The sequence below is a fragment of the Caballeronia sp. LZ065 genome, from assembly GCF_031450975.1.
Lineage (GTDB): Bacteria > Pseudomonadota > Gammaproteobacteria > Burkholderiales > Burkholderiaceae > Caballeronia.
Map to the genome: position 1 here is coordinate 1 of NZ_JARUXV010000004.1, position 112182 is coordinate 112182.

The 112182-nt window shown below is 65.1% G+C and carries 110 protein-coding genes and 1 pseudogene (1 of these 111 only partly in view); 58 read left to right on the plus strand and 53 right to left on the minus strand.

Features of this window, described 5'->3' with window-relative positions:
- Positions 1-161 precede the first annotated feature (161 nt).
- Entirely contained in the window at positions 162-695 is a 534-nt protein-coding gene (locus tag QCE63_RS26720) for a hypothetical protein (protein WP_404990191.1), read from the minus strand.
- A 365-nt stretch (positions 696-1060) separates the two neighbouring features.
- Between QCE63_RS26720 and QCE63_RS26725 the strand changes: the two genes are divergently transcribed.
- Positions 1061-1387: a hypothetical protein gene (locus QCE63_RS26725; RefSeq protein WP_309837377.1), complete on the plus strand. Its 327-nt coding sequence runs from the start codon at positions 1061-1063 to the stop codon at positions 1385-1387.
- A gap of 104 nt (positions 1388-1491) precedes the next feature.
- On the plus strand, positions 1492-1911 hold the full coding sequence (locus QCE63_RS26730; RefSeq protein ID WP_309837379.1) for a hypothetical protein: 420 nt from the start codon (positions 1492-1494) through the stop codon (positions 1909-1911).
- Positions 1912-2043: 132 nt separating this feature from the next.
- Here the strand turns inward: QCE63_RS26730 and QCE63_RS26735 are convergent, their stop codons facing one another.
- The 3 genes from QCE63_RS26735 to QCE63_RS26745 form a co-directional block, all read right to left on the minus strand.
- A complete protein-coding gene (locus QCE63_RS26735) occupies positions 2044-2505 on the minus strand; it encodes a lytic transglycosylase domain-containing protein (protein ID WP_404990192.1) in 462 nt (153 codons plus the stop codon).
- 206 nt (positions 2506-2711) lie between these two features.
- On the minus strand, positions 2712-4100 hold the full coding sequence (locus QCE63_RS26740; protein ID WP_404990221.1) for a DHA2 family efflux MFS transporter permease subunit: 1389 nt from the start codon (positions 4098-4100) through the stop codon (positions 2712-2714).
- 160 nt (positions 4101-4260) lie between these two features.
- Positions 4261-4815: a phosphonate degradation HD-domain oxygenase gene (locus QCE63_RS26745; RefSeq protein ID WP_309837385.1), complete on the minus strand. Its 555-nt coding sequence runs from the start codon at positions 4813-4815 to the stop codon at positions 4261-4263.
- A gap of 96 nt (positions 4816-4911) precedes the next feature.
- On the opposite strand from QCE63_RS26745, the gene QCE63_RS26750 reads away from it, so the two are divergent.
- Together QCE63_RS26750 and QCE63_RS26755 are read left to right on the plus strand one after the other, a co-directional pair.
- Positions 4912-5220 carry a hypothetical protein gene (locus QCE63_RS26750; RefSeq protein WP_309837386.1) on the plus strand — a complete coding sequence of 103 codons (309 nt, stop codon included), beginning with the start codon at positions 4912-4914 and terminating at the stop codon, positions 5218-5220.
- Between the two features lie 76 nt (positions 5221-5296).
- On the plus strand, positions 5297-5881 hold the full coding sequence (locus QCE63_RS26755) for a J domain-containing protein (protein WP_309837387.1): 585 nt from the start codon (positions 5297-5299) through the stop codon (positions 5879-5881).
- A gap of 10 nt (positions 5882-5891) precedes the next feature.
- Here the strand turns inward: QCE63_RS26755 and QCE63_RS26760 are convergent, their stop codons facing one another.
- The 4 genes from QCE63_RS26760 to QCE63_RS26775 all read right to left on the minus strand — a co-directional run bounded on the left by QCE63_RS26760 (position 5892) and on the right by QCE63_RS26775 (position 8867).
- A complete protein-coding gene (locus tag QCE63_RS26760; protein WP_309837388.1) occupies positions 5892-6140 on the minus strand; it encodes a hypothetical protein in 249 nt (82 codons plus the stop codon).
- A gap of 341 nt (positions 6141-6481) precedes the next feature.
- Positions 6482-6877: a VOC family protein gene (locus QCE63_RS26765; protein WP_309837389.1), complete on the minus strand. Its 396-nt coding sequence runs from the start codon at positions 6875-6877 to the stop codon at positions 6482-6484.
- A 10-nt stretch (positions 6878-6887) separates the two neighbouring features.
- Positions 6888-7211, minus strand: a complete 324-nt coding sequence (locus QCE63_RS26770; protein WP_309837391.1) for a hypothetical protein — start codon at positions 7209-7211, stop codon at positions 6888-6890.
- Positions 7212-7298: 87 nt separating this feature from the next.
- Positions 7299-8867, minus strand: coding sequence for a hypothetical protein (locus QCE63_RS26775; protein ID WP_309837392.1), 1569 nt, complete (start codon positions 8865-8867; stop codon positions 7299-7301).
- A 356-nt stretch (positions 8868-9223) separates the two neighbouring features.
- Between QCE63_RS26775 and QCE63_RS26780 the strand changes: the two genes are divergently transcribed.
- From QCE63_RS26780 to QCE63_RS26790, 3 genes are all read left to right on the plus strand, one after another.
- Positions 9224-11419 (plus strand): SulP family inorganic anion transporter, encoded by a 2196-nt coding sequence (locus QCE63_RS26780; RefSeq protein ID WP_309839257.1) that lies wholly within the window; start codon positions 9224-9226, stop codon positions 11417-11419.
- Positions 11420-11493: 74 nt separating this feature from the next.
- Entirely contained in the window at positions 11494-12021 is a 528-nt protein-coding gene (locus QCE63_RS26785) for a DUF3280 domain-containing protein (protein ID WP_309837394.1), read from the plus strand.
- Positions 12022-12176: 155 nt separating this feature from the next.
- Entirely contained in the window at positions 12177-13238 is a 1062-nt protein-coding gene (locus tag QCE63_RS26790) for a beta-propeller fold lactonase family protein (RefSeq protein WP_309837396.1), read from the plus strand.
- A gap of 61 nt (positions 13239-13299) precedes the next feature.
- Here the strand turns inward: QCE63_RS26790 and QCE63_RS26795 are convergent, their stop codons facing one another.
- On the minus strand, positions 13300-15642 hold the full coding sequence (locus QCE63_RS26795) for a TonB-dependent receptor (RefSeq protein ID WP_404990193.1): 2343 nt from the start codon (positions 15640-15642) through the stop codon (positions 13300-13302).
- A 170-nt stretch (positions 15643-15812) separates the two neighbouring features.
- On the opposite strand from QCE63_RS26795, the gene QCE63_RS26800 reads away from it, so the two are divergent.
- Positions 15813-16877, plus strand: a complete 1065-nt coding sequence (locus QCE63_RS26800) for a sensor histidine kinase (protein WP_404990222.1) — start codon at positions 15813-15815, stop codon at positions 16875-16877.
- Here QCE63_RS26800 and QCE63_RS26805 read toward each other — a convergent pair.
- The 11 genes from QCE63_RS26805 to QCE63_RS26855 form a co-directional block, all read right to left on the minus strand.
- On the minus strand, positions 16787-17506 hold the full coding sequence (locus QCE63_RS26805) for a response regulator transcription factor (protein ID WP_309837401.1): 720 nt from the start codon (positions 17504-17506) through the stop codon (positions 16787-16789). The genes QCE63_RS26800 and QCE63_RS26805 overlap by 91 nt on opposite strands.
- Positions 17503-18699: a pyrroloquinoline quinone biosynthesis protein PqqE gene (gene pqqE, locus QCE63_RS26810; protein WP_309837403.1), complete on the minus strand. Its 1197-nt coding sequence runs from the start codon at positions 18697-18699 to the stop codon at positions 17503-17505. Before pqqE ends, QCE63_RS26805 begins: the two co-directional genes overlap by 4 nt.
- Before the next feature lie 4 nt (positions 18700-18703).
- The gene (gene pqqD, locus QCE63_RS26815; RefSeq protein WP_309837405.1) at positions 18704-19009 is read right to left on the minus strand and encodes a pyrroloquinoline quinone biosynthesis peptide chaperone PqqD; all 306 of its coding nucleotides are present in this window, start codon (positions 19007-19009) and stop codon (positions 18704-18706) included.
- Positions 19006-19740: a pyrroloquinoline-quinone synthase PqqC gene (gene pqqC, locus QCE63_RS26820; RefSeq protein WP_309839260.1), complete on the minus strand. Its 735-nt coding sequence runs from the start codon at positions 19738-19740 to the stop codon at positions 19006-19008. Before pqqC ends, pqqD begins: the two co-directional genes overlap by 4 nt.
- 38 nt (positions 19741-19778) lie before the next feature.
- Positions 19779-20699: a pyrroloquinoline quinone biosynthesis protein PqqB gene (pqqB, locus tag QCE63_RS26825; protein WP_309837407.1), complete on the minus strand. Its 921-nt coding sequence runs from the start codon at positions 20697-20699 to the stop codon at positions 19779-19781.
- On the minus strand, positions 20696-21265 hold the full coding sequence (locus QCE63_RS26830) for a cytochrome b (protein ID WP_309837408.1): 570 nt from the start codon (positions 21263-21265) through the stop codon (positions 20696-20698). Before QCE63_RS26830 ends, pqqB begins: the two co-directional genes overlap by 4 nt.
- A gap of 30 nt (positions 21266-21295) precedes the next feature.
- Positions 21296-22162, minus strand: a complete 867-nt coding sequence (locus QCE63_RS26835) for a formylmethanofuran dehydrogenase subunit C (RefSeq protein ID WP_309837410.1) — start codon at positions 22160-22162, stop codon at positions 21296-21298.
- Complete coding sequence (fhcD, locus tag QCE63_RS26840; RefSeq protein ID WP_309837413.1) at positions 22159-23100, minus strand: formylmethanofuran--tetrahydromethanopterin N-formyltransferase; 942 nt, start codon at positions 23098-23100, stop codon at positions 22159-22161. The genes QCE63_RS26835 and fhcD overlap by 4 nt, the downstream gene beginning before the upstream one ends.
- Positions 23101-23103: 3 nt before the next feature.
- Positions 23104-24804, minus strand: coding sequence for a formylmethanofuran dehydrogenase subunit A (locus QCE63_RS26845; RefSeq protein WP_309837415.1), 1701 nt, complete (start codon positions 24802-24804; stop codon positions 23104-23106).
- Positions 24801-26051, minus strand: a complete 1251-nt coding sequence (locus tag QCE63_RS26850) for a formylmethanofuran dehydrogenase (protein ID WP_309839262.1) — start codon at positions 26049-26051, stop codon at positions 24801-24803. The genes QCE63_RS26845 and QCE63_RS26850 overlap by 4 nt, the downstream gene beginning before the upstream one ends.
- A gap of 1149 nt (positions 26052-27200) precedes the next feature.
- Entirely contained in the window at positions 27201-27923 is a 723-nt protein-coding gene (locus tag QCE63_RS26855; RefSeq protein WP_309837416.1) for a HisA/HisF-related TIM barrel protein, read from the minus strand.
- A gap of 13 nt (positions 27924-27936) precedes the next feature.
- Between QCE63_RS26855 and QCE63_RS26860 the strand changes: the two genes are divergently transcribed.
- The 3 genes from QCE63_RS26860 to QCE63_RS26870 all read left to right on the plus strand — a co-directional run bounded on the left by QCE63_RS26860 (position 27937) and on the right by QCE63_RS26870 (position 30792).
- The gene (locus QCE63_RS26860) at positions 27937-28974 is read left to right on the plus strand and encodes an ATP-grasp domain-containing protein (protein ID WP_309837417.1); all 1038 of its coding nucleotides are present in this window, start codon (positions 27937-27939) and stop codon (positions 28972-28974) included.
- The gene (locus tag QCE63_RS26865; protein ID WP_309837418.1) at positions 28971-30119 is read left to right on the plus strand and encodes a hydantoinase/oxoprolinase family protein; all 1149 of its coding nucleotides are present in this window, start codon (positions 28971-28973) and stop codon (positions 30117-30119) included. The genes QCE63_RS26860 and QCE63_RS26865 overlap by 4 nt, the downstream gene beginning before the upstream one ends.
- Positions 30120-30204: 85 nt before the next feature.
- Positions 30205-30792 carry an aspartate kinase gene (locus QCE63_RS26870; protein ID WP_309837419.1) on the plus strand — a complete coding sequence of 196 codons (588 nt, stop codon included), beginning with the start codon at positions 30205-30207 and terminating at the stop codon, positions 30790-30792.
- A 28-nt stretch (positions 30793-30820) separates the two neighbouring features.
- On the opposite strand, the gene QCE63_RS26875 is transcribed toward QCE63_RS26870, so the two are convergent.
- The 3 genes from QCE63_RS26875 to pqqA all read right to left on the minus strand — a co-directional run bounded on the left by QCE63_RS26875 (position 30821) and on the right by pqqA (position 32267).
- Positions 30821-31519: a (5-formylfuran-3-yl)methyl phosphate synthase gene (locus QCE63_RS26875; RefSeq protein WP_309837420.1), complete on the minus strand. Its 699-nt coding sequence runs from the start codon at positions 31517-31519 to the stop codon at positions 30821-30823.
- 28 nt (positions 31520-31547) lie between these two features.
- Entirely contained in the window at positions 31548-32114 is a 567-nt protein-coding gene (locus tag QCE63_RS26880; protein WP_309837422.1) for a DUF447 domain-containing protein, read from the minus strand.
- Positions 32115-32192: 78 nt separating this feature from the next.
- The gene (gene pqqA / locus QCE63_RS26885) at positions 32193-32267 is read right to left on the minus strand and encodes a pyrroloquinoline quinone precursor peptide PqqA (protein WP_008354335.1); all 75 of its coding nucleotides are present in this window, start codon (positions 32265-32267) and stop codon (positions 32193-32195) included.
- Positions 32268-32632: 365 nt separating this feature from the next.
- On the opposite strand from pqqA, the gene QCE63_RS26890 reads away from it, so the two are divergent.
- Genes QCE63_RS26890 through fba form a run of 7 tightly spaced genes read left to right on the plus strand, consistent with a single transcriptional unit; the run spans position 32633 to position 40691 of the window.
- Positions 32633-34126 carry a form I ribulose bisphosphate carboxylase large subunit gene (locus QCE63_RS26890; protein ID WP_309837424.1) on the plus strand — a complete coding sequence of 498 codons (1494 nt, stop codon included), beginning with the start codon at positions 32633-32635 and terminating at the stop codon, positions 34124-34126.
- Between the two features lie 28 nt (positions 34127-34154).
- On the plus strand, positions 34155-34571 hold the full coding sequence (locus tag QCE63_RS26895; RefSeq protein WP_309837426.1) for a ribulose bisphosphate carboxylase small subunit: 417 nt from the start codon (positions 34155-34157) through the stop codon (positions 34569-34571).
- Between the two features lie 15 nt (positions 34572-34586).
- On the plus strand, positions 34587-35498 hold the full coding sequence (gene cbbX / locus QCE63_RS26900; protein WP_309837428.1) for a CbbX protein: 912 nt from the start codon (positions 34587-34589) through the stop codon (positions 35496-35498).
- Positions 35499-35517: 19 nt separating this feature from the next.
- Positions 35518-36624: a class 1 fructose-bisphosphatase gene (locus tag QCE63_RS26905; protein WP_309837429.1), complete on the plus strand. Its 1107-nt coding sequence runs from the start codon at positions 35518-35520 to the stop codon at positions 36622-36624.
- 41 nt (positions 36625-36665) lie between these two features.
- On the plus strand, positions 36666-37538 hold the full coding sequence (locus QCE63_RS26910; protein ID WP_309837430.1) for a phosphoribulokinase: 873 nt from the start codon (positions 36666-36668) through the stop codon (positions 37536-37538).
- Positions 37539-37573: 35 nt separating this feature from the next.
- Complete coding sequence (gene tkt / locus QCE63_RS26915; RefSeq protein WP_309837431.1) at positions 37574-39616, plus strand: transketolase; 2043 nt, start codon at positions 37574-37576, stop codon at positions 39614-39616.
- Between the two features lie 37 nt (positions 39617-39653).
- Positions 39654-40691: a class II fructose-bisphosphate aldolase gene (gene fba / locus QCE63_RS26920; RefSeq protein ID WP_309837432.1), complete on the plus strand. Its 1038-nt coding sequence runs from the start codon at positions 39654-39656 to the stop codon at positions 40689-40691.
- A 32-nt stretch (positions 40692-40723) separates the two neighbouring features.
- On the opposite strand, the gene QCE63_RS26925 is transcribed toward fba, so the two are convergent.
- Both QCE63_RS26925 and QCE63_RS26930 read right to left on the minus strand, forming a co-directional pair.
- A complete protein-coding gene (locus QCE63_RS26925) occupies positions 40724-41110 on the minus strand; it encodes a type II toxin-antitoxin system VapC family toxin (protein ID WP_309837435.1) in 387 nt (128 codons plus the stop codon).
- 106 nt (positions 41111-41216) lie between these two features.
- Entirely contained in the window at positions 41217-41399 is a 183-nt protein-coding gene (locus QCE63_RS26930) for a hypothetical protein (protein ID WP_309837438.1), read from the minus strand.
- Positions 41400-41498: 99 nt separating this feature from the next.
- On the opposite strand from QCE63_RS26930, the gene QCE63_RS26935 reads away from it, so the two are divergent.
- Complete coding sequence (locus QCE63_RS26935) at positions 41499-42047, plus strand: thioredoxin family protein (RefSeq protein ID WP_309837440.1); 549 nt, start codon at positions 41499-41501, stop codon at positions 42045-42047.
- Here QCE63_RS26935 and QCE63_RS26940 read toward each other — a convergent pair.
- From QCE63_RS26940 to QCE63_RS26950, 3 genes are read right to left on the minus strand one after another with little or no spacing between them, the layout of a single operon-like run.
- Positions 42044-43444, minus strand: a complete 1401-nt coding sequence (locus tag QCE63_RS26940) for a DUF6513 domain-containing protein (RefSeq protein ID WP_309837442.1) — start codon at positions 43442-43444, stop codon at positions 42044-42046. The two genes, QCE63_RS26935 and QCE63_RS26940, sit on opposite strands and share 4 nt — an antisense overlap.
- A complete protein-coding gene (locus QCE63_RS26945; protein WP_309837443.1) occupies positions 43423-44022 on the minus strand; it encodes a flavoprotein in 600 nt (199 codons plus the stop codon). Before QCE63_RS26945 ends, QCE63_RS26940 begins: the two co-directional genes overlap by 22 nt.
- On the minus strand, positions 44019-46079 hold the full coding sequence (locus tag QCE63_RS26950; protein ID WP_309837444.1) for a sigma-54-dependent Fis family transcriptional regulator: 2061 nt from the start codon (positions 46077-46079) through the stop codon (positions 44019-44021). Before QCE63_RS26950 ends, QCE63_RS26945 begins: the two co-directional genes overlap by 4 nt.
- Positions 46080-46470: 391 nt before the next feature.
- Between QCE63_RS26950 and QCE63_RS26955 the strand changes: the two genes are divergently transcribed.
- Positions 46471-46959: a dihydroneopterin aldolase gene (locus QCE63_RS26955; RefSeq protein WP_309837445.1), complete on the plus strand. Its 489-nt coding sequence runs from the start codon at positions 46471-46473 to the stop codon at positions 46957-46959.
- Between the two features lie 54 nt (positions 46960-47013).
- On the opposite strand, the gene QCE63_RS26960 is transcribed toward QCE63_RS26955, so the two are convergent.
- From QCE63_RS26960 to QCE63_RS27010, 11 genes are all read right to left on the minus strand, one after another.
- Positions 47014-49479 (minus strand): phosphocholine-specific phospholipase C, encoded by a 2466-nt coding sequence (locus tag QCE63_RS26960; protein WP_309837446.1) that lies wholly within the window; start codon positions 49477-49479, stop codon positions 47014-47016.
- A 542-nt stretch (positions 49480-50021) separates the two neighbouring features.
- A complete protein-coding gene (locus tag QCE63_RS26965) occupies positions 50022-50423 on the minus strand; it encodes a hypothetical protein (RefSeq protein WP_309837447.1) in 402 nt (133 codons plus the stop codon).
- Positions 50424-50499: 76 nt separating this feature from the next.
- On the minus strand, positions 50500-51009 hold the full coding sequence (fae, locus tag QCE63_RS26970) for a formaldehyde-activating enzyme (RefSeq protein WP_309837449.1): 510 nt from the start codon (positions 51007-51009) through the stop codon (positions 50500-50502).
- Positions 51010-51191: 182 nt separating this feature from the next.
- The gene (locus tag QCE63_RS26975; RefSeq protein ID WP_309837450.1) at positions 51192-52046 is read right to left on the minus strand and encodes a triphosphoribosyl-dephospho-CoA synthase; all 855 of its coding nucleotides are present in this window, start codon (positions 52044-52046) and stop codon (positions 51192-51194) included.
- Positions 52033-52971, minus strand: a complete 939-nt coding sequence (locus QCE63_RS26980) for a RimK family alpha-L-glutamate ligase (RefSeq protein ID WP_309837451.1) — start codon at positions 52969-52971, stop codon at positions 52033-52035. The genes QCE63_RS26975 and QCE63_RS26980 overlap by 14 nt, the downstream gene beginning before the upstream one ends.
- The gene (mch, locus tag QCE63_RS26985; RefSeq protein WP_309837453.1) at positions 52968-53972 is read right to left on the minus strand and encodes a methenyltetrahydromethanopterin cyclohydrolase; all 1005 of its coding nucleotides are present in this window, start codon (positions 53970-53972) and stop codon (positions 52968-52970) included. Before mch ends, QCE63_RS26980 begins: the two co-directional genes overlap by 4 nt.
- Positions 53969-55189, minus strand: coding sequence for an ATP-grasp domain-containing protein (locus tag QCE63_RS26990; RefSeq protein ID WP_309837454.1), 1221 nt, complete (start codon positions 55187-55189; stop codon positions 53969-53971). The genes mch and QCE63_RS26990 overlap by 4 nt, the downstream gene beginning before the upstream one ends.
- Complete coding sequence (locus QCE63_RS26995) at positions 55186-56115, minus strand: methylenetetrahydromethanopterin dehydrogenase (RefSeq protein ID WP_309837456.1); 930 nt, start codon at positions 56113-56115, stop codon at positions 55186-55188. The genes QCE63_RS26990 and QCE63_RS26995 overlap by 4 nt, the downstream gene beginning before the upstream one ends.
- A gap of 74 nt (positions 56116-56189) precedes the next feature.
- Positions 56190-57233: a beta-ribofuranosylaminobenzene 5'-phosphate synthase family protein gene (locus QCE63_RS27000; protein WP_309837457.1), complete on the minus strand. Its 1044-nt coding sequence runs from the start codon at positions 57231-57233 to the stop codon at positions 56190-56192.
- Between the two features lie 772 nt (positions 57234-58005).
- Positions 58006-58458 carry a hypothetical protein gene (locus tag QCE63_RS27005; protein ID WP_309837458.1) on the minus strand — a complete coding sequence of 151 codons (453 nt, stop codon included), beginning with the start codon at positions 58456-58458 and terminating at the stop codon, positions 58006-58008.
- A gap of 174 nt (positions 58459-58632) precedes the next feature.
- Positions 58633-59007, minus strand: a complete 375-nt coding sequence (locus tag QCE63_RS27010) for a 4a-hydroxytetrahydrobiopterin dehydratase (protein WP_309819260.1) — start codon at positions 59005-59007, stop codon at positions 58633-58635.
- 179 nt (positions 59008-59186) lie between these two features.
- On the opposite strand from QCE63_RS27010, the gene QCE63_RS27015 reads away from it, so the two are divergent.
- The 12 genes from QCE63_RS27015 to QCE63_RS27070 all read left to right on the plus strand — a co-directional run bounded on the left by QCE63_RS27015 (position 59187) and on the right by QCE63_RS27070 (position 73750).
- Positions 59187-59348 (plus strand): hypothetical protein, encoded by a 162-nt coding sequence (locus QCE63_RS27015; protein WP_309837460.1) that lies wholly within the window; start codon positions 59187-59189, stop codon positions 59346-59348.
- A 68-nt stretch (positions 59349-59416) separates the two neighbouring features.
- Complete coding sequence (locus QCE63_RS27020; protein ID WP_309837461.1) at positions 59417-61225, plus strand: methanol/ethanol family PQQ-dependent dehydrogenase; 1809 nt, start codon at positions 59417-59419, stop codon at positions 61223-61225.
- 96 nt (positions 61226-61321) lie between these two features.
- Positions 61322-61744, plus strand: a complete 423-nt coding sequence (locus tag QCE63_RS27025) for a c-type cytochrome (RefSeq protein WP_309837462.1) — start codon at positions 61322-61324, stop codon at positions 61742-61744.
- A gap of 63 nt (positions 61745-61807) precedes the next feature.
- Positions 61808-62719: a substrate-binding domain-containing protein gene (locus QCE63_RS27030; protein ID WP_309837463.1), complete on the plus strand. Its 912-nt coding sequence runs from the start codon at positions 61808-61810 to the stop codon at positions 62717-62719.
- Positions 62716-63471 (plus strand): hypothetical protein, encoded by a 756-nt coding sequence (locus tag QCE63_RS27035; protein ID WP_309837464.1) that lies wholly within the window; start codon positions 62716-62718, stop codon positions 63469-63471. The genes QCE63_RS27030 and QCE63_RS27035 overlap by 4 nt, the downstream gene beginning before the upstream one ends.
- Positions 63472-63976: 505 nt before the next feature.
- Positions 63977-66715 (plus strand): GH92 family glycosyl hydrolase, encoded by a 2739-nt coding sequence (locus QCE63_RS27040; RefSeq protein ID WP_309837465.1) that lies wholly within the window; start codon positions 63977-63979, stop codon positions 66713-66715.
- Between the two features lie 121 nt (positions 66716-66836).
- Positions 66837-69386: a GH92 family glycosyl hydrolase gene (locus tag QCE63_RS27045; protein WP_309837467.1), complete on the plus strand. Its 2550-nt coding sequence runs from the start codon at positions 66837-66839 to the stop codon at positions 69384-69386.
- Between the two features lie 264 nt (positions 69387-69650).
- On the plus strand, positions 69651-70622 hold the full coding sequence (locus tag QCE63_RS27050; RefSeq protein WP_309837468.1) for a LysR substrate-binding domain-containing protein: 972 nt from the start codon (positions 69651-69653) through the stop codon (positions 70620-70622).
- Positions 70622-71545, plus strand: coding sequence for a quinoprotein relay system zinc metallohydrolase 2 (locus QCE63_RS27055; RefSeq protein ID WP_309837470.1), 924 nt, complete (start codon positions 70622-70624; stop codon positions 71543-71545). The genes QCE63_RS27050 and QCE63_RS27055 overlap by 1 nt, the downstream gene beginning before the upstream one ends.
- A 25-nt stretch (positions 71546-71570) precedes the next feature.
- A complete protein-coding gene (locus QCE63_RS27060) occupies positions 71571-72449 on the plus strand; it encodes a quinoprotein dehydrogenase-associated SoxYZ-like carrier (RefSeq protein ID WP_309837473.1) in 879 nt (292 codons plus the stop codon).
- Positions 72446-73393, plus strand: coding sequence for an MBL fold metallo-hydrolase (locus QCE63_RS27065; protein WP_309837475.1), 948 nt, complete (start codon positions 72446-72448; stop codon positions 73391-73393). Before QCE63_RS27060 ends, QCE63_RS27065 begins: the two co-directional genes overlap by 4 nt.
- A 48-nt stretch (positions 73394-73441) precedes the next feature.
- Positions 73442-73750 carry an EthD family reductase gene (locus QCE63_RS27070; RefSeq protein ID WP_309819282.1) on the plus strand — a complete coding sequence of 103 codons (309 nt, stop codon included), beginning with the start codon at positions 73442-73444 and terminating at the stop codon, positions 73748-73750.
- 1 nt (position 73751) lies between these two features.
- Here the strand turns inward: QCE63_RS27070 and QCE63_RS27075 are convergent, their stop codons facing one another.
- Positions 73752-74489 carry a Pr6Pr family membrane protein gene (locus QCE63_RS27075; protein ID WP_309837477.1) on the minus strand — a complete coding sequence of 246 codons (738 nt, stop codon included), beginning with the start codon at positions 74487-74489 and terminating at the stop codon, positions 73752-73754.
- 50 nt (positions 74490-74539) lie between these two features.
- Positions 74540-75937 (minus strand): dihydrolipoyl dehydrogenase, encoded by a 1398-nt coding sequence (locus QCE63_RS27080; protein ID WP_309837478.1) that lies wholly within the window; start codon positions 75935-75937, stop codon positions 74540-74542.
- 234 nt (positions 75938-76171) lie between these two features.
- Between QCE63_RS27080 and phnC the strand changes: the two genes are divergently transcribed.
- From phnC to QCE63_RS27100, 4 genes are all read left to right on the plus strand, one after another.
- The gene (gene phnC, locus QCE63_RS27085) at positions 76172-77044 is read left to right on the plus strand and encodes a phosphonate ABC transporter ATP-binding protein (protein ID WP_309837479.1); all 873 of its coding nucleotides are present in this window, start codon (positions 76172-76174) and stop codon (positions 77042-77044) included.
- A gap of 31 nt (positions 77045-77075) precedes the next feature.
- Positions 77076-78044 carry a phosphonate ABC transporter substrate-binding protein gene (gene phnD, locus QCE63_RS27090; RefSeq protein WP_309837480.1) on the plus strand — a complete coding sequence of 323 codons (969 nt, stop codon included), beginning with the start codon at positions 77076-77078 and terminating at the stop codon, positions 78042-78044.
- A gap of 84 nt (positions 78045-78128) precedes the next feature.
- Complete coding sequence (phnE, locus tag QCE63_RS27095) at positions 78129-78863, plus strand: phosphonate ABC transporter, permease protein PhnE (protein ID WP_309839264.1); 735 nt, start codon at positions 78129-78131, stop codon at positions 78861-78863.
- A gap of 135 nt (positions 78864-78998) precedes the next feature.
- Positions 78999-80150, plus strand: a complete 1152-nt coding sequence (locus QCE63_RS27100; protein ID WP_309837482.1) for a Fic family protein — start codon at positions 78999-79001, stop codon at positions 80148-80150.
- Positions 80151-80179: 29 nt separating this feature from the next.
- On the opposite strand, the gene phnN is transcribed toward QCE63_RS27100, so the two are convergent.
- The 3 genes from phnN to phnF are packed head-to-tail and all read right to left on the minus strand — an operon-like array spanning position 80180 to position 82205.
- Complete coding sequence (gene phnN, locus QCE63_RS27105; RefSeq protein WP_309837483.1) at positions 80180-80740, minus strand: phosphonate metabolism protein/1,5-bisphosphokinase (PRPP-forming) PhnN; 561 nt, start codon at positions 80738-80740, stop codon at positions 80180-80182.
- The gene (locus QCE63_RS27110; protein ID WP_309837484.1) at positions 80737-81441 is read right to left on the minus strand and encodes a DUF1045 domain-containing protein; all 705 of its coding nucleotides are present in this window, start codon (positions 81439-81441) and stop codon (positions 80737-80739) included. Before QCE63_RS27110 ends, phnN begins: the two co-directional genes overlap by 4 nt.
- Entirely contained in the window at positions 81438-82205 is a 768-nt protein-coding gene (gene phnF, locus QCE63_RS27115) for a phosphonate metabolism transcriptional regulator PhnF (RefSeq protein ID WP_309837485.1), read from the minus strand. Before phnF ends, QCE63_RS27110 begins: the two co-directional genes overlap by 4 nt.
- A 161-nt stretch (positions 82206-82366) precedes the next feature.
- Between phnF and phnG the strand changes: the two genes are divergently transcribed.
- From phnG to QCE63_RS27160, 9 genes are all read left to right on the plus strand, one after another.
- Complete coding sequence (phnG, locus tag QCE63_RS27120) at positions 82367-82849, plus strand: phosphonate C-P lyase system protein PhnG (RefSeq protein WP_309837486.1); 483 nt, start codon at positions 82367-82369, stop codon at positions 82847-82849.
- Positions 82846-83469: a phosphonate C-P lyase system protein PhnH gene (phnH, locus tag QCE63_RS27125; RefSeq protein ID WP_309837487.1), complete on the plus strand. Its 624-nt coding sequence runs from the start codon at positions 82846-82848 to the stop codon at positions 83467-83469. Before phnG ends, phnH begins: the two co-directional genes overlap by 4 nt.
- Entirely contained in the window at positions 83469-84569 is a 1101-nt protein-coding gene (locus QCE63_RS27130) for a carbon-phosphorus lyase complex subunit PhnI (RefSeq protein ID WP_309837488.1), read from the plus strand. The genes phnH and QCE63_RS27130 overlap by 1 nt, the downstream gene beginning before the upstream one ends.
- The gene (locus QCE63_RS27135; protein ID WP_309837489.1) at positions 84566-85441 is read left to right on the plus strand and encodes an alpha-D-ribose 1-methylphosphonate 5-phosphate C-P-lyase PhnJ; all 876 of its coding nucleotides are present in this window, start codon (positions 84566-84568) and stop codon (positions 85439-85441) included. Before QCE63_RS27130 ends, QCE63_RS27135 begins: the two co-directional genes overlap by 4 nt.
- The gene (gene phnK, locus QCE63_RS27140) at positions 85438-86208 is read left to right on the plus strand and encodes a phosphonate C-P lyase system protein PhnK (RefSeq protein WP_309837490.1); all 771 of its coding nucleotides are present in this window, start codon (positions 85438-85440) and stop codon (positions 86206-86208) included. Before QCE63_RS27135 ends, phnK begins: the two co-directional genes overlap by 4 nt.
- Before the next feature lie 10 nt (positions 86209-86218).
- Positions 86219-86986 (plus strand): phosphonate C-P lyase system protein PhnL, encoded by a 768-nt coding sequence (gene phnL / locus QCE63_RS27145; protein WP_309837491.1) that lies wholly within the window; start codon positions 86219-86221, stop codon positions 86984-86986.
- Positions 86980-88113 carry an alpha-D-ribose 1-methylphosphonate 5-triphosphate diphosphatase gene (locus QCE63_RS27150; RefSeq protein WP_309837492.1) on the plus strand — a complete coding sequence of 378 codons (1134 nt, stop codon included), beginning with the start codon at positions 86980-86982 and terminating at the stop codon, positions 88111-88113. Before phnL ends, QCE63_RS27150 begins: the two co-directional genes overlap by 7 nt.
- A 230-nt stretch (positions 88114-88343) precedes the next feature.
- A complete protein-coding gene (locus QCE63_RS27155; protein WP_309837493.1) occupies positions 88344-89708 on the plus strand; it encodes an MFS transporter in 1365 nt (454 codons plus the stop codon).
- Between the two features lie 247 nt (positions 89709-89955).
- Positions 89956-90243 (plus strand): hypothetical protein, encoded by a 288-nt coding sequence (locus tag QCE63_RS27160; RefSeq protein WP_309837494.1) that lies wholly within the window; start codon positions 89956-89958, stop codon positions 90241-90243.
- A gap of 64 nt (positions 90244-90307) precedes the next feature.
- On the opposite strand, the gene QCE63_RS27165 is transcribed toward QCE63_RS27160, so the two are convergent.
- Positions 90308-91867: a serine hydrolase gene (locus QCE63_RS27165; RefSeq protein ID WP_309837496.1), complete on the minus strand. Its 1560-nt coding sequence runs from the start codon at positions 91865-91867 to the stop codon at positions 90308-90310.
- A gap of 130 nt (positions 91868-91997) precedes the next feature.
- Complete coding sequence (locus tag QCE63_RS27170) at positions 91998-92432, minus strand: VOC family protein (RefSeq protein ID WP_309837497.1); 435 nt, start codon at positions 92430-92432, stop codon at positions 91998-92000.
- Between the two features lie 120 nt (positions 92433-92552).
- On the opposite strand from QCE63_RS27170, the gene QCE63_RS27175 reads away from it, so the two are divergent.
- Both QCE63_RS27175 and QCE63_RS27180 read left to right on the plus strand, forming a co-directional pair.
- The gene (locus QCE63_RS27175) at positions 92553-93482 is read left to right on the plus strand and encodes a LysR family transcriptional regulator (RefSeq protein WP_309837498.1); all 930 of its coding nucleotides are present in this window, start codon (positions 92553-92555) and stop codon (positions 93480-93482) included.
- Positions 93483-93531: 49 nt separating this feature from the next.
- Positions 93532-94689, plus strand: coding sequence for an FUSC family protein (locus tag QCE63_RS27180; protein ID WP_404990194.1), 1158 nt, complete (start codon positions 93532-93534; stop codon positions 94687-94689).
- A gap of 24 nt (positions 94690-94713) precedes the next feature.
- Here QCE63_RS27180 and QCE63_RS27185 read toward each other — a convergent pair whose 3' ends face one another.
- Together QCE63_RS27185 and QCE63_RS27190 are read right to left on the minus strand one after the other, a co-directional pair.
- Positions 94714-96660, minus strand: a complete 1947-nt coding sequence (locus QCE63_RS27185; RefSeq protein WP_404990195.1) for a PAS domain S-box protein — start codon at positions 96658-96660, stop codon at positions 94714-94716.
- Between the two features lie 143 nt (positions 96661-96803).
- Positions 96804-97415, minus strand: a complete 612-nt coding sequence (locus QCE63_RS27190; RefSeq protein WP_309837499.1) for a DarT ssDNA thymidine ADP-ribosyltransferase family protein — start codon at positions 97413-97415, stop codon at positions 96804-96806.
- Between the two features lie 239 nt (positions 97416-97654).
- Here QCE63_RS27190 and QCE63_RS27195 point away from each other — a divergent pair.
- The 3 genes and pseudogenes from QCE63_RS27195 to QCE63_RS27205 all read left to right on the plus strand — a co-directional run.
- A pseudogene (locus QCE63_RS27195) lies at positions 97655-97891 on the plus strand (alkaline phosphatase); the annotation flags it as partial.
- 94 nt (positions 97892-97985) lie between these two features.
- A complete protein-coding gene (locus tag QCE63_RS27200) occupies positions 97986-99449 on the plus strand; it encodes an alkaline phosphatase D family protein (protein WP_309837500.1) in 1464 nt (487 codons plus the stop codon).
- Positions 99450-99601: 152 nt separating this feature from the next.
- Positions 99602-99823, plus strand: coding sequence for a hypothetical protein (locus tag QCE63_RS27205; RefSeq protein WP_309837502.1), 222 nt, complete (start codon positions 99602-99604; stop codon positions 99821-99823).
- 6 nt (positions 99824-99829) lie between these two features.
- Here QCE63_RS27205 and QCE63_RS27210 read toward each other — a convergent pair whose 3' ends face one another.
- Together QCE63_RS27210 and QCE63_RS27215 are read right to left on the minus strand one after the other, a co-directional pair.
- On the minus strand, positions 99830-100597 hold the full coding sequence (locus tag QCE63_RS27210) for an AAA family ATPase (protein WP_309837503.1): 768 nt from the start codon (positions 100595-100597) through the stop codon (positions 99830-99832).
- A gap of 13 nt (positions 100598-100610) precedes the next feature.
- On the minus strand, positions 100611-102140 hold the full coding sequence (locus tag QCE63_RS27215) for an MDR family MFS transporter (protein ID WP_309837505.1): 1530 nt from the start codon (positions 102138-102140) through the stop codon (positions 100611-100613).
- A 514-nt stretch (positions 102141-102654) separates the two neighbouring features.
- On the opposite strand from QCE63_RS27215, the gene QCE63_RS27220 reads away from it, so the two are divergent.
- Both QCE63_RS27220 and QCE63_RS27225 read left to right on the plus strand, forming a co-directional pair.
- Positions 102655-104010: a HAMP domain-containing sensor histidine kinase gene (locus QCE63_RS27220; protein WP_309837507.1), complete on the plus strand. Its 1356-nt coding sequence runs from the start codon at positions 102655-102657 to the stop codon at positions 104008-104010.
- A gap of 154 nt (positions 104011-104164) precedes the next feature.
- A complete protein-coding gene (locus QCE63_RS27225; protein WP_309837509.1) occupies positions 104165-104848 on the plus strand; it encodes a response regulator transcription factor in 684 nt (227 codons plus the stop codon).
- Positions 104849-104877: 29 nt separating this feature from the next.
- Here QCE63_RS27225 and QCE63_RS27230 read toward each other — a convergent pair whose 3' ends face one another.
- The gene (locus tag QCE63_RS27230) at positions 104878-105057 is read right to left on the minus strand and encodes a DUF3563 family protein (protein WP_309837511.1); all 180 of its coding nucleotides are present in this window, start codon (positions 105055-105057) and stop codon (positions 104878-104880) included.
- Between the two features lie 280 nt (positions 105058-105337).
- On the opposite strand from QCE63_RS27230, the gene QCE63_RS27235 reads away from it, so the two are divergent.
- Positions 105338-105703, plus strand: a complete 366-nt coding sequence (locus QCE63_RS27235; protein WP_309837513.1) for a hypothetical protein — start codon at positions 105338-105340, stop codon at positions 105701-105703.
- A 377-nt stretch (positions 105704-106080) separates the two neighbouring features.
- Here QCE63_RS27235 and QCE63_RS27240 read toward each other — a convergent pair whose 3' ends face one another.
- Positions 106081-106443, minus strand: coding sequence for a GAF domain-containing protein (locus QCE63_RS27240; RefSeq protein ID WP_404990223.1), 363 nt, complete (start codon positions 106441-106443; stop codon positions 106081-106083).
- A 138-nt stretch (positions 106444-106581) separates the two neighbouring features.
- Between QCE63_RS27240 and dinB the strand changes: the two genes are divergently transcribed.
- The 5 genes from dinB to QCE63_RS27265 all read left to right on the plus strand — a co-directional run bounded on the left by dinB (position 106582) and on the right by QCE63_RS27265 (position 111672).
- Positions 106582-107760, plus strand: a complete 1179-nt coding sequence (dinB, locus tag QCE63_RS27245; protein WP_309837517.1) for a DNA polymerase IV — start codon at positions 106582-106584, stop codon at positions 107758-107760.
- A 124-nt stretch (positions 107761-107884) separates the two neighbouring features.
- Positions 107885-108790, plus strand: a complete 906-nt coding sequence (locus tag QCE63_RS27250) for a TauD/TfdA dioxygenase family protein (RefSeq protein WP_404990224.1) — start codon at positions 107885-107887, stop codon at positions 108788-108790.
- A 43-nt stretch (positions 108791-108833) separates the two neighbouring features.
- Positions 108834-109856: an ABC transporter substrate-binding protein gene (locus tag QCE63_RS27255; RefSeq protein WP_309837518.1), complete on the plus strand. Its 1023-nt coding sequence runs from the start codon at positions 108834-108836 to the stop codon at positions 109854-109856.
- 116 nt (positions 109857-109972) lie between these two features.
- Entirely contained in the window at positions 109973-110797 is an 825-nt protein-coding gene (locus QCE63_RS27260; protein WP_309837519.1) for an ABC transporter ATP-binding protein, read from the plus strand.
- Entirely contained in the window at positions 110794-111672 is an 879-nt protein-coding gene (locus QCE63_RS27265; protein WP_309837520.1) for an ABC transporter permease, read from the plus strand. Before QCE63_RS27260 ends, QCE63_RS27265 begins: the two co-directional genes overlap by 4 nt.
- Positions 111673-111682: 10 nt before the next feature.
- On the opposite strand, the gene QCE63_RS27270 is transcribed toward QCE63_RS27265, so the two are convergent.
- On the minus strand, positions 111683-112182 hold the 3' portion of the coding sequence (locus QCE63_RS27270) for a LysR family transcriptional regulator (protein ID WP_309837521.1). 406 nt of this gene lie beyond the right edge of the window; the window shows 500 of its 906 coding nt (coding positions 407-906); its start codon lies beyond the right edge, outside the window; its stop codon occupies positions 111683-111685.

Consider the following 112182-nt stretch of genomic DNA (forward strand, 5'->3'; position numbering starts at 1 on the left):
GAGCGTCTGCTGTTTCATTGTCTTTTGGCTAACTCGTTGCTTGTGCGCTCTATAACGCTCGACCCGCACAAGCGGTGGACTTAATCAGCGTTGCCCTAACGCACCGGATTCTTTCCTAAGCAGCACTCCGGTACGCGATGCCGTAAAGACGCGGACCTCCCTTACTTCTTCGCCGCGTCGATCTTTGCATCGGCGGCCGCCTTGTTTGCGTCGCTTTGCGCCTCGACTTTTTGCTTGTCGGCCTTGGCTTGTGCTACATCGGCATCCTTGGCCGAGTCCTGTTTCTTCTTGTCTGCCTTGGACTGTGCGGAGTGCTTCTTGTTCGCCTTGGCTTGCGCCTTGGCGGCGTCGCCGCGCGCACCGGAAGCCTGTTCCGGCGTGGTCGCCTGCGCTACCTTCGCGGCTTCCTTGTTGGCATCGGCCTGTGCCGATGCCTTGTCTTCATTCGCGGATGCCTGAGCCTTCGCGGCATCGTGCTGCGCGTCCGCCTTCTTCTGATTGGCCGCTGCCTGAGCCTCGGCCTTCTCCTGGTTTGCCTTCAGTTGTGCCTTGCCTGCATCGGTAGTGGCCGTCTGAGCGAAGACGGTAGTCACGAGCATGGCGGATGCGAGAGCAGCGACGAGCTTCTTCATGGTTTGACACTCCCTGTTCTTTTCTGGTTGGCGCGTGGCGCAGTACGCCGCGCTGACGGACATAACGCCAGGTCGCCTGGTGTCGTTGACGGGTTTCTCGTGACAAACGGTAACCAGTGGATAGCAAGTGAAACGGCGCAGGTAAGCATGATTCATTCGCCGGCACCGTGCGTCTTGCCTTACCGGTGGCAGGGCGCAACTGTTATCCATGCGGCAAATTCAATTCAGTTTGTAACTGCGTGACGGTAGTTTGGGATCCATAAGAAGTGAATCGGCCAAGCAATTTTTCAAGCGAATTTGCTAGAGAAATGCTTGCCGGCAAACTTGTAATTTTTGAAATGCGCGGTTACCAACTGCATCAGTTATTTCTTAGACAACTGCTTAAGATGACTTCCATCAACCCGGCTAAACGGGAATTGGAGAAGCTCATGAAACGCGCAGCACTTGTGTTCCTGATGATCGGCAGTTTGACGATGGCAGGCCAGGCCTCGGCACATGGACGCGGCGGCTATGGCGGTCATCACGGCGGCGGCGGAAATGGCGGCGCGATTGTCGGTGCATTGATTGGCGGCGCGGTGCTGGGTGCGCTGGTGTCGTCTGTGGCGAACGCGCAGCCGGCATACGCGCAGCCGGTTTATCAACAACCGGTCTATCAGCAACCCGCCTATGCGCAACCCGTGTACGCGCAACCGGCGCCGCCGCCCGGCTACTGCTACGACAACTATCGCGGCGCCTATGTGCCGTGCGGTTACTAAGTTGAGTGACCGGAGATGCGCGGCACGTCGCTTGCGCTAATGCGAATACGGCTGCAGCGGCACGAACATCGCCGCAGCCGACACGCACACTCTGGAGATTCGAAATGAACGCGACTACGAAGAAGCTGGTGATATCGGCGTTGGTGTTGGGCCTGTCGGGCGGTGTTTATGCCCAGGCGGGAGGTGGAGGTGGAGGTGGTGCAGGCGGCGGTGCGGGTGGCGGCGGCGCCGCTGCGGGCGGCTCGATGGGCGCGGGCGGCAACGGCTCCTCGGGCGCGGGTTCGGGCGCTGCCGGCAAGGGCGGCGGCGTGGGCATGGGCGGCACCGGCATGGGCGGCTCGTCCGACGGCACGACCGGCACAGGCACCGGCGCCAAGAGCGGCATGGGCAACGGCGCGACCAACGGCATGGGCCAGGATCAGGGCACCGTGCAGCGCAGCGCCCCGAACAACGGCAACATGAATTCCGGCGGCATGAAGTCGAACGGCACGTCGAGCGGCAGCGGCATGCAGAAGGGCTATTGATGGACCGATGAACACGCCCCGATGGGTGCGATCGCCGCGACGTCGACAGAACGTACTTGCGGCATCCGCCTGGCGGCGTTGATTGAAGCAGGAAGATTGAAGAGAGTGTGAAGCGCCTGAGCGGGCGCTTTTTTATTTTCCGCCGGCAGACGCCGGTTCGGCCGATGCCGCCGGCTCGAACGTCCTGGCGCGCAGGCTGACTTTTTCGGCATAGGCGCGCGATCCGCCATAGCTCTTCAGCGCGGCATCGAGATCGCCCTGTGCGGAGGTCATGTAGCCGTGCAGGATCGCCGAGCCTGCCTCGATGTTGTCTTCCGGATCGGTCAGGTCGATATTGCGCACCAGCGACTTATGGGCCGAGGGTACCACCTGCATAAGGCCGGTCGCGTGATTCGGTCCGCGGGCGGTTTCCTTGAAGCGCGATTCGATGGAAATGATCGCGAGCAACAAGGCCGGAGGAAGCGAATATTTCGATGCCGACGTCATCACGGCCGAAGCGATCGTCTGCGCCTTCTCGCGCGCTACGCCGAACTTTTGAGTCAGATATTCCGAAATCTTGTGACTTGTCTGCTCTGCCTTCGGGTCCTGCTGCACGGCGGGATCGCCGGCTGCCGGCACGGTCTGCTGCGCGAACGCGGCGGACGCGCAGCTCAGCGCGATGGCAAGGGCAGCGGAGAGGACAAGGTTTCGACGCATCGGATTCGGAGATCAAAGCGGAGCCGCATTATAGCCACATAAAAAATCGTTGTGGATCATGGACTTGTATTTAATCTGAAGTTTGTTTCAGATATCGGAACGATTTACGTCGGCCCCGCGCGCTTGGCGGCCGGAGACGAGATGCCTTCACCGGCGTCGCTGGAGAGCCGCAGGAACATCGGCAGGGACGCGAGCACCACGAGCGCGATGACGACAAAACCGCACGCCAGTTGCCAGCGCTCCGTCTGGACGCTGCCGGAAGCCAGCATGGTCGCCTGGATCGTGCCGGACGCCACCGTGACGCCGAGCGCCTTCATCAACTGTTGCGCGGTGCCCTGGAACGAGGTGGCGGCGGCGAGGCGCGGCTTGGGCACGTCGGCGAAGGCGAGCGCGCCCATCGTCGCGAAGCTGAGCGAGCGGCCGAGGCCGCCGAGCAGCAGGAGCAGGAAGATCGCGGCGGCGGGCCAGGCCTGCGACATCGTCGAACAGGCGAGCAGCACGGCCGCGAAGCACACGCTGCCCGCGCACAGCACCGTGCGCACCGTGAAGTGCCGCAGCGCGAGCGCGGTCATCGGGCGCATGCAGAACGAGCCGAGGGCGCTCGCGAAGGTCACAAGGCCGCTGGCCGTCGCGCTGTAGCCAAAGCCAGTCTGCAAGGTCAGCGGAACGAGAAACGGCAGCGCGCCGGCGCCCGCGCGGAACAGACTGCCGGCGACCGTCGCGGCATGGAAGGTGGGAATGGACAGCAGCGAGAAGTCGATGGCCGGATTCTCCGCCCGGCGGCAATGCAGGACCGTCGCGCGGAATAGCAGCAGGCCGACCGCCATGCAGATCCAGGGCACGCCGTCCGGCAAGACGCCGCGCCCGGCGCTCTCGATACCGATCATGAACAAACTCAGCGATGCGCCCGACAACAGCATGCCGCGCAGGTCGGGCGGCGTGCGGCTTTCGGGCGGCGAAGGCGGCAGCAGCTTCCACGTCAGCACCATGCCCGCGATGCCCACCGGCACGTTCACCCAGAAGATGCTGCGCCAGTTGAGGGCATCGGTGAGAAAGCCGCCGAGCGGCGGGCCGAGCAACGGGCCGACGAGCGCGGGCATCGTGAGCCAGGTGGTGGCCTGGAGCAGTTCCTCGCGCTTGACGCCGCGAAACAGGATCAGCCGTCCGACCGGCACCATCATCGCGCCGCCGAGCCCCTGCACGACGCGCGCGGCCAACAGTTGCGGCAGGTTCATCGCGGCCGCGCAGGCTATCGATGCCAGTGTGAACGTCGCGATGGCCCACATGAACACACGCCGCGCGCCGAAGCGGTCGGCGACCCAGCCGCTGGCGGGAATGAACACCGTCAGCGCGACGAGATAGGCGGTGATGGCGCTGCTGAGATGAACGGGATCGACGTGAAGGTCGCGAGCCATGGTCGGCAGGGCTGTCGCGACGATGGTGCCGTCCATGTTCTGCATGAACAGCGCGCTGGCGACCACAGCGGCGGTCATGCGGAAGTTGCGCTCGGTCACGATGCCGCGTCCAGATGCGTGCCGAAGGCTTGCTGCAAGGGCTTGTGCCTGACGCCTGTCGGGCGTGGTAAGGAAAAGGGTCGCATGCCGCACAGTCTAGCGCGATAAGCGCACGGCCGTTTCCAGACGCCGATCGTCCTTAACCCGCGATACGCGCCACGCCGGCCACCATCTCCATGAAATGCGGCAAGCCGGGCGTGACGCGCGCGGCGTCCTTCGCTTCGTCGTCCCAGCGGCGCAGCGCGAGCGCATCCTGTGCGTAGGGCCGGGCGAGGAAGGCATGCGCGGCTTCGTGGTCGAAGACCCCGCCCTGCAATTGCAGGCTGCGTACCGAATCGGCGGAAAGCCGCGCATGATAAGACGCATCGATGGAACACAGGCAGCGCTTCGCATCGACGTGCAGCCGGATCGGTTCGAGCACGGCGTCCGGGAACAGCGGCCGCAGAAAGGGCAGCGCGTAATACTGATGCAGATCGTCGATGCCGCGTTCCGTCGGCGTTTCGCCTTGCTGATTCAACAGATGGCCAAGGTCATGCAGCAACGCGGCCACGATCAGTTCACGGCTCGCGCCGGCCTGTTCAGCGAGCGTCGCGCTTTGCAGGGCGTGCTGCAATTGCGTGACGGGTTCGCCGCTATAGGCCATGGAACCGTGCGTGTCGAAGAGATGCTGGATGTCGTCGAGCGTAAGGGCCATGGATGCGCTGAGCGTTGCCGGATCAAACCCGACATCATCGCGCCGCTTCATGACACAACGATGGCGCGCGCTGCAATGCGACAAGGAACTCGTCCGATGCCTCTCTCGTTTCGCCGCCGCGCCGAACTCGCCGGCCTCGATCTGCATTCGCGGCGCGAGGTGCGCCGCATTGCGTGGCATTTCGCGCAACGGCACTGGACGCTGCATGCACCGGCCTTCGTGTGGATCCTCTTCGTGCTGATGCATCTGCGCTATCACCTCGTGCCGGAGCGCCGCGACTATCTGGCGATCACGCTCGTGCTCTTCGTCGTGGCGGTGGTGAACATCCGCTTGCACATCTCGCGCTATCTGAAGGCTGCGCGCGCTGTCTTCGACCGGACAGGCAGTGCATTTCCTGTGAAATGAAGCGGCGTGCTGCGCTGCCGCATCGAGGGGGAGCCCGTGTTAGGATGTTCGGCGACCCGTACTCACCGAACGCACTATGGCCACGCTATACGAAACGCTCGGCGTGAACGAGCACGCCACCAACGAAGAGATCAAACGAGCGTATCGCAAAGCCGCGATGCGCTGCCATCCGGATCGCAACGTGGGCAACGAAGCCCAAGCCCACGCGCAGTTCCACGAGATCAAGGAAGCCTACGCAATCCTGTCCGATCGCAGCCAGCGCGAGGTTTACGACCGGACGTTCGCGGCGGAGATGCGTCGTTGGGAAGAGCGTGTGCGTCAGGAAGAAGCGGAACGCGCGGCACGCGAAGCGAAGGAGCGCGAGGCGCGGGAAGCGCTGTATGCGGAGCGCGTGTCGCTGGCGATGCGCTTTGCATCGCTTGGACATAATCGCGATGTCGTGTTCGGCGTCCTGCTCGGCGCCGAATGCGATGAACCTTCAGCGCGGCAGATTGCGGACAGTGCGATTGCCTTGCACGAATCACGTCAGCAGAGCACGGCGGAAATAGTCGAGGAAGACGAAGAAGCCGGGAAGACCGAAGAGAAAGAGACGAGCGCCGCTGGCCCGGTGAATCCGCTCGGCGCGATGTGGTTTCAGTTCCTGAACAACTTGCGGCTCTGAGCGTGACGGCTTATGCCGCCAGCATTTCGCCGCGCATGTTGCGTTGCCGGGGCGCGGCGGGATACACACACCAGTGTCCGTCGTCGTGACGGAAGAAGAACAGCGCTCGCGACGCCTGTCCGTGCGACGCCTCTACACACACATAACGCCGGCCGTCGGGACGGGTGCGGCTGAACTGCCTGACTCGCACCGGCATGCTTCCGGGCGCCAGCCATTTATCTACCTGATAACGAAGGGACTGCTCGTTCGCGCATTTCATTTCAGTCTCCAGCACGCGGCCTTCATGATCCGGATTACGGCGAGACGCACGCCGGTCTGAACCACTCGAAAACCCTTGCCGCATTGCATCACGTTCCTCCCAAAGCGCTTTAACTCTACGCCCCTCGCCCTTGAGCGGAGCCGTTTTTGCGAAATAGCAACAGAGAGCTTCAAGCGCTTGCCCCGTTCATGCACGCAGAATCCTTACCGCCGATGGACCTATGCTCGTGCAACGCGATGCGCGGATATGTACGCGAACGGTCATATCAAATGGCCGATGCGTACGCTAGCCGTCACTGGAGATGAAGCGAGCCGCATGCCCGAGCCACGCGCCGTCCGTAATCAAAGCGGACGCGCGAAGCTCAGTTCGTGACCGTCGGGATCGGTGAGATGGAAGTAGCGTTCGTGCCAGGGTGCATCGCGCGGTTCGAACTGCGGTTCGATGCCGTTGGCCTTGGCCCGCCGAAAGAACGCATCCACGTCGGACACATGGATGATGACGCGGCCCCAGAATTGGATGGGCGCGTGGGTTTCGCTGGTGAGATTGAGGTACGAGCTGCCGAGCGCGAACGAGCTGAACGTCTCGCCCTCACCGCCGTACAAAAGACGCAGGCCGAGCGCTTGATAGAAGCGCACGGCGCGCGCCATGTCGCCGGTGGCGAGCGTGATCGCGCTCAGGCTGTCGACGCAGGCTTCGTCGTCGTGATGCGGAGGTTCCGGCGCGTGCGAGTCAGTCATGCGTGATGGGTCATCCCGGGTGTGAATGGTGCGAGACGAGCGGCAGCACCGAAAGATCCGGATGCGTGCCGTCGATGATGCTCTTGCCGACATGCCGCGCCTCATCGACGGCATCGGGCGCGCTCCGGTAGGCGTCGTCGCCGTCGGCATGGAAATGGACCGCTTCTCCTGGCACCTCGGCATGCGCGCCGGGCCGGCACACATGGCCAATATAAACGAAGCGGTCCACTGCGAGAGGCGGCGCATGTTCGGGCGTCAGTTTCAACTGAGGCAGCACGTGGATCTCGAACCCCTCGTACTGGAACACCTGCCATTGAGCGGGATCGTCAGGCATGATCGCCTCCTTGGTGTGGTTCGCTCGTCGATCCACGTTACTCCTGTTGTCGCGGCGAATCCATCGAGCATTGCCTTCACGAAAGCGTCAGGCGCCCGGCGCGTTCTTGAGCGCGATGCGGATCGGCCCGCCGATGCTGTTGAACAGCAGGTCGCCATCAGGAAGATATTCGACCACGCCATACGCGCCGTTGCCCAGGTTGCCTTGCCCAAGCGAGACGCGATGCACCGTCGCACCCGTATTCCAGTCCATGCCGGTGATTTCCCAGCCGCTTTGCGGATAGTAGCCGTTCACGAAGACCATGCTGGACCCCGTGCTGATGCTCGGCACCATGCTGACCGAAACGACATCGCCACGCGCCCAGACCGTGCGCCAGCGATGCGCCCGCCGATCCCACTCGAAGCGTTCGACGCCTGACGCCGGCGGATTGACCGGACCGAGCGCGAGCACATCGACGAGCCTGTCCTTGTCCCGCTTCCGAGCGGCATTGTTCGCCACGAACGCGCCGTATCCGCTCACCGCCACGGATCGTCTGGACTGGATCACATCGGGCAGCTTCGCGAGCCCCGCCGTAACTGGAATCTGCCCGGCAATGCGCGCGGACGGCGTGCCGGGAACCGGCTTCCACCCGGCGGGAATCGCGTCGCGCCAGAAGGCGACGAGGTTCATGCGGGGAGCGCCGTCGGTGATGACGACCAGCTTGTCCGCATCCAGGCCGTTGCCCATCAGGGTGGGCGTCGAGCCGGTTCCCTGGCCGTGTTCGTAGGGCGCTTTCCAGGCGCCGTCGGTTTCGTCTTCGGAGAGCTTCGTGCCGGTCCACACGAGCTTGTGCAGCGCGCGGCTGGAGGCGACATAGATGCCGCCGTGCGCGTCGATGCAGAACGAATTGCTCACCACCTCGTCTGGCGCGAAGCGCACGGTGTAAGCCTGGCCTTCGAGCGAACGGTCCAGCACGCTGAGCGTGGTGGTCGACGCAACGACGAATTTGCCGTCGTAAGTCATGCCCATCCCGATCAGGAACGACCGGCCGATGATCGGCGTCATGTCGATGGTCTTGAGCAGCCGGATGCCCGCTTCGGGATGCATTGCATCGAGCAGCCCGAACTTGCTGATCTTGCCGTTCGTGCTGTTGAAGTAGACGTGGTTGTCGCGATCGACGAGCGAGTACGCGCCGTTGACCGCACGCGTCCAGTCGACGCCATACGCCTCCGACACAGCCTTGCGAATCTGTTCGACCGAAGTGAACGTCTGGTCGAGCACCCTGGCGTGCGTGACGGCGGAGATGAGCCGGGTGTGCTGCGCCGGCATGCGCGCCACTTCGCGCAGGCGTCCTTCGGAGACGTCGATATAACTGACGCCTTCGCTCGATACGCCCCACATGTAATCCGGCGATGTCGAGGCGAGCGTCATGACGTTCACCGGACCCGCCACGACGCGCGGGAAAGCGCGCGGATCGACGCTGAAGAAGCCGCGCTCGACCGGCCAGGGAAACGCGTCGCTCTGGGCGGAGTCGACATGCGTGATCGCGAGCCGGGGCGCCGCGAGATACGGATTGGCGGGCGGCTGCCCGGCGGACTGGGCGGCGGCGAACCCGGCGACGCACAGCAGCGACGCGGCCAGCGCGCGGCTGGACTTGCTGAACAGAGTTGACTTCATCGTTGGGCGTGATGCGGCGCGCGGCCGTGACTGACGGGAGGGCGGTGTGAGACCTGCGTGACTGTCCGCTGGTCGGTCGCGGAAGACAATCGGCCGGTTCCTATAAAGCAGCGGTTCCCGGCAAAGAAGCTGATTAAGGCGCGATAGCCGCCAAATTGACAGTGCGCGCGTGCCTGACGGATACTTTTTTCGCTTCGGGCCTGCACGTTTTTTCCACAGTCGTTTGAAGCAGGTCGAGGCGCCTCGGTCGCACGAAGCACCGCATCCGTTCCCCATTCGTCAGCCGTTTCGTTGCCCATCCTCGGGAGGGCGCCTTGAAGCCAGGCACGACCGAATCCACCGTACGCATGCGCGCGATGCCGCGTCTCACGGCCCTCGCCGGCGACGTGACCGCGGGCACCGTCTCCACGCTCGTCATGCTGTGCTACGCAATGAGCTTGGGCACGCTGATCTTCAGCGCCGACCTCGCGCGCTACGCCGAACTCGGCGTTCCCACTGCGCTGGTCAGCTGCATCGTCACGGCCTTCGTCATCGCGCTCACCAGCTCGATGCGCATGAACATCGGCGGGCCGGACAGCAATGCCACCGCGTTTCTCGTCGGCGTGGCGGCGGGCGTCGCGAGCAGCGTGCGCGCGAATGGCGGCTCGCCCACGGTGATCCTGCTGACCGTGCTGGTGGCCATCGCGCTGTGTTCGCTCGTCACGGGCCTGATCCTCTTCGCGATCGGCTCCTCGAAGAAAAGCCGCTCGCTGCAATTCCTCCCCTATCCGGTGATGGGCGGCTTTCTCGCCGGCACCGGCTATCTGCTGATCGCAGGCGCGTTTCGCGTGCTGACGGGACTCACGCTCGACTGGCACACGCTGCCCATGCTTGCGCGCTTGTCCTGGCTCGCGTGGGTGCCGGCGCTGTTCGTCGGTGCGCTCGCCACGCTGCTTGCACGCCGCTGGCGCCATGCGGCCGCGATGCCGATCACGCTCGCCATCGGCATCGCGCTCTTCTACGGACTGCTGCACCTCGCGGGCATCTCGCCCGAGGAGGCGCGCGGCATGGGCCTGCTGCTCCAGCACGTGCCGGTGCATGCGCTGCACATACCGGAACTGCATCTGCCGTCGACGCTCGCGCGCGGCGAGATCGACTGGCATGCGATCGTCGTGCATCTGCCGGAGACGCTCATCGTCACGTCGGTATCGGCGATCACGATCATCATGAACTCCACCGCGATGGGCGCGGCGACCGGACAGGACATCGACCTCAACCGCGAGATGCGCGCCGCCGGACTCGCGAACATCGCGAGCGGTCTGTTCGGCGGCATGGTCGGCTATCAGTCGTACAACCGTTCGATGCTCAACGCGCGCGCGGGCGCGACGAGCCGCGTCGCCGGCGTGTTCGCGGCGCTCGCCTGCCTGTTCGTGCTGATTGCATCGCCCGATCTCGTCTCGCTGTTTCCGGTGCCGGTGCTCGTCGGCATGCAGCTGTACATGGGGCTGCGCCTGATGATGGACTGGCTTGTCGGCGCGTATCGCCGATTGACGTGGCACGAGTATCTGCTCGTGCCGCTGATCCTCGGCGTGATCGCGTTCTATGGCGTGATTGCGGGCGTCGTGGCGGGCGTAGTGGTCGCGTGCGTGACCTTCGCGCTGCTCTATGGCCGGGCCGGCTGCGTGCGCATGGAGTTCGACGGCCGCACGCGGACGTCGAACGTCGAACGCAGCATCGAGGAAACGCGGCTGCTGATGGACCGGGGCGACGAAATCTGCGGTGTCTGCCTGCAAGGCTTCCTTTTCTTCGGCTCTGCGCATTCGATGTTGCAGCGCATCCGCGAGCGCATTCGCGGGCATAAGCCGCGACCGGTCCGCTATGTCGTGCTCGATTTCGCGTGGACCAACGGGATGGATGCATCGGTGTCGCTGGCGTTCGTGAAGCTGCGTCAGGCGTGTGTTTCGATCGGCGCGGACCTCGTGCTCACGGCGTTGCCGGAGGGCTCGCGCGCGCTGCTGGCGCGCACCGGGGCGCTGGCGCTCGGCATTCGCGAATTCGCCTCGCTCGATGCAGGGCTCGAATGGATCGAAGCGCAACAGCTCGCCGCCTCGACGGAACACGCGGCGGCTTGCGCAGCATCGTCCGACTTCCGCACGCTGCTCGCGCCGCACTTCACCGAGCGCGCGCTGGCGCAACTGGCCGCGCGGCTGGACCTGCGCGAGATCGGCGCGGGCCAGGCGCTGTTCCGGCGCGGCGACGCGGGCGATGCGCTCTATATCGTCGAGGCGGGCCGCGTGACAGTGTCGCTGCCGCTGGCGAGCGGGCGTTCGGTGCGGCTGCGGTCGTTCGGGCCGGGCACGATCATCGGCGAGATGGCGGTGTACACGCATGCGCCGCGCAGCGCGGACGTGGTCGCCGACGAGCCTGCCCGCTTGAGGCGCATGACGCTCGCGGCGCTGAGTGCGCTGGAGCAGGACGATGCGCTGACGGCACAGGAGTGGCATCGCTTCGTCGTGAAGATGATGGCGCTGCGGCTGGCGGTGGCGGACGAGGCGCTGCGGGCGGCGTCGTGAGTGCGCTGCGGACTTGATCGGCAAGGAGATGACCGGTATGTTGAACGCGGCCGCTCAACCTCGAGACCCCGACCATGATCCGCAGATTACGCGCGCCGCTGCTGCTGCTGCTGGCGCTCTCCGCTACGGGGCTGCATGCGCAGACGGCGCGGCAGACCATCGCGATTCCCGATTGCACGCTGATCGACGACAACGCCGCCTACAACGATGCCGCCACCAACCGCGATCAGGCCGCGCGCCTCGCGATGGTCAGCAGCGCTTTGCGCGACGACCTGAGCCAACGCGGCCTGTTCCAGGTCGCCGACAACGCCGGCGCGCGCGACCTGATTGCATCGCTGCAAGGTGCGCAGGACATGAGCGCCTGCAACGGCTGCGAACTGCGCGTGGCGAAGCAGCTTGGCGCCACGCGCGCGGGCGTGTGCTGGGTGCAGAAGATCAGCAATCTGATCCTCAACATCAACCTGCGCGTGGAAGACGCCGCCAGCGGCAAGACGGTGTTCCAGCGCTCGGTGGACATGCGCGGCAACACCGACCTCTCATGGCAACGCGCGGCCAAAGCGCTCGCCGATCTCGTCGCCGCCGATCCCGCCGCCACGCGCTGAAGCCGCACGCGACGCACTAAAACCGCCGGGCGTGCGGAATTCGGGAGTTTCTCCCGGCCTCCAGCGTTGCCAGTGCCGCGTCGATTGGGCTAAGTTGGCCTGAGCAGGCCGCCTACACATCGTGCCGGCCAGAATCGCAACCGCTGGAGACAAACATGCAAGTCAGAATCAAGGCGGCGCGCCTTGCCTGCGCGTCGGTCATCGCGCCATCGCTGGCCCTTGCGGCCGGCCTCGCGCAGGCCGCCGCGCCGACCGCCTACGTGACGACCGAAAACGCCGGCGTCGGCGTCATCGATCTGGACAAGCTTTCACTCGACAAGACCTGGGACGTCGGCAAGGACGGCCCGCGCGGCCTGTCGCTGAACAAGGACGGCACGCGTCTTTATGTGGCCAACAAGGCGACCAGCGATCTCTCGGAAATCGATACCTCGACGGGCAAGGTCGTGCGCCGCGTGAAGATCGGCAAGAATCCGGAGTTCGTGCGCGTGTTCGGCGGCCATGCCTATGTGACTTACGAGCCTGGCGAAAGCGGCGGTCCGCCGAAGCCCGGCGAGCCGGAGAAAGACGACGATCCAAACTCGCCGCCGGCCGAAATTGCCATCGTCGATCTGAAGAGCATGAAGGTCACGCATTCGGTGAAGAGCGGCCATGAGACCGAAGGCGTCGAGTTTTCGCCGGACGGCAAGCTGATCCTCGTCACCAACGAAGGCGACGATACGGTGTCGGTGTATCGCGTCGGCACCGGCAAACCAGTGCGCACCGCGAAGCTTCCGAAAGGCTCGCGCCCGCGCGGCATCAAGGCGTCGCCGGATGGCAAGAGTTATGTCGTCACGCTGGAGAACGCGAACAAGTTCGTCGTGCTCGATGGCGGCAGCCTGAAGGTCATGAAGACCGTCGACACGAAGACGGGCCCGTACGGCGTGTCGTTCGATCCGTCGGGCAAGCGCTTGCTGGTTGCCGCGTCGCGCGACAAAACGCTGCAAGTGTTCGACGGCGCCACTTATGAGCACGTGCAGGACGTGCCGGTCGGCCAGCGCTGCTGGCACTTCAGCTTCACGCCGGACGGCTCGAAGCTGCTGCTCGCCTGCGGCCGTTCGAACGCCGTCTATGTGCTCGACGGCGCCGACTACAAGGAGATCAAGCAGATCGGCGACTTGCCGCTGGCATGGGGCATCGTTACGTATCCGCCGAGCGCGGGATCGATCGTCGGACGCTGAACGCTGAACCACAATACAAAACGGCCGCCTCCAGGGCGGCCGCTTTGCTTTCAGCATCAAGTCACTTCCACGCGTAGCGCATCCCCACCCAGACGCCGCGCGGCGCACCGACGCCCAGGAACTGTTCGTTCACCGTGTCGCCGCCGCTGAAGGTGTGATTCGGCCCGTTGAAGAAGTTCTCGCCGAGAATCGCGAAGTTCGCATAACGCTTGTTGAGCAGGTTCTTCACGGTCGCATACACCTGCAATTGCTTGGTGATGTTGTAGGTGGTGTCGAGATCGATCAGGAAATAGCCCGCCACGCTGCCGTTCGTATCCTGGTTGTTCTCGTCGCCGCGCGCGAAGATATTGCTGCGGTACGTGACATTCGTGCCGATGTTCCAGCGCGCGAACGGGTTGTAGTCGACGCGCATCTTCACCGTGTTGGCGGGAATGCCCGGGATGCGGTCGCCGGAATGCACGGTGATGTTGCCGTCGTCGTCGGCGCTTGAATTGGACGCGCTGCTTTCCGTCCAGGTCGAGCGATAGGTCGCGTTCACATAGCTGTAGCTTGCCGCCACGCCGACCGGTCCCCACTGCGTGCGGCCCGCGAGTTCGAAGCCCTGGCGGCGCGTCTTGCCCACGTTCTGGAAGTAGCCGAGCGTGCTGGCCGCGCCCTCGCTGCTGACGAACTGGATATCGTCGGACAGGGTCGTGCGGTAGGCCGCCGCGCTCCAGGTCGTGTGATTGCCGAGCCGGCCGCGCGCACCGATCTCGAAGGTGCGCGAAATGACGGGCTTCAAATCCGGGTCGGCGATGAAGTCGTTCGGCAGCGAGCAGGGCGCGGCCGGGTCCGCGCATGCGAGTTCGATCGCCGTCGGCGAGCGCATGCCTTCGTTGTACGTGGCATAGGCGGTGAAGGTCGGCGTCGGATTCCAGTTGAAGCCCACGGCCGGATTGAAGCGCGAGAACGTGTGGCGGCCGTCGAGCAGCGGCTGCACGCCGCTTTCATCGCCGATGGTCGCCTTCGACCAGTTATAGCGGCCCGCGAGCGTCATCGACCATTGTTCGGTGAAGGAGAACGTGTTCTCGAAATAGATGCCCCAGTTCTCGTTGCGCGTCTTGGCGTCGGTGGTCGGCACGAAGGAACCGGTGCCGATGGTCGCGCGGTTGTCGGTGAACTCGGCGGCCTGTTCGGCCTGCGAGAAGTGCGAATTGGCGAAGTCGCCCGCCGCGCCGAGAATCAGCTGGTTGTCATGGCCGAACAGCTTGTTCAGCAGCGTAAGTTGCAGGCTCGCGCCGTAACTGTCCGTCACGATCACGGACTGGTCATTGAAGGCCTGGGTGAGTTCGTCGGAATCGTCGCCGTCCGGGTCGAAGTCGTCGTTGACGTTCGAGCTCACGTTCTTGTTGCGATAGTGCCGGTAGTACACATTGCCGCTCAACTGGATATTCGGCGTGATGTAGTGTTCGGCATTGATCGTGATATAGCCGACCTGGTTCTCGTTCATGTCCGGGAACGTGTAGGCCTGGCGGAAGTTGTCCATGAACGAACGCGGGATGGTCTGCGAGCCGTTCAGCGTGTTGTCGGCGCCGCCCATCGAGACCGAGATGGTCGTATCCGCGTCCGTATAGCGGATCTTGCCGAACGCCTGGCGCAGCTTGCTCGAATTGTGATCGGCCCAGCCATTGTCGTTCGTGATGTTGGCGGTGAAATAGTAGTCGAGATGATCGCCGATCACGCCGCCCTGCTCGATCTGCGCATATTTGCGCCCGAACGAGCCGAAGCCGACATCCACATTGCCGCCCGGATTGCTGCGGCCGTTCTTGGTCTGCACCGCAATGGCGCCGCCCAGCGTGTTCAGGCCGAAGGTCGGGTTCGAGCCGGGGATGATCTGCATCGTCTGGATGGCGGCCTGCGGAATCAGGTCCCAGTTGACGACATCGCCGAAAGGTTCGTTGATACGCACGCCGTCCAGGAACACGGACAGCCCCTGCGGTGTACCGAGCAGCGGCGAAGCGGTGAAGCCGCGATAGTTGATGTCCGACTGCGAGGGATTGCCCTGCGCGTCATTGATATCGATGCTCACGACGTTCTTCTGCAAATAGTCCGTGGTGGTTTGCGAGTGCTGCGCTTCGATGTCCGCGCCCCGGATGGTCTGCACGTTCGCGGGCACCTTTTCGAGCGGCGTGCCGACGCCGACGAGCGGCGTCGTTCCCACCACCACGACGTTGGGCAACTGCACGGTCGGCGGCGCGCTGGCGGCCGCGACTGGCGCTTCGGCGGTGTCCGGTGCGGGCGGCGTCTGCGCCCATGCGGCCACCGTGATGCTGGCGAACGCGCTGCCGAACACGAGCCGCAGTCCTGCTCGGGGTTTGAACGGATGCGCGGGCGCGCGCCTGCGCGGCATGCTCTTCATCGTCATCTCCACTTGTCGTTATTTGATCCACGCGAAACCAGGCGAAAGGAAGCTTCCCTTAAATGAAAGCGTCGCATAAGAACACGCGCGTGGACCGGGAGCTTTTCCCGATCGCGCAGGGAAGGGTTCCCAATCGCGTCGCGCATGACACAAGCGACACCGCCGCCGTGCGTAGAATGGATTCCGTGATGCCGACCGACTCCCTTCCCTCGCAAACACACGACGCCGACGATCAGCGCGTGCTGCCTTCGTCGCGCTCATCGGTGCGGCGCGATCTCGCGCTCGTCCTCGTGCTGACCTGCGTGGCCGGCGCGCTGTTCGCCCACTTCGACTTCAGCGAATACGCCTACCGCCTGACGCGCGGCGCCGAGCGCTTCCAGCTCGATGAACTGCCGCCGACGCTCGTCGTGCTGGCCATCGGTTGCGCGTGGTTTGCGTGGCGGCGCTATCGCGAGGCGCAGTCGGAAGTGCGGCTGCGGCGGGCGCTGGAGGAAGAGGCGGAACATCTGCTGGCCGAGAACCGCCGGCTGGCCAATCAGGCGCTCGCCGCGCAGGAAACCGAGCGTCGTCATCTCGCGCGTGAACTGCACGACGAACTGGGCCAGTACCTCAATGCCATGTCGCTCGATGCAGGGCGCATCCGCGATCTGTCGGCGGGACGCGAAGTGGAAATACATCGGCTGGCGCAGTCGCTGATGCAGAACGCGACGCATGTATACCGCGAGATCGGCGGGATGATTCGCAAGCTGCGGCCGAGCGGACTCGATGAATTCGGCCTGCCCACGGCGCTCGAACATTGCGTCGATGGCTGGCGCGAGCGTCTGCCGGAAGCGCGCTTCACGCTGGCCGTCGACGGCGACTTTGACAACCTCAGCGATGCGCTCAACATCACGCTGTACCGGCTGGTGCAGGAAGGCCTGACGAACGTGTCGAAGTTCGCGCGCGGCGCGCGGGTGGAGATCTATCTGGCGCGCGCGCCGGAAGAGATCGTCGTGACGATGGCCGACGACGGTCCCGGCGTCGATCTCGCGAAGCCGCGCAAGGGGCTGGGTCTGATCGGCATGCGCGAGCGCGTCGAGGCGCTCGGCGGCGCATTCCAGATTGCGAGCGAGCCCGGCTCAGGCTTTCTGTTCTGCGCGCGTGTGCCGTCTCAGGCGGGACTGCCGTTGCCCGTGACGGGCGAGAACGAAGCGAGCGAAGCCAGCGACGCTTCGGCCGACATGGCGAAATCGGCGAAGTGAAGCCCCAGCCGGTTGGCGATCTGCGCGAGCTGCACGCCGTTGTCCACGCCGAACTTCTGCCGGATCACCGATTGATGATTCGCCACCGTCTTCTGGCTCAGCCCGAGCTTCTCCGCGATGCTCGTCAGCGTATAGCCCTGCACGAGCAGACGCAGCACCTCGAACTCGCGCGCCGATAACTGGCGTCCCGGCGGCCCGTCCTGAATCGTGGCGCGCAAGGCGAGCGCCTGCGAGATATCCGGGCTCAGATAGCACACGCGCCGCGCCACCGAGCGCACGGCTTCGACGAGCACGTCGGGCGCGCTCGCCTTGGTCACGTAGCCGCGCGCGCCGGCATCGAGTGCGCGGCGCACGAAGATCGCTTCCTCATGGACGCTGAAGATCAGCACGTGCGCGTGCGGCTCGCGCGCCAGCATGCGGCGCATCGCCTCGATGCCGCTCGCGCCGGGCAGCGCGAGATCCATCACGACGACATCCGGTTGCAACGCACAGAACTTCTGATAAGCCTCGGCGGCGTTCGCGGCCTCGCCCGCGACGTTCACATCAGGGCTCAGTTCGAGCAGACGCTTGTAACCTTCACGGACGACGGCATGGTCATCCACGAGCAGCACGGAGATATCGGCAGTCATGGCGTGTCTTCTCCTTCTTCTGAACCATTTGCGCGGGCTTGCGCCGCGATGCGCCGGGAATTCGCATCGTTGCGGAAGACGATGGGTTGCTCCTGCGGTTCCTGCCTGACTGATGCGGCGCGCACCACTTCGATGACGCGCTCGTGATGCGGAGACTTGTCGCAGACCGGGTCTGCGTTGGCGGGGTCTTGCGTGAGCAGATACGCCTGACAGCGGCAGCCGCCCATGTCGATGGACTTCTCGTCGCAACTGCGGCACGGCTCCTTCATCCAGCCGAAGCCGCGAAAGCGGTTGAAGGCGTCGCTCTCGTACCAGATGTCCTTGAGCGGCGTCTCGGTCACGTTCGGGAACGTCAGGCCCGGCAGCGAGCGCGCCGTGTGGCACGGCAGCGCCGCGCCGTCCGGTGCGATGCCGAGGAACACCGAACCCCAGCCGTTCATGCAGCGTTTCGGGCGGCGCTCGTAGTAATCCGGCACGACGAAGAAGATCTTGCAGCGGTCGCCGATCTCCTGCCGATAGCGCTTGACCACGGCTTCCGCTTCGTCGAGCTGTTCCTTGGTCGGCATGAGTTGCGCGCGGTTCGCGTGCGCCCAGCCGTAGTACTGCGTGTTCGCGAGTTCGAGATATTCGGCGCCCATCGCGAGCGCCATGTCGATGATGCGTCCGATGTGCGGCAGGTTATAGCGATGCAGCACGCAGTTGAGCACCATCGGAAAGCCGTGCGCCTTGATGAGGGTCGCGACGCGCTTCTTGTAGTCGAAGGTCTTCGTGCTGGAGAGGAAGTCGTTGAGTTCCTGCGACGAGTCCTGGAACGACAGCTGGATGTGATCGAGACCGGCCTCCTGCAACGCGCCGATGCGCTTCTCCGTCAGCCCGATGCCGGACGTGATGAGGTTCGTATAGAACCCCAGCTTGCGCGCCTCGGCGACGAGGGTTTCGAGATCGTCACGCAACAGCGGCTCGCCGCCGGAGAAGCCGAGTTGCGCCGCGCCCAGCGCGCGCGCCTGGCGCAGCACGTCGAGCCATTGGTCGGTGTCGAGTTCGCGCGTGTGGTCGGCGTAGTTCACCGGGTTGTAGCAGAACACGCAGTGCAGCGGACAGCGATAGGTCAGCTCGGCGAGCAGCCACAAGGGCGGCGCGACGGGCGTGCCTTCGTGTTCGGGTCGGGCGATCGGTTCGGACAGGTCGGTCATGACGCTACTCCAGCCAGCCTCGCGCACGCGCGCCGGCGATGAACGCGCGCACGTCGTCGCCGAGGCTGCTTGCGTTGAATGCCGCCTCGAGGTCCGCGACGAGCGCCGGAATGTCGCGCGTGCCGTCGCAACGCAGAAGGATCTGCGCGGCGCTTTGATTGAGCTTCACCATGCCCTCGGGGTAAAGCAGCACGTGCGCGTCCTGCGCCGGTTCCCACTGCAAGCGGAACAAGCGTTTTAGTTGCGGATGCAACGAATCGTCCGGCGCTTCGACGGCTTCCTGCTTGCGTTGCGTTGGGCTGTCGCTCATTGCGGAAAGGCCTTTTCGATGGAATCCAGCATGGTCCAAAGGATGTCGAGCTTGAACTGCAGGATGTCGAGCGCGCGCTGCTGTTCGCGGCGCGTCGTGAAATGCGCGAGCGTTACTTCGAGCCCGTGCTCGACATCGCGCTGCGCCAGCGACACGCGCGAACGGAAGTACGCAAGCCCGTCGGGCTCGATCCACGTGTAATGCGCGGGCCAGGTCGCGAGGCGGTCCTTGTGGATCTGCGGCGCGAACATCTCGGTCAGCGACGAGCACACCGATTCCTGCCACGGCGCACGCCGCGCGAAGTTCACATACGCATCCACGGCGAAGCGCACGCCCGGCGTCACGAGTTTGAGCGACCATAAATCGTCGCGCGAGAGGCCGACTGCATCGCCGAGCCGCGCCCAGGCCTCGATGCCGCCGGGCTGGTCTTCATAGCCGTCGTGATCGAGAATGCGCAGCACCCAGCGACGCCGCGTGTCGCGGTCAGGACAATTCGACATCACCGCCGCGTCCTTCAGCGGAATGTTGATCTGATAGTAGAAGCGGTTCGCGACCCAGCCGCGTATCTGTTCCTTCGAACAGCCGCCGCCGTTCATCTTCACGTTGAACGGATGATGGATGTGATACGCCGTGCCCTTCGCGCGGAGTTGCGCCTCGAACTCCTCGCGCGTCCACGCGGGTCCGTCTTCGGTCACTTTCGTGAAGAGCGGGCCGGTGGTCGGGTTCAGCATCGGATCGAACATCAAACGGTCTCCAGTGCGTGCAGAGGTCATAACTCAAAGCTCATGCCGTCGTGCGCGACTTCGATGCCGTGCTCCGACAACATGCGTCGTTCAGGCCCGTCCTCGATGAGGATCGGGTTCGTGTTGTTGATGTGGATCAGCACCTTGCGCACGCCGGGGCGGTCGATCGAATCGAGCACCTCGATCATGCCGCCCGCGTCGCTCTGCGACAGATGGCCCATGTCGCGGCCGGTCTTCTTCGTGAGGCCGAGACGGATCATTTCGTCGTCGGTCCAGACGGTGCCGTCCACGAGCAGCAGATCCGCCGTGCGCATCGCATCGAGCACGTGCGGCTCCAGCGCGCCCAGTCCCGGTGCATAGAACGCGCGCTTTCCGGTGGCGTCGTTCGTGAACATCAGGCCGATGTTGTCGCCGGTTTCGGGCGCATCGCGATGTGGCGAATAGGGCGGCGCCTTGCTGGAAAGCGGCAATGCATCGATGCTCACGCGCGGCAGTTCGGGCACCGCCAGCGCGGCGCCGTCGAGCGCGATACGCCGATGCTCGACGCCGCAGTAATGCGAGAGGATCGAGGTGAGCGGAAAGCCTGTCGAGAGGTCCTGCCAGACGGCGTCGGTGGTATAGAGCGGCAACGGCGTGCCGCGTTCGCGCAGCATCAGCAGACCGGTGACGTGATCGATCTGCGCGTCCATCGTGATGACCGCCGCGATGCCGGTATCGCGCACGCGGCGCGCGGGCTGCAGTTCGGGATTCGCCGCGATCTGCGCCAGGATGTCCGGAGAAGCGTTGACGAGCAGCCAGTCTTCGCCGTTGTCCGTCACGGCGATGGAGGACTGAGTGCGCGCGCGGGCCGCGATCGTGCCGCGCCGGACGCCGTCGCAATTGCGGCAGTTGCAGTTCCATTGCGGGAAACCGCCGCCCGCCGATGAGCCGAGCACACGAATCTTCACGGCCACATCCTCCGCAGGAGACCGTCGCGGTCAATCAACTGATGTTTCATCGCCCCGAGAAAATGCAGGATGACCAGCGCGGCCATGATCCACGCGAGATAGCCATGAATGCCGAAGAAGATCTCGCGCATGTGTTTGTCGTCGGAACCCCACTGCGGCAGCGCGAGACCCCAGAACTTCGTGCCGAACTTGTTGAAGGACGAGCCGAGATAACCGGTGAGCGGCATCGCCACCATGCCAACGTATAAAAGAGCCTGCGTAATGCTCGCGGCGGCGCGTTGCCACGTTCGCATCGGCGGCAGAGGCGGCCGGCCATAGGCCAGGCGTACCAGGATGCGGATCAGCACCAGCAGGAAAACCGTGATTCCGAGCGACTTGTGGAAGTTGATGAGGTCAGACTTGAACGGCAGCCCGCGCGGCAGGCCCACCATATAGAAGCCGATGCAAAGCATGGCGATGATCGCGACGGCGATCAGCCAGTGCAGCGCGATGATCGGGCGTGCGTAACGCTCGCTGGCCGCGCCGAGGCGGCCGTTGCGCGTTGCGGAGGTCCGCGCGGTGCTCATGAAGTCTCTCCCGTGAAATTGGATTTCGTTCTACAGGATACAAGTTTCATTTTTTCCCGCTGGCCAAGAATTGGCGATCAGCAATTCCCCCCGGCCGTCTACGGCAAGGTCGCCCGCGTAGCGTCGCGGCAACACATTGCCGGAGCATGTCGAAAAGGGTGCCGTTTCGGGAGTCGACTCGCGCGCGAGCATGCGGACGAAAAGTCTCCAGAAGACCTCGAAGCCCTGGCCGCCTTCGGTGAAAGTAGGCGGAATGGCGGCGGGCGCGTGCGCGAGAAGTACCGTGCCGCGCCGCATCCCGTAAGCCGGATGCGCGCCGACCTTCCCGCCGATGCATACCGTCCCCGCGATCAGGCGCGAGGCCGCGAAGTCGCCGGCATCGCCGCTGACGAGCACCGTGCCGCGCCGCATGCGGTCCGCGAGCCGCGCGCCTGCATGGCCGTGGATCACCAACGTGCCGCCCGCCATGCCTTCCATGTCGCCGGGCAGCGCCGCGGCGGCGCAATCGCCGGTGTTGCCCTCGATGGTGATGCGTCCGCCCTGCATCTCGCACGCGGTGAAGAGGCCCGCGTCGCCGGCAATGAGCAAGGCCCCGCCCGACATCTTCAGGCCCGCGTAATCGCCTGCATGGCCGCGTACCGTCAACGCGCCTTCGGTCATGTTTGCGCCGAGACGGTCCAGCCAGGGCACGTCGCCTTCTATCGACACGGAAGGGTGGTCGGCGTGCTCGTGGCGGATGTCGAACAGATCGCCGAGCGCGCAGCGTTCGCCTGCGCCTTGCATGGTGATGCGCGGCAGATCGGCGGGCGCGGTGGCGGCGAGCGTCGCGGGCAGTAAATTCGACGCATCCACGCGAAAGCCCGGCGCAGTTTTGACCCGCAGCGTGATGGCGCTCATCCCCGGCTCCCGTCGAGGCCGCGCGCCAGCTCGTGCAGCTTGAAGTGATACGGCCCGAGCTTGCCGCCGTAGTTGCCGGCGGACACGCGCAGCACGCCGCCCGCGCGGCCGATGCGCGTTGCGGCCGCGATGCCCGCGGTCATGGCGGCGCCGACGTCGGCGTCGGTGAGGCCGTCGATCACGATCTCCAGCACGCAGCCGACATCGGGCGTCAGTTCGCTCTTGTGCGAGAGGCCGACGAGCGTCGGACAGAAGGCGTCGTTGGTGGACGCCGGAGCGCCCGCATATTTCGATCCGATCTTCGAGCCCGAGCGCACGACGCCGCCCGGAAACGGCGTGATGATGTTCGGCAGCGCGTGCATGGCGGCGACGGCGGCTTCCGCGGCATGCAGCGCGCAGTCCATGTCGCGGGCGAGAAACAGCAGATTGCCGCCGCCGACCGCTTTCACGGTCGCGGTGAATTCCTCGCAGACGAACTCGCCGTCCATCACCGGCACGCGCCAGTAACGAGTGCCGTCGAGCACCTTGGAGATCTGCCAGCCGTCGCCGAAGAAGCGCAGCGCGGCGCCGAGCGGCGCGTTGTCGGAGAGCGGCGCGCGGCTCGTTGCGGGATCGATGCCGCCATATACCGCCGTGGTCGGACACGTCAGCACGCATTGCCCGACGCGCCGCGCAATCTGCTTCGCCAGTTCCTTCGTTGAGATCGCGAAGATCAGCACGGCCACGCCGGGCCGGCCGTCGGGGGTGTCGTCGCCCGACAGATCGCGCTCGATGCCCGCTTCGCAGCCGCAGTCGATCACGGAGGTCGCGAAGCCCGTCAGCGAGTTCGCCGCGTGGCGGGCCCAGACGGGCGTATGGGCGGTGATGACGAGGCGCGTGGCCTTCATCGGGAAGGCTTCGGCGAAGGTGTCGTCGATCTGGGTGTCGTTGATGCGCATGCGCTAACCTCCGCCCGCCGCGAGGCACGCGACCGGCAGCAGCCTGCCGCCGTTGCAGCAGGCGCAGATTTCGTCGTCGCCGATGGCGATGTTCTCGAAGCGCGTGGCGAGATGCGTCTGCGCATAGTCGCGCACGCGCTTTTCGATCGAGCGGTCGTAGTCCGGGCTGACGAAATGAATGCCGCCGGTGGGTGTCGCGAGCAGCGTGCCGTCGCGCGCGATCAGTTCGCCGTCCTTGAACACGTACGCGGGCGAGGTGAACATGCGCTCGCGGTCGGGGTCGTCGCGATATACGGCGATGTCGGCCGCCGCGCCCGCGCCGAGATGCCCGCGATCCGTCAGGCCGAGCAGCTTCGCCGGGCCCGCGCGCGTGATGATCGCGATGTCATACAGCGAGAACTCGCGCGTGATCTCGGCGAGTGCGCTGGCTGTTCTGGCATCGGCGTGCAGTGTGTCGAGCTGGGCATCGCGGAAGGACTTGTCCATCAGCAGGCGAATCAGATGCGGATAGCTCGTGAACGGGCCGCCGTTCGGATGATCGGTGGTCATCGAGACACGCCAGGGATCGTTCACGAGCAGGAAAATTTCGAGCCCGATGATCCATTGCAGCCCGTTCACGAAGCTTTGCTCGCGATACTTGAACGGCACGACGCCGCAGCCCGCGTCGCATTCGATATCGCCGAGGATCCATTTGCGCGGACGTGCCATCGGCGTGTTTTTGAACTGCATCATCGTGTCGCCGGACGCGGTGACGGTCTGGCCGAAGATGACCTGACCCACGTCGATGGTTACGTTGGGACGTGCGTTGACCGCTTCGGCAATGGCCCGCGCGCCCGACGAGAACTTGCGCGGCCCTCCGGCGCCGTAGCTATGGAACTGGATATGGGTCAGATGAATGGGCAGGCCTTCGGCGGCGTCCATCGTCTTGATGGTCGATTCCACGTTGCCGGGCACGCCGAGATTGCTCGTGTGGACATGCAGCGGATGCGGCACGCGCAGCTCGGTCAGCGCTTGCGTGAGGGTGCGCAGCACGTCGCGCGGCGTGATGCCGTAGTGAACGTGCTGCTCGTCGACATCGAGGGAGCGCTGATTGAACTTGAACGCCGAGATGCCGCCTGGATTGACGACTTTCACGCCGAGCGCCTTGCTCGAATGCAGGGTCCAGCCGACGTAATCGCGCAGGTGTTCGAAGTCGTCCTGCGCGGCGAGCATCTGGAGGAAGAGTTCGTCGTTGCCCATCATCACGTAGGCGCCGTGATCGATGATGGGGGTGTCGCCCATTTCCAGATGCGCGTGGCGAGCGTTCGACGCGATCATGGCCGGCTCGAAGGCGGCGGTGTAGCCCATTTCCGCATAGCGATAGCCGGTCGCGAGCGTGCCGGGTGTGCAGGTGCCACACGAGGGCAGCCGCAGATAGCGGCCTTCGTTGGGACGCTCGGGGACGGCGCGCGGGTCGTCGCGATGGTCTTCGGGTAGCAGCAGACGCGAGAGATTCGTCTTGCCGCCGCCGATATGCGAATGCAGGTCGATGCCGCCGGCCATGACGACCATGCCGTGCGCGTCGAAGTCGCGTTCGGGGGCGATGCTTTCTCCGTTTGCGTCAGCGACGATGCGGCCGTCGCGGATCAGGATGTCGCGTGCTTCGCCGTCGATGCCGTTGACGGGATCGTAGAGTGTGCCGCCGCGGAGTCGCGTGAGGCTCATGGGCGGTTCCTCGCCTGTGTGAGGCGTGCGGCGATGGCGGCGACGCTGGGCAGGCTGCTATCGCGCGCGGCGGTGAGGCGTGCGACGACGGAGGTATCGATGCGGAACAGATGTCCGCCGCTGTCGATGCCCGGCGTTGCGACGGGGATGAACACGGTCGGGCCTTTGCGTGGCGGCAGCCGGGTTGCGGGATGACCGAGCACGATGATGGGGATGGTGTCGTCGAGGGCGGCGGGAAGGGGTTCGGGTGTGAAGCTGGAGACCCAGAGCAGCGTGTCGATTTCGCCTCGGCTCAGCAGCGTGTGTGTGCGATAGCGGTACGGATCGTGATCGAGCGGCATGCCGTAGGCGACGCGCGTGCGCAGTGGGAAGCCTGAGAGCCAGGTGGTGGTTTGATTGACGGAGAGGGCGCCGTCGTCGCCGGAGAGGGCGAGGGCGCCGGCGCGCGTGGTGCGATTGAAGGCCTTGACGATGCGCTGTAGCGCTTCGATGGCGAGCGCGGCGTGCGGTGCGGGCAGCGCGGCGGGTTCGAAGATGAATGCGGTGTAGTGCGCGGCTTGGATGCGTTCGGTCAGCGAGGCGAGATCGGCGTGCGGGATGGGCCGACTGGATTCGAGGTGCGCGGACCAGAGTGCGAGGAGGTCGAAGGGATCGTGGCCTGCGAGGATCGATTCGGTAGGTGGGGTGCGGGCGGCCTGATCGGCGCTGCGTCCGATGAATACGATGGGGACGTCGCGTCCGGGCTCGGCGATGCGTTCGTAGAAGCGTGGGTAGTGCAGCGATGGCTCGCTGGCGAACACGACGATCAGATCGGCGCGTGAGCGTATTTCGGATAGCGTGGTGAAGAAGGCGCCGCGATCCTGGAGTGCGCGGGTGGTGTCGGCGAGGGTGTCGCCGTGGAGGTGATCGAGGATGGCGCCGCAGTGAGCGGCGAGTTTATAGATCGCGCGGGCGCCGGCGATGTCGGTCGTGAGGCCGCCGAATAGCGGGCGATGGGCGTTTGACAGGATCTCGGTGGCTTGTCGAAGCGCTGCTTCGGGATCGGTGGCTTGACCGTCGATTTCGGGGGGGCGGGTTGTGTCCTGCGGGTTTATATGCGCGAGAGCTTGGGTAAGCCGCCGGCAACGGGCGGTGAGGGTGGCCAGCGGAAAGTCGTCGCATAGCAATGGGCAGAACGGACACGTCCAAGGGGTCTCTTCGCCGATTGCCTCGGCGGGTGGGCTTCCGGGTTCTGGTGTCGGGGGCATGGTCGAGGCTTTGAGCAAACTCCATGCCGGTTTGGCGCTCGTTGGGCTCGCTCTTTTGGGTTTGGTCTTTCGCTTGCGTTGCCATGGACTTCCCGTATTCGCGTTGGTCTGTTAGCACTGCCCCTCCCCGGGGCGGGGGTAACTTTCTTTGCGGCTGCAAAGAAAGTCACCAAAGAAAGCAGCTTTTCTTTCCGCCCAAGGTCAAGTTACGGGCGCAGCACAGAACCTTGTTTCTGGCCCGGCAGTAGCGAGTGCCCTCATAGGCCTAACCGGGCTTGGATCGCGGACCCACTGTGAAATCGCACCATTGAACAAACTGGTGCAGCCCTTGAATGCTCCGGCGCAGCGCTACGCGCCGCCGTCCGGTCAATCGGGTCTGCCCGTGCCTGTTTGCTAACGCCTCCATCTCATTGCTCTTGCCTCCCACCGGTTTCCCTTGCATACCCTGCGGCAGCGCGTAGCGCTGGGCCGGCGCTTTCAATGGCTGCACCATTTCGTTAAGCGGCGCGTTGTCATGTTGGGTCCGCGATCCAAGCCCGGTTAGACCTTTGAGGGCACTCGCTAGTGCAGGGCCAATGAGGTATTTCTGAGTCGCGCCGCTGGGTGGACCTTGGGCGGTAAGAAAGCTGCTTTCTTTGGTGACTTTCTTTGCAGCCGCAAAGAAAGTTACCCCCGCCCCGGGGAGGGGCAGTGCTAACAGACCGACGCGAATACAGGAAGTCCATAGAAGCGCAGGCAAACACAAGCAACCCACGCGAAGGACCAGAGCGAAGACCAGGGCAGTACTAACAGACCGACGCGAATACAGGAAGTCCATAGAAGCGCAGGCAAACACAAGCAACCCACGCGAAGGACCAGAGCGAAGACCGGCGCAGTGCTAACAGACCGACGCGAATGCGGGAAGTCGATCGAAGCACAGGCGAACCACAAACCATCAAAGGCGCCCTAAATCCTACGGGTATCCCATAAGAGCACAGGCAAACGCCCTCAACAGCGACACCAAAGAACCTTGCTCCATGAAGCAACACACTGTCACGTAAAAGACCGGCGCTGGGACAGCGCTTTCCAAACGATTACAACGAAAACGAGGCCTGTCTTCAATTGGCACAAAAATTGAGACAGCATGCCGACCAAGCCCCACGCCCCATATCAGGAAGCTGAAGAAAAAAGCGACCCATCATGGAGCGCGGAGGCCACGAGCCACCCTCCCGCCCCGCACTGCGCGGCGAGCGCAAGATCGTCCCGATGGCGAACCCCGCCCGCACCGATCACAACGCGCTCCCCGGCAAGCGCGCGCACGGCGCTGAACGTGTCGAGATCCACCCCGGCCTCCGCGCCTACGTGATCGAGCGTCATCACGATCACCCGCCCCGGCCACCAAGTGCTCTCGCCTCGCTCAGCACCAAGCGCCCCAAGCGCTCGCCCACCGCGATAGTCGAGCGACAGGACCGGCTCGAACCCGCACGCCGACGCTTCAGCAAATGCGCCCTGATCGAGCAGCGTCTCCGTGCCGAACACCGGCACGATCGCCGCCCGCGATGACGCCCGCGAAAGCCCCGCGATCCGCTCGACGCAAGCCCGCATCGGCGCACACGCCGTGAAGCCGGCATCGAGCCAGATCTCGGCTCCGCCGCCCAGCGCGTTGCAGAGTTCGGCCAGCACCGCTTCATGCGCGCCGCGCTGCATGATCGCGCCAAGATCGGCGACATACAGCACGGCAGCGCCCGTAACCGCAAGCAACGCACGAGCAACCGCCACCGGTTCGCTCGTCGCGCACAAGGAGGACTGAATCGGCCGGTAACGCGAACGCTCGCCGCGCACCGCACGCACCACCTGACCGTCGAGCAGATCGAGAACGGGTATCACCTGCATGGATGGCTTTCCTTTGATCAAGATCTTCGTATTCGAGTATCTCACCGGCGGCGGCATCGATCCGGACGTGGCTGGCGCCCCAAGCCTCGCCGATCTCTCCGCACTCATCGTCGAAGGCCGCGTCATGCGCGATGCACTCGCCGCCGACCTCCACGCGCTCCCCGGCATCGCGGTGACCGTCGCAGGCTCGCGCTTCGAGTCCGGTGCCGACGCCGAAAACCACGTCCGTGCCCAGCCCGGCGAACCGCTCACGCGCTTCGTCGCCCGCATGGCCCGCGAGCATGACTATGCCTGCATCGTTGCTCCCGAGTGCGACGGCCTCTTGCTCAAGCTCCACGACGCCGTCGGACAGGCCCGCTGGCTCGGCTGCGCCAAGGAAGCCATCCGCACCGCCTCCAGCAAGAGCGCCACCGCCGCCTGGCTCGCCACGCGCGGCATGCCCGTCACGCCCGCGCTCGAACCCGACGTCGCCGCCCCCGCCCCCGGACGCCGCTGGGTCGTCAAGCCCGACGACGGCGCCGGCGGCCTCGACACCCGCGTCTACGACGATCTCGCCGCCGCCCGCGCCGAATACGTAGCCCGCGTCGAAGCAGGACGCACGCCCGTGTTGCAGGAATGGATCGAAGGCGAACCGCTCAGCCTCTCCCTGATCTGTCGCGACCGGCTCGCGCGGCTCGTCAGCATCAACCGGCAACGCATCGGACTGTCCGAACCGGCAAGCCCCGAACGGCGCGAACGCATCGTGCAGTTCGACGGCGTCGATGTCGATCGCATCGACCGCCACGGTCCGCAAGGACGCGCGCTCGAACGGCTCGCGCTGCGCGTGGCCGAGGCGCTTCCCGGTCTGCGCGGCTTCGTCGGCATCGACGTGGTATGGCATCCGGAACGCGGGCCGGTCGTCATCGAGGTGAATCCACGGCCGACCGTCGCCTATGCCGAACTGAGCCGGCGCGGCGGCAGGAATCTCGCGGCCGAACTGCTGGCCGCGCATCGCGTGCCCGGCTTCGACGGCGAAGCGCACGCACTGCGCGCAGTCGGAGGCGCGTCATGAGGGCATCGGCTTCCGGCGACGCACCGGTGTTCGGCTGGGACGTAGGCGGCGCGCACGTCAAGGTGTCGCTGGCCAACCGCAAGGGCGTGCTCGTCGATGTCGCCCAATGGGCCTGCCCGTTGTGGCAGGGCCTCGCGCATCTGGAACGCGCAATCGACGGCGTGTTCGAACGCTGGCCCGCCGCCGGCGATGCGTCCGCGCGCCACGCCGTCACGATGACCGGCGAAATGGTCGATCTGTTCGCCGACCGCGCCGAAGGCGTGTGCACACTCAGCCGCACCCTCGCGCAACGGCTCGGGCCGCGCACGCTGTTCTTCGCGGGCGGCGGCGAGCACGGCGGGTGGCTCGCGCGCTCGGCCTGCGCAAAAGGCTGGCGCAAGGTGGCATCGGCGAACTGGCTCGCGACCGCGCGCTGGGCCGCCACCCGCATGCGCGATGCGGTGCTGATCGATATCGGCAGCACGACCACCGACATCATTCCAATCATCGGCGGCGAAGTGCGGGCGCGCGGCGCGAACGACGCCGAACGGCTGGTCAGCGGCGAGCTGGTCTATCAGGGCGTCGTGCGCACACCCTTGTGCGGCGTGGCACAGCGCATCGCGTTTCGCGGCGAGACGAGCGGCGTGATGAACGAATGGTTCGCCACGACGGCCGATGTCTATCGCCTCACCGGCGAACTCTGGGCCGCGCACGACCAGCATCCGAGCGCCGACAACGGACCCAAGACCGAAGCCGCCAGCCGCGCGCGCATCGCACGGATGATCGGCCGCGATGCCGCGGAAGCATCCGATGCCGAATGGAAGCGCTTCGCGCAGACCTGGCGGCAGGAACAGTTGCGCACGCTGGCCGCCGGTCTTGCGCAAGTCATTGCACGCGACGCCGCACTGGCGACGGCGCCCATCATCGGCGCGGGTTGTGGGCGCTTTCTCGCGGCGGCGCTGGCGCGCCAGGAAGCGCGCGGTTACGTGGATTTCGCGCGGCTCGCGGGCGTCGCCGATGACGACGCAACGCGCGTCGAATGGGTCGCGACCTGTGCGCCGAGCGTCGCGGTGGCGCTGCTCGCCTCGCTGGCGACGACGCCCATGGAAGGCGCGCGGGACAACGGAACAGAGCCATCGCACGATGCGTCGTCGCGCGCGGCGTGATAGTTTGAGAAACATAGCGAGTTGAAGACGCGGTATTCAACCGGGTGCGTGGCCCGGCGGCATCATCGAACGAGGACAGGAAACTATGTGGGTGGTGAAGATCGGGGGGAGCCTCAGTCACGACCCGGCGCTGCGCGAATGGCTGACGCGGCTATGGGAAGTGGGCGGCGGGCGCGTCGTGATCGTGCCGGGCGGCGGCGATTTCGCGGACGCGGTGCGGCAATATCAGAGCGAATGGCAGTTCGACGATCTCGCCGCCCATAACATGTGTCTGCTGGCGATGGCGCAGTACGCGATCCTGATGCAGGGCGTCGTACCGGAACTCGTGCTGGCGTCGAACGAGAGCCGCATCCGGCGCGCGCTGCGCGATGGCCGCGTGGCCGTCTGGGTGCCCACCGACCTGATGCGCACGACGCCCGACAAGATGACCAACTGGGACGTGACGTCGGACAGCCTCGCCGCGTGGCTCTCCACCTCGCTGAATGCGGAGCGCCTGATGATCGTGAAGTCGTGCGAGGTGGAAGCGCATGCATCGCTGGAAGCGCTCGCCGCCGATGGCGTCGTGGACCGGCGCTTTCCCGCTTATGTGCGCGACGCGAATTATGTGGTCGAGATCCTGGGGAAAGGCGATCTCGCCGTCATGCGCGACCGCTTGCTCAACGTGACGGTGTGACACGCAGCCACCCGCCGTCTCGAGTGTTTCATACGGTCACGCTCTCGCCGTGCAGCGCGCGCGCCCACCGCTCGACCCTGCGCGGATCAAGCGTGCCGGCGCGTCCGTCGCGCTCGTCGCACAACGCGCCGCGAAAGCCCGCGATATCCGGCGCAAGCAGGCGAATGGTGTGGAGGTCGCGCCAGCCGAGCGAACCCGCCACCGCGCTCATCGCGCCGCGCGCGCGGACATCGGCGATACAGGCGGCCAAGGTCTGCACGTCGACGCAATCGAACAGCGTGCGGCCATTCTTGCCCGCCGTATCGAAGACGATGCCGACAAACCCCAGCTGCGCCGCGAGCGCCGCCAGCGCGCGATCCACGCCGTCATCCGACAGCAGCACCGGCACCACCGCGGCCGGCAGACTCGCAAGATGCCGCAGGCATCGCTCCGCGCCCGCGCCGGGCGAGATGCCCACCTTCACGTAATCGACGCCCGCCGCAGCGACCTCGAGCACGCGTCCAGTGATCTCGTCGAGCGCATGATTGGGCCAGTCGCCGATGGTCGCGCTGATCGGCCGCACCGGATACCGCGCCCGCAACGCGATGACGATCCGTGCAATATCGCCCGTCGCGACGCCGCCCAGCGCGCCCGCACGCGGTTCCTTCAAGTCGATCAGTTCGGCGCCGGCGTGCGCGGCATCGAAGGCTTCATCCGCCGAGCGGACGCTCGCGAGCAATGCGGTCATCGTTTGAACACTCCAATGGGAAGACAGATCAGGTCAACGCCTTCGCGCGATGCGCATCGACGGCGAGCAGCAGCCAGTGCCATGCTTCGCGCTCGGCATCGCCAGCGGTCTTGTCGATGGCAATGCGCAGGTACGCAAGTTCGCTGTTCACCTTGTCGGCCGGCAGCATGAAGAGCCGGCTGACGAGTATCGCGCCTTCGACTACCGCGGCTTGTGCGCGGTTGAAGCCCGGAAACGGTGCATGCGTTGCGCGATGTACGCAGGCCATGCGCAGCGTCGGACGCGTGTCGTCGTCATCGATCGCGGCGAGGCGCAACTCGGTATGGGCAAGCGTCGTCGCGAGCCGTACGCTCGGCACCGTGTCGGCGGGCACCGTCGGCCAGTCGCGCTTGTGGCCTGTCACGCAGCCGGCGAACACCCGCACGTCGTTCGTCAAATTGAGCACCGCGCTCTGCGTCGCGATGACGTTGTCGAGCGTCGCGGAGGGACGGAAGGGCGCAAGGATTGCGAAGCCGTCTTCGAAGCGCACGCCCATCGGCGCAATGTGGGGCCGGCCCTCGCGGTCTGCGGTCGTGACGACGGTTTCGTAAATCATGACGGGCGGCGTGCAGATTCGGGACCGCACGAAGGGACCGCATCGCTTCGACGCGGCGTCGTGCGGGTGCTTCCACCTTTAGCGGGTGGCAATGTACATCGTGATTTCAAAGCCAAAACGCATATCGGTGAAGCTGGGCGTAGTCCATTGCATGAGCGTTCCTCCAGATGGGTGAGTGAAAGCCTCGGATACCGCTTCAATGAATTGCCAGTGCGGACGAATCCGCCCGACGGCCGGGAGGTGGCCGGCTTTGAAGCGTTGCAAGCGTCATGCCAGTGATCCGGCGCGGCGCACGGTCGGTCCATTCGGTGAACGCGCACATCGACTGTGACAGAACCAGAACAAAGTGTTCCATCACCCGTTCAGGAGCGCATCAGGGCAAACACCCAATAAGGCATCGCTTAAGGTCCTGCAAGCAAATCGTGAATTCCTTTCGCTGCGGCCAATGCTTACTCTGCATTCACAGCAGGGCAGTCATCAAGCGCACGTCCCTCTCATCTCACTGTCGAGGAAACGGAATGAACGACTTCAACAAGGCCGCCGTCGAGGCGGCGCGCAATCCGTCCGATCCGCGCTCGCGCTATGCGGCCGGCGTCATGAAGTATCGCGAGATGGGCTACTGGCAGCCCGACTACACGCCGAAGGACACCGACGTGATCGCGCTGTTCCGCATCACGCCGCAAGCGGGCGTCGAGCCCGAGGAAGCGGCGGCGGCAGTAGCGGGGGAATCGTCGACGGCAACCTGGACCGTCGTCTGGACCGACCGCCTCACCGCGTGCGACATGTATCGCGCCAAGGCGTATCGCGTCGAGCCCGTGCCCAGCATGCGCGCCGACGAACCGCAATACTTCGCGTACATCGCCTATGACCTCGATCTCTTCGAGGAAGGCTCGGTCGCGAACCTGACCGCGTCGATCATCGGCAACGTGTTCGGCTTCAAGCCGCTCAAGGCGCTGCGTCTCGAAGACATGCGCATCCCGGTGGCGTATCTGAAGACCTTCCAGGGGCCGCCGACCGGCATCGTCGTCGAGCGCGAACGGCTCGACAAGTATGGCCGCCCGTTGCTCGGCGCGACCGTCAAGCCGAAGCTCGGGCTCTCGGGCAAGAACTATGGCCGCGTCGTTTATGAAGGGCTGAAGGGCGGTCTCGACTTTCTCAAGGATGACGAGAACATCAATTCGCAGGCATTCATGCACTGGCGCGACCGCTATCTGTTCGCGATGGAGGCCGTGAACCGCGCGCAGGCCGAAACCGGCGAGATGAAAGGCCACTATCTGAACGTGACCGCCGGCACCATGGAAGACATGTACGAGCGCGCCGAATTCGCGAAGGAACTGGGCTCGTGCATCGTGATGATCGATCTCGTGATCGGCTGGACCGCGATCCAGTCGATGTCGAAGTGGGCGCGCCGCAACGACATGATCCTGCATCTGCATCGCGCCGGACACGGCACTTATACGCGGCAGCGCAATCACGGCATCTCGTTCCGCGTGATCGCGAAATGGCTGCGCATGGCGGGCGTGGATCACGCGCATGCGGGCACGGCGGTCGGCAAGCTCGAAGGCGATCCCTTGTCCGTGCAGGGCTACTACAACGTGTGCCGCGACGCGCGCAACGAGCCGGACCTCGCGCGCGGCGTGTTCTTCGATCAACCCTGGGCCGGCTTGCGCAAGGTGATGCCGGTGGCGTCGGGCGGCATTCACGCCGGGCAGATGCATCAGCTGCTCGACCTGTTCGGCGACGACTGCATCCTGCAATTCGGCGGCGGCACGATCGGGCATCCGCAAGGCATCCGGGCCGGCGCAACGGCGAACCGCGTCGCGCTCGAAGCGATGGTCAAGGCCCGCAACGAAGGACGCGACATCGCCCACGAGGGGCCGGACATTCTCGAGGCCGCCGCGCGCACCTGTACGCCGCTCCAGCAGGCGCTCGATACCTGGCGCGACGTGACCTTCAACTATGCATCGACGGATACGCCGGACTTCGCCGTGACGGCGACCGCCGCGGCCTGAGTCTGCCCACCCGCATCGAGGAACCGACATGAAGATCACACAAGGCACGTTTTCATTCCTGCCGCCGCTGACCGACGAGGAAATCGTCGCGCAGATCGGCTATGCGCTGGATCAGGGCTGGGCCTGCTCGGTCGAATACACCGATGATCCGCACCCGCGCAACACCTACTGGGAAATGTGGGGCCTGCCGATGTTCGACCTGCACGACGCCGCCGGCGTGCTGATGGAAGTGAACGCATGCCGCAAGACGTATCCGCGTCACTACATCAAGGTGAATGCGTTCGATTCGGTGCGCGGCTTCGAGACGATGCGGCTCTCGTTCATGGTGAATCGTCCGGAGGTGGAGCACGGCTTCCGCCTCGAACGTCAGGACGACCGCAGCCGCGTGCAGCGCTACGCGATCCGCACCTACGCCACCGACCGCCCCGCCGGCGAACGTTACTGATGAGGAGGCGACACCATGAGCGCCGAAGCCACGCTCGACGAAACCCAGGCGACGCACGCCGACCTGATGGCGCTGTACCGCGAATCGCGCATCGGCGAGGTGCTGGCGGAACTGGACCGCGACCTGATCGGGCTGGCGCCGGTCAAGACGCGCATCCGCGAGGTCGCCGCGCACCTGCTGGTGGAACGCGCCCGCGCGACGCTCGGCATCGCGTCGGGTGCGCCCACGCTGCACATGTGCTTCTCGGGCAATCCCGGCACCGGCAAGACCACCGTTGCGCTGCGCATGGCGCAGGTGCTGCACCGGCTCGGCTATATCCGGCGCAATCATCTCGTCTCGGTGACGCGCGACGATCTGGTCGGCCAGTACATCGGGCATACCGCGCCCAAAACGCGCGAAGTGCTCAAGCGTGCGATGGGCGGCGTGCTGTTCATCGACGAGGCCTACTACCTGTACCGGCCGGAGAACGAACGCGACTACGGGCAGGAGGCCATTGAGATCCTGCTCCAGACGATGGAGAACCAGCGCGACGATCTCGTCGTGATCCTTGCCGGATACGAAGCGCGCATGGAAACCTTCTTCCACAGCAATCCGGGTTTTCGGTCGCGCATCGCGCATCACCTCGTGTTTCCCGACTACGCGCCGGGCGAGTTGCTGCAGATTGCGGAGCACATGCTCGCCGACATGCACTACCGCTTCGACGACGACGCGCGCCGCGCCTTCGACGACTATCTCACGCGCCGCATCCGCCAGCCGAACTTCGCCAACGCGCGTTCGGTGCGCAACGCGCTGGACCGCGCGCGGCTGCGCCAGGCGAATCGTCTGTTCGCGGCGGCCGAGCGCGGCGCGTGCCATGCCGATGCCAACGCGCTGATGCAGCTCGACGCCAGCGACATTCGCGCGAGCCGCGTGTTTGCCGATTCGTGACCTACAAGGAGACTGCGCGATGCTGGATGGACGCACTACCTTATCGAAGTTCCTGATCGACACGCTCGATCGCCAGCCGGGTCCGGATGCGGCGAGCGGTCTGTCGGCGTTGCTGATCGATGTCGCGGCCTCGATCAAGACGATCGCGGCAGCGCTGACACGCGGCGCGCTGGGCGGGCAGCATGGCTCGGCGCAGTCGGTCAACACGCACGGCGAGGAACAGAAGAAGCTCGACCTCGTGACCAACGAGATCTTCCTGCAGCATTGCGAATGGGACGGCTTGCTGGCCGGCATGGTGTCCGAGGAAATGGACGGCGTGTACGCCATTCCGGAAACCTGGCCGCGTGGCGATTATCTGCTGGCCTTCGATCCGCTCGATGGCTCGTCGAACATCGACATCAACGGCGTGGTCGGATCCATCTTCTCGGTGCTGCGTCGCGATGGTGAAGGTGAGGGCGGCACGCGCGGCGCCGCCGATGCAGCCGCGTTCATGCGCCCGGGCCGCGAACAGGTTGCGGCGGGCTATGCGATCTACGGGCCATCAACGATGCTGGTGCTGTCCGTCGGCAACGGCACGCATGGCTTTACGCTCGAACGCGACGTCGGCAACTTCGTGCTCACGCATTCCGACATCCGCATTCCGGAAGACTCATGCGAGTTCGCGATCAATGCGTCGAACGAGCGCTTCTGGGAACCGCCCGTGCGCCGCTACGTGCAGGAGTGCAAGGACGGCCGCACCGGCTGCCGCGCGCAAGATTTCAACATGCGCTGGATTGCATCGATGGTCGCGGAAGTGCATCGCATCCTGATGCGCGGCGGCGTGTTCATGTATCCGCGCGACTTCAGGACGCCCGAGATGGAAGGCCGCCTGCGTTTGCTGTACGAGGCGAGCCCGATGAGCTTCCTGGTCGAGCAGGCGGGCGGCCTGTCGATCACCGGACGCGAGCGCCTTCTTGACGTGCAGCCGGGCGCGCTACATCAGCGCGTGCCGGTGATTCTGGGGTCGCGCCATGAAGTGGAGCGGATCCAGCGCTATCACGGCGAATACGATCGCGGCGAGGACAAGCCGTTCACGTCGCCGCTGTTCAACGAGCGCTCGCTGTTTTTGCCGGAGACGGAAGCCTGAAGCAGCGCTCGATACGACATCAACAACCAGGGAGACAGCGCATGTCAGTCAAGCATCCGATCGTCGCGGTGACGGGCTCGAGCGGCGCCGGCACCACCACCGTCATGAAGAGTTTCACGCATATTTTCAGGCGCGAAAAGATCAACGCGCAAGTTGTTGAAGGCGACGCGTTCCATCGCTATGACCGTCTCGGCATGCGCGAGGCCATGAAGCAGAGCGAGCGCGACGGACGCCTCAACTTCAGTCACTTCGGGCCGGAAGCGAATCTGCTGCGTGAGCTCGAAAGCCTCTTCGAAACTTACGGCACGAGCGGCGGCGGGCAGTTCCGTCATTACGTCCACGACGATGCCGAGGCCGCCCGCTTCAAGCAGGATGCGGGCACGTTCACGCCGTGGGAAGACGTCACGCCCGATACCGACCTGATGTTCTACGAAGGCCTGCATGGCGGGGCCGTCACGGACGAAGTGGACATCGCGCGTCATGCGGATCTGCTGGTGGGCGTGGTGCCCATCATCAATCTCGAATGGATCCAGAAACTGCATCGCGACCAGACGATGCGCGGCTATTCGCACGAAGCTGTGGTCGATACCATCCTGCGCCGCATGCCCGATTACGTGAACTACATCTGCCCGCAGTTCTCGCATACGCATGTGAACTTCCAGCGCGTGCCGACGGTGGACACATCGAATCCGTTCACCGCGCGCGAGATTCCGCAACCCGACGAGAGCTTTGTCGTGATCCGCTTCGCGAAGCCGCGCGGCATCGACTTTCCTTATCTGCTGACCATGCTGCACGACTCGTTCATGTCGCGGCCGAATGTGATCGTCGTGCCTGGCGGCAAGATGGGACTCGCGATGCAGCTGATCTTCACGCCGATGATCCTGCAGTTGCGTGACCGTCGCGCCCGCGCCTGAGCAGCCCGTTTTCCCATTGCATCAAGGAGGCATCCATGAATGCCGTTGCTGAAGCTTTGCCCTCTCGCCAGCGCTCGCCCGAGGTCCGCCAGATGGCCAACGCGCTGCGCATGCTCGCCGTCGATGCGGTCCAGCAGGCAAACTCGGGTCATCCCGGCATGCCGATGGGCATGGCCGAGATCGCGGTCGCGCTGTGGACGCGTCATCTGAAACTCAATCCGCTGGACCCTGACTGGCCCGACCGCGACCGCTTCGTGCTCTCGAACGGACATGGCTCGATGCTGCTCTACGGGCTGCTGCATCTGAGCGGCTATGACGTGTCCATCGACGACATCCGGCGCTTCCGGCAACTGGGCAGCAAGACGCCCGGCCATCCGGAAGCGGGCGTGACACCCGGCGTGGAAACGACGACTGGGCCGCTCGGGCAGGGACTGGCAAACGCGGTCGGCATGGCGCTCGCCGAAACTCTGCTCGCGCGTGAGTTCAACCGGCGGGGGCATGAGATCGTCGATCATCGTACTTACGTGTTCGTCGGCGACGGTTGCCTGATGGAAGGCGTGTCGCATGAGGCGGCGTCGCTGGCGGGCACGCTGCGGCTTGCGAAGCTCACTGTGCTCTATGACGACAACGGCATTTCCATCGACGGTCATGTGGAAGGCTGGTTCGCCGACGACACGCCGAAGCGCTTCGAGGCGTATGGCTGGAACGTCGTCAAGCGTGTGGACGGGCACGATGCCGACGCGGTCGCACAGGCGTTGCAGGACGCGCGCGACTCGGACCGGCCGACGCTGATCTGCTGCAAGACCGTGATCGGCCGGGGCGCCCCGACCATGGCCGGCACGCATGAGGTACACGGCGCGCCGCTTGGCGCGGAAGAGGCCGAAGCCACGCGCCGCGCGCTGGGCTGGGCGCATGGGCCGTTCGAGATTCCGTCGGCGGTGCGCGCGCTGTGGGACGCGCGCGAGGCGGGCGCGGCGGCGCAGGACGACTGGAAGCGGCGTTTCGAGGGCTATCGCCGGGCGTTTCCGGACGAAGCCGCCGAGTTTGAGCGGCGGGCGCGCGGCGCGCTCCCCGCGAACTGGCGCGATACGGCGCATGCGCTGGTGCGCGAGGCGGACCGCGCGCGCCAGACCGTGGCGACCCGCAAGGCATCGCAACTGGCCATCGACGGTCTGGCGGGCGCATTGCCGGAGTTGCTCGGCGGTTCCGCCGACCTGACCGGCTCGAATCTCACGCGCTGGAAGGGCGCGGTCGACATGACGGCGGCGTCCGGCCAGGCCAACTACATTCACTTCGGCGTGCGCGAGTTCGGCATGAGCGCGGTGTTGAACGGCGTGGCGTTGCATCGCGGACATCTGCCGTTCGGCGGCACGTTCCTGACGTTTTCGGATTACGCGCGCAATGCGCTGCGCATGGCCGCGCTGATGAAAACGCGCACGGTGTTCGTCTTCACCCACGATTCGATCGGGCTGGGCGAGGATGGTCCGACTCATCAGCCAGTCGAACATGCGGCGACGTTGCGCATGATTCCGGGACTCGACGTGTGGCGTCCGTGCGATACCGTCGAGACGATGCAGGCATGGATCAGCGCGGTCGAACGCGACCGGCCGTCGTGTCTGCTGCTGTCGCGGCAGAACCTGCCGTTCGTGCCGCGCGACGAGGCGCAGATAGATGCAATCGAGCGCGGCGGCTACGTGCTGGCCGACTGGCCGGCCACCAGTGAACGCGATGCGCGCCGCGTCGTGCTCATCGCCACTGGCTCGGAAGTGGCGCTGGCGCTGGAAGCGGTCGAGCCGCTCAGGAAGCAGGGCATTCTCGCGCGCGTCGTGTCGATGCCTTCGACCACCGTCTTCGACCGCCAGTGCAATGCGTGGCGCGAGCGCGTGTTGCCCGAAGGCGTGCCGCGCGTCGCGATCGAGGCGGGCGTGACCGCATTCTGGCGGCAGTACGTGGGACTGAATGGCGGCGTGGTCGGCATCGACCGGTTTGGGGAATCCGCGCCGGCAAGCGAATTGTTCGCGCACTTCGGCGTGACCACGGATGCGCTCGTCGAGGAAGCGCGCCGCGTGGCGGCTTGAGCCTTCATCGCCAACGATCATCGAGAGGGACTTCGACATGGCCTTCATTGCATTGAGACAGTTGCTGGATCACGCCGCGGAGCACGACTACGGCGTGCCCGCGTTCAACGTCAACAACATGGAGCAGGTGCAGGCGATCATGGCGGCGGCCGAGGCAACGGGAAGCCCGGTGATCCTGCAGGCGTCGGCGGGGGCGCGCAAGTATGCGGGCGAGCCGTATCTGCGGCATCTGGTGCTCGCGGCCGTGGAAGCGCATCCGGAGATTCCGGTGGTGCTGCATCAGGATCATGGCGCGAGTCCTTCGGTGTGCCCGCAGGCGATCCGTTCCGGCTTCACGTCGGTGATGATGGACGGTTCGCTGATGCCGGACCAGAAGACGCCGTCGGAATATGGCTATAACGTCGAGGTGAGCCGGCGCGTCGTGGAGGCTGCGCATTCGGTAGGCGTCTCGGTGGAGGGTGAGCTCGGCTGTCTCGGCTCGCTGGAGACGGGACTCGCGGGCGAGGAAGATGGCGTGGGCGCGGAAGGTGCGTTGAGCCGCGACCGTCTGCTGACCGATCCGGATGAGGCGCGCGCGTTCGTGGAAGCAACCGGCATCGATGCGCTCGCGATAGCCATCGGCACGTCGCACGGTGCGTACAAGTTCAGCCGCCAGCCCACCGGCGATATTCTCGCGATTGACCGTATCGCCGAAATCCATGCGCGCATTCCCAATACGCATCTGGTGATGCATGGTTCGTCATCGGTGCCGCAGGAATGGCTCGCGATCATTCGCGAGCACGGCGGCGAGATGCCCGCGACCTTCGGTGTGCCGGTCGAGGAAATCCGGCGCGGCATTGCGAACGGCGTGCGCAAGGTGAACATCGACACCGACATCCGGCTCGCGATGACAGGCGCCATGCGCCGGGCGATGGCGGCGGCGAAGTCGGAGTTCGATCCGAGGCATGCGCTGAAAGCCGCGACGGCGGCGGCGCGGGATTTGTGCATCGAACGCTTCGAGGCGTTCGGATGCGCGGGACATGGGCAAAGGATCAGGCCTGTTGGGCTGGAAGTCATGGCGAGGAAGTATCACTGAAGCTGAGGCGAGGGCGCGCCCCGATTTACCGACTACCGTAAGACGGGAAGGGCTTCGTTGAGGTAGTTGGAGAGTTCGCTGTCTACCGTCAAGAACTTGAGTATTTCGGTGCGTGCCTGCGCGATGAGCACACGATCGAAGGGATCGCGATGAAGGTCCGGCATGTTGCGAACCGCTTTGGCATGCTTCAGCAGTACCGGAAGCACAATAAACGGCTGCGCCTCCAGCAAGTCGATGGTTCGGTTGGCCGCGGGTTCGAGTTTTCCCCGCGCGGCCTTGATTGACAGTTCCCAGATGGTCGCGGTACTGACAAACACCTTATCCGCCTCCGCGATCATTTCCCGGAAGTCACTTGGCATCTTGCGATCCTTCAAGACGCTCCAGATGTAGACGTGGGTATCGAGAAGAAGTCGCATCATCGGTGCTCGGCAACAGGAGTGACGTCGTAAATCCTCGGCTTGTAGAACTCGGCGGTGATGTCGTCAGGCAAGGGCTTGACGGATTCATCGTCGAGAACGCCATCGTCTACATGTCCGATGATGATGGAACCGCAGGATTCGGGTCATCGTGCGAGAGATTTCCGACTGCCTTCACTCGACGCAGCAACGCTGGACGTTCGCCGCCAATAGCGACATCCTTTCCCTGAGCAACCATATCAAGGATGCGTGGCAGATCATTTTGTGCTTCTTCGACGCTGAAAATATACATGAATGCTCCGGATGACTGATGGAAATCCCATGCTATCCGAGCGCCTTCAACCCGCCAATACATCGATCGGCCAACCGATATCAAATAGGAGCTATCTCAATGCCCACCGCATCCCCGGCTATCGATCCCGGCACACAGGCAGCAACTTTCACCTTGCCGGCAACCGACGGCCAAACCTACACCTTGGACTCGCTCAAAGGTCCGAGCGGCCTCGTAATCGTCTTCATGTGCAACCACTGCCCTTACGTCAAAGCCGTGCTGCCGAACCTGATACGCGACGCGCACGAACTGCAATCGCACGGCGTGAACCTCGCGGGTATCAATTCGAACGATGCCAGCGTCTACACCGACGACGCCTTCGACCGCATGATTGCGTTGACGCACGAATGGCGGCTACCGTTTCCCTATCTGCACGATGAAACCCAGCAGGTCGCGCGCGACTATGGCGCGGTGTGCACGCCGGAAGCGTTCGGCTTCGACCGGGAACTCAGGTTGAGATATCGCGGACGCATCGATGAATCGCGCAAGGAAGCCTTGCCTCTGGCACGGCGCGACCTCTTCGAGGCCATGCTTGCCGTCGCGCACGATGCCGAACCTGACGACCCGCAATACCCCGCGCTGGGTTGTTCGATCAAATGGAAGCGCTAGCCTTTCCGGCGCGTGCTTCCCGGCGCGTGCCACGCGGTGAGATCCTCTTCCGGCCGCTCTACTTCGCATCCCCAGTCAAGCGGCTGATCCTGATCGAAGCGCTTGCCCAGCTGCCACGCAATTTCCGCGCGCGCCAGTTGCACGCCGAGATAGAACGCATGGCCGCCGTCGCTTTCCACCTTGAGTTCGGGGTAGAGCGCGAACGGATCGACGGCCACATGATGACCGTCACGGTTATAGACATGAATGCCCTGCGACGACACCTGCACGCGAAAATTCGGATCGCGCACGGCGGCGGCGATCGCGTCGATCTCGCCGGCGTCGTACGGAAACGGCCGCTTCGCATGCAACGCGGAGAGATCGCTGGAAATGCCCTTGGGCAAGGTCTGCGTTTCGCGCGCGGCATGCATCACGCGGCGCGCGACATCGGCTTCGCGCACGGCCCGCCGCGCATGGAGACTGACCGAGGTCGTCAGCACGGCCGCAATGCGCAGCTCCGCCGCCATGCCGAACAGCACCGCATTGATGCCGCTCGTATCCGCTTCGGTCAACTCGGTGACATTGCCGACGCCCATCATGATCGGCACGTCGGGATAGCGCTCGCGCAAGGCGACATATCGCGCGATGGAAGCAGCAAGACCGAAGGGAATCGGGTCGAGAATCGGATCGGCGAGAAAGGCGCGGCCGCGCTTCGTCATGGCGTCGATCGCGCGATCCAATGAAGCCACGTCCGCGGGTTCGCGCGGCACCAGAACCGGCGTGGACGCAATCTCGTCCGCAATCCATGCCGTATCCACGTTCAGGCTCATCACATAGTCCGCGCCCGCGCGTCCGCCGCGCAGGAGCTCGTCCTCGCGCATCGAATCGACGCTCACACGAAAGCCCTGCTTCTTCAGCATCGCAACTGCTTCTTCGAGATGCGGAAACGGCGTCTCGGGCAGGCAGCCGATGTCAATCACATCCGCGCCCTGCCGCCGATATTCATGCGCGCGGGCCGCGATGCCGTCGAGGTCAAGGCGCGGCGCATCGACGATTTCCGCAAAGATCTCGGTCTCGTAGCGGGACAGGTCCACGTGCCGCGCCTCGCGTCCGAAGAACTGCGGCAGATCCTTGACCTCTTCCGGCCCGCGTTCCACCTTCACGCCATAGTGAGCGGCGAGGGCGTCGAGATCGCCGCGGCACCGGCCGGGCACGATCATGCGCGTCGTCCCTTCGGTCAACGGCACGGCGACGCGTCGGCGGATCATGTCGGCGGTCATCAGCCCCGCGACCTGCAGCCCGATTTCCCGCACTTCCCAGGTGAAAGGCGTGCGCTGCGCCGCGGGGGCGATGCTTTCGAGCACCTGCTGAAGGCTGAGTTGCGCGAGCCGGCCGGTCAGGAAGACGATGTGTTCCATGCAAGCTTCAGGGCCGACAGGCGTTGATCGAGCGCGGCTTCGAGTTCGTCGAGCGAGCGCGGCACGGTGGTATGCGCGAAACGCGCGAGCCGCTCGACATTCTCGAACTCGATTGCGCGCGGCCGCACTTCGACCCATTCCTTCGGCGCCTGGGTGATGACGGAAGCCTCGGTGTCGCAGGCGAACACGATGCCCGGCACGCATTGCTTGCCGGCCTGCGCGTAGAGATTGGTGGGCAGCGTGTCGGAGATGCCGAACGCGCATTTGGCGACGGTGTTGCTGGTCGCCGGCGCGATTACCACCGTGTGATAGTCGCGGTTATAGAGCATCCCGACGGGCACGCTGCTCGCGCTGTTGTCGCGGAACACCTTGAAACGTTCGCGCAGTTTCGTGATGGGCCAGCCATACAGCGGCAACACCTCTTCCCCGGCCGAGGACAGGAACAGATCGACGCCCGGCAGGCGCAGCGCGAGCGCGATCGACTCTTCGATCATGTGACCGGAGCCGGTCACGCACCACGCGAAACGCGCGTCGGGCTTGAACTCGTCGAGCCGGCGGGCGGGCGTGGGTGGCGTCATGCGTCGGCGGCGGCGTTGTCGGCAGGCGAATCGTGCGAAAGGCGAATATGCAGCCGATGCATCTTCCGATACAGCGTGTTGCGGCTGATGCTCAGCACCTTCGCGACATTGCTCACGTTCCAGCGATGCTCGTCGAGCAGCAGCAGCACGGTCTCGCGCTCCTTCGCCTGGATCGCATTCAGCGAAGAGACATCGGCATCTTCCGCGAGATGCGCGGGCGGTGCGCTCGCCACCGGAGCCGGCGCGCGCACGGACGTGGCCGGGTTCACGCCGTTGGCAATCTCGGCGGGCAGATGCGCACACAGGATCTCGGGGCCGTCGCACAAGGCGATCGCCATTTGCAGCACATGGCGCAACTGGCGAATGTTGCCGGGCCATGGGTACTTCAGCAGCGCATGGCGTGCTTCGGCCGAGAGCCTCGGCGGATCGTCGGATTCGGTGTCGAGAATGTGGCCGATCAACGCGAGCGCATCGGCGCGTTCGCGCAGCGGCGGGAGATTGATCTCGATGCCGTTCAGCCGGTAATACAGATCCTCGCGGAACAGGCCGTTCTGCACGAGTTCGATCAGGTTGCGATGGCTCGCGCTGATCAGCTGGAAATCCACCTTGACCGTGGTTTCCGCGCCGAGCGGCGTGACTTCGTGTTCTTCGAGCACGCGCAACAGACGCGCTTGCAGCGCGAGCGGCATGTCGCCGATCTCGTCGAGAAACAAGGTGCCGCCATTCGCCTGCACGATCTTGCCGCGCCGCCCCTCGCGTTGCGCGCCCGTGAAGGCGCCCGCGCGATAGCCGAACAACTCGCTCTCGATCAGGTTCTCCGGCAAGGACGCGCAGTTCACCGCGACGAACGGACCCGTGCCGTTCGGGCTGATGCTGTGCAGCGCATTGGCGAACACTTCCTTGCCGGTGCCGGTCTGGCCGCGCAGGATGATCGGGATCTTGCGCTGGATCACGCGCGCCGCGAGCTGGATCTGCGAGGCCATGCGCGGATCGCCGAATTCCAGATGCGAGAGCTTGTCGAGCCGTCCCGCGACCGCCGGTTCACGTGCGACGTCCTTTTTCGGCGGGCGGGCACGCGCCGGTGTCGCGGCGGGCTCGCTCATCAGGATGCGGGTGCTGCCCGCGGCGCCGTCGCGCGGCGTCTGCGCCGTCAAAAAGAAGCGCGTGTTGGTCTTCGCGCTGTACACCGTCACCGGATGGAACGAGCCGCGGATGCTGCGCGCGATCATGTCTTCCAGCGTCGCGTTGAACGCCGCTTCGATGCGCTTGCCGCACAGTTCGCCGGGCGAGCGCAGGTCGAGCTGGAACAGCGCGCTGCGGCTTGCCGCGAGCACGACGCCGTCGCCGCTCACCGCGAGCTTGCCCGCGTGCAGCGTGCCGACGAATTCCGGCCGGCTATGAAAGTGGATCAGATTGGCGTGCTGGTAGCGGGCATCGATCAGACGATTCTCGATCATCTGCCGCGACATGCCCACAAGTACCAGCGAATGCTGTTGCAGCAGTTTGGAGCGGCTGGTCACGTCGAGCACGCCGGCGATCTCGCCGCGTTCGTCGAAGATCGGCGCGGCGGAGCAGGTGAGCGACGTATAGCGCGGATAGAAATGCTCGTGCTGGCACACGGCGATGCAATCGCGCTCGATCAAACACGTGCCCATGCCGTTGGTGCCGGCTTCGCGCTCGCTCCACAGGGCGCCGACGCGCAGTCCGTCGGCCGCGACGGCCTCGCCGAACGGCACCGACGAGACCTGATGCACGATGACGCCGTCGGCATCCACGAGCACGACGGCCAGTTCCGGATCGGCGAGCTGCTGGTAGAGCGTGGTCATTTCGAGCTTCGACGACGCGATCAGGTCGCTTGCGGCTTCGCGGCGGTCGTTGAGCTCGTGCTGCGTGAGCACGGGCGGCATGACGAAGCGGCCGGGATCGAGCTGAAACTCGGTGAGGCAGCGCAGCCATGACTGCGCGACCGAGTCGCTGGCGCGGCGGGCGGCCAGCGGGTTATGGACGATGTTCAGTACTTCCCGGACATGCGTGTCTACGTCAGCAAGCGACGACATGGGGGCAAGTCTCCGTTACGCCGACTTCCGGTGCGCGCTATGCACGCGGCCCGTCCGGCGCCGAATCTGTTGTGTATTCCGCTGGCGCTGCGGCGTTCTCAATTGCGCTGATTCGTCATTGCTCTGATTCTTGTGCTTCGCATTCCGCACGCAGACGCGCCTCGTGGCCGGGCTGGAGAGTGATGCGGCCGCTGTTTTGCCGCTGTTTTGCCGCTATTTGGCAAGCCGTCCGGCCCGGTTCGCAAAAACTTTACCTCCGATGACGTATGGATTCAATAAGTAGTCGCATCGAAGGGGATAAACGCGCCCGCTTTTTGCTTGCAGCTTACCTATGCTTCTGGCGGTGGGCGCTGGAAGGACGCGAAAAAAGCGCATACGCGGCGAGGACTCCATGGGACGAAGCGAACCGGTCAGCGAAGCGAATTTCGTGGCGCCGCACACTGCGGGCGAGGCGCGCGACGTAATGGACATTGTCTACATCGAAGGATTGACGGGGCAGACGGTGATCGGCATCGATTCGAGCGAGCTGCATGAGCCGCAGACGGTGCGCATGAATCTCGCCATCGGCGTGCCTTGCGTACGGGCCTGCCAGACGGATCGGATCGAGGATACGGTGAACTACGCGGCGGTGCGCGAGGCGATCCACGGACTGCTCGCTTCGCATGGCGTGCAGTTGCTGGAAGCGCTGGCGGAACGCATCGCGCAGATGGTCATTCGGGATTTCGGCGCGCACTGGGTGCGCATCTCGCTGGCCAAACCGGCGAAGTTCGACGATGTCGAAGCCGTGGGCGTGGCGATCGAGCGGCGGCGGGTGGCTGAGGCGCGGCCGGCCGGGCCGGTAAGTCTTGCGTGGATAGGGCGAGGGTATGTGCGTGAGTGAGGGCGGACGCTTCGAAGCAGCCGGATTTCGCATCCGGCTGCTCGTTTGCTTCGTTCAGATCGTCAACGGAATGGGCCCGCTTAGAACCGTGTAGCCGTCGTTGAACAGAAAGTACAAGTCATAGTTGCCCGAGGCCAGCGTCTTGTTTCCGCTGCGGCTCGCGAGCATCACGGACCCGGAGGACTTCGGTGTGCGCACCCATGCGAGCGATCCATTCGAACTGCTCGGTATGCCGCCTTTTTTGTACACGCCGATCCAGTTCGTCGGGCTGTGAAGCCAGGGCGGCGCCACGTAGTCGAAGCGCAGCGTGGCCGAGTTCGTGCCCGTCACCGAAAAGTTTGGCACGAACTGCGCGGTGTTGCCGATGGCGGAATCGGTCATCGGAACGGTCGAGAGCGGCTGCACGCAACCCGCGAAGCGCCGGAAGTAGGCCACATCGCTGACGAGCCGGATGCTCACGTCGTACCATCCGATATCGCCGTACCACACGATATCCTGATTCGCGCCAGCCCCGACGCTCACCTTCGCGTCAGGGTTCTTTCGATAGGCGGTGTCGCTCAACATGAAGACGCCTGCCTGCATTCCACTCGTATTGTCGATCGTGATGCGGATATTGCCGTTGTTCACGTCGTACGCGATACGCACCTCGGCCGCCGTCGCCGACAGGCCATTGCCTCGCAGTTCGTGCAGGTAGCCGTTTGGCCCGTAGACCGCCAGATCGTAGGCGTTGTCGGAATTGAACGGAGACGCGTCCTTCACCTGTGCGCGCTGGGTCGAATCCTGGGCGATCGTGTAGTGTCGTGGTGCGTCGCTGCCGCCAATGAGGCAGCGACGGAGTTGCAGGCTGACGCCCGCGCTGCCTGTGTTGGTGAAGCTCAGGTTGACCGTTTTGCCGATCGGGTCGACCTTCGCCTCGGCGAAGAATTCGTAGGGCAGCCGTGAGGCGACACGGCGTCCGGCCGAGAGCGCGGGCAGCGCTTGCGAACTCGGCGGCGCCGCCGACACGGTCGAGCCGCTGGGATCCATGTTGCTGCTCGCGGTGCCAAGCGACGCGCTGCGCTGATCCGGGTGGGAGAAATCGAACGCCGTGGTCAGGTCGCCGCACACCGCGCGCCGCCATGCCGAGATATTCGGCTCGGACAGCGGCGTCGCTGAGTTGGCGAAGCGCGCTTCGATGAAGCGGATGATCGAGGTGTGGTCGAACACCTGGGAGTTGACCTTGCCGCCCTTGGACCACGGGGAGATCGCGAGCATCGGCACGCGTACACCGAGTCCGATTTGTTGGTCGTTGGCGCCGGAGCCGTCGGACATACTGCCCGAACTGCTGTCTCTGAACTCCGTGGCCGTGCTGACGTTCGACTTGCCCGCGCCCGATGCAGGCGGCACGGGTGGCGGCACGTGATCGAAATATCCGTCGTTCTCGTCATAGGTGATGAAGAGAACCGTTCTGGCCCACACATCGGGATTCGACGTAAGCGCGTTCAGCACATTGCTCACGTACCATTCGCCGCCGCTCGTGGCCCACGACGGATGTTCGCAATACGCGACAGGCGCGGCGATCCACGACACTTGGGGCAGCGTGTTGTTGGCCACATCGGCGATGAGCTGCGCGAACAGGCCCATGTCGTAGGGCTTGCCGATGCCCTGTGGATCGATTTGCGTGCCGTTTAGCGCCGGGGCGAGGGGGGAGGTAGCCTGAAGATTCTGGTACTGGCTGAAGTTGAGCAGCGTGTTGTCGCCATAGTTTCCGTTCCACGACAGTCCACCCGACCCGTTCGCCGTTCTTTCACCGAATCCTGCCGCGTAACTGAGACCCTGTCCCTTGTCCTGATAGAACTTCCACGTGATACCCGCCGCGTTCAGCCGTTCCGGAAGCGTGGTCCAGTGCGCGCCATAGGTGTTGTTGTCGATGTGGACCGAGTACCCGGGAATATTGCCGCAGCATCCCGTGAACATGTAAAGCCGGTTCGGGTTGGTCGGGCCGAGCAGCGAGCAGTGGTACGCGTCGCACACGGTGAAGGCGTTCGCGAGCGCGTAGTAATACGGAATGTCTCTGTTCGTAAAGTACGCCATGGTCTGGCGCGTCTTGGCTGAAACCCAGTTGTTGTACTGACCGCCGTTCCAGGCGGAGTGACCGCCCGCCCAGCCGTGGTCGAGTCCCGCGAAATAGGTGTCGCCGTTCGTCCCGCTGGAAGACGGCGCGGGCCGGAACGGCAGGACGTAGCCAGAACCGCCGGGCTGATACCACACCGGATAGCCGGTCGATTGCAGAACCGCCGGACGGGGATCGCCGAAGCCTCGCACGGCCGGGACATTGCCGAGGTAGTGGTCGAACGAGCGGTTTTCCTGCATCAGGATAACGATGTGCTTGACGTCCTGGATCGTGCCTGTGCCGCTGGCAGCCGGAATCGATTGCGCCCGCAGGATGCTTGCGGGCAAAAGGCCCGCAGCGGCCGACGCACCCGCGAGTTTGAGCGTGTCGCCCAGAAACTGGCGACGAGATGAACTTTTTTTCAGCATTGAGTTGTTTCGCGTTAGGGAGGCATGCGCTTGCGGCGCTAGCGGCACGACGTAGCGGTCAAATGCTTAGCAAGGCGTCGAGCAATGCCAGGCGGGAGCCTGGGCGGCGGAGTAAGACGAGACCTGCGTTTGCGGGTGCGCAGCGCTCTGCGCTTGTGACGCGCCGAAGGTTGAACCGTCGTCGCCTCCGCATGCACTCAGGAGCATGCTCGACATGAGTGCGATCGCGCATGACAGTGAGACGAGGCGCCGTGTCGTGCGGTTTTTATCAGGCGAACGTTGCGCGACGATATCGGGGGCCGATGTGGCGGATCGTTGGGGGTGCTGTATGTTTCGTGGCATGGCTCGCCGGTTCCAGTGCTTGCAGTGTTGGAATGGGGCCAGTATAAAACGCACGTCGTGGCGAGCGATGCAAAGAATTGTTTTCTCAACGTATGCGTCAGTTCGCAAAGTCCCGTCGCAAACCTGTATCGAAAGCCAAGGCTCCGCCAGCGGGTTGCTTGCCGGTCAAGCAAGGCGCCAGGCAAGCAACCGGCCGCGGATCATCTGGCGGATGCCGACTTCTGCTGAATCCCGCATGCCTTGAACGCATCCCTCTGAAGATCGCGAAATTTCCTGGTCTGCGCCTTCGCGCGATCGACCCTGAACTCCGCCCCGCCTTCCCCCCCGAGCGTCGCGTACTTCGAAAAAGTCGACTGCTCGACGAAGTCGTCATAAGTGAGCGTCTGCGCGATCTTGTCGATTGCGCAAGAGCATTTGTAGACGTTGGCGAAATCGTGTCCGTTATCGTCCATACAGCCGAGCACATATTCCACGCGCCCTTCTGTCGGGTAGTCGTGAGTTTTGGCGGGCGCGGCGCGCCCGGTGTCCGTCGCGGCGAACGAAAGCGTCGAACTCAGCGAAAGACAGACGAGCACTGTCAGCGCGCGGCAACGTGATGTCATGCGATAAACCTCGTAATGATTCTGAAAGACAAAGGGGCCGGCACGCGTCATGAAACCCATGCCGGCCCGGCGCCAGTCAGCTCGGCGAGAACGGATGCGACATCGTTCCCTTCTTCGATACTACCTCCTTCGCCGACGGCTCGCCCGCCACCGCACGCGCAAGCGCTTCCTTGGTCGCCTGATAGTTGAAGTCGTGGATCTTCTGGTCGTTGTCGGCTTCCCAGTGGATGAAGACGCCGACGCAGATGAACACGTCGTCGGCTTCGTCGGCGGGAATCACGCCGCTTTCCACGCTGTCGGCGACCGCCATGGCCACCGCGCGCTGCGCCGGGCCGAACATCTGCACGGCCTGCTTCGCACCCTTGATCGTCACCTTGTTGAAGAGAATCGTGTTCGGCTTGGTCAGCAGATTCGGGGCGACCACGGCGAGCAGCGACGTGAAGCCATCCTTGTTGTTCGTGAGCGCGTTGCAGAACGCGGTCTCGGCAGCGGAACCTCGCGGTCCGATGATCAAGTCGATGTGTGCGACCTCGTTGCCATCGCCGACGAGCGACTCTCCAACCAGGACGCGGTTGATCTTGGCCATGCTGTTCCTCCAGTGAGTGTGGTTCTTGGGACTAGCGACATGCACTCGACTCGCGACGGCGTTCTCCTGGCCGTCCGAGGCTCGCGGTTCGACCGGACTTTCGACGCGACCGCACAACCGGGAGTCTCCTAACAGGTTCCGTGCCAATTTTTGTCCGGCGCAGCGTGTGCTGGCGTGCGGACTCACGACGCGGACTGGATCGTCAGCGTGACGAACAGCGTCGCCACCGCGAGGTCCGCGCTCGTGCCCGGATTGATGCCGCGCGACTTCAGTTCGGCATCCCAGAGATCGAGTGCGGCGGATAACGCGGGGCATCCCGCCTCGCGCCAGCGGGCGCGCTGCAAAGCGGCATCGCGCGTGACACTTTGCGCCAGCGGCGCGCCTTGCTTGCGCACAATGTGCGAATCGGGCCAGCGCGAGAGAAACATCAGGAAGGCATCGAGCATCGCGCGTTGCTGTGGGTCCAGTGTCATTTCTCTTGCCGCATCGGCGCTGGCGTCGAAGACATCCGCGAAGCCTTCCGCATATTGACGCGCGATGCTGTCGCGATCGGCGGCGAGCGCCATTGCCGCGCGCAGCGTGACGGTCGGCGGTGCGTGTACCGATTGTTCGGACGCTTCACCGAGTCCGCCCGGATTCGCGAGCGCGATGGCCCGATAGGCGAGGCGCGCATCGTCGATGTCCAGCGCGTCGAGTACGCGTCCGGTGGCTTCGTGCCAGCGCGCGGCAGTCACGGGTTCGTCCTGCGGCAGAAGCTCGAGCGCCGCGCAAAGCGGCGCCGCCAGCAGCACGATGCCGAGATTGGTGTTGCAGCCGACGCTGTCGACGCTGCGTTGCACGGCTTCGAGAATGCGCTCGCCCACGGACGCGCGTGCGATGAATAGCCCCGCCGCAGCGGCCCGCGCGCTCGCGATGAACTGCGTCGCGGTCATGCCGTGCCCGGCGCTGACGACGCTCACATTGCCGGGCTTGCGCGTCTCGACATCGAGCTCGCACGCGCGCAGGAACGCGGCGCGCGGCGGCTCAACGCGGTCCATCGCCGCTGGCGAGCAGGAGTGCGCCGCGCGACTCGGGCAGCTTGCGCGCGAGGAGATCGTCGACAAGCAGCGCGGCGATATCCACCGGCGTCACGCTCTGCAAGCCGCGCCATGCCGCCACGCCGTTGACTTCGAGCACGACCGGGCGCCCGTCCCGCGACGGCATCAGATCGACGCCCGCGTAATCCAGACCGAGCGCCTGGGTGGCGCGCACGGCGATCTGCGCAAGCGGCGGCGTCAGTTCGGCGGGCTCGCAGTGCGCCCCGCGTGCGAAGTTGTGAATCCATCCCGCGCCGCCGATGCGCTTCATCGCCGCGACGGCCTGCTTGCCGATCACCAGCACGCGCCAGTCGAAGCCCGGCTCGCCCGCCTCGACAAAGCGCTGCAGATAGGCCACCTGACTGAACGGCCTGAGCGACGGCAGCCGCACGCCGGGCTTCTTCAGTCCTTTGCCCTGCGAACCGAACAGCGGCTTCATGACCACCTGCCGGCCCGCCGCCGTTTCGCGCATCAGCACGCGCTGCGCGTGCGCGGCCGATTCGCCGGCCCACGTTGCGGGCGTCGGCACGCCATAGCGATGCAGCAGGAAGCTCGTCATGGACTTGTCGACGCTGCGTTCGATCGCGCGCGCGTCGTTATAGACCGGCACGCCGCTCTCCCGCAGCGCATGCAGAATGCCGAGCCGCAGGGTCACCTGCTCGAACGTGCCGCCCGCGATGCCGCGCACGAACACCGCATCGGGCAGCGTGCGGCCGAAGCCGGGAATCGCCAGGCCGTGCGGCGTCCAGGTCGTGTCGATGCGGCACTCGGCCAGATCCACGCAGCGCGCCTCCACGCCGCGCGCGCGGAACGCTTTCTTGAGCCGGCCCGTGTGCCAGCCGGTTTCGTCGGTCATGATGGCCACGCGCGGCGTTACCGGATTCATGCCGCGTCTCCGAGCCATTGAGCGTCGAGCAGCGCCTTGTCCACCTTGCCGCCGTGCCAGGTCTTGCCGCTTTCGAGGCTCGACACCCACACTTCGGCGGGAGCGAACAGCGCAGCGTCGATCTGATAGAAGTCGTAGTTGAAGGCCGTGAAGATATCCGCGAACGGCCGCCCGTAATCGCGCGCGTTCGACGACGGCAATTCGGCGGCCAGCCGCTTCGCCGCCGCATCGCGCTTCACGGTCAGATGCACGCGGCCGCCGTACAGGATGGCGTCGTTGGTGCGGCCCATCGCCTGGATGCCGTCGGGCGCGGGCAGCGGCAGCGGCGCGCTGCCGCTGCCTTCCACGATCTCGCCGAGATCCACGCCCAGCACGTGCGTCTTGTGCAGCGCAACTTCCACGACCCGCGCGACGACCTGCACCGTGCCCGCGATGGACTGTGTCGGCGTCACGGCGATCACCAGCGCCTCGGGGGAGAGCCCGCAGTCGCCCAGCACCTTGTCGATGACGACCTGCGGCGGCACGCGGTCCACTTCCATCACCAGCGCGCCGCGCGTGTGCCGGTCGCGATAGCCGAGCTCGTCGAACAGCGCTTCCTTGCCGGCCAGCGCGCGCGCCGGACCCGAGCCCAGCGAAAAAAACTTCTTGCCGCCGGTCTGCTCCTTGGTCGCGGACAGGCTCCAGCCCGCGTACTGGCTCGCGAGGCAGGCGAGCACCGGCTGGCTTGTATGCACTTCGATGAAGGCCGGCCAGAGCGGCGCGCCGTCGAACGCGGCGCGGCGCGCGACCTGCCCGAGGCCGCCCATGCAGATGCGCGCGATCAGCAGGCCCGCTTCCGCGCTGCCCGGCGCGGCGACGCCCGCATCGACGATGACCGTGCCGCCGTCCGTGCGCGCGACGTGGACGCCGAGGCGCGCGGCGTCATCGACGAGCTGCGCGACGAGCCGCTCGCTCGATGCATTGACGCTCAGTGCGGGAGGCGTGAAAGAGGATGAGCTCATGAACGGGAGAGGGTGTCGATACGTTGCAGAAGGCGCGCGTGTTCGCGCTCCATCGCGTCGCGCAGCGCGGCGAACGCGGGCGCGGTGAAGGTCATCGTGCACACCGGCATGCCCGCATCGATGCGCGCGGCGGGCAGCGGCACGTCGTGGCAGGCGGGGTCGGCGAAGCAGGCGTCGCTGAAGTCGCGCGACACCGTGAAGGCTTCAGGCGCGAACACCACGCGTTGCCCGGCGAACAGCGACGGTGGCGGCGTCGCCGCCGCACAGCCGTGCGCGACGGGCGGCAACGCGCCGTGCAGGCAGGCATCCAGATGTGCGCCGACCAGGCCGCGCGGCCAGACATCGGGCCAGACGGTTTCGTAGAGCGCCATCGTCGAAGACGGCCGCGCGTTGATCTCGAGCACGCTGAAGTCGTCGCCGTCGAGCAGGAAATCGATGCTGTTCAGCCCCGTAAGGTCCGTTTTCCAGACGATCGCCTCGATCGCCGCGCTGACGCGCGCCGCCGTATCGGCGGGCAGTAGCGCCGGTCCGAGCGAACCCGCATGCACAAAGGGCAGCCGTCCCGCCGCCACGGTCAGCTGCTCGGCGAAGCCAATTACCACAGCTTCGCGATGCGCGGCGACGAACAGCGCGGACATCGGGCGGCCCTGCGCAAGCCGCTGGAAGTAAGCGCGCGGCACGGTGCGATCGACGTCGCCGGCCCATTCGACATGTGTGCCGCCGCAGCCGTCCGGCCGCTTGACGAGCCAGCTTTCAGGTCCGTCAGGTCCGTCAGGTCCATCAGGCGCGGCCGGCGGCGCGAACCGGACGTCGGGATGCGGGATGCCGGCGTCGTCGAGCAGCGCGAAGAACCGCCGCGGGTCGCGCACCGCCAGCGCCTGCGCCCCGTTGCCGATGAAACGCGGCACGCCCGGCGCGCGGCTCAGCTCGTTGGCGAGCGGCTCCAGCCCGCTCGTCACGATGAGCCCCAGCATGCGCGGCAGGCGCGCGGCGTGTTCGAGGGCATCGTAGAGCCGCGCACGGTCGATCGACAGGCCGTTGCCGTCCGGCTTGCCGATGTCGAACCACAGGCCCGCATGTTCGCGCGTATCGCGGTCGCCGAAGATGTCGAGCGCGACGACGCTGAGCCCCGCCCGCGCGGCCGATTGCGCAAGCAGCCGCGCCGACAGGCCGGCCACGGCCACGCGCGGGGCGCGGGAGCTGTCGTGCGGCATCATGAACCCTGTCCGCCGACGATCGCGCGGGCTTCGTCGAACGCTTCGGGAAAGCCGAGATAGACGGGCTTGCCGCCAGTGCGCATGCGCAGGAAGAGCCGGTGCTCGGCCTGATACTTGACGTTGCCGATCGCCAGCGCGCCGATGCCCACCGCGTCCGAACGCGCCGCGCCTGCGAGCGGCTTGCCGTCGTCCATGACGTTGACGCCCGCGATGCCTTCGGGCGGCACCGCGTTGACGTCGGCGGCGATCAGCAGGTTCTTCGCGTGTGCGAGGTCGGCGGCGGTCATCACCTGCACGCCCGCGACGGCCGTGGCGAAGACCACTTCCGCGCGCGCCAGTTCGCGGTGCAACTGATCCGGCGAACCGGTCGCGACGCCCGTCGTGGCGATATCGAAGCGCCGGTTGATCTCGTCGCTGACCTGCGTGGCGCGTGACTGGCTCGAATGGCTCGCGACGACGACATCGGCGCCGAGCGAGGCCGCCATCGCCGCCGCCACGCGTCCCACCGCGCCGGTGCCGCCGAGAATGAGCACGCGCTTGCCGCCGAGATCGACGGCATGCGCGGCCTTCAAATGCTTCTCCGCGAGCGCGACCAGCGCGGCGGCGGTCGTGTAGGCGCCGCTCGGGTCCGCGAAGACCGAGACCTCGAAGGGCGGCACCATCGCGTGGCGGGCCTTCTCGAGCATGTCGGCGGCCAGCATCACGTCGCGTCCGCCAATGAAGATGCCGGTGCGCGACACGCCTTTCGGACCGCGCGAAAAGATCGCGTCCTGCGTGAGCTGCACGACGCTGCCTTCGTCCACGTTGCAGTACGGCACGAGGATCTGATAGCCGGCGTCGGCGGCCATGTTCACGTCGAACGGGCTCATTTGCGGCGTGCTCGTGAACATGTGGAGGACGTAAGGTCGTTCGGTGGCTTCGGGCATGGCGATGGACTCGTGTGGGTGTCGCTTGGAATCGCGTGAAATCGATTGAACCGGTCGCTGTGTCGATGCGTCCTTCAGGCCGCGTCCGCGCCGCGCCGGCCCGGCGCCGCCGCGCGCCACGTCGCGCCGCGATTGCGCGCGGCGGCAATGGTGTAGTTCAGCGCCGCGCCCGGCGCAGCGCGCCGGGCAGCGGCAAGCGCGCGCTCCGCGTCCTGCGCGCTCGCGACAAATGCGAAGCCCACCGGTCCCCACGAGGTCTGACCGATGCCGGCTTTCTGGTCGGCCGCGACGGCCTCGATTGCACGCGCGACAGCCGGGCTCGCGAAGACGCCGCCCTGCACCGGCGCGAAGTATTCGCCGATGGTCTGCTGCAGGTCGCACAGCGCGTCCGCGAACGGCGCGAAATCGCGCTCGGCGACGGCGGGCAGGATCCGCATCAGCACGAGATGGCTCAGATGCGCGGCGAGGTGCGCGGGGAACGGTGCGAGCGACGCGAGACCGCGCTTTTCGTCATCGCCGTGGAGTCCTTCACGCGAGGTGTCGTCGATGAGCAGCACGCGCCAGGCTTCGGGAAAGTCCTGACGCGCGATCAGCGGCGGCAGGAGCGTACCGGCAGCGCGGCCGCCATCGACGATCAGACCGCCATGATCGAAACCATGAATGCCGATACCCGACCGCAGGCCGCGCGAGAGCACCCGGGCGATGTCGGCGGAGCTTGCATCGAGGCCGCGCACGCGGGCGAACGCCGTGCCCAGCGCGAGCGCCAGCTGTGTGCCGGAGCCCAGGCCGGTATGGGCGCGCGGCGTGTCATGCAGTTCGATGTCGAGCGCCGGACCCGCGCCGAAGGCGGCGTGCAGCGCCGCGAGATGCTGCTTTATGCGCTCGCGCTGCGCGTCGCTCGCCGCGCCGTCGATGCGGCCATCGATCCGTCCATGATGCGCCGCTGCGGAAGCGTGCCGCACGGTGAGACAGGTGCTGTGTGCGTCGATGGCCAGGCCCACGCTGCCGAAGGCTCGTCCGAGCGAAGCGTTCGGATCGATGAAGCCGAGATGCAGGCGCGCGGGGGATTCGACCGTGATCGCCGAGGGAGGGGATAACCGTCCGGGAGAAGTGGGCATCACGGTCTGTGGTGGTGGCCAGGGGAACCGCGAACATGCAAGTGCTGTACCAGAATGAGAGAGCCGCGTTGGCGAAGATGCAGATGCGTGGCGTGCGCATCCTTCAATGCCGTTCCGGATGGCCCTTATTGCTCCAGGCCGGCACCCGGGGCGCCGTCGCTCCCTATCGCGACGGCGGTTGTATCGCGTGCAGGAATGGACAGAGACGCTGCGGTTTCAGCCTCCGAATTGGTTTGTGACCAGCGGATAGTTCGTTGACGTGGCAGTCCCGTCGGAGCCTGTGTGGCTGACTTGTGCGGACCCGTCGGCGGCGTAGTCGCCATGTTCCATGCGCTTTCCGGCGGCATCCGTGGCTCCATATTGATAACGGGTGTTCGAGACCGCGCTCCCGTCCTTGTCCACGATCGAGAATGATGCCGGCTTGCCGTGCTCAAACGCTTGTGTGACGGTACGCCCCGACGCTCAGGTTTCGGACATCGATTGAATCTCTCCGTTCTTGTCGAACTGCGGGGAAAATTTCGTCAAGGGTCCGGTTTCGGGTTTTTAGGTCCGTCCTCGCTTGCGCAGTTTTCGAATGCCCTGTCGTCGCGGCCCATGCTTGGCACGGTGGCGACCGGACCCATCGCGGCCGCGATCATCAATCGCCTGTCTTGCTCATCCGTCAGGTGGCCGGCAACGTCGGCCGCGTGCTGGTCGTCGAGTGCTTTCTGAAGGCCAGTGTCCCTCGGCGTGTGGGAATCCGGAATCACGGCCAGGGGCTCGGACAACCGGGCTAGTGGAGGGGCATCTTTCGCGGCCTTGAGCTCGTTGCTACCCTCCCGTTTTCGAAGATGGCTTCGCCTTCGACGTGGTCGAAACGCATGGCGGCCATCGCGAAGGCATTGGGATCATGATCGTTGACCGAGTGGGAGCGGCTGAATGCGCGGTCGGCCTCGCGGTTTTCGAAGTGGCCCAGCCCATGAGCGAGAGTGCCGACGATCACCTGGGTCGGATAGGCCGTGAGGGGGTCGAAGAGCGTAGTGCCGCCGTTCTTGCCGCTCTCGTATTGAGCGATCGGACAGGAATGCATGGGTTCGGCGGCGCCGCTGCTCACCGCGGCTTCGTAGTCTGCAATATCGCGCTGGAGCGTGGGACTTTTGTTGATCATGTTGATGGTGTCCTCATCGAGCGCGAGATTGCCCCAGTAGGGTTCATGTCCCGTGACACGAGGAATTGATGTGCTCACGCGTTTCTCCTGGATTGAACGGCGAACGGCCGCCGACGCGGCCTCGTCCATGCATCGCCGGGCGCGGAGGCGCCAGGCGATGCCGGAGAGCAACTCCAGCGGTGCGACAGGAGTGGAAGGTGATATGCGCTTAATGTGGCCGGAGCCGTTGAGGGTGATGCTGCGCGTTCGCGCCTAGTCGTACTTGATGTAACGGAACCGCTGGTCGTCCGAAGGCGTGCCGTCGAGCGGGCCGTCTTCCTTGCCGGGTTGCCAGTGAACGACGTCCTCGATCTTCGCGGCGAGCGTCAGGTCCTTGTCCGTGATGCCCTTCGCCGAATGCGTCTTCAGCTTCACGATAACGAACGCATAGGACACGGTCAGATCGGGATGATGCCAGGCGGCTTCCGCAAGATGACCCACCGTATTGACCACCATCAGCGTTCCTTTCCAGCCCTCGGTCTTGTATTTGCGCCGCAACCAGCCGTCTTCCAGATACCAGTGTGCAAGCGGACCCGTGAGCCGTTGCTTCACTTCCTCGTCGGAATACACCTTTTCGCTTTGAGCCATCGCGAGGCCTCCATGAGATGAACATGCCGGTCAAGTATGCGCCGCGTGTGGCGCGCCCCATCTCATCCTATAGAAAACCCTCGAAGCGGGCTCGATGCACGCTTGCTGCGCAGCGTCATGTCACGCGCGCCTCCGCCTTGTCCCGTCACGCCTGATGTTTCGCGTATTTGACACAGTATGTGTCGCCATCCGACATCAATCTCACCGCACGCGACAGCAAGGTGCGTCAGATTCCCGATTTCAGGCGCTCGTTTAAAACCGGCATGGAATATGCAATTCGCCTCTCTACGCAAACGTCCGGCAATGAACCGGACGAGGCGCAACTCGTTACCTGCATTTGAAGGCGCGCACGATGCAACCCGGTAGCGTGTTCATCCTGGGTCGGAAGCATCACCATTCTGGAGGAGACATGAACTTACGCACCCTGGTTCTTGGACTGGCGGTGGTCGCGACGGCAGGCCTGAATTCCTATGTCGCTCAGGCCGACTCGCAACTGGACAGCCTGATCAAGAATCCCTCGAACTGGGCAGCGCAAGCGGGCGATTATTCGAATCACCGCTATAGCACGCTCAAGCAGATCAACGAAAACAACGTCGGCAAGCTACAGGTCGCCTGGACCATGTCGACCGGTGTGCTGCGCGGCCACGAAGGATCGCCGCTCGTCATCGGCGATACGATGTACATCCACTCGCCGTTCCCCAACAAGGTCATTGCCATCAACCTGAAGGATCAGACCTTCATCTGGCAATACCAGCCGAAGCAGGACAATCAGGTCATCTCGGTGATGTGCTGCGATACGGTCAACCGTGGCCTGGCCTATGGCGACGGCAAGATCTTCCTCCAGCAAGCCGACACCAAACTCGTCGCGCTCGACGCCAAGACCGGCGACGTCGTCTGGACCGCGCAGAACGGCGATCCGAAGAAGGGCGAGACCAATACCAACGCGCCGCACGTCTTCGGCGACAAGGTGCTGACCGGCATCTCCGGCGGTGAATTCGGCGTGCGCGGACGGCTCGTCGCGTACAACATCAAGGACGGCAAGGAAGTCTGGAAGGCCTACAGCGTCGGCCCCGACAACGAGATGCTGATGGACCCGCAGTCCACCATGACCTGGACCGACGGCAAGATGGTGCCGGTGGGCGCGGACTCCTCGCTCAAGAGCTGGCAGGGCGATCAGTGGAAGTACGGCGGCGGGACCACATGGGGCTGGTATGCGTGGGATCCGAAGCAGAACCTGATCTACTACGGCTCGGGCAATCCGGGCACGTGGAACCCGACGCAGCGTCCCGGCGACAACAAGTGGTCGATGACCATCTTCGCCCGCGACCTCAACACGGGACAGGCCAAGTGGGTCTATCAGATGACGCCGCATGACGAGTGGGACTACGACGGCGTCAACGAGATGATCCTCTCCGACCTGAACATGGGCGGCAAGAAGGTGCCGGCCATCGTCCACTTCGACCGCAACGGCTTCGGCTACACGCTGAACCGTCAGACGGGCGAACTGCTCGTCGCGCAGAAGTACGACCCGGCGGTCAACTGGGCCGACAGCGTCGATTTGAAGAGCGGCCTGCCGATCCGCAACGCAAGCTACTCGACGCAAAAGGCCGGTCCCGATCACAACGTGAAGAACATCTGCCCCGCGGCGCTCGGCTCGAAGGATCAGCAGCCGGCCGCATTCGATCCGGGTTCGAGCCTGTTCCTCGTGCCGACGAATCACGTCTGCATGGACTACGAGCCGTTCCAGGTCGACTACGTGTCGGGTCAGCCGTTCGTCGGCGCCACCTTGTCGATGTTCCCGGGCCCGAACGAGAAGGGCGCGATGGGCAACTTCATCGCGTGGGACGCGGCCAAGGGCAAGATCGTGTGGTCCAAGCCGGAGAAGTTCTCGGTGTGGTCCGGCGCGCTCGCCACGGCCGGCGGCGTCGTCTTCTACGGCACGCTCGAAGGCTATATCAAGGCGGTGCGCATCAAGGACGGCAAGGAGCTGTGGAAGTTCAAGACGCCGTCCGGGATCATCGGCAACGTCTTCACGTACCAGTACCAGGGCAAGCAGTTCATCGGCGTGTATTCGGGCATTGGCGGCTGGGCCGGCATCGGCATGGCAGCGGGTCTCGAGAAGTCGACGGAAGGCCTGGGCGCGGTCGGCGGCTACAAGGACCTCGCGAAGTACACGGCCCTCGGCGGCACGCTGTTCATCTTCGCCATCCCGAGCTGATGCGCTTTCTTTGACCGTAGTAAGAGCGCGGCGGTTGCAACGGCCGCCGCGCCTCGCTTCCCCTCATTACAAAGACATGTTCAAGGAGTCAGACGTATGAATGGCCGATCACTCTTGATGCTGGCGATGACGCTCGCTGCGTCTTCCGCTTCCTTCGCGCAGACGCCTCCTCCGATGCCTGCGCAAGTGAAGCCGGTCGCGTACAAGGTCGTCGAGGGCAACAAGGTCGATAGCGATACGCTGCAAGGCTGGAAGACCTGGCGCGCACTTGCATGCGAACGCTGTCACGGGGCGAAACAGGAAGGCATGGTCGGCCCTTCGTTGATCGACGCTTTCAAGACGCTGGACAAGACGGAATTCCACCGCACCGTGTTCGGCGGACGCGTGGAGAAGGGCATGCCGGACTTCAGCACCAGCCAGATGATGCAGAAGAACTGGGAGAACCTGTACGCGTATCTGAAGGGACGCTCCGACGGCAAGATCAATCCCGGCGACTTGCAGGCGATCGATGCAAAATAAGGACGCGCGCCGCACGCCCTGCGGCTGACGTCCGATGATTGCTTTCAACCCGGAGGTGCTTCGATGTCCAATCGTCATGCAAGCCGCGCCGCTTCGTTTCGATTCCTCGCCGTGCTCTGCGCGGTGTGCGCGACGTTCCCGGCGCAATCCGCGTTCGCGCAAGGCGCGGGCGGGCCGCCGCCCAATCTGCCGGACAACGACGGCGCGGACGGCGTGCTGCGCGTGTGCGCCGATCCCAACAACATGCCGCTCTCGAACAAGAAGGGCGAGGGCTATGAGAACAAGATCGCGAGCCAGATGGCAAGCGACTTCGGCTACAAGCTCGAATACACCTATTGGCCGCAGCGCATGGGCTTCGTGCGCAACACGCTGCGCGAGAAGGTGCCGCAGAGCGAGCGATTCAAGTGCGATTTGATCATCGGTGTGCCGAAGGGTTATGAACTCACGGCAACCACGCGGCCGTGGCTGCATTCCACCTATGCAATGGTGTTCCCGAACAAGCCCGAATACGCGAGCATCAAGTCGCCGACGGATCTCATGAACCTGCCGCCGGACCAGTTGAAGAAGATGAAGCTCGGCATCTTCGTGAAGAGCCCCGCGACCGACTGGCTCCTGACGCATAACCTGCTCAACCAGGCTGTGTCGTATCAGGGGCAAAGCGGCGATCCCGATGCCTTTCCGGGCGAGCTGATCGAACGCGACCTGGCCAAAGGCGACGTCGATGCGGCCTTCGTCTGGGGGCCCATTGCAGGTTATTTCGTCAACCGCTCGGACAACAAGGTGCGGCTGGTAGCGTTTCCCGCCGGCCAGCCAATCCGTTTCGACTATGAGATATCGATGGGCGTGCGCTATGGCGAAAAGGCGTGGCGCGACAAGGTGGATAACTGGATCGCATCGAATCAGCCGAAGATCGACGAGATCCTGACGAGCTATCAGGTTCCCTTGCTGCCGTTGCAACCGGCCTCCACGCAATGAAGCGGGCACTGAGCGGTACTGTTCTCGCGTGCGCCGCGCTGCTGCCACTGACGATCACCACGGCGCAAGCGGCCGATGCGCCCGCCGCGTCCGCGCCGGTTGCGGAGATCGCGCCGGCGGAGCGCATGCTTTTCATGCAGCCGCACCTGAGCGGCATCGACCCGCAGACGGAACTGGACTACGCGGTGGAGTATTCGGGCGCGCCCGCGAAAGTGAAAGACACGGTGCGCGTGCTCGTGATGAGTCCGGGCAACAGTCACAACGACGCGCGCGTGACCGACCGCACGGGCAATGTCAACGTGCCGGGCGGGCTGCCCTGCAATCCGATGATCATCTACTTTCTGGAACATGACATCGCGGAGATGGAGCAGCTGACGGGCGGGCAGCGGCGTTACTTCCAGCAGCGCGTGCGGATGGCGCTGGCGGCGGGTCCGGCCATCACGCCCGTGTCGAGCGAGTCGCTCGGGCTCGGCAAGCATGCGAAGGCACAGCAGATCGTCATCCAGCCCTACCTGAACGACCCCAACGCGGACCGCTTCAAGAAGTATCTCGCCAAGCGCTACACCTTCGTGATGGCCGATGACGTGCCCGGACATCTGCTGATGATCCGCACGGAGATTCCCGGCGACGGCGGCGACTTCGAGCATCCGCTCGCGAAGGAAACGCTCGCTTATCAAGGCTCGCTCAGGAACATGAACACGCCGGGCGGGGGACCGGTCAAGCCGTCCAACGCGCCTCGCGCCAGCAATTGAAAGCCTGAGCGAAAGTCTCGCACGGACGCCGGACGGATCACGGTCCGCCTGGCGTCCGACCTTACCGCGTGGCGGCACCCCTCTCCAGACCTTCCTGCGCCCACTCCGGCTTCCCCGGATCCCGAACTGCGGGAATAAAACCGGCTGTCATCGGCCGGCAATATGCCAATTTCCCGCAGCAAAAGATGCGTGCGCTAAGCAACGGCAATAAGCCGGTTACCGCCGCGTCCTTGTTACCTTCATGCCGTGGAGTTCGCCGATGACCAGCCGGATGCCCGGCTGCACGGGGTCATCGATGTACTCCCGCACCCAACCTTGAACCAACGCGTGAAGCGGGAGATCGGACGATCGACGTTCGATCCCGTGGATGTTCGTGTTCCAGACCTTCGAACGAACATCCATCGCGCACGATGGCGGCAACGTCAGAGCCCATTCCGCTGTCTTGCCCGTCTCGCTTCAACGAGTGCGTCGAGACCTGAACCAAACCAGAAGAACAGCGGAAATCATGAACAAACTTTTCAAGCTGGCCATTGCCCTGGCCGGCGTCGTCGCGCTTGGTGGCTGCGGCGGAGGCAGTTCCGATCCGAACCCTTCGGGCGCGCTTTCCGGCGCGGCGACGGTGGCCCCGGCGGTCCCGGCTCAAGGCACCACGGCAGCCGGCCCGACCGCCAGTCCAGACGCCATTCCTATCAGTAGTCCGGCCAATGTCACGAGCCCTCCGGTCAGCGCGCCCCCGGCCGCTGCCAGTACGGCCACTCCCGTCGCAAGTACCGCCTCCGCAGCGCCCAACGGATCGCGCGTGGACATGGCGGGTCTGACGAAGTTCGTCAACCCATTCATCGGAACCGGCGCGACGGACACGGGACTCAGCGGCGCTGGCGGCAATCTCAACCCCGGCGCGCAGGCGCCCTTCGGCATGGTGAACTTCGGGCCGGATACGCCTGCCAATAATGTGACCAGTGGTCCGGGTTCGGCCGGCTACCTGTATTCGGATTCAAAAATCGACTTCTTCAGCCTCACGCATCTGAACGGTGTCAGCTGCCGTGGCGAGGGCGGGGTGGCGATGCGCCCGGGCACCGCCGAGATCACGTTTTCGCACGCGAACGAGACCGCGCAGCCCGGCTATTACAGCGTCAAGTCCGACAGCGGAATCTTAAGCGAGCTTACGGCAACGACGCGCACCGGCATGGCCCGGCTGACGTTCCCGGCGGGCACGGCCCCCATCGTGTTCGTTGACGCGCGCGGCGCCGGTTCGTTGAAGAGCATCGCGTCGTCCGACCAGGTGGGTCTCTCGCTGGACACGCAGGCGAACGCGGTTTCCGGGCACAGCGTGGTCGGCGCCTATTGCAACGGCAGATGGTACAAGCCGGTGTCGTTCTACATCGTCTTCGATACGCCGATCGATGCAACGGCCACCCAGATCTCCCCCGGCATCGTGGCGATCGCATTCAAGCAGAACGCAACGGGTCCCACCGTGGTCCAGCTGAAGGCCGGCATTTCTTCGGTCAGCACGGACAACGCGAAGCTCAATCTGACGACCGAGAACACCGACTGGTCGTTCGACGCGATGCGCAAGAATCAGGATGCGATCTGGAATCACCGGCTCAACACGGTGCAGCTGGATATTGCCGCGCCAGGCGCAATCGGCGCGCTCAAGGCGAGCCAGAGTCAGCTTGCGACTGGCTACGTCACGCAGTTCTACACGGCGCTCTATCGCACGATGATGGGCCCGACGGTCTACAGCGACGTCAACGGCGATTACCGCAGCATGCAGCAGACGGATCTGACCGCACAGGCCAACACGGCGCCGGTGCGCAAGACCGTGAACGTCGGGCAGTATGCGGTGCCTGGCGCGCCGGCTGCGTACAAGACGCACTACTCGGGCTTTTCGCTGTGGGACACCTACCGTTCGCTGACGCAGTTCCAGGCGTTGCTGTTCCCGTCCGAGGTCAGCGACATGATGCAGTCGCTCGTCGCGGATGCCGTGCAGTGCGGTGCGTTCCCGCACTGGGTGGACGGCAGTGACGACATCGCGGCAACGGAAGGCGACCCTGCGCCGAATGCGATCGCCGGCGCCTACACGTTCGGCGCGCGCGGCTTCGACGCCGCCACGGCCCGCAAATACATGTTGCAGTCCGTCTTCGGCACAACGCCGGGCGGCGCGTTCACCGCAGGGCGATGCAACAACGTCACCAGCGTGCCGGAGGGCGCCAACACGTCCTATGCGCAGGACGCAGGCAGGTTCTATGTGCAGAACGGCTACGTCCCGGTGGACACGGTTCCCTATGCACATTCAGTATCACTGACGCTGGAATTCCAGACCACCGACGAATCCGTCGGCAACTTCCTCGCCCTGCTGGGGAACCCGCAGGACTCAGCCAGCATCGCGACGCTGCACAGACGAGCGAGCAACTGGACCAACCTCTTCAACACCAACATTCCGGCGAGCCGGCAGTACTTCGGCGTGACCTCGGGGCTCGTGCCCACGGACTTGAATACCCAATGGGACTTCTCCGGAAAGAACAACGGCGGCTTCCTGCAGGCCACGGAACCGAACTACCTCTGGACCATCCAGCACGACTACCGCGCCCTGATCTCGAAGCTCGGCGGCGATGCGCTGGCGATCGGGCGGCTCGATACGCTGTTCGGTGTCAACCCGGGCGATCCGTTCAACAGCCCGATGGCCAGTGCGCAGACGCTCAACAGCGGCGAGAGCGGCAGCACGTTCTATATCGGCGGCAGGGCTTCCATGCAGACGCCATGGGCCTACAACTGGGCGATCGTGCCGACGCTGTCCCAGTGGGTGATCCCGATGGTCATGCAGCAGACCTTCGGCAACGACCCGGGCGGGCTGCCCGGCAATGACGGCATGGGGGCGCTGTCGGGATGGTACGTGTGGGCATCGCTCGGACTGTATCCCGTCATCCCGTCCGCGCCGGGTCTGGCGATGTCGACGCCGCAGTTCGGCGGCGCAACCCTCTGGCTGGGCGATGGCACGAAGAAGCTGCGTATCCAGACCGACGACACAGCGCTGCTGAACAACAAGCCCTATATCTCATCCGTCAAGTTGAACGGCCAGGACTGGAAGGGGTCGTGGCTGCCGCTCGCGGCGATCGCCAATGGCGGCACGCTGACCTACACGCTTTCATCGACCGCCACCATGTGGGCAGGCGCCTCCACGCTGACGCCGCCGTCCGGGCCGGCAGCGGACTACACGCAGCCTTTCGCACAAAAAACACCGTGAGGGCATTCCCGAGGCGTCCGATGGGCGGGCGCTTCCGGGGGCCTCGACCTGCCCGGCTCCAACGCGGCGCGCGCAAGCGTGACGCCGTAGTGGGCCGGGCGAAGACCATCAGGAGACAACCTTGAAGAAACCGAGCGAATGGCTGGTAGCGCTGGCCGTGGCGGGCCTGTTGGGCGGCTGTGGCGGCGACTCGAATTCGAGCGGCAGCCCGGCGCAGGCGGCGGCTCCGCCTCCGTCTCTCTCGACGGGCGCCAATGACGCACCCGCTTCCGCGCCGGTTGCGGGCGGGATGACGACGGCGTTACCCGCGGCAGGCGGCACGGCGAACACGTCCGCCAGCAATCCGCTTGCGAATTTTTCGGCCGTGGGCGACACGACGCAAGGCGCGGGTAACAGCACACCAGGCACACCGTCCACAGCGGCGACGCCGCCCGCGCCCGCCGCGCCGGCCCCCGTCGTCATGCAGCTGACACCGAACGTCAACGAACGGATCGGCACGGACAACGGCGGCGCGACCTCGCTGCTCGCCGGGCTGCCGTTCGGGATGGTGCAGTGGGGGCCGGACACGCCGAATCCCGGCGGCATCAACAAATGGACCACGACCGGTTATTTCAACGGCGCCACGACCATCCAGGACTTCAGCCTGACGCACCTGAGCGGCACGGGATGCGGCAACGGCGGCGGCGGCCTGCCCGTCATGCCCGGCACGTCCGGCACGTCCGGCGGAACGGCCGGCGCGTTCTCGCCCGCGAACGAGACGACCAAGCCCGGCTACTACAGCGTCAAGCTGAACAACGGCATCCTGGCGGAACTCACCGCCACGCAGCGCACCGGCCTTGGCCGTTTTACCTGGGCCGCCGGGCAAGCCGCGCAATTGACGATGACGGCGGCATCGCGTGACTATCCGTGGGGCGGCAACATCGTGCCGGGCGGCGCCAGGGCGCCTCTGAGCGTGCACGGATCGTGGAAGGGCGGCAATTTCTGCGGCAACAATCAGTCCTATCCTGTCTACTTTTACGCGACGTTCGATCAGCCCTTCACGTCCAGCGTGCAGAGCTCGACGGCCACGCTGACCTTCACGCCGGCCAAGTCGGCGCCGCTCGTCGTGACCATGCGGGTGGGTCTTTCATACGTCAGCGTCGCGAATGCGCAGGCCAACCTGCAACAGGAACAGGCCGGCGCGGGCAATGCGCTCATCACCTTCGACACCGCCAGCGCGAATGCGGACGCCGCCTGGAACACGCGTCTGAACACGATCCAGGTGAGCGGCGGCAGCGCAAGCGACACGACGGCCTTCTATACGGCGCTGTATCACGCGTCGCTCGCGCCTTCGTTGATCAGCGACGCCAATGGCGACTATCCGGTCTTCAATCCTCAGCCGAAGTACGACAGCAACGGCAATCCGCTGTCCACGCCCAGCGCCAACGCGGGCACCAACAGCGCGGGCCGGACGCGCGCGCAATACACCACGTTCTCGAGCTGGGACACCTATCGCTCGCTGATGCCGCTGATGGCGCTGACCGCGCCGCAGCAGACCAGTGACATGATGCAGTCGCTGGTCAACGACGGTCTGGCGTGCGGGAACGCGTTTCCCCAGTGGATCGAAGGCACGACCAACAGCAACGTGATGCCGGCCGACACCGTGTCCACCATCGTCGCCGAAAGCTACCTGTACGGCGCGACCGATTTCGATACCGCGTCCGCCTTGAAGATCATGCTCAACGACGAGACCAACCCGTCGGCGAGCTGCACCGGGCACGCCGTGCTGCCCGGACTGAGCCGGTACATGGCGCTCGGCTGGCTGCCGGACGACGCGGGGATCGTCGTCGATTCCAGCCATGGCAACGGTACGTCTTCCACGACCCTGGAATATGCGAGCACCGACTTCGCCGTGTCGCAGTTCGCGCAGGCCATGGGCGATTCGGCGAACGCCGCGAAGCTGCTGGCACGCTCGGGCAACTGGACCAACGTCATGAAGCCGAACGCCACGAAGCTGAACGGCGTCACGGTCACGCAACTCCAGCCGCGCAACCAGGCCGGCACGTGGCCGGCCTATACGACGAACGATCCCGTCGAGGGCAACGCCGAGGAATACACGTGGATGGTGCCGCACGACATCGGCGGATTGTTCAAGCTGCTCGGTGGCGATCAGGCGGTGATCGCCCGTCTCACGGCTTTCGAACCGCAACTGATCATGACCAACGAGCCGATGTTCGCGACGCCCTGGCTCTTCAACTGGACGAGCCGGCCGGATCTCACGCAGGCGGCGGTTGCCAATATCACCGAGACCCAGTACCTCGCGACGCCGTCGGGCATACCGGGCAACGATGACGAAGGCGCGACCTCGGGCTGGTTCGTGTGGGCCGCGCTGGGACTGTATCCGCTCATTCCGGGCGAGCCGGGTCTGACGGTCGCCAGTCCGCGCTTCACCAACGCTGTGATCCATCTGGGCAACGGCCAGGCGCTGACCCTCACGGCCAACTCGGTGCAGACCTACATTCAGTCGATGAAGGTCAATGGCGCAGCCTACAACAGCACGTGGCTGCCGCTCGCCACGCTGAAGAACGGCGCAACGATCGACTTCACGCTGGGGTCGAGCGTGCCGTCGCCGGCCTGGGGCGCGTATTCGTCCGCGACGCCCGTGCCGCCTTCGCCGGGGAGCGCGCTTTGAGGTAACTGCCGTGCCTGAGTGAGAGCAGGACCGTGCTCTTACCGTGCTTGTTCCGTGCTTGTACCGGGTTTGTCGGGCCGATGCGCTGGAGTAGAATCGGCCCGACAGGACCCGACCTCAGCAACGGACCTCGGCACGGAGAAGCACGATGGCGAAGTCGATCACCATGCGCAAGGCTTCCCCGGCAGATCGTGCCGCTTGCCCCGCTTGTTCCGCTTGTTCCATCGCGACGCTACTGGCGCTCCAGCCAGAGGGCACGCGTTCGTGAACTTCATCCGCTCCCTCACCCTTCGGCAGTTGCAGATCTTCGTCATCGCAGCGCGTTGCCCCAGCTTCGCGCGCGCGGCCGAGGAACTGCATCTGACGCAGCCCGCCGTATCCATGCAGATTCGCCAGCTCGAAGATGCCATCGGCCTGCCGCTGTTCGAGCGCGTGGCGCGGCGCCTCGCGCTGACCGAAGCCGGTGAGCGCCTGTCGCATCATGCGAGCCGCATCCTCGGTGAAATCAAGGACGCCGAAGACGCGATGATGTCGCTCACGCAGGCGGACAGCGGCTCGATTGCGGTGAGCATCGTCAGTTCCGCCACGTACTTCGCGCCCAAGCTGCTCGCGTTGTATTCGCAGCAGTATCCGAAAGTCGATGTGCATTTTTCGGTCGGCAATCGCGAGACGCTGCTGCGTCTCTTGCAGGACAACGCCACCGATCTCGCCATCATGGGCCGTCCGCCGCCCGAACTCGGCACCACCGCCGAACCGCTTGCCTATCATCCGCATGTGATCGTCGCGCCGCTGTCCCATCCGTTGCGGCACGCACGCGGCTTCGACCTGCAGGAACTCGCGCACGACACCTTCCTGTTGCGCGAGCCCGGTTCGGGCACGCGCGCGGTCGCGGAACACGTGTTTCGCCAGAATCTCTTCGTGCCCGCGCGCAGCGTCACGCTGGGCAGCAATGAAACCATCAAGCAGGCCGTGATGGCCGGCATGGGCGTGAGTCTCATCTCCCTGCACACGCTGTCGCTCGAACTGCGCACCGGGGAAATCTGCATACTCGACGTGAACGGCACACCGGTCGAGCGTACGTGGCAACTCGTGCATTCGCGTGCGAAGCAGCTATCGCCGACCTGTCTCGCGTTTCGCCGCTTCTTGCTCGAACACGCCGAGCCGTTCCTCGAACAGGAATATGCGCCGTTCGGCGTGCGCCGCCCGAAGCGCCTCGCACAAGCGGGCGGCGCGTGATGGGAAAAGCATGGCGCGGCGCACTGCTCGCCCTGCTTGCTTGCGCAAGCAGGGCGCACGCGCAGACGCCGTTGCCGGTCACGCAGATTGCACCAGGCAACTACGCGCATCGCGGCCAGGACGCGCTCGCGACGCCCGCGAACGGCGGCGACATCGCGAACGTGGGCTTTGTCGTCGGGACCCGTTGTGTCGCTGTGATCGACACCGGCGGCACGCTCGCGGAAGGCCGCGCGTTGCGCGCCGCCATCCGCCAGGTCACGCCGCTGCCGGTCTGCTATGTGATCAACACGCACATGCATCCGGATCACATCTTCGGCAATGCGGCGTTCAAGGACGATCATCCGCAGTTTGTCGGCAATGCGAGGCTGGCGCAGGCCGAAGCCGCGCGCGCCGACAACTACCTGCGCGCGCTGCATCGCGAACTCGGCGCGGCGGCGGAGGGCAGCGAGATCGTCCCGCCGACGCAGAGCATCCACGGCGAAGGCACGCTCGATCTGGGCGGCCGCGCCTTGACCTTGCGCACCTGGAAAACCGCGCATACCAACAACGACTTGACGGTATACGATGAGAAGAGCGGCACGCTGTGGACCGGCGACCTGCTGTTCGTCGGATGCATTCCGGTGGTGGATGGCAACGTGATGGGCTGGCTGGACGACATCGCACGCATTCGGCAGATGAAACCGCGTCATGTCGTGCCCGGCCACGGTCCGCTCAATCCGCCTTGGCCGCGGGCGCTGGATGCCGAAGCCGACTATCTGGCCCGCCTGGCGCGCGATGTGCGTGCAGCCATCAAAAAGGGCGAGACGATGCAGCAGGCGGTGGACAGTGTCGGTGTGGACGAACGCGGCAAGTGGCTCCTGTACGACGAATACCATCGCCGCAATGTGACAGCCGCTTACGCGGAACTGGAGTGGGAACAGTAGCGCTGCGGCGCACTTGAGGGACATCATGAAGACCGCAAGTTGTGGCGTTCGCTTCGTATCGGCAGCAAGCCTCGCGTCCGCTGTGCTGGTTCCATTGCTTGTTTCAATATCGACACAGGCTGCGCAGCCCGACGACAACCCCGACAAGAACGCGCGCTGGCAGGACTTCAGGCAAGGCACCTTCAAGGACCGGACAATCGATCCTCACGGCGACGCGGTCATCAAGCTCGAGGCACCCGCGCGCGCCGCCGACGCTTCGGTCGTGCCCATCGCGATCAACGCGCAGTTTCCGCAGACGCCGACGCATTACATCAAGGCTGTGTACCTGTTTATCGACGAGAATCCGGAGCCGTATGCGGGCTCCTTCGAGTTCACGCCGGAATCGGGTATCGCGACGATCGAAACGCGCGTGCGGGTCGAGGACTATACGTTCATGCGCGTCATTGCCGAGACGAACGACGGCAAGCTCTACAGCGCGGTGCGTTTTGTGAAAGCGTCCGGCGGTTGTTCCGCGCCCGCCGACAGGGACGAAGATGCCGCCGAGCGCGCCGCCGGCCAGGTCAGGCTGCGTACCGAAGGCGCGCCGGTGAGCGGAAAGCCCGAACTCGCGCAGTTGATGGTGCGCCATCCGAACCGTACCGGCATGGCGATGAACCAGATCACGCGCAACTACGCGTCGGCGTATTTCATCCGCAAGGTGGCGGTCACGTATGCCGGCAAGCCGGTGATGACCGCTAACGTCAACTTCTCGATCAGCGAGAACCCCAACTTCCGCTTCTACTTCGTGCCGAGCGGTACGGGCGAATTGCAGGCGCATATCGAGGACACGAAAAGCAAGACATGGGATGGCGCCGTGGCGGTCGATGCCCAGCCCGGCAGCGCACAGACCTCGGCGATGAAATGACGCGGCGCGGCTGGCATGCGCGTCTTCGTGCGTGGTTCGTGGGGCACTGGCTGCTCACGGCGAGCGCGCTCGCGCAGGCGGCGCTGAGCGGCATGCCCGCGCCGGTAGCCATCGCGCCGGGCGTGTATGCGTTCATCGGCGACAACGGCGCCGTCGCGCCCGCGAATCATGGCATCGTCGCGAACAATGGTTTTGTTGTCGGCACGGATGGCGTGACGGTGATCGACACCGGACCGTCCTACCGCTACGGCCGCGCGATGATCGAGGCGATCCGCAAGGTCACGCCGCTGCCTGTGAAGCGCGTCATCATCACGCATCAGGCGCCCGAGTTCGTGTTCGGCGCGGCAGCTTTCCGCGACGAGGGCGTGCCGATCCTCGCGCATGCCCGCGCGGCGCAATTGATTCGCGAGCGCTGCCCGGTCTGCCTGGCGAACCTGCGCAAGACGCTCGGCGAAGACGAAATGGCCGGTTCGCGCGTAACCGTGCCGGATGAGACCGTCAACGGCACCACGGAGATCGAAAGCGGCGGGCGCAAGCTGCAACTGCTGCATTTCGGGCCGGCCAGCACGCCCGGCGACCTAGCTGTGCTCGATGCGCAGACTGGCGTGCTCTTCGCGGGCGGGCTCGTCTCGAACGGACGCATTCCCGAACTGCGGAACGAGCAGATTCCCGGCTGGCTCGCGGCGCTGGAGAACCTGCATGCGCTCGATCTGCATAAGGTGATTCCCGGCTTCGGACCGCCGATGTCGGACGACGACATCATGCAGACAGGCGTCTATCTGCGCGAACTCGATGCGGCGGTGAAACAGGCCTACAAGAACGGCGTCGGGCTGACGGAGGCCATGCATACGGTGCAGGTTCCGGCGTTCCACACCTACAAGCTCTACGCGATCGCACAGCCGCAGAACGTGCAGCGCATCTATCTGCAACTCGAAAAGCAGTAGCACCTTCCGCTTGCTTTCCCGGCCGTACCACCCACAGGAGACATGACGATGGCCCAGCTCGTAGCGCTCTACAAGAAACCGTCCGACACGAAGGCATTCGACGATTACTACGTCTCGACCCACGCGCCGCTCGCGAAGACGCTGCCGGGCCTGCGCAAGTATGAGGTGAGCACGGGACCGGTGGCGGTGGCGTCGGGCGATTCGCCCTATCACCTCGTGGCGCTGCTGGAATTCGATTCGCTCGAAGCGATTCAGGGCGCGCTGGGATCGGAGCAGGGGCAGAAAACGGCTGGCGATCTCGCCAACTTTGCGCAGGCGGGCGTCGATCTGCTGATGTTCGACACGAAACCCGCCTGAGTCATTCGATGCGGCCGGAGGATGAATCGCCCGATTCGACCTCCGCGTCTGCAACGCTCAGATCCTCGCGGCGATGATTGATCGCGAGGAACACGCCCATCAGAACGAGAAAGGCAGCGACCAGCATGGTGGCGTTGACGAGCACGCGCTCGTAGCCCAGTTCCGAGACGTTGATGAACGGGTACGGATAGAAGTCTGAGAGACTGCCACGCCATAACGTGATGACGAGATAGCTGAGCGGATAGACGAGCCACAGCGCACAGCGCCTGAGCGACAGGTGAAAGCGCGGCACGAACAGGAACCAGTACAACGCGCCGAGCGCCGGCACCACGGTGTGCAGCGACTCGTTGACGAGCGCGCGATAACCCGACGGCGTCCACAGATAGCGCAGCAGCGCGTTATACGCGATCCCCACGAAGACGATATACACGACGATCGCCGTCACGACAGTCGGCTGGCGAAAGAAGCGCGCGACCGGAAAACGCGCGCGCGTGGCGACGCAGGTGAAGCAGAACGCCGTCAGCAGCACGGTCAGGTTCGTCAGGTAGCTGCTCATGCGCGCGACGCCCTCCAGGACGGAGAAGCCGCGCCCGGCGAACCGCGCGATGGTGATGTCCGTCTGTGCCGCGAACGCCAGCCACGCGATCATCGCGATGGTCGCGGCCACCGCGATTGATGCCGTGCTGGGCGTGTTGAGCGGCAGATCGGGCTGGCGGGGCGAAGAAGTGTCGGGAGGCATCGGCATGAAGTCATTTTACGTGCGTGCCGATGCCCTCGCAGCCGCGACCCTTACGCCAGCTTGAGGGCGGCGTCGCGCAGCGCGGTGCGCAGACCTTCCTCGACCACCGGATGGTAGAACGGCATGCGCAGCATGTCGTCGACGGTGAGCTTCATCTGCAGCGCCCATGCCAGCAGATGCGCGATATGCTCCGCGTCCGGCCCGATCCATTCCGCGCCGATGAATCGGCCGGTCCCACGCTCGGCATAGACATGCATGAGCCCGCGATTTCTCAGCATGACGCGGCTGCGACCCTGATCCTCGAAGCTCACTTCGCCGGTGACGAAGGATCCGGGCGCAAGGTCGGCATGACGTGCGCCGACCATCGCGATGCCGGGGTCGGTGAAGGCGATCGCCAGCGGCGCGCGCCGTTCGAGCGGCTCGGCCTGCTCGCCCCGTGCAACGCGCGCGGCGTTGGCACCCGCTGCGCGGCCTTCGTCGGCGGCTTCGTGCAGCAAGGGCAGCACGCCATTGGCATCGCCGGCGACGAACACCGGATGCGTGCCTGCCTGCAAGGTCCGCGCATCGTAGACGGGCATGCCCTCGGCATCGAGGTCCAGCGAGGTATCGCGAAGTCCGAGTCCGCCGACATTCGGTTTGCGGCCGGCCGCGACCAGCACGTAATCGAATGTGTCTTCGAGCACTTCGACCGTGTCCGCAACATAGCGCAGCCGCACTTCATCGCCATCGCGCACGGCTGCCTGCACATTCGCGCGCGGCTCGAAGCGCAACGCCTCGCCGAAGGTCCGTTCCGCATAGGCGCGAATGGCGGGATCGGTCAGCGGACCCACACGTCCGCGCGCGCCCAGCACCGTCACTCGCACATCGAGCCGCGCCAGCGCCTGCCCGAGTTCCAGCCCGATGACGCCCGCGCCGACCACGGCAACGCGCTTCGGCAGGTCATCCCAGGAGAACACGTCGTCGTTGATGACGGCGCGGTCGCCGAGCGCGCGATACATCGCGGGCATGACCGGGCTCGATCCCGTCGCGATCACGATGGCCTTCGCGTGAACCCTCGTATCCTCGCCGACCATCAGCCAACTATCGTCGATGAAGCGCGCGTAACCGGTCAGCTTGTCTTCGGCGGGCAGGGCATCGACACCCTCGACAACGAAGCCCACGAACCGATCCCGCTCACGCTTCACGCGCGCCATCACCGCATGGCCATCGATGCGCACCGCGCCATCCACGCGCACGCCGAACGCGTCGCCGTGACGCGCGTGATGCGCGGCATCCGCGGCTGCGATCAGCAGCTTCGACGGCATACAGCCGACGCGCGCGCAGGTCGTCCCGTGCGCGCCGCCTTCGATGAGAAGCGCCGTTGCACCCGCCGCCTTCGCCGCGCGGTACGCGGAAAGTCCCGCGCTGCCCGCGCCGATGATGGCGACATCCGTATGGATCGTGTTCATGATGGTGTCCCGAGTCATGTGTCCTGCATCTGTGGGTTCCATCATGGCGCGCACGCGTTGAAAGGTGAATGCTCGTTCGGATCGCATATCGACTCGATCGTCTCAAGACGATGTCCGCTCAGGTGATGTATTCATCTAGACGTCTCATGCGCGTCACCGTGACGTCACATCGGCTTCCTAGAATCTCCCGAACGTTTCAGCGTGCCTGTCTGGCGCGCGCCATCGAGGGAAGCTATGGACGCAATTCGCATCGAGCGTCTCACCAAGACGTTCAGAAGTGGCCGCAAAGCGCTGGATTCCGTGGATCTGCGCGTGCAAGAGGGCGAGATGGTCGCGCTGATCGGCGCGTCGGGATCGGGGAAATCCACGCTGCTGCGGCATATCGCCGGCTTCACGCCATCCGACCCCGCGCCGTCGCACGTCACCTTGCTCGGCCGGCCGATCCAGCAGAACGGCAAGATCGTGCGCGAAGTGCGTTCGATTCGCCGCGACGTCGCCTTCGTGTTCCAGCAGTTCAACCTGGTCGGACGCCTGACGGTGCTGACCAACGTGCTGATCGGCGCGCTGTCCCGCGTGTCGTTTTGGCGGCGTCTCACAGGCCGCTTTCCGCGCGGCGAGCGCAGTTTCGCACTGGAATCGCTGACCGCGATGGGCATCGGCGAGCACGCGCTGGAGCGCGCCAGCAACCTCTCCGGCGGCCAGCAGCAGCGTGCCGCGCTGGCCCGCGCGCTGGTGCAGCGTGCGCGCATCGTGCTCGCGGACGAGCCGATCGCGTCGCTCGATCCCGAATCGGCGCGTCGCGTCATGGACCTGATGCAGTCGCTCAATCGCGAGCACGGGTTGACCGTCGTGGTGTCGCTGCATCAGATCGATGTCGCGATGAAGTACTGTCCGCGCACCATCGCGCTGCGCGACGGCCGCGTGGTGTTCGACGGCGCCTCCGAGCGGCTGACGCCTCCGGTGCTGCGCGAGCTGTACGGCGCGTCGGCGGAGGAACTGCTGACGACGCAGCGCGCCGCGCACGAACGCACGGACACACAGCCGCCTGAAGTGACCGAAGGGCGCACGCATGCCTCGCCGGCGTTCGCATCGGCGGCCGGCTCCTGAATGTCGAACTAACCCTCTCTGGATCGCACCCATGAAAGCAGCCCGTTTCACCCTGGCTGGCGCGGCGCTCGCCTGCCTCCTGACGCAGCCCGTTCTGGCCGATACGATCAACTTCGGCATCATTTCGACGGACTCGTCCGCCGCGCTCAAGCAACGCTGGCAGCCGCTCATCGACGATCTCAACAAGCAGACCGGCCTCGACGTGAAGGCCTATTTCGCGACCGACTACGCCGGCATCATCGAAGCGATGCGCTTCAACAAGGTGCAGATCGGCTTTTTTGGCAATGCGTCGGCGATCGAGGCCGTGGACCGCTCGAACGGCGAAGTCTTCGCAAAGGTGAAGTACAAGAACGGCGAGGCAGGCTATTACTCGTTGCTCATCACGAATGTGAACAGCAAGTGGAAGTCGCTCGATCAGGTGCTGAAGAACACGAAGGACATCAACCTCGGTTTCGGCGATCCGAATTCGACTTCGGGCACGCTGGTGCCGTCCTACTATCTGTTCGCGAAGAACGGCATCAACGCGAAGACGGCCTTCAAGAGCGTGCTGCCGTCGAGCCATGAGGCGAACATGCTCGCGGTGGTCAACGACAAGGTGGACGTCGCGACCAACAACACCGACATGCTCGATACGATCAAGACCCAGCATCCCGAGCTGTATCCGAAGGTGCGGGTGCTGTGGAAGTCGCCGCTGATTGCGTCGGACCCGCTGGTGTGGCGCCGCGACCTGCCGCAAGCGACGAAGGACAAGCTGCGCACCTTCTTCGACCACTACGCGCAGAAGGATCCGCATGAGCAGCAGGTGATCAACGCAATCTCCGGCTATTCGGGCTTCGCGGATTCCTCGGACGCGCAGCTCGTGCCGATCCGCCAGATGGCGCTGTTCCAGAAGAAGCAGCAGATCCAGAACAACGCCCATCTCGACGCCGCCGACAAGAAGGCCCAGGTCGCCGCGCTCGACCAGAAGATTGCGGCGCTCGACAACCCGGCGGCGAAGTAAATGAAGCCGCTCGATGTCACCACCTTCGAGGCCGGCATCGCGCGATCCGCGCATACGGCGGCGGGAAAGCGCAGCTGGGTGTCGATGTTCGGCTGGATCGCCGTCGTGGCCGTGCTTGGGCTGTCCTGGCACAGCGCGGACATGCGTCCGCTGGATCTGCTCGGCGCATCGGGCAACATGAGCCAGTTCGCGCGCGACTTCTTCCCGCCTGACTTCACCGAGTGGCGCACGTATGTGCAGGAGATGGTCGTGACGCTGGCGGTCGCGGTGTGGGGCACGGCGCTCGCGCTGGTCTGTGCCGTGCCGTGTGGGCTGCTGTCGGCGCAGAACATCGCGCCCGTTTGGATCTCGCAGCCCGTGCGCCGCCTGATGGACGCGTGCCGCGCAATCAACGAGATGGTCTTCGCGATGCTGTTCATCGTCGCGGTGGGGCTCGGGCCGTTCGCGGGCGTGCTCGCGCTGTGGGTACATACGACGGGCGTGCTCGCCAAGCTGTTCGCGGAAGCGGTCGAAGCCGTCGATGCGCGCCCCGCCGAAGGCGTGCGCGCCACCGGCGCGAGCAGTCTCGACGAAATCATCTACGGCGTGCTGCCGCAGGTGTTGCCTCTGTGGATTTCGTTCGCGCTGTATCGCTTCGAGTCGAATGTGCGCTCGGCGATGGTGGTCGGCATGGTGGGCGCGGGCGGGATCGGCGTCGTGCTGTACGAGGCGATCCGCTCGTTCAACTATGCGCAGACGGCGGCGGTGATGCTGATCGTGATCGTCATCGTGTCGCTGATCGATCTGGTGTCGGGCTGGGTGCGGGAGCGGGTGATCTGAGATGGTTGGCTTGATGGGATTATCGACTCATGAGTTGAGTCGATTAAGCGTTCAATCGCCTCATGAGCTATACTTATTCGACTCAAAATCCGAGTCGAATAGTGAGCCTAATCGCCTCAAAGCCCATCCAGCGCCATGCCGTCGTCCCCATCGCTCATCTGGCAAGCCCCCACGTGGCCCGGCATGCATTACGACGCGGTTCGCGTAGGCGGCGAGCTGGTCCGCGCGCACCGGGTTCAGGGCATTGTTGAAGGCAAGCTGGCGGGTCTGCGCTTCGACCAGCGCCTCGAACTCGCCGCCGAGGCCTGGAGCCAGGATGCTGTCGCGACGGCAGCCATCGAGGGCGAGCGCATCGATCTCGCCGCCGTGCGCTCGTCCGTGGCGCGGCGACTGGGTGTCGGGAAGCAAGATGGCCCCAACGCGCCTCGAAACGTCGAAGGCCTGCTCGACATCATGGATGATGCCGTACTGCAAAGACACGCTCCGCTTACGCATGAACGTTTATGTGCGTGGCAGGCCGCGCTCTTTCCCACTGGTTACTCGGGCATGGTCAAGATTCTGGTCGGGGCATACCGCGAACATGCCGAGCCGATGCAGATCGTCAGCGGGCAAGTCGGACGCGAGCGGGTCCATTACGAAGCACCGTCATCGGCCCGCGTTCCAGCGGAAATGCAAACGTTCCTGGCGTGGTTCAACGCAAAGACCGAGCACGACACGCTGGTCAAGGCTGCACTCGCTCACCTGTGGTTCGAAACGATTCATCCCTTCGAGGACGGGAATGGCCGCATTGGCCGGGTGCTCATCGACCTGGTGCTGGCGCGCGATAGCGGCGAGGTCAGCCGCCTGATCCGGACCTCACAGCGCTTGCTCGACAAGCGACGCGATTACTACGAGCAGCTGGAGCGCGCCCAGCACGGCGATCTCGACGTGACCGGGTGGGTCATGTGGTTCGTGGAACAGGTGCGGGTGTCCTGCGAAGAAGCGTCCAATGCCGTGGACGCCGCACTCCAGAAGGCCATTTTCTGGATGAATCATCAGGACGAAGCACTAACGGCCCGGCAGCGCAAAGTCGTCAATCTGTTGTTCGATGCCGGCCCCGAGGGTTTCGAGGGAGGCATGAGCACCAGGAAGTACGAGAGCATCGGTGGCACCTCGCGCGCCACCGCCTCGCGTGAACTTATTGAACTCGAGGACATGGGGCTGGTGCGCCGAGTCGGCGCAGGTCGCTCGACGCGCTATTACCTGAACATCTCAGGCTGGGGCCCGGCCGACACGGCCCTCGCATAGACGCCTTCTGACAGTTGTCGCCCGATGGTTCAAAGGTGACTGCCAAGCGTCAGCACGTCGAGGAACTGCGCGCCGGCATCCGCGAGCATGCCCGAGTTGTCGATCGTGACGAGGTTCGCCTGCGCCGGCAGCGCGAACGCCGGACGCCGCGCAAGTCGCGCCTCGATCTGCCGTGCGTCTTCACGGCCGCGCCGTGCGAGGCGTGCGGCCAGCACGGCGGGCGTGGCATCGATATGCACGAACTGCGCATGCGGATAGCGTTCCAGCGCGAGTTCCGCGTGCTGACGCGAGCCGTTCACCACCACCGGCATGCCGCGTGCGAGCCACGCATCGAGTTCGATGCCGATGCCGTAGAGCAGCCCGAGGCTTTCCCAGTGCATCGCGAACAATCCATACGAGAGCCGCGAGGCGAATTCGTCATGCGTGAGCGCAATGTGGTTCTCGCCATCGGCGACGGCGCGCGTGATATAGCGATGCGCGAACATCACCCGCGTGCCGACGCGTTCGCGCGCGAATCCGAGCAGCGAGTCCTTGCCCGCGCCCGACGGTCCCATTACATAGATCAATTTCGCGCTGTCTACTCCGCTCATGCTCCATCCTGTACGTTGTTGAACGGCAGGCGCTGCCATAGCATGAACGGCGCGCCAGGCTCCGGTTCGACGAACAGCGCCGCACCTTGCACGGGCAGCGCGCCCAGCGTAGCGATGCGCCGCGTCCAGTCCGATACGATCGAGTCACGCTGGGTCGCGTCGTCGAGCGAATCGGACAGCGTCATGTGAAAGCGATATTCGTCGAACACGTAGGGGTAGCCCCATTCGCGCAGCAGTTCGATCTGCCGGGCGCTCATGCCTTCCGTGATGCGCCGCTCGATGCTCTCGTGCGAAGGCCGCTTGCGCAGCGGCGCCAGCGCGATGAGCGCGTCGCCGGCGAGTGCGCGCAGCGTGGCGTCGTCCTGCGCGGCGGCAGGACGCAGCGCAGCGAAGCGGCCGAGCGCCTCTGCCCGCAGCGCCATCTCGAAGCGCGGTACCGTGCCGGCCCAGGCACGCGCCGAGGCGAGCACGTCCGCGAGTTCGACGCCCGGCGCCATGTGAAAGGGCGCGACGATTGTGGCGTGCCAGCCATAGCGGCGCGGCGCGTGCGTGACGTCATGCGCGGCGGTCGTGCTTTCGCGGCCGCTTTCGGGATCGCGCCCGAGCCATTCGCAACCTTCGCGCCACCATGCGGACGACGCGGGCGGCGCGTAATACAGCGCCACGCGGGGGTGGCGGGCATGCACCTGCGCGACGATCATGAGCCGTGCTCGACCATCAGTTGCACGCGGTCCGCTGCGAAGTGCGTGAAGCCGTACTTGATCGGCACGCCGTCTTCATCGACATCGACGTTCTCGACCCACAGCACCGGCTGCTGGCGGTTGATCTGCAAACGCCGCGCCACTTCCGAAGAAGGCAGCACGCTGCCGATACGGCTCCACTTGCGCATGTAATCCTTCACGCCGAACTGTTCGAGCGCCGCGCTCACGCCGCCCGCTGCATCGATGGCGTCCGGCAAGCCGTTGAAGCGCGCCGCCGGATACCAGTTGCGCGCGTAGGTCATCGGAATGCCGTCGGAATCGTGGCGCGTTTCGATCTGATAGACCAGCGTGCCGGCGCGCACGCAGAGCGCCTTGGCGACGGTCGGGTCGGCCTTCACGCGCTCCGAAGTCAGCACGACGCCCGCGGAGGTGTGCTTCTGGCTGCGCAGGTTCTCGGTGAAGCGCGTGCGCCGGCCAATCTGGTAGTCGATGGCGCCCGGCTGCACGAAGGTGCCGCGCCCTTGTTCGACGCTGACGAGACCGGTGGCCGCCAGCCTGAGCATGGCGCGGCGCACGGTATGACGATTCACGTCGAAGCGCCGGGCGAGTTCTGCTTCGCTCGGCAGGCGGCCTTCCTCGCCGAAGCTCTTGGCCGCGATCTCCGCGGCGAGGATCTGCTCGATCTGCCGCCACACCGAGACCCCCGCGCCGCGTTCGACCGCATGCCCGGGAGCGTTGCTGTCGTGGATTGCGTTCGATGTCATGTCGCTGTCATTCCGGTACGTTTGAATATCGTTCTCTGGATTGTAGTGCGCAACTCGTGATGGAAATGTGAAACCCCCTCCACACGACCAAACGTCTAGACGACTAGATCAGACCACGAGTAGCATGCAACGGCCGAATCCTTCCTGACATGAGGAACGCAATGAGTACTTCAATGGAGCCGCACGACGCCGGCAACCGCCGCGCCTGGATGGCGGTGCTGGCGCGCACGCCGCGCGATGCGCTGAAGCAGGCGCTGGATGCGGCGCTTGATGGCGCGCCGCTGCCCGACTATGAATGGCTGCGCGCGCCGGACATTGGCCTGGCGATGGTGCGCGGGCGCATCGGCGGCACGGGCGACGCGTTCAATCTCGGCGAAGCCACCGTCACGCGCGCCACGCTGCGCCTGCGCACCGCCGACGGCCATGCGCCGGTGGGCGTCGCCGTACACATGGGCCGCGACAAGGAGCGGGCGACGCTCGCCGCGCTCGCCGATGCGCTGTTGCAGACGCCCGCTCACGCCGCGCGCTTGCGCACACGTCTGATCGAACCGCTGGCCGCGCGTATCGCCGACGAACGGCGCCGCAAGGAAGCGGAAGCAGCGGCGACCAAGGTCGAATTCTTCACGATGGTAAGAGGCGAATGATGCAGATCGACATGACCACGCTCGTGCCCGGTTTCAATGATCCGGTACACGATGCGCAACGCGTGTTCCGCGCGTTGCTGGATGCACTGTCGCGTCCCGGCAGTCTGCTCGCGATCGATGCCGCGCTGCCCGACAATCACGCGATGCGCGACGGCCTCGCCGGCCGTGTGCCGCTCGCGGCATTCGCCGCGTTGCTGGCGCTGGCGGATTATTCGACGCCGGTTTTCATCGAGCGCGAGGATGCCGTGCTCGGCGATGCGTTGCGCTTTCATGCGAGCGCGCCGCTCACGCACGACCGTCGCGCGGCTGCGTTTGCCTATATCGACGACGCGCGCAACATGCCTTCGCTCGATGCGTTCTCGCATGGCGACCCCGAAACGCCCGAAACATCGGCGACGCTGTTCATTCGCGTGCCGTCGCTCACGGACGGCGAGCCGCTCGTATGGAGCGGTCCGGGCATCGCGCAGACGCGCACGGTCGGTATCGCCGGTCTGCCGCGTCGCTTCTGGCATGAACGCGCGGCGCTCGCCACGTTGTTTCCCTGCGGCATCGACTGCTGTTTTGTCGCGGGCGGCTCGCTGGTCGGCCTGCCGCGCACGACTCACGTGGAGGTGAACTGATGTACGTCGCGGTCAAGGGTGGCGAACGCGCCATCGAACGTTCATGGGACGTACTCGCGAAGCAGCGCCGCGGCGATCTCGCCGTGCCCGAGTTGTCCGTTGCGCAGATACGCGAGCAGATGCGGCTGGCCGTGGCGCGCGTGATGACCGAAGGCTCGGTCTACGACGAAGACCTCGCGGCCCTCGCCATCAAGCAGGCCGCCGGCGATCTGGTCGAGGCCATCTTCCTGCTTCGTGCCTATCGCACGACGCTGCCGCGCTTCGGCTACACGCTGCCGGTGAATACCGAGACGATGTGCGTCGAGCGCCGTATCTCGGCGGCGTTCAAGGATATTCCGGGCGGCCAGATGCTGGGCGGCACCTACGATTACACGCAGCGTCTGCTCGACTTCACCTTGCTCGCCGAAGGCGAACCGGTTAGCGATGCAACGATTCCCGCGAAGGCGGCCTCGGCGGACGCGATGCCGCGCGTCCTGTCGATGCTCGACAAGGAAGGGCTGATCGAACAGGAACGCGTGCGGGAGAACGCACCGGAGCCGGGCGACCTGTCGCGCGAGCCGCTGTCGTTTCCCGCCGATCGCCCGACGCGTCTGCAGAATCTCGCGCGCGGCGACGAAGGCTTCCTGCTGGCGGTGGGCTATGCGACGCAGCGCGGCTATGCGCACAGCCACCCTTTTGCGGGCGAGATCCGCCATGGCGAAGTCGCGGTGGAGATGCAGATCGACGAGCTGGGTTTCGCGGTGGAGATCGGCGACATCGACATCACCGAATGTCAAATGATCAACCAGTTCGCGGGCAGCGGCGAGGTGCCGCCGGCCTTCACGCAAGGCTATGGACTCGCGTTCGGCCACTCGGAGCGCAAGGCGATGGCCATGGCGCTGGTGGACCGCGCCCTGCGCGCGCAGGAACTGGGGGAAACCGTCGGCTCGCCGACCCAGGATCCCGAATTCGTGCTGTATCACAGCGACAACGTCGAGGCGTCCGGCTTCGTGCAGCATCTGAAGCTGCCGCATTACGTCGACTTCCAGTCCGAGCTCGAACTGCTGCGCCGCTTGCGCGCGGCGCACGGCAAGGACGACCATCAGGAGCATGCGGCATGAACGCGCTGACCGAAGGCTATAACTTCGCCTATCTCGACGAGCAGACCAAACGCATGATCCGCCGCGCGCTGCTCAAGGCCGTGGCGGTGCCGGGCTACCAGGTGCCGTTCGCGTCGCGCGAGATGCCGTTGCCGTACGGCTGGGGCACGGGCGGGCTGCAGGTGACCTCGGCGATCATCGGCGCACGCGATACGCTCAAGGTGATCGACCAGGGCTCCGACGAAACCACCAACGCGGTGAACATCCGCCGGTTCTTCGCGCGCACGGCGGGCGTGGCGACCACGACGCGCACTGCCGACGCCAGCATCGTGCAGACGCGCCACCGCATTCCCGAAACGCCGTTGACGGAGCAGCAGATCCTCGTCTATCAGGTGCCGATGCCCGAGCCGCTGTACCGGCTGGAACCGCGTGTCACCGAGTGCAGGAAGCTGCATGCGCTCGCGGACTACGGCCTCATCAACGTGAAATACTACGAGGACATCGTGCAGCATGGCAGCATTGCGACGACCTACGACTATCCGGTGATGGTGAACGACCGCTATCTCACGTCACCTTCGCCGATCCCGAAGTTCGACAACCCGAAGATGCACATGAACCCCGCGTTGCAACTGTTCGGCGCAGGCCGCGAGCGGCGCATCTACGCCATTCCGCCGTACACGAAGGTGAAGAGCCTCGACTTCGAGGACCATCCGTTCAGCGTGCAGAAGTGGGAACATGCCTGCGCGCTGTGCGGTTCGCGCGAAAGCTTTCTCGACGAGATGATCGTCGACGATCAGGGCGCGCGCATGTTCGTCTGTTCCGACAGCGACTTCTGCCACAGCCGGCGCGACGCATCCGACAACGCATCGGACAACGAGGAGGCGGCACAGTGAACGCATTGCTGAAAGCCACGCGCCTCACCAAGCGCTATGACGGACGCGGCGGCTGCGTCGATGTCGATCTCGAAGTCCGTGCGGGCGAAGTGCTGTGTATCGTCGGCGAATCGGGCTCGGGCAAGTCCACCTTGCTGAATGCGCTCGCGTTGCGCAGCGGCATCGATGGCGGCGCGCTGGAATACACCACGCGCGAAGGCGAAACGCTCGACCTGCTGACGCTCGCCGAACCGCGCCGCCGCCTCTTGTCGCGCACCGAATGGGGCTTCGTGCACCAGAACGCGCGCGACGGACTGCGCCGCAACGTGTCGGCGGGAGCCAATATCGGGGAGCCGCTGATGGCCATCGGCGCGCGTCACTACGGGCGCTTGCGCGAGACCTCGGCGGACTGGATGCAGCGCGTCGAACTGGATGCCGCACGCATCGACGAACTGCCTTCGGCGTTCTCCGGCGGCATGCAGCAACGCCTGCAGATCGCGCGTAATCTGGTGACGGGCCCGCGTCTCGTGTTCATGGACGAACCCACCGCCGGCCTCGATGTCTCCGTGCAGGCGCGTCTGCTCGACCTGCTGCGCACGCTCACCAGCAAGCTGCATCTGGCGGCGGTGATCGTCACGCACGATATCGGCGTGGCACGGCTGCTCGCGCATCGTCTGATGGTGATGAAGGACGGGCGCGTGGTGGAGAGCGGCCTGACCGACCAGGTGCTCGACGATCCGCAACATCCCTATACGCAGACGCTCGTTGCGTCCGTGCTGCCCGTTTGAGGTACGACAGATGACACTGAATGACTTCGTCACTCACGACCGGCTGATGCTCCAGGCACGCGGCATCGAGAAGACTTTTACGCTGCATCAACAAGGCGGGACGCGCATTGCCGCGCTGGCGGGCGTGTCGCTGGATGTCGCGCGCGGCGAGTGCGTCGTGCTCGCGGGCGCGTCTGGCGCGGGCAAGAGCACCTTCCTGCGCTGCATGTACGGCAACTATCTCGCGACGCGCGGGACCATCGCCATTCGCGACGACAGCCAGCCTGCGCGTCATGTGATGCTCACGAGCGCCGAGCCGCACGAGATCCTCCGTCTGCGCAACACGACCCTGGGCTATGTGAGCCAGTTCCTGCGCGCGATTCCGCGTGTGAGCGCGCTCGATCTCGTCGCGGAGCCGCTGGTGTCGCGCGGCATCGAAGAAGAGGAGGCGCGTGTGCGTGCGCGTGGCCTGCTCGAGCGGCTCAACGTGCCGCGCCGGCTGTGGATGCTCGCGCCCGCGACGTTTTCGGGCGGCGAGCAGCAGCGCGTGAACATCGCGCGTGGCTTGATCGCGGCGCATCCGCTGCTGTTGCTCGACGAACCCACTGCCTCGCTCGATGCCGAAAACCGCGACGTGGTCGCGGACCTGATCGTCGAGGCGCGCGAGCAGGGCGCCGCGATCGTCGGCATCTTTCATGACGAGGACACGCGTGCGCGCGTCGCGACCCGCATCGTGCGGCTCGAGAGCGTCGCCGCTGCATCCGTTCAAACCGATTCCGGAGTGTTGCAGACATGCTGATCAAGAATGCGCGCATCGTGACGCGCGACGAGGACTTCACGGGCACCGTGCGGATCAAGGACGGGCTGATCTCCGAGATCGCGCCGGGCAACACGGCTGCGCGCGAAGCCGAGGACTGGGACGGCGACTATCTGCTGCCGGGTTTCGTCGAACTGCACACGGACAACATCGAGAAGCATCTCGCACCGCGTCCGGGCGTGCTGTGGAATCCCGAAGCCGCGATCATCGTGCACGACGCGCAAGTGGCCTCGGCGGGCATCACGACCGTGTTCGACGCGCTGGGCGTCGGCTCGCGTCCGGAAGACGGCGTGCGCGGCCGCGAATTGCAGGTGCAGTGCGCGCAGTCGATCGGCAAGTTCGTCGAGCGCGGCGTGCTGCGCGCCGATCACTTCCTGCATCTGCGCTGCGAAGTGGGCACGACGGATGTCGTCGAAGTATTCGATTCGCTGAGCGCGCATCCGCTCTTCCGGCTCGCTTCGGTCATGGATCACACGCCCGGGCAGCGGCAGTGGCAGGACCACGAGAAGTGGCGCAAGTATCAGGAGCGCCACGGCAAGTGGAGCGACGAGCATACGAACAAGATCCTCGCCGAGTTGGCCGAGCATCAGGCACGCTATGCGGCGAAGCATCGTGGGGACATTGTCGAGCGCTGCAAGACCCTCGGCATCTCGCTCGCGAGTCATGACGACACGCTCGTGGAGCACGTCGAGGAAGCCGCCCGCGACGGCATTGCGCTCGCTGAATTCCCGACCACGCTGGACGCCGCGCGCGCGGCCCGCGAGCACGGCATCGCGACGATCATGGGCGCGCCGAACGTAGTGCGCGGCGGTTCGCACTCGGGCAATGTCTCCGCGCTCGATCTGGCGCGCGAGGGGCTGCTGGATATCCTGTCGTCGGACTATGTGCCGTCGAGCCTGCTGATCGCCGTGTTCGATCTGGTCGCGAAGGCTGGCTGGTCGCTGCCGCGCGCGGTCGCGACGGTCTCGTGGACGCCTGCGCATGCAGCGGGGCTCACGGACCGCGGCGCGATCGCCCTCGGTGCGCGCGCGGATTTCGTGCGCGTGGCGTCAGTGGACAGCGTGCAGGTGCCGCGCGAAACCTGGCGTGCCGGACGGCGCGTGGCCTGAGCGCCGCGCTTCGTTCCTGACAGCCTGACGTCAGCACGCCGTCATACGCGGGTAAGCCCGCGTTGACGGCGTGCGCGCTTCTTCAGTACGCTCGCTGGCGAGTTCGCTATAAGAATCGATGTTCGCATAACGAACATTCGGGAGTTATCTGATAGCAGAAGCGCAATCGGCGCCGGGCTGCGAGTCGTGAGTTGTGAGTCGCCCGCGCCCAACCTGACAAAGGGAATGAAGTGAGCAGAAGTCCTGCCGTGAACGTCCAGACGTTCATCAACGACCATCCGTTCTCGCCGTTTCAGTGGCTCATCTTCGGGATGTGCTTCGTGATCGTGCTGCTGGACGGTTTCGATACCGCGGCGATCGGTTTCATCGCGCCGTCTTTGGTGGCCGAATGGCATATCAGCCGTCCGGCGTTGGCGCCGGTCCTGAGCGCGGCGCTGTTCGGCCTCGCGGCGGGTGCGCTCTTGTCCGGGCCCCTGTCCGACAAGCTGGGCCGCCGCGCGATGCTGCTCTCGTCGGTGCTGATCTTCGGCGTCGCGTGCCTGGCTTCGTCGTTCGCGGCGGATCTGACGCAACTCACGGCCTTGCGCTTCGTCACCGGCCTGGGTCTGGGCGCGGCGATGCCGAACGCCGTCACGATGATGAGCGAGTTCTGCCCCGACAAGCGCCGGGCCACGTTGATCAACCTGATGTTCTGCGGCTTTCCGCTCGGCGCGGCATTCGGCGGGTTTCTCGCGGCGTGGATGATTCCGCACTTCGGCTGGCGCAGCGTGCTGCTGCTCGGCGGCATTGCGCCGCTGGTGCTTTCGGTGTTGTTGATCGCGACGCTGCCGGAATCGGTGCGCTACATGGTGGCGAAGGCGCGGCCCGTCGAGAAGATTCGTGCGACGCTCGCGCGCATCTCGGCGGACGCGATGCAGGCCGGTTCGTTCTTCATGACCGAGAAGGCGCCCGCCGCCGCCGGACAGAGTGGCATGAGCGTGGTGCTGTCGCGCTCGTACATCGTCGGCTCGGTGATGCTGTGGGTCACGTATTTCATGGGCCTCGTGATCTTCTATGCGTCGATCAACTGGATGCCGATCCTGCTCAAGGAGTCAGGCCTCGCGCCGCAAACCGCGACGCTCATCTCCGCGCTGTTCCCGCTTGGCGGCGTCGGCGCGGTGCTGTGCGGCGTGCTGATGGACAAGTTCAACGCAAACCGCATCATCGCCGTGTGTTACGTGCTGACCGCCGTGAGCGTGTATCTGATCGGCCAGGCGGTGGGCAATGTGGGACTGCTCGTGCTCGTCGTGTTCGTCGCGGGCGTGCTGATGAACACCGCGCAATCGTCGATGCCCGCGCTCGCCGCCGCCTTCTATCCCACTCAGGGCCGCGGCACCGGCGTGGCCTGGATGCTGGGTATCGGACGCTTTGGCGGCATCGCGGGATCGTTTCTCGTCGCCGAACTGACACGCCTGCATTTCAGCTTCGGCGGCATCTTCGCGACCATCGCCGTGGCGGGGCTGATCGCTGCCGTCGCGTTGTTCCTCAAGCAGGCCGCGCATCCGCAGACGGCCATGGCGAATGAACTGGACTCCACGGAGCCCGCCGGGCATTGACTGGATGTGGGTTGTGCATGGGATAACGCCCCGCGTGATGGGAGTCACGCGGGGCGTTTCGTTTGGGGTGGCTCGCGTTGCAATCCGCCTTCTGCACGCCACCGCTGTGTGCGAATCGTCAGACCGTGGCATAGCGTGTGCTGACTCCTGAGATGCGACCGGCCGTCGAGTGCAGCGTCACGACGGCCAGCAGGCATGACACGCCGCAAGAATCGCATTCCGACAATCGTCAACAGGAGCTTTCGATATGAAACGTTTTGCCCTTTCTACCGCTGCCGGTGCTTTCGCTCTCGTGTGTGCATCCGCTTTCGCGCAAGACAATCCGCCGAGTTCGAGCACGGGCCTGCAAGCCGGCGACAACGCGCAGACGACCACGCAACCGGCTCATTCGATGTCGCATTCGCACAAGTCGTCAACCCATTCGAAGAAGATGCAAAAGAGCCCGATGGCCGCGGGCCCATCCACCGAGCCGGGCGGCACCGCCACGCCGAGTGGTCCGGGTGCGCCGGTGACCGCCAGCGGCTCGGGCAAATAAGTCGCGCTGAAAGCACAACGGGACGCCGCGCGGCGTCCCGTTGTGCTTTCATGGCGCGCGACACTCAGCGCATGAACGTGCCCAGTCCGTCTGCGTCGTAGTACTCGAGCGTCACGCGATCGCTCGCAAACGAAGCCTTCGAGATCGAACCCGGATTGGCGTTCTCGTTGACGAGCGTGAACGTGAAGACGTCGCCGTCCCAGTGCGAGAGCGTGAGCGTCAACGGACGCGGCCCGATGACGATCACGAGCGCTCCGTTCTGCTGGGTTACCTGGATCGGCCCGAAATAGTCGTTCTGATAAGTGCCGGTGTAGGTGGACAGCGCGCGCGCCGGCAGCGGCGCAGCGGGCGGCGTCGCGCCCACGAGCGAGCCGCTCGGCTTGGCGAGGGACGCCAGCGCATCGTTGTAGAGCTTGAACCAGTCGCGCTGGATCGAGCCAGTCTGCACGATGTCGAAGAACTGCTGGTTGAGCGCCTCCGCGACGCCGATCGGAAACGCATTCGTCAACGTGACAATGGCCAGATTCGTCGATGGCACGACCATGAAGTTGGTCGCCGCCCCGAGCGCGAATGCGCCCGAATGACTGTACGACGGCCGCCCCGGGCTTGTCGTTCCTACATTGAAACCATACCCGTAGTAACCGGCCGGATCGCCGCCGCCGGGCGGAGAGCTTTGCACTTGTGCGGTGGTGGCGGCAGCGAGCGCGGCGGCATCGACGATGCGCTTGCCATCGAAGACGCCCGCGCCGAGCATCATCGCGAGCCACTTCGCCATGTCGTTGACCGACGAACTCACGCCGCCCGCCGGCGATTGCGGATCGGGCATCGTGCCCGTGCCCTGCACCCACGCGTTGCCCACCTTGACATGCCCGAGCGCGCGGTTCGGACGCGCGATGAAATCGGCGTAACGGGAACTGGTGCTGCTCATGCCGAGCGGTTGATACAGCACGTTGTCGGAGAGCGTTTCCCAGTCGATGCCCGCCGCCGTCGCAACCGCCTGAGCCGCCGCTGTCAGCCCGAAGTTGGTATAGAAGTACGAATGCCGGAACGGATGCAGCGGCAGATAGCGCAGCCGTTGCAGCACGTCCATGCGCCCATAGCCCATGTCTTCCAGCGTATCGCCCGCGTGATCGGGCAGGCCGGACTGGTGCGAGTAAAGATCGCCGATGGTCACGGCCGCGCTGACCTCTGCGTCCGACAACGTGAACCACGGCAGTTGCGCGCGCACCGGCGTATTCCATGCAATCGAGCCGGTCCCGACCTGACGCGCCACCACCGCGGCGCCCACCGACTTCGACACCGACGCGAGCTGGAACACGGTGTCCGCATCGACCGCCTGGCCTGAGCCCCCGAGCCGCGTGCCGAAGCCCTTGGCGTAGACCGTCTGCGTGCCGCGCACGACCGCGACCGCCATGCCGGGAATGCCGGTGGCGGTCATCAGCGTGTTGGCGAGGGTATCGAGTTGAGCGAGCGCGGCGTTGATCTGCGCATCCGGCACGGGGCCGGTTGAGTTACTGCCGGAAGTGGCTGCGCCGGAATCGTCGGAATCCGAACCGCCACATGCGGCGATCGTGCTGCACAGCGCCGCGCCGAGAAAGCGGCGGCGTCCTTGCGAAGCTTCCATACACGCGTCTCCCCGTTATCGTTACCGCTCTCGCGCACAGTGCGCTCGGCGGATTCTATATTGGAAACAATCCGTCAGACACGCGCAGCTTGCCTGAAAGCGGGAAGACGCGGCGCTCGCTCGGGATGTCTTACTTGGCAAACAGCGAGGACATATTGGCGAAGGCCTTGATCTCGACCGCGTTGCCCGACGGATCGAGGAAGAACATCGTCGCCTGCTCGCCGACTTCGCCCTTGAAGCGCACATGCGGCTCGATGATGAAGCGCGTCTGCGCGGCGCGCAGCTTGTCCGCGAGTTCTTCCCATTGGGGGATCGAGAGCACGACGCCGAAGTGACGCACCGGCACGGCGTCGCCGTCGACGGCGCTGGTCGAGCGATGACCGATTTCCTCCGGCGCGAGATGCGCGACGATCTGATGACCGTAGAAATCGAAATCGACCCAGGCTTCGGAACTGCGTCCTTCGGGGCAGCCGAGCAAGTCGCCGTAGAACGCGCGGGCGGCGGCGAGGCTATGAACCGGGAAGGCCAGATGGAACGGCGGCATGGCGTGCTGGGTGGTGCTCATGGTGAAGATCCTTTTCTGTACGGGTACGGCGGGGGACGAGCCGACAGTGTATTCATGAATATTTCTGTTTGAAAACGATATATTGCCGGTCTGAGCCCCATCCATTTCGATGAATCGACCATGTTGCGCGAACTCCAGACCTTTATCGCCGTGGCGCGTCACGGCACTTTCGCCGGCGCGGGCGCGCGCATCGGACTCACGCAGTCGGCTGTCAGCGCGCAGATGCAGCGCCTGGAGGCGCACCTGGGCTTCGCGTTGTTCGACCGCACCGGCCGTTCGGCGACGCTCAACAAGGCCGGCAAGCGGACGCTGGAACTCGCCGACGAACTCATCGCGCTCTATGCGCGTCTCGCGGAACCCGAAGGCGAGGGCGGGCGGGGTGGATCGCTGTCGGTGGGCGCGATTGCGTCGGCGCATGCGGCGTTGCTGCCGGATGCCATCGCCGCGTTCGGGCGGACGCTGCCGGCATGGCGCATCCGTCTGGTGCCGGGGGTGTCGCTGAATCTGCTCGCCCAGGTCGATGCCGGGGAAATGGACATGGCCGTTATCATCCGTCCGCCGTTTTCGCTGCCGGCGGAGCTGCAATGGCGCACCTTGAGCGCGGAGCCGTACGTGCTGCTGACGCCGGGCGCACGGCGGGGGGCGCATTGGCGCGACCTGCTCGACACCGAGCCGTTCATTCGTTATGACCGGCGCTCGTTCGGCGGGCGGCAGGTGGATCTGTTCCTGCGCGAGCGGCGCATCGCGGTGCGCGAATCGATCGAGGCGGACGAACTGCCGGGTATCGTCGAACTCGTTGCGCGCGGGCTGGGCGTGGCGCTGCTGCCGGACTCGCGCGCGCTGCGGCCATGGCCGCGCGGCGTCACGGCGCTGGGACTGGGCGAGGATACGTTTCATCGCGAGATTGGTCTCGTCGAACGGACGCGGCGCACGCGCACCGCCGAGCCCGACGCGGCCGCGCGGCTGGCGGACTGCATCGTCACCGCGGCACACGCGCCGAAGCGCGCCGCAGCGAGCGTTTCCATGCGCAAGCGCGGCGGCGTCGCCTAGAATGCGTGGCAGGCGCGGCTGCCGGCCGCGTCATTTCGCGGGGTTGCCAATGGACGACGAACAGCCTGCCGCCGGTCCGGACACGTCGAATGCGTCGAGCGCGTCGAATCCGCGCCCCGCCGATACGGCGCGCTCCATCATGCGCCACGCGACGCTGCGCGCCCAGGCGGCGCTCGACTGGCTGGACCGGGTCGATCCCGGCACGCACCGCCGCATCAAGGGCTTGCGGCTCGTGACCGCCTACGGTCTCGCAGCGGCGCTCGGCGCGTTGCAGGACGTGACGCGAGGCGTTCCTGGCGGCACTTTGGTGGGGGCGCTCGCCGGAAGCTTCGCGCTGTGGGCGAGCGTCTCCGAAGCCCGTTCGACGCGTTGGGAATCCAGCCGCGATCTCGTCATCCTGTGTCTCTCCGCCGCGTTCGGCGCGCTGCTGTTCGCCTGGTTCGAGCCGCTGTTCCGTCATCTCGGGCGGGGCGGCGCGGAACTGATTCTCGTGAGCGGCGCGTTTTTCGCGGGCTATCTGAAGCGCTTCGGGACCACCGGTGCGGGCATGGGCTCGCAGTTCTACATCGGCCAGGTGCTTGCCTATGGACTGGACCTCACGCCCGGCGATACCGGCGCGATCCTGCTCGCGCTCATGATCGGCACGCTGGCGGCGCTCGTGCCGCGCGCGCTGTCCGGGCCGGCGGAACATCCGGTGGTGCTGCCGGCGCTACGCTCGGAGCCCGCCTACGGACGGGACACCGTATCCCCCGCGCTGGCGATGGGTTTGCAGGCCGCCTGCGCGTCCTTGGTCGTGGTGCTGCTCAATCGCGCGTTCTCGCTGCGGGAATCGGCCTGGGCGATCACGGCCTGCGTCTATGTGGTCGCGACCTCCGCGGTGGGCACGACGGAGCGCGTTCGCCGGCGCATCTATGGAACGCTCGTCGGCGTGCCGCTCGGCCTCGTGTGCCTGCCGCTTGCCGAGCACTGGCCGGTGGTGATCTGGGCGCTGGCCGCGTTGGCGATGATCGCGTATGCGATGGCCCTGCCGGAACGCTACGACATTGCCTGCGGCGCGTTCGGCTTTGCGCTGATCGTCACGCTCGCGGCCAGCGGCATTCATTCGATCCCGCTGCTCGCCGCGCGCGCCTGGGAGACGCTGCTCGGCGGCGCGCTCGGATGGGCGGCGTCGCGGATCATCTTTCCGTTGCGGCTGTTGCGCAACTGACGACGGACGGGTACGCGGCGCGCCTCAATGACGCTTCGCCAGCGCATCGAGCAGCGCATCGAGCTCCGCGAAATTCACCGGCTTGACGAGATGCCCCTCGAAGCCGGCCTGCGCGGAGCGGTCCTTGTCGCTCTCCTGTCCGAAGCCCGTCATCGCGACGACCATCGCGCCGCCGAGCAGCCGCAACGAGCGCAGCGAACGCAGGACCGCGAAGCCGTCGATGTCCGGCAGCGCGAGATCGAGCAGGATCAGGTCGGGCGGAAAGTGCCGCACCACGTCGATGCCTTCCTTGCCGTGATAGGCGATGCGCACGTCGTGGCCTTTCAGCTGCAGCAGCATCGCGAGGCTGTCGGCGGAATCGCGGTTGTCGTCGATGACCACCACGCGCAGGCCGGCGCCGGTCGTCGCGTCCTGCGCGAGCACGCGATGCGGACGCGGGGCGTCGTCGACGGAGGCGTAGGGCAGGCGCACCGTGAACGTGCTGCCCTGGTGCGCGCCGGGACTTGCCGCGCTGATGGAGCCGCCGTGCAGCTCGACGATCGAGCGGCACAGCGTGAGGCCGATGCCGAGGCCCGCTTCGCCCGGATCGAGGTAATGATCTTCCTGCACGAACAGGTCGAAGATGGACGTGAGCCCTTTCTGCGAAATGCCGCGCCCGGTGTCGATCACGCGGATCAGCATGGCGCTGGACTCGCGCTCGACCGTCACCGTGATGGTGCTGCCGTGAGGCGAGAATTTCGAGGCGTTGTTGAGCAGGTTCTGCACGACCTGCACGAGCCGGGTGCTGTCGCCCATCAGAAGGACGGGCTGGTCCGGCAGCCGGGTAGTGATCTGCTGCGTGCGTTCGTCCGTGAACGGCCGCACCAGCTCGATGCCGCGCGCGACGATGTCGCTGATGTCGGCGCGCGCGAGGCGCAGGTCGATCTTGCCGGTGGTGATGCGGCCCATGTCGAGCAGGTCGTCGACGAGCCGCCCGAGATGCGAGGTCTGCCGGTCGATGATGTCGCGGCACGCGGCCACGCGCGGGGTGATGTCCGCTTCCATCTGCATCACGCCGACGGCGTTGCGTACCGGTGCGAGCGGATTGCGCAGCTCGTGCGCGAGCGTCGCGAGAAATTCGCTGATGCGCCGCGACGACGCTTCGAGCTGTTCCAGGCGCTTGCGTTCGCTCATGTCGCGCGTGACCTTGGCGAAGCCGCGCAGCACGCGATGTTCGTCGTACACCGCTGTGATCACCACGTTCGCCCAGAACAACGAGCCATCCTTGCGCACGCGCCAGCCTTCGGTCTCGATGCGTCCGGTGCGGACGGCGGTCTGCAACTGGGTTTCGGGGACGTTCGCGACGAGGTCCTCGGGGCAATAGAACGTCGAGAAATGCTTGCCGAGGATTTCCTGCGGCCGATAACCCTTGATGCGCATTGCGCCCGTGTTCCAGCTCGCGATGCAGCCGTCGGGATCGAGCATGAAGATGGCGTAGTCGCTGACGCTTTCGACGAGCAGGCGGAAGCGTTCTTCCGACAGGCGCAGCTTTTCTTCCTCGGCGCGCTTGGCGGTGAGGTCGCGGGTGTACTTCGCGTAGCCGATGATCGTGCCGTGCGTATCGCGTGCCGCCGTGATCACGACGTTGGCCCAGAACAGCGAGCCGTCCTTGCGCACGCGCCAGCCTTCGTCCTCGAAACGGCCGGTGGCATAGGCCTGCTTCAACTCGTATTCGGGCCAGCCGCGCGCCACGGATTCTGCGGTGTAGAAGCGCGACAGATGCTCGCCGATGATCTCGTGCGCCTCATAGCCCTTGATCTTGCGCGCGCCGGTGTTCCAGCTCGTGATGCGGCCGTTCAGGTCGAGCATGAAGATCGCGCAGTCCTCGATGGCGTTGACGAGCGCGTGATAGTGCGCGTCGCTCATCGCGTGGCCGGGAAGGGCGAGTTCCGGGGTTGGGTGGGGCGAGGCGGCTGCTTTCGATCGGGTCATGTTTCTGTGTTTCGGCACGGCGTTGGCCTGCATTGCGGTTTCGAACGATCGGTCTCGCAGAGACGGATGTCCGATGGACTGGGCCTATTCATAACACAATTTAAGCGCTTGCCGATGGTGCGGCCGGGGAAGCTTCGGGAATCTCAACGCCCCAGCGAACACCAGTGCTCATCGACCATCACATGACTCATGTCCAGCCCGGGGAACATGATCTGCAAACGGGCAGCAAGCGTCGGGCCATGCACGATGAGCCCGTCGATATAGCCGGCCGGGATGGCGTCGCGCACATGAACCTCTGCTTCCGGGTCAGTGGGCTGGCATGGCGCAAGGCCCTCTCGCTGGTCATCGCTTCCCGCAAACATCTCGCGAAAGGCCCACGGTCCGCCGCGAAAACCCCGATAGTTCTTGATGTGCTGGGTCGAGGCATTGCTCCAGCAGAACTCGCAAGGAAGCTCCCACAGGAGGCGGGGCGACAGGACAAGCAGCACCCAGCCGTCGTGATGACTCTTGTATAACCTTTTCTTCAGCAATCGCTCGTCAAACCCTCCGATCGACACTGAAACCACGTCATCTCTTTCATCCCATCGATTCCTGTCGACGACCGAGGCGTTGTGCGGAGGTCCCTGCAATGTATTTCGGCAGAGCAGGCCATGCGTGAGGATGCCCGGCAGGTTGTCGAGCGGCGTGAAATGGAAAAGATGTTCCACGCCACGCGCCATGGCTTCCTGCCGAATCTCTTTTCGATACTTGTCCATTTCCCCGTTTCTTGCCCTTCTCTTCGACTTGTAGACGGCTCGCGTGGCGGTACTGTATCCGAATGTCCCATCCGCACTCCCGCGTCACGCAAACGCCGCTTGACACTCCCTATTGCCCTTCATAGCGTGTAAGGGTTCGGTTTCGAAAAAGAGCCGCGCTTATCCGTCGGCAGGCCCGGCGCATCCGGCGACCTCCCACTCCTTGCGCATCGCCCTGAAGTCCGCTCACGGAGGCTCTCATGGACCGTCGACGTTTTCTATCCCTGTCCGCGTTCTATACGGTGGCGGCTGCGTCCGGCACGCTCGCCGCCTGTCACTCCAGTCACGACGACGACAGCAATCCCCGCGACGGCACCGCCCCGCCGCCCGCAGCCGGCGCTTTCGCCTTTCCGCAGGGCGTCGCGAGCGGCGACCCGCGCGATGTTTCGACGGTGTTCTGGACGCGCTGTGTCGCGAACGGAGGCGCTTCACAAACGCCGGTCGCGCTGACATTGCAGGTCTCAGCCCAACGAGACTTCGCACAGCTGGTTGCCAGCGTGCCCTTGAGCGGCGCCCGACTACGATTTCACCGTGCGCGCGAAAGTGACGGGGCTGGCTGCGCGGACCACGTATTACTACCGCTTCATCGCGGGCAGCGATACCAGCGCGACGGGCACGACCCGCACCGCCGCCGCGTCAACCGATGCCGTTCCGCAAGTGCGCTTTGCATGGTTCGTGTGCCAGAACTGGAGCGCAAACCACTGGCAAGCCCTTAATCTGTTGGCCGCCGAAACCGATCTCGATTTCGTCGTGCATCTGGGCGACTACATCTACGAAGCCAATTTCGTCGCGCCGCCCGGCACGGTGGAACCGGCGCATCCCACGATCACCCTGCCAGGCGGCGGCGTGTACGCGAACACGCTCGACGACTACCGCACGCTGTACCGCACCTACCGCGGCGACGCCCGCTTGCAGAACGTGCATGCGCGTTTCCCGGTGATCGCGATCTGGGACGATCACGAGTTCTCCGACGACTGCTGGCAGGACCATCAGACCTATACCAACGCGAACCTTCAGCAGACCGCGCGGCGTCGCAACGCGAACCAGGCATGGGCGGAATACCTTCCGGTCGACTGGGGCGATGTGTCCTTCGATCTGAATAATGCGGCCTACGACAACATCCGCATTTACCGCGACTTCCACTTCGGCTCGCTGATCCATCTCGTCATGACCGACGAGCGGCTCTATCGCGACGATCACGTGGTGCCGGAAGCGGCGATCGCGCAGGCGCTCGGACACGATCCGGTGAACGGCAACGACCTTGTCGGCTCGCGCTACTTCGTGCCACAGCAGGTGCTCGCGCAATTCGAGGCGGCCGACACGCAGCGCCTCGGCCGCGTGCCGTCCATTCTCGGTCCCACGCAGACGCAATGGTGGAAGGACACGCTGAAGGCATCGACGGCGATCTGGAAGGTCTGGGGCAACGAAGTGATGATGAACCGCCTCTGGCTCGACCTGAGCGCGCTTGCCCCTGCACCCGACAACGTCGTGTTCGTGCTCGACTGCGACGCGTGGGACGGCTATCCATCGCACAAGGCGGATCTGCTGGCCTTCGTGAAGGCGCAGGGCATCAGCAACCTGGTCGCGATCACCGGCGACCTGCACGCGTTCCAGGCGGGCATCGTGCGCGACGTGCCGGACCCCGCGAACGGCACGCCGGTCATGATCGACCTGATGTCGGCGGGCATCAGCAGCCAGCCGTTCTTCGAGGACGTGAAGACCTATTCGGCGGGCATGCCGCTCGCGTCGCTGATCAGCGCGCCCGCGCTGTTCGACGGGTTCATCCGTCAGAATAATCCGGACATGCTGTATTCCGATCACGACGGCATCGGCTATGCGACCGCGACCGTCACGCCGACGCAGTTCATCGCGGTGTTCAACAAGATGAAGTTCCTGAACGCCGACGGCAGCGCGCCCGCCGCACCGCTGCAAAAGCGCACGCAACTGACGATCAACGCGGGCGCGGTGGCCGTGACGGTTCAGGACGACGTGTGACGGATGCCACCGCTTCGGAGTCATGCTTCCGGGGGGATTTCATCGTGAGGGAGCGCACGTACACTGCGTGCACATTTCGGGAGATCGAGCCTGTGGCAGGCAGTGCGACGAGGCCCATGAAGTGAACCTTGGAAACCCTCAGGAGCACGATCATGATTGGAAAACTCATCGGGGCCATGCTGGCCGTGGCGCTGGTCGTCGGCTGCTATGCCCTCATCCGCGGCCACGATCCGCAGAACCTGTACATGGACGACAACGCGCTGCTGTCGCGCTATCTCTCCGATTCGCGCGCGCTCGCCGCCGACACCGAACCCGCCAGCACGAGTCTCGCCACCGTGAAGCATGCCAGTCCGCTGCTGGAGTCGCAGGACTGAGGGCGTTCAGTCTTCGCGGTCTGTGTTTTCGAACAGCGTGCGCAGCATGCGTTCCGGGTTGGCCAGAAACGCGCGCGTCACCTTGAAGTGTTCGGTGTCCTCGTAAGCGACCCGTTCGATGCCGTCCGCCTTGAACTGGTAGATCCACGCATCGGGATAAGCCATCAGGATCGGCGAATGCGTGGCGATGATGAACTGCGAATCATCGCCGGTCAGGTCGTGGATGCGCGCCAGCGCGGCAAGCTGGCGCTGCGGGGACAGTGCCGCCTCGGGTTCGTCGAGCAGATAGAGCCCTTGCCCGCCGAAACGCTCCATCAGCAGCGTCAGGAACGACTCGCCGTGCGACTGCTCGTGCAGCGACCGGCCGCCGTACGATGAGATGACCGGCGCGCCGAGACCCGGTTCGGCGTCGAGTTGCTCGATCTGCGTAGCCACGTTGAAGAAGCTTTCCGCGCGCAAAAAGAAACCGTCGCGCGGCCGCTTCACGCCTTTCGCGATGCGCAGGTATTCATGCAGCGGCGAATGCGACACTCGCGTGCCGAAGCGGAAATTCTTCGAGCCGCCTTCGGGGTTGAAGCCCATCGCAACGGCAATCGCCTCTAGCAAGGTCGACTTGCCCGAGCCGTTCTCTCCGACCAGGAACGTGACCTTCGGATGCGGCTCCAGCGTGTCCAGCCCGCGCACCGCGGGCAGCGAGAACGGATACGCATCGAACGACGGCGCCTTGTCGCGCAGCAGCGTGATGCGGCTGATGAAGCGGGTCGAGATGACCATCAGTGGCGTCGCGTCAGTGGAACGCCTGGTTTGCCGCGTTCTTCGCCGCGCTTGTTGCATCCGTCGCGCCAACGGCCCCGACCGTCTCGCGCTTTCGGCTCAAATCGATCTTCGGCATGAACAGCATCGACACCACGGCGCCCAGCGCGATCACGAACATCGCCGTGAAGGTCAGGTGCAGCGAATGATGCAGCACGAGGCGAATGTCCTCGTTGGCCGCGAAGTCGCCGGTCACGGAGGTCAGCAACTGCTTGGGCTGATCGGCATGGACGGGCGGCAGGCCGTCCGTGTGCGTGAGTCCGTAGTTCTGCACCGCGCCGAACACGGCCGCGCCGAGCGTGTTGCCGAGATTGCGCGAGAACAGGTTCGAGGCGGTCGCGCTGCCGCGTTCGAGCGGCTGCACGATTTCTTGGATCAGGATCAGGCACGACACGCTCGTAATGCCCATGCCGAAGCCGACGATCGCCGAACCGACGCCCGCCCACACCGGGCTCGATTCCGGTCCCAGAAGCACGAACGGCAGCGAGCCGAGCGGAATGAACACCGGCCCGATCATCAGCAGACGGCGCAGCCCGAAGCGCGTGAAGGTGCGCGACGTGAAGGTCGCGCCGCTCGGCCAGCCAATCATCATCATCGTGAGCGCCAGGCCCGCTTCGACCGGCGTGCGGTGCATCACGCCCTGCACGTACATCGGCAGGAAGGTGGTGAGGCCCATCATCGCCATGCCGGCGAGCACGGTCGCCGCGTTGCTGGCCGCGATCGGACGGTGCGACCACAGGCTGAAAGAGATCATCGGGTCGGCGGCGCGGCGTTCCTGCCAGACGAACAGCACGCAACTCAGCAGCAGCACGGCCAGTTCCACGCCGACGCGCGTATTGCTGGCGTGGCCCGCGTCGGTGAGCGCCATCATCAGCGAGGCGACGGCGGCGGTGAAGAGGAACGCGCCGCCGAAGTCGATCGCCGGACGGTCATGGCGCTTTTCCTCGTGCAGGAAGAACATGAACAGCGCGGCGGCCAGAATGCCGATCGGCACGTTGATCCAGAAGATCCAGGCCCACGAGAACTGGCGGATCAGGAGGCCGCCGACCATTGGCCCGAGCACCGCCGATACCGCCCACACGCTCGCCAGATAGCCCTGCACCTTGCCGCGTTCGCGCGCCGGATAGAGATCGCCGACGACCGTCAGCGCCACCGGCAGGATCGCGCCCGCGCCGACGCCCTGGATCAGCCGGAACACGATCATCGCGGGCATCGACCACGCGAAGCCCGCCAGCACCGAGCCGATCAGGAAGATCACGATGCCCGTGAGCACGGCCGGCTTGCGCCCGAAGATGTCGGAGAGTTTGCCGAACACCACGGTGAGCGCGGTCTGCGTGAGCAGGAACGACGAGAACACCCAGCTGTAGAGATTGAGACCGCCGAGCTGGGTGGCGATCTGCGGCATGGCGGTCGAGACGATGGTGGCCTCGATCGCGACCATGGCCATCGAGGCCATGATGGCGGCAATGACAAGAGGACGAACGGTTTGACGGGACTGTGACATGCGGTGGTCGAAAGACGCGCTGCCCGCCGCGCAACCGATGCCGTTGCGCATGTGCGGGGCTGCACGTGAATGGAAGAGACAGCGGCGATGCTCCGGCCTGTGATTATTCTTGCGATTGGCTTTCGTCCGGAGCGGCGTTGCCGGTGAACGGGCGACCCGTGCAATGTTATCCCGTGCGGGCCGATGCTGCTTGCGCCGGCCGCGAGGGTCGAACGTGCGGTTCGACCCTATGAGACCGGGGCCGCGCTCCTCATTAATCGCTAATTCTTCGCCGCTACGCTGGATTACGTGGATGGATAGTGCTTCCCCCGAGTACTTCCCCAGTCCGTTCACGTTCTCGTAGTCACTCCTCAGCCTTGGCGCCGGCCCCGACGGGCTGGCCCATTTTTTACCGCGGCGCCTGGCGCCTTGGTGTTCTTTTCTACCGGAATCTCCGCGAATGTCGCTTAAAATCGAACCGGCAGAAGCTGCGCCCGCAGGCGCGCCCCGTTCCTTCCGGAGGCGGCAGACTCGCATGATCAAATCGCTGAAAAACCAACTGGTCGTCGCGCTCGGCATCCTCGTGACCGTGATCGGCGTGATCCAGGGCGTGAGTTCCTACAAGCTGAGCCAGGCCGGCACCAACGCGCTGCTCGATACGCGCCTCGTGCAGGTGGCGACGCGCATGCGCGACGGTTTCGCCGAGGGCATTCCCGCCAATCCGTCGCGCGGCAGCCAGGACGACCGCGACGTGGTGGTGGTCGTGTGGAAGCCGGGCGAGACCGTGCCGTTCCGCACCACCGAGCCTTCGCTGCGCTTTCCGCGCGACGCCACTCCCGGCTTCTCCAACGTGACGGCCAACGGCGAGCAATGGCGTATCTATACGCGTCGCGAGCCGACCATGACCATCCAGGTCGCCCAGCGCTCCGCCGTGCGCCACGATCTGACCGAAGAAACCGCCACCCTCGCGCTGTGGCCCACGGTCGTGCTGCTGCCGCTCGTGTGGGTTCTGGTCGCGCTGGTCGTGCGCCGTTCGTTGCGGCAACTGAACGAGCTGGGCCGCGAGGTGCAGGGCGTCGACACGAGTCATCTTCAGCCGCTTTCGCTGGTCGGCGTGCCGACCGAGATCAAGCCCTTCATCGAGTCGATCAACACGATGATCGAGCGCCTCGCGGGCGCCATCGACAAGGAGCGCAAGTTCATCGCCGATGCCGCGCACGAACTCCGCACGCCGCTCACCGCGCTGCAGTTGCAGGCGGACGCTCTGGCGCCGCATATCGCTCCGGGCAACCAGGAGCGCTTCCAGGAACTGCGCCGTGGCATCGCGCGCAGCGGCAAGCTGATCGCGCAGTTGCTGCGCCTCGCGCGCGCGGATGCGGCCGTGAACAGCGCCGCGCCGCTCGCGCGCGTGGATCTGTCGGAAATCGTGACGGGCGCGGTCGCCGATGTCCTGCCGATCGCCATCGCGCGCGGCCTCGATATCGGCGCCGAGGAAATGGTGAGCGCACACGTCCGGGCCATCGAGACGGACATTGGCATGGCGGTGAAGAATCTCGTATCGAACGCGGTGCGCTATACGCCCGACGGCGGCACCATCGACCTGCGCATGCGGCGCGACGGCGAACGGGTATGGATCGACGTGATCGATACCGGCCCGGGCATCGACGAGGCCTTGCTGCCGCGCGTCTTCGACCGCTTCTTTCGGGCCTGTCCGGATATCGAGGGCAGCGGGCTGGGGCTGTCCATCGTCAAGGCGATTGCCGCGCGCTACGGCGGCGACGTCACGCTGCGCAACCGCGATGACGGGCAATCGGGCATTGTCGCGTCGATCGGCTTCGTGACCGAAGCCGTCACGGAAAGCGTGGCCGCGCCTGATTCTGTTTGTGCCTGAACGAGACGGCGCAATTCGCGCCGATTACAATGCATTCGCTGAGGGACACGCGGGGTAAAGGGTCCCGTTGCAATGCGGGCGCGCTACGCGCGTCATTCCTGTCCGCATGGCGGCGCCATGCGGTCCGTTGGGTTTCACGGGGGCGGGGTAGAGCATGCGCATTCTTCTCATCGAAGACGACATCCAGATCGGCACGAGCCTGATGCGGGCCTTGAAGGACGCGGACTATGCCGTCGATTGGGTGCGTGACGGCCAGGCCGGCCGCGAGGCGCTGGGCGCCGCCGACTACACCGTGGTGCTGCTCGATCTCGGCTTGCCGGGCATGAGCGGCATTGAACTGCTGCGGCAGGCGCGCTCGGCCGGCAACGCGACGCCGGTGCTGATCCTCACCGCGCGCGACGATCTCGATACGCGCGTGCAAGGCCTCGATCTCGGCGCCGACGACTATCTGCTCAAGCCCTTCGACATGCCGGAACTGCTCGCGCGCATTCGCGCGGTGCTGCGCCGCAAGGCGGGCTATGCGGTGTCCCGTCTCGGCGACGATTCCATTAACCTCAATCTCGACCAGCGCACGCTCACCTGCGGCGAAACGTCGGGCGTGCTGTCGGCGCGGGAATTCGCGCTGATGCACGCGCTGCTCGAACGTCCCGGCACCATCTTTTCTCGCGACCAGCTGGAAGACCGGCTGTACGGTTGGGGAAAGGAAGTGGAGAGCAACGCCGTGGACGTGCTCATCCATTCCGTGCGCAAGAAGTTCGGCGCGAGCGTGATTCGCAACGTGCGCGGGCTCGGCTGGACCGTGATGCTCGGACAGGCTGGCCGCGAGGACGCGAAGTAGCGCTCGGCGGCGCGCGCCGCGCTGCGGCGTCAGTGGCCGTGATGCCCGACCTCGCCGTAAAAGTGCATGCCGTACGTGTGATCCTGTTCTTCGACCTGCCGCATGCGGCGTTCGAGGTCGGCGAGATCGGTGGATGAGGACAAATAGTCTTCCTGTGCGTCGTGGCTGGAAAAGAAGCTGCCGAGTGACTTCGAGAAACGTTCGAACATGATGGACTCCCGTCGTGATTAACGGCCTGTACCGCGGGCCGACAAGAGCAGATTAGGCCGCGTCCATTAGCGAAGAATGAGCGCGCGCGGGCACGCGCAATGCGCCCTCCATGGCATGCCTGAGCGTTCGCCAGCGCACTGTCGTCGCGGCTGTGCGGCGTGATCGCACTGCCGCGCCGCACCATCCCGTGATATCGTCTTTCATACGGTTTCAAAGCGGGTTTTCAAGCGGAACGCCGCGCGTTTCGCGCATTCGTCGATCGTCTTCGTGAAGGCCGCCATGAACGATGTGCCCCGTACCCTGAGTGCCCGCGACCGCATCGAGTTGCTCTGCTGGCTCACGTGCGGCAGTCTCGGCGCGTTCTACCTGAACGGCGCCTGGCCGGCCGCCTCCTTCCACGTGCAGGCGGCGCACAAGTGGCTGGACCGGCATCAGCGGCTGGCCGACTGGCTGACCATCGCCAAGCTCGCGGCCATCGCGCGGGACATCGCCACCCAACATTGCGCGCTGCTCGAAGCGGACTGGGCGCGCGATGCCGTCGAGGAGATTCTCGACAGCGAAGACCTCAACTATCAGTCGGATGTCGTGCGGCAGGTGTTCGACGATTGCCGCCGGGCGCTCGCGGAGAAGCGGACGCCGGAGTGAGACGCGGCGTGCTCCGATACTGCCGAGCACCTTCCGCGAAAGACCTCGTCCTGCAGGACGCAGCAAAACATTCGCCTTTCCAGGACACGCCGACGGCCGGCAATGTCTCCAGCGGGTCCTGGACCGTCGTCATGGCTAGCCTGCCTTCCCGCCCGCCTGCACTTCGGAATAGCGCGGGAAAACACGTGCGCCAGCGTGCCGTCGTCCCGTTTCACTCAATGCTCCAGTTCGAAGACCGAACGGGACCGGATCGCGCGCCTGATCTTCCTGATGACCGTCCGATGATCCTCGGGAGGAATGTTCCGGCTCAGCCAGGTCGCGCCGTGCTCCGCGATGCTGGCAACCAGCGTTTGTCCGTCAAGAAGCCATAAGTTGCTTCAGTTGGCGCTCATCCGGTAGACGACATCGGAGTTGCCGGCCAGCCAGACGCGCGGCTGCTGTTCGCTGCGGCGAAACGCCCGCTCGGCGAATTTGCGCGTCTCGGCTTCATCGTGACGCGCGATCACGATCGACGCCGTGCTCGTCACGAGCGCGGCCAGTTGCCGGTGGCGATCGTTCAGATGGCGCGACCGCGGATGATACATCGCCATGGTGCCGATGAATGTGCCGGCGGCCGTGTCCACCGGAAAGCTCCAGCATGCGCGATAACCGAAGCGATCATCCCCAAACGCGGGGTTCGTCTCCGTGCAAGGTATAGGCGAGAGGCGTTTCCGGTGAGTGAACCCGCTGCCGCACGGCAGCCTCTCTAGCGCAAATCACTGTATGAATGTACAGTAACGCCATTCCTCGTTTTCGCCGCGCCGCGCAACGCGCACCCCCATGTTCCATGCGTTGAAACCTGTCGTTTGCGCATCGGACGCGGCGCACCGGCCGCGCCGATGAACTCGCAAGCTCCGCATCCGGCGCCGCGCCGCATCGCGCATCTCGACATGGATGCGTTCTTCGCATCGGTGGAGTTGCTGCGCTATCCCGAACTGCGCGGCATGGCGGTGGTGGTGGGCGGCGGCCGCAGCGCCACGCCGGAAACGCTGCCCGACGGCACGCGCCGCTTTCGCCGGCTGCGCGACTACGCGGGGCGGGGCGTCGTCACCACGTCGACGTATGAAGCGCGCAAGTTCGGCGTGTTTTCCGCGATGGGCATGATGAAGGCCGCGCAACTCGCGCCCGACGCCATCCTGCTGCCCACCGATTTCGAGTCGTATCGCCATTACTCGCGGCTCTTCAAGGCGTCCGTCGCCACTTTCACGTCGCAGATCGAGAATCGCGGCATCGACGAAATCTATATCGATGTCGGCGACCTGCCCGGCGAGCCCGCCGAGATCGGCCGCCGCATGAAGGACGCCGTGCACGAAGCCACCGGGTTGACGTGCTCCATCTGCATCGCGCCGAACAAGCTGCTTGCGAAGATCGGCTCCGAACTCGACAAGCCCGACGGCCTCACCATCCTGACGATGGACGACCTGCCCACCCGCATCTGGCCGCTTGCCGCGCGCAAGGTGAACGGCATCGGGCCGAAGGCGAACGAGCGCCTGGCGGCGCTCGGCATCCATACGGTGGGCGACATCGCCGCCGCCGATCCCGGTTTGTTGCAGACGCACTTCGGCGGCACCTACGCGGCGTGGCTCGCCCGCATCGCGCAAGGCGAGGACGACCGGCCCGTGGTCACCCGCTCCACGCCGAAGTCGATGAGCCGCGAAACCACCTTCGAACGCGACTTCCATCCGAAGCAGGATCGCGCGACGCTGTCCGCCGAGTTCACCGCGCTCTGCACGCGCGTTGCCGACGATCTTCAGCGCAAGGGTTATGTCGGCCGCACGGTGGGCATCAAGCTGCGTTTCGACGACTTCCGCACCGTCACGCGCGACCTGACCGTGCCGGTTGCCACGGCGGATCCCGTCGAGATTCGCCGCGCCGCGACCGAATGCCTGAAGCGCATCGCGCTCGAACGGCGTATTCGTCTGCTCGGCGTGCGCGTCAGTGCGCTGGCGGGCCACGACGAGAGCGCGCCCGTAGAACCCACGCAGGTCGAGCTGCCGTTCGACAACCCGGGCGAATGAGCCGGCGCTTCAGGCTTATGACGCGAGCAGATAAGCACATCGCAGATGCTTCGTTGTAGGGCGTCGTGCGGCACGCTAGATTATTCGCTTCCCCGAAGTGACCGATGAAGTGACCGACTCGACCGTGACGACCCTCACCGCTTCCCAAGACGCCGACATTCAAGCATCCGCTGCCGATCAACCCATCGAGATCCATCCGTTCGATGCCCCGCTCGGCGCCGAAGTGCTCGGCCTCGATCTGTCGCGGCCGCTGTCGGCAGCCGACTTCGCGCGCATCCATCGCGCGCACCTGGACTACCACGTACTCGTGTTCCGCGACCAGCGCATCACGCCGGACGAGCAGGTGGCATTCAGCAAGCGCTTCGGGCCGTTGCAGATCCACGTGCTGCATCAGTTCGGGCTCGCAGGCCATCCGGAAGTGCTGATCGTCTCGAACATCACTGAGAACGGCAAGCCGATCGGCCTCGGCGATGCGGGCCATTTCTGGCATTCGGACCTGTCGTACAAGGACAAGCCGAGCCTCGGATCGCTGCTGCATGCGCAGGAACTGCCGTCGGTCGGCGGCGACACGCTGTTCGCCAACCAGCATCTCGCCTGGGACAGCCTGCCCGCGCATCTGCAAAAAGCGGTGGAAGGGCGCGTCGCCGAGCATACCTATCTGGCCAAGTACGCCGAATTGCAGAAGCGCAGCCCGTGGCGGCCGAATCTTTCGGCGGAACAGATTGCCCAGGTCAAGCCGGTGACGCATCCCGTCGTGCGGACGCATCCGGAAACCAAGCGCCGCGCGCTGTTCGTGAGCGAGCACTTCACCACGCGCGTGATCGGCTTGCCTGACGACGAAAGCCAGTCCTTGCTTGCTGAACTCTTCGCGCACAGCACGCGGCCGGAGTTCATCTATCGCCATCAATGGCAGCCGCGCGACATGGTCTTCTGGGACAACCGCTCGGTGATGCACCTCGCGGCCGGCACGCCCGACGATCAGCGCCGCAAGCTGTATCGCACGACCATCGAAGGCGACGCGCCTTTTTGATCCTTTAGCCGCACATCAACGATTCAATCACGGGGTTTCATCGATGCAGTCTCGCAAAGGGAAGGGCGCGGCGCGCGCACTCGGCGCCGTGCTGGCGGTCGCGTTGGGCGTGACATCGGCGGGCGCGCGGGCCGAAGGCACGCTTCGGGTCGCCGAGCAGTTCGGCGTCGTCTATCTGTTGCTCAACGTCGCGCGCGACCAGAAGTTCATCGAGCAGGAGGGCAAGAAGGAAGGGCTCGAGATCACGGTCGAATGGGCGAAGCTCTCGGGCGGCGCGAGCGTCAACGACGCACTGCTGTCCGGTTCCGTCGATATCGCGGCGGCCGGCGTCGGTCCGCTGCTGACCATCTGGGACCGCACGCATGGACGTCAGAATGTGAAGGGCGTGGCGTCGCTCGGCAATTTTCCGTATTACCTCGTGTCGAACGATCCGCGCGTGAAGACCATCGCAGACTTCACCGACAAGGACCGCATCGCGGTGCCGGCGGTGGGCGTGTCGGTGCAATCGCGCGTGCTGCAGTATGCCGCCGCGAAGACCTGGGGCGACAAGGCTTACGACCGCCTCGACAAATACACGCAAGCGGTGCCGCATCCCGATGCCGCTGCCGCGGTCATCGCGGGCGGTACGGAGATCAATGCGCACTTCGGCAATCCGCCGTTCCAGCAGCAGGAACTTGCTGGCAATCCGAAGGCGCACATTGTGCTCAATTCCTACGATGTGCTCGGCGGCCCGAGTTCAGCAACCGTGCTCTATGCCACCGAGAAGTTCCGCAACGAGAACCCGAAGACGTATCGCGCGTTCGTCGCCGGTCTCGCCGATGCGGCGAACTTCATCACGCAGCATCCGGAACAGGCCGCCGATATTTATCTGCGCGTGAATCAGGCGCGGCTCGACCGCGATCTGCTGATCAAGGTCATCAAGGATCCGGCAGTGCAGTTCAAGGTGGCGCCGCAGAATACCTTCGGACTTGCGCAGTTCATGCATCGGGTCGGCGTCATCAAGAACGAGCCGAAGTCGTGGCAGGACTACTTCTTCACCGATCCGGCGACCAGGAACGGCAGTTGAGACAGGCTGCGCGTTTATCGGCGGAGGTGGATTGGTTATGCGCAATGATTGGTTCTCGCACGGTGCGCGCGCCGCTATCGTAAGCGTTTGCTTTCCAGCCTCTGCGCAGAATCAACATGGCCGCCAACCCTCAAGCGCTATATTCACCGCCCCCCGAAGCGCACGCTTCGACGAGCGGCAAGTTGCTCAGCGTGGAGCACGTTTCGCTCGAATACCGCACGCCCGAACGGATCGTGCGGGCCACGCACGACGTCAGCTTCGATGTTTACGGCGCGGACCGCTTCGTGCTGCTGGGCCCGTCGGGCTGCGGCAAGTCGACTTTGCTGAAGGCGGTCGCGGGCTTCATCGAGCCGGTGGCGGGCCGGATCGACATCGGCGGGGAACGCGTGCGTGGGCCGGGTCCGGATCGCATTGTCGTGTTCCAGGAATTCGACCAGTTGCCGCCGTGGAAGACCGTCGTGCAGAACGTGGCCTTTCCGCTGCGCGCCGCGCGCAAGCTGGGACGCGCCGAAGCGCGTGAACGCGCGCTGCATTATCTCGACAAGGTCGGTCTCGCTTCTTTCGCCGACGCCTATCCGCATACGCTCTCGGGCGGCATGAAGCAGCGTGTCGCCATTGCACGGGCGCTCGCGATGCAGCCGCGCGTCCTCCTGATGGACGAGCCGTTCGCCGCGCTCGACGCCCTCACGCGCCGCCGCATGCAGGAAGAACTGCTGCGCCTGTGGAGCGACGAGCGCTTTACGTTGTTGTTCGTCACGCATTCGATCGAAGAGGCGTTGATCGTCGGCAATCGCATTTTGTTGTTGAGTCCGCATCCCGGACGCGTGCGCGCCGAACTGAACAGCCATCAATACACTCAGGAAAGCATGGGGCGCGGCGAATTCCAGCAGAGCGTCGCCCGGATTCATCGCTTGCTGTTCGAAGAGGAGGCCGCGCAATGAGCACGCCGCATCTGATCGTGCCGCCGGTGCGGCCGGAGTATGAAGTCGAACCGCCCGCGCCGGAAGGCATCGGCCACGAGGCGCCGCTGCCGCTCTCGAAGCGTCTGCTGGATCAGGCCTGGCTGCGCAAGACGTTCATCGCGCTGGTGTTGATCGGCCTGTGGGAGATCGCGGCGCGCAGCGTCGACAACGACCTGCTGCTGCCCACGTTCAGCGCGACCTTCATCGCGTTCGTGCAGGGTATTGCGTCGGGTGAATTGATCGAGAAGATCGGCATCTCGATGTCGGTGCTGCTGCGCGGCTATGCGCTCGGCGCACTGCTCGCGTTCGTGCTGACTTCGCTGGCTGTGTCGACGCGGATCGGCCGCGACATCCTTTCGATGCTCACCGCAATGTTCAACCCGTTGCCGTCCATCGCGCTATTGCCGCTCGCGCTGTTGTGGTTCGGCTTGGGCACGGGCAGCCTGCTGTTCGTGCTGGTGCACTCGGTGCTGTGGCCGCTTGCTCTCAACACGTATGCTGGATTCCAGGCGGTGCCCGCGACCCTGCGCATGACGGGCCGCAACTATGGCCTGACCGGCCTGCGTCACGTGCTGCTGATTCTCGTGCCGGCCGCGTTGCCTTCCATCCTGGCGGGCTTGCGGGTGGGCTGGGCGTTCGCGTGGCGCACGCTGATTGCCGCCGAACTCGTGTTCGGCGCGAGTTCGGGCAAGGGCGGGCTTGGCTGGTACATCTTCCAAAACCGCAACGAGCTTTATACGGACCGCGTGTTCGCGGGACTGGCGGCGGTCATCGTGATCGGTCTGGCGGTCGAGCATCTGGTCTTCGATACCATCGAGCGCGTCACGGTGCGCCGCTGGGGCGTGCAGCAGTAAGCGGCGGCGCTCAACGCGTCGCGTCGTCTTCGGCGCGAATGAAGTCGATGAACGCGCGCAACGGCCCCGGCATGTGCGCGCGGCTCGGATAGTAGAGGCGCGGGCCGGTGAAACTCTGCCACCACGGCTTGAGCACCGGCACGAGCGCGCCGCTTTCGATGCCGCCGCGCACGAACTCATCGAAGGTATAGACAAGCCCCAGGCCCGCCGTGACGGCGGCGCGCGCCACTTCCACCGAAGACGTCACGAGCGGCCCTTGCGGCGCGATCCGTATCGTTTCCTTGCCGCGCACGAATTCCCATGCGGCGAGCACTCCGCTGTCGAACCGATGCCCGATGCACGCGTGATTCACCAGATCGCGCGGATGCTTCGGTTCGCCGTGCGCGGCGAGATACGCGGGTGCGGCCACCGCGACGAAGCGCTGGATGCGCGGGCCGATGGGCACGGCGATCATGTCGCGCTCGATGCTTTCGTCGTAGCGGATGCCCGCGTCGAAGCCGGCGGCGAGCA

What these genes read in the sequence shown, in the direction of transcription:
- QCE63_RS26720 (WP_404990191.1), bottom strand. Translation starts at nt 695, where the DNA reads ATGTCCGTCAGCGCGGCGTACTGCGCCACGCGCCAACCAGAAAAGAAC.
- QCE63_RS26725 (WP_309837377.1), top strand. Translation starts at nt 1,061, where the DNA reads ATGAAACGCGCAGCACTTGTGTTCCTGATGATCGGCAGTTTGACGATG.
- QCE63_RS26730 (WP_309837379.1), top strand. Translation starts at nt 1,492, where the DNA reads ATGAACGCGACTACGAAGAAGCTGGTGATATCGGCGTTGGTGTTGGGC.
- QCE63_RS26740 (WP_404990221.1), bottom strand. Translation starts at nt 4,100, where the DNA reads ATGACCGCCGCTGTGGTCGCCAGCGCGCTGTTCATGCAGAACATGGAC.
- QCE63_RS26745 (WP_309837385.1), bottom strand. Translation starts at nt 4,815, where the DNA reads ATGGCCCTTACGCTCGACGACATCCAGCATCTCTTCGACACGCACGGT.
- QCE63_RS26750 (WP_309837386.1), top strand. Translation starts at nt 4,912, where the DNA reads ATGCCTCTCTCGTTTCGCCGCCGCGCCGAACTCGCCGGCCTCGATCTG.
- QCE63_RS26755 (WP_309837387.1), top strand. Translation starts at nt 5,297, where the DNA reads ATGGCCACGCTATACGAAACGCTCGGCGTGAACGAGCACGCCACCAAC.
- QCE63_RS26760 (WP_309837388.1), bottom strand. Translation starts at nt 6,140, where the DNA reads ATGAAATGCGCGAACGAGCAGTCCCTTCGTTATCAGGTAGATAAATGG.
- QCE63_RS26765 (WP_309837389.1), bottom strand. Translation starts at nt 6,877, where the DNA reads ATGACTGACTCGCACGCGCCGGAACCTCCGCATCACGACGACGAAGCC.
- QCE63_RS26770 (WP_309837391.1), bottom strand. Translation starts at nt 7,211, where the DNA reads ATGCCTGACGATCCCGCTCAATGGCAGGTGTTCCAGTACGAGGGGTTC.
- QCE63_RS26775 (WP_309837392.1), bottom strand. Translation starts at nt 8,867, where the DNA reads ATGAAGTCAACTCTGTTCAGCAAGTCCAGCCGCGCGCTGGCCGCGTCG.
- QCE63_RS26780 (WP_309839257.1), top strand. Translation starts at nt 9,224, where the DNA reads ATGCCGCGTCTCACGGCCCTCGCCGGCGACGTGACCGCGGGCACCGTC.
- QCE63_RS26785 (WP_309837394.1), top strand. Translation starts at nt 11,494, where the DNA reads ATGATCCGCAGATTACGCGCGCCGCTGCTGCTGCTGCTGGCGCTCTCC.
- QCE63_RS26790 (WP_309837396.1), top strand. Translation starts at nt 12,177, where the DNA reads ATGCAAGTCAGAATCAAGGCGGCGCGCCTTGCCTGCGCGTCGGTCATC.
- QCE63_RS26795 (WP_404990193.1), bottom strand. Translation starts at nt 15,642, where the DNA reads ATGACGATGAAGAGCATGCCGCGCAGGCGCGCGCCCGCGCATCCGTTC.
- QCE63_RS26800 (WP_404990222.1), top strand. Translation starts at nt 15,813, where the DNA reads ATGGATTCCGTGATGCCGACCGACTCCCTTCCCTCGCAAACACACGAC.
- QCE63_RS26805 (WP_309837401.1), bottom strand. Translation starts at nt 17,506, where the DNA reads ATGACTGCCGATATCTCCGTGCTGCTCGTGGATGACCATGCCGTCGTC.
- pqqE (WP_309837403.1), bottom strand. Translation starts at nt 18,699, where the DNA reads ATGACCGACCTGTCCGAACCGATCGCCCGACCCGAACACGAAGGCACG.
- pqqD (WP_309837405.1), bottom strand. Translation starts at nt 19,009, where the DNA reads ATGAGCGACAGCCCAACGCAACGCAAGCAGGAAGCCGTCGAAGCGCCG.
- pqqC (WP_309839260.1), bottom strand. Translation starts at nt 19,740, where the DNA reads ATGCTGAACCCGACCACCGGCCCGCTCTTCACGAAAGTGACCGAAGAC.
- QCE63_RS26830 (WP_309837408.1), bottom strand. Translation starts at nt 21,265, where the DNA reads ATGAGCACCGCGCGGACCTCCGCAACGCGCAACGGCCGCCTCGGCGCG.
- QCE63_RS26835 (WP_309837410.1), bottom strand. Translation starts at nt 22,162, where the DNA reads ATGAGCGCCATCACGCTGCGGGTCAAAACTGCGCCGGGCTTTCGCGTG.
- fhcD (WP_309837413.1), bottom strand. Translation starts at nt 23,100, where the DNA reads ATGCGCATCAACGACACCCAGATCGACGACACCTTCGCCGAAGCCTTC.
- QCE63_RS26845 (WP_309837415.1), bottom strand. Translation starts at nt 24,804, where the DNA reads ATGAGCCTCACGCGACTCCGCGGCGGCACACTCTACGATCCCGTCAAC.
- QCE63_RS26850 (WP_309839262.1), bottom strand. Translation starts at nt 26,051, where the DNA reads ATGCCCCCGACACCAGAACCCGGAAGCCCACCCGCCGAGGCAATCGGC.
- QCE63_RS26855 (WP_309837416.1), bottom strand. Translation starts at nt 27,923, where the DNA reads ATGCAGGTGATACCCGTTCTCGATCTGCTCGACGGTCAGGTGGTGCGT.
- QCE63_RS26865 (WP_309837418.1), top strand. Translation starts at nt 28,971, where the DNA reads ATGAGGGCATCGGCTTCCGGCGACGCACCGGTGTTCGGCTGGGACGTA.
- QCE63_RS26870 (WP_309837419.1), top strand. Translation starts at nt 30,205, where the DNA reads ATGTGGGTGGTGAAGATCGGGGGGAGCCTCAGTCACGACCCGGCGCTG.
- QCE63_RS26875 (WP_309837420.1), bottom strand. Translation starts at nt 31,519, where the DNA reads ATGACCGCATTGCTCGCGAGCGTCCGCTCGGCGGATGAAGCCTTCGAT.
- QCE63_RS26880 (WP_309837422.1), bottom strand. Translation starts at nt 32,114, where the DNA reads ATGATTTACGAAACCGTCGTCACGACCGCAGACCGCGAGGGCCGGCCC.
- QCE63_RS26890 (WP_309837424.1), top strand. Translation starts at nt 32,633, where the DNA reads ATGAACGACTTCAACAAGGCCGCCGTCGAGGCGGCGCGCAATCCGTCC.
- QCE63_RS26895 (WP_309837426.1), top strand. Translation starts at nt 34,155, where the DNA reads ATGAAGATCACACAAGGCACGTTTTCATTCCTGCCGCCGCTGACCGAC.
- cbbX (WP_309837428.1), top strand. Translation starts at nt 34,587, where the DNA reads ATGAGCGCCGAAGCCACGCTCGACGAAACCCAGGCGACGCACGCCGAC.
- QCE63_RS26905 (WP_309837429.1), top strand. Translation starts at nt 35,518, where the DNA reads ATGCTGGATGGACGCACTACCTTATCGAAGTTCCTGATCGACACGCTC.
- QCE63_RS26910 (WP_309837430.1), top strand. Translation starts at nt 36,666, where the DNA reads ATGTCAGTCAAGCATCCGATCGTCGCGGTGACGGGCTCGAGCGGCGCC.
- tkt (WP_309837431.1), top strand. Translation starts at nt 37,574, where the DNA reads ATGAATGCCGTTGCTGAAGCTTTGCCCTCTCGCCAGCGCTCGCCCGAG.
- fba (WP_309837432.1), top strand. Translation starts at nt 39,654, where the DNA reads ATGGCCTTCATTGCATTGAGACAGTTGCTGGATCACGCCGCGGAGCAC.
- QCE63_RS26925 (WP_309837435.1), bottom strand. Translation starts at nt 41,110, where the DNA reads ATGATGCGACTTCTTCTCGATACCCACGTCTACATCTGGAGCGTCTTG.
- QCE63_RS26930 (WP_309837438.1), bottom strand. Translation starts at nt 41,399, where the DNA reads ATGTATATTTTCAGCGTCGAAGAAGCACAAAATGATCTGCCACGCATC.
- QCE63_RS26935 (WP_309837440.1), top strand. Translation starts at nt 41,499, where the DNA reads ATGCCCACCGCATCCCCGGCTATCGATCCCGGCACACAGGCAGCAACT.
- QCE63_RS26940 (WP_309837442.1), bottom strand. Translation starts at nt 43,444, where the DNA reads ATGGAACACATCGTCTTCCTGACCGGCCGGCTCGCGCAACTCAGCCTT.
- QCE63_RS26945 (WP_309837443.1), bottom strand. Translation starts at nt 44,022, where the DNA reads ATGACGCCACCCACGCCCGCCCGCCGGCTCGACGAGTTCAAGCCCGAC.
- QCE63_RS26950 (WP_309837444.1), bottom strand. Translation starts at nt 46,079, where the DNA reads ATGTCGTCGCTTGCTGACGTAGACACGCATGTCCGGGAAGTACTGAAC.
- QCE63_RS26955 (WP_309837445.1), top strand. Translation starts at nt 46,471, where the DNA reads ATGGGACGAAGCGAACCGGTCAGCGAAGCGAATTTCGTGGCGCCGCAC.
- QCE63_RS26960 (WP_309837446.1), bottom strand. Translation starts at nt 49,479, where the DNA reads ATGCTGAAAAAAAGTTCATCTCGTCGCCAGTTTCTGGGCGACACGCTC.
- QCE63_RS26965 (WP_309837447.1), bottom strand. Translation starts at nt 50,423, where the DNA reads ATGACATCACGTTGCCGCGCGCTGACAGTGCTCGTCTGTCTTTCGCTG.
- fae (WP_309837449.1), bottom strand. Translation starts at nt 51,009, where the DNA reads ATGGCCAAGATCAACCGCGTCCTGGTTGGAGAGTCGCTCGTCGGCGAT.
- QCE63_RS26975 (WP_309837450.1), bottom strand. Translation starts at nt 52,046, where the DNA reads ATGGACCGCGTTGAGCCGCCGCGCGCCGCGTTCCTGCGCGCGTGCGAG.
- QCE63_RS26980 (WP_309837451.1), bottom strand. Translation starts at nt 52,971, where the DNA reads ATGAATCCGGTAACGCCGCGCGTGGCCATCATGACCGACGAAACCGGC.
- mch (WP_309837453.1), bottom strand. Translation starts at nt 53,972, where the DNA reads ATGAGCTCATCCTCTTTCACGCCTCCCGCACTGAGCGTCAATGCATCG.
- QCE63_RS26990 (WP_309837454.1), bottom strand. Translation starts at nt 55,189, where the DNA reads ATGATGCCGCACGACAGCTCCCGCGCCCCGCGCGTGGCCGTGGCCGGC.
- QCE63_RS26995 (WP_309837456.1), bottom strand. Translation starts at nt 56,115, where the DNA reads ATGCCCGAAGCCACCGAACGACCTTACGTCCTCCACATGTTCACGAGC.
- QCE63_RS27000 (WP_309837457.1), bottom strand. Translation starts at nt 57,233, where the DNA reads ATGCCCACTTCTCCCGGACGGTTATCCCCTCCCTCGGCGATCACGGTC.
- QCE63_RS27010 (WP_309819260.1), bottom strand. Translation starts at nt 59,007, where the DNA reads ATGGCTCAAAGCGAAAAGGTGTATTCCGACGAGGAAGTGAAGCAACGG.
- QCE63_RS27020 (WP_309837461.1), top strand. Translation starts at nt 59,417, where the DNA reads ATGAACTTACGCACCCTGGTTCTTGGACTGGCGGTGGTCGCGACGGCA.
- QCE63_RS27025 (WP_309837462.1), top strand. Translation starts at nt 61,322, where the DNA reads ATGAATGGCCGATCACTCTTGATGCTGGCGATGACGCTCGCTGCGTCT.
- QCE63_RS27030 (WP_309837463.1), top strand. Translation starts at nt 61,808, where the DNA reads ATGTCCAATCGTCATGCAAGCCGCGCCGCTTCGTTTCGATTCCTCGCC.
- QCE63_RS27035 (WP_309837464.1), top strand. Translation starts at nt 62,716, where the DNA reads ATGAAGCGGGCACTGAGCGGTACTGTTCTCGCGTGCGCCGCGCTGCTG.
- QCE63_RS27040 (WP_309837465.1), top strand. Translation starts at nt 63,977, where the DNA reads ATGAACAAACTTTTCAAGCTGGCCATTGCCCTGGCCGGCGTCGTCGCG.
- QCE63_RS27055 (WP_309837470.1), top strand. Translation starts at nt 70,622, where the DNA reads ATGGGAAAAGCATGGCGCGGCGCACTGCTCGCCCTGCTTGCTTGCGCA.
- QCE63_RS27060 (WP_309837473.1), top strand. Translation starts at nt 71,571, where the DNA reads ATGAAGACCGCAAGTTGTGGCGTTCGCTTCGTATCGGCAGCAAGCCTC.
- QCE63_RS27065 (WP_309837475.1), top strand. Translation starts at nt 72,446, where the DNA reads ATGACGCGGCGCGGCTGGCATGCGCGTCTTCGTGCGTGGTTCGTGGGG.
- QCE63_RS27070 (WP_309819282.1), top strand. Translation starts at nt 73,442, where the DNA reads ATGGCCCAGCTCGTAGCGCTCTACAAGAAACCGTCCGACACGAAGGCA.
- QCE63_RS27075 (WP_309837477.1), bottom strand. Translation starts at nt 74,489, where the DNA reads ATGCCTCCCGACACTTCTTCGCCCCGCCAGCCCGATCTGCCGCTCAAC.
- QCE63_RS27080 (WP_309837478.1), bottom strand. Translation starts at nt 75,937, where the DNA reads ATGAACACGATCCATACGGATGTCGCCATCATCGGCGCGGGCAGCGCG.
- phnC (WP_309837479.1), top strand. Translation starts at nt 76,172, where the DNA reads ATGGACGCAATTCGCATCGAGCGTCTCACCAAGACGTTCAGAAGTGGC.
- phnD (WP_309837480.1), top strand. Translation starts at nt 77,076, where the DNA reads ATGAAAGCAGCCCGTTTCACCCTGGCTGGCGCGGCGCTCGCCTGCCTC.
- phnE (WP_309839264.1), top strand. Translation starts at nt 78,129, where the DNA reads ATGTTCGGCTGGATCGCCGTCGTGGCCGTGCTTGGGCTGTCCTGGCAC.
- QCE63_RS27100 (WP_309837482.1), top strand. Translation starts at nt 78,999, where the DNA reads ATGCCGTCGTCCCCATCGCTCATCTGGCAAGCCCCCACGTGGCCCGGC.
- phnN (WP_309837483.1), bottom strand. Translation starts at nt 80,740, where the DNA reads ATGAGCGGAGTAGACAGCGCGAAATTGATCTATGTAATGGGACCGTCG.
- QCE63_RS27110 (WP_309837484.1), bottom strand. Translation starts at nt 81,441, where the DNA reads ATGATCGTCGCGCAGGTGCATGCCCGCCACCCCCGCGTGGCGCTGTAT.
- phnF (WP_309837485.1), bottom strand. Translation starts at nt 82,205, where the DNA reads ATGACATCGAACGCAATCCACGACAGCAACGCTCCCGGGCATGCGGTC.
- phnG (WP_309837486.1), top strand. Translation starts at nt 82,367, where the DNA reads ATGAGTACTTCAATGGAGCCGCACGACGCCGGCAACCGCCGCGCCTGG.
- phnH (WP_309837487.1), top strand. Translation starts at nt 82,846, where the DNA reads ATGATGCAGATCGACATGACCACGCTCGTGCCCGGTTTCAATGATCCG.
- QCE63_RS27130 (WP_309837488.1), top strand. Translation starts at nt 83,469, where the DNA reads ATGTACGTCGCGGTCAAGGGTGGCGAACGCGCCATCGAACGTTCATGG.
- QCE63_RS27135 (WP_309837489.1), top strand. Translation starts at nt 84,566, where the DNA reads ATGAACGCGCTGACCGAAGGCTATAACTTCGCCTATCTCGACGAGCAG.
- phnL (WP_309837491.1), top strand. Translation starts at nt 86,219, where the DNA reads ATGACACTGAATGACTTCGTCACTCACGACCGGCTGATGCTCCAGGCA.
- QCE63_RS27150 (WP_309837492.1), top strand. Translation starts at nt 86,980, where the DNA reads ATGCTGATCAAGAATGCGCGCATCGTGACGCGCGACGAGGACTTCACG.
- QCE63_RS27160 (WP_309837494.1), top strand. Translation starts at nt 89,956, where the DNA reads ATGAAACGTTTTGCCCTTTCTACCGCTGCCGGTGCTTTCGCTCTCGTG.
- QCE63_RS27165 (WP_309837496.1), bottom strand. Translation starts at nt 91,867, where the DNA reads ATGGAAGCTTCGCAAGGACGCCGCCGCTTTCTCGGCGCGGCGCTGTGC.
- QCE63_RS27170 (WP_309837497.1), bottom strand. Translation starts at nt 92,432, where the DNA reads ATGAGCACCACCCAGCACGCCATGCCGCCGTTCCATCTGGCCTTCCCG.
- QCE63_RS27175 (WP_309837498.1), top strand. Translation starts at nt 92,553, where the DNA reads ATGTTGCGCGAACTCCAGACCTTTATCGCCGTGGCGCGTCACGGCACT.
- QCE63_RS27180 (WP_404990194.1), top strand. Translation starts at nt 93,532, where the DNA reads ATGGACGACGAACAGCCTGCCGCCGGTCCGGACACGTCGAATGCGTCG.
- QCE63_RS27185 (WP_404990195.1), bottom strand. Translation starts at nt 96,660, where the DNA reads ATGACCCGATCGAAAGCAGCCGCCTCGCCCCACCCAACCCCGGAACTC.
- QCE63_RS27190 (WP_309837499.1), bottom strand. Translation starts at nt 97,415, where the DNA reads ATGGACAAGTATCGAAAAGAGATTCGGCAGGAAGCCATGGCGCGTGGC.
- QCE63_RS27205 (WP_309837502.1), top strand. Translation starts at nt 99,602, where the DNA reads ATGATTGGAAAACTCATCGGGGCCATGCTGGCCGTGGCGCTGGTCGTC.
- QCE63_RS27210 (WP_309837503.1), bottom strand. Translation starts at nt 100,597, where the DNA reads ATGGTCATCTCGACCCGCTTCATCAGCCGCATCACGCTGCTGCGCGAC.
- QCE63_RS27215 (WP_309837505.1), bottom strand. Translation starts at nt 102,140, where the DNA reads ATGTCACAGTCCCGTCAAACCGTTCGTCCTCTTGTCATTGCCGCCATC.
- QCE63_RS27220 (WP_309837507.1), top strand. Translation starts at nt 102,655, where the DNA reads ATGATCAAATCGCTGAAAAACCAACTGGTCGTCGCGCTCGGCATCCTC.
- QCE63_RS27225 (WP_309837509.1), top strand. Translation starts at nt 104,165, where the DNA reads ATGCGCATTCTTCTCATCGAAGACGACATCCAGATCGGCACGAGCCTG.
- QCE63_RS27230 (WP_309837511.1), bottom strand. Translation starts at nt 105,057, where the DNA reads ATGTTCGAACGTTTCTCGAAGTCACTCGGCAGCTTCTTTTCCAGCCAC.
- QCE63_RS27235 (WP_309837513.1), top strand. Translation starts at nt 105,338, where the DNA reads ATGAACGATGTGCCCCGTACCCTGAGTGCCCGCGACCGCATCGAGTTG.
- dinB (WP_309837517.1), top strand. Translation starts at nt 106,582, where the DNA reads ATGAACTCGCAAGCTCCGCATCCGGCGCCGCGCCGCATCGCGCATCTC.
- QCE63_RS27255 (WP_309837518.1), top strand. Translation starts at nt 108,834, where the DNA reads ATGCAGTCTCGCAAAGGGAAGGGCGCGGCGCGCGCACTCGGCGCCGTG.
- QCE63_RS27260 (WP_309837519.1), top strand. Translation starts at nt 109,973, where the DNA reads ATGGCCGCCAACCCTCAAGCGCTATATTCACCGCCCCCCGAAGCGCAC.
- QCE63_RS27265 (WP_309837520.1), top strand. Translation starts at nt 110,794, where the DNA reads ATGAGCACGCCGCATCTGATCGTGCCGCCGGTGCGGCCGGAGTATGAA.